Raw genomic sequence first — 115343 nt, 5'->3', positions numbered from 1 at the left:
AGGGCACCAGCCGGAAGCGACAAGCATCACAGTGCGGTCTCGTGGGCGATGCGAGGTTACGTGGCACCGCCTCCCGTCCGTAATCTGTCGTCCCGAGGAACGGGGCGGGGACAGACGTGGAACACGTACAGGGCACGGGCGCGGGGACCGTACTGGCCGGGCGCTACCGGCTGGGTGACGTCCTGGGCCGGGGCGGCATGGGCAAGGTCTGGCGCGCCCATGACGAGGTTCTCCACCGGACCGTGGCCGTCAAGGAGTTGACCGCCGGGCTGTACGCCGCCGAGGCGGACCGGGTCGTGCTGCACGCCCGGACGCAGAAGGAGGCGCGCGCGGCCGCCCGGATCACGCACCCCGGCGTCGTCACCGTCCATGACGTCATCGAGTACGACAACCGCCCCTGGATCGTCATGCAGTACGTCGACGGCCCCTCGTTGGCGGACGCGGCGAAGGAGTCCGGCGAGGTCGAGCCGCGCGAGGCCGCCAGGATCGGGCTCCATGTGCTGGGCGCCCTGCGGGCCGCCCACGCGGCGGGAGTCCTGCACCGTGACGTCAAGCCGGCCAACGTGCTGCTCGCCCGGGACGGTCAGGTCCTGCTGACCGACTTCGGGATCGCCGCGATCGAGGGCGACTCCACCATCACCCGGACGGGCGAACTGGTCGGCTCCATCGACTACCTGGCACCCGAGCGGGTGCGCGGCGGCGACCCGGGCCCCGCGTCCGACCTCTGGTCGCTGGGTGCCACGCTCTACACGGCCGTCGAGGGGAACTCCCCGTTCCGCCGTACGTCGCCCATCTCCACCATGCAGGCCGTCGTCGCTGAGGAGCCGCCTCCGCCGGTGCGCGGCGGTGCGCTGGCGCCCGTGATCACCGCGCTGCTGCGCAAGGACCCCTCGGACCGCCCGACGGCCGAGGAAGCCGAGCGCATGCTGCTGGACGCGATGGAGGGACGGAAGCCGCGTGCCGCGCAGGCGCACGTGCCGACCCAGCGGCTGTCCGAGGACGATCTGCGCACCTTCTCCACGCCGGACGGTTCCACCGCCCGGCTCCCACAGCCTCAGCCCCGGTCCCAGCCGCAGACACACCCGCAGACACCCCGGTACACCGCGGCACCCGCGTACACGCCGGATCCCCCGTACACCTCGGCGCCCGCCGCCCGCAGCGGCCGGGGCCGGTGGCGCACCGTCCTGGTGGTCGTCGCCGCGGCCGCGGTGATCGGCGGGGCGGCCGGCCTCGTCGCGATGAAGGCCCGAGACGGGGGCGGAGGCACGACCGGCGGGGTGGAGCAGAGTGCCACCGGACCGGCCCCCTCCGCGTCCGCCTCCGACGAGCAGGCCGGGACGGAGGACGGCTCCGCCGCGAAGGACATCCCCGACGGCTGGAACCGCGTCACCGACCCCGAGGGCTTCAGCCTCGCCGTGCCCGACGGCTGGGAGCGGAGGACGGACGAGGGCCAGATCGACTACACCCCGGACGACGGCGCGCACCGGGTGCGCATCAGCCTCGATCCGGACCCGGACTTCGGCAACTCCTACGCGCACATGCGGAGCATCGAGAACGACCTGTCCAAGCGCCTGCCGGAGTACGAACGCCTGGCGCTGGAGGAGAACGTCTTCCGCGACCGGCCCGGCTCCCGCTGGGAGTTCACCTGGACCGAGTCCAAGGACCACCCGGGGCCGCGCCACGGCATCGACCAGATGTACTTCGCGGAGACGGGCGGGCCGGAGTACGCGCTCTACATGACCGGTCCCGAGGAGGACCTGGCAGAGAGCCGGAAGATCTTCGAGACGATGCTGCGCAGCTGGGAACCGCCGGAGCAGACCGACTGAGGGCCGGGAGCGGACCGACGCGCGGCGGGATTCACGATTTCCGACTTCCGCCCCGCGAACGACGGTGGATCGCCCCTGATCAGCGGTTATGTCGCCAGTGATCACTGGCTGAATGTCCTGGTGCCGCAGGCGTCTCCGGCGGGGTCTGTGAAAACCTGTTACCCACGGGTACCCAAAGTGGGCGGGTAGACATACTCTCGCCCTCATGACGGACTCGCAGGCATCCTCGACCACCGCCGCCTCGGGCAGCCGCGTCGGCACCAACCCCGTGGCCGCCGCCCCGGCGCACGCGCGCACCGCCGCCGACGTGGTCACACCCGAGGTGGTCGCCCAGCTGACCCGTGACGTCGTGGGCTCGGGCCGCACGGCCAACCACAGCCCCTTCACCGGGGAGAAGCTGGCCGACCTGCCCGAGTCCACTCCGGAGGACGTCGAGGCGGCCTTCGGACGCGCCCGCGCGGCCCAGCCCGCCTGGGCCGCCACGCCGGTCCGGGCCAGGGCTGCCGTGCTGCTCCGTTTCCACGACCTGGTCCTGCAGCGCCAGTCCGAGGTCCTCGACCTCATCCAGCTGGAGACCGGCAAGGCCCGGCTGCACGCCCACGAGGAGGTGCAGGCCGTCGCCGTCGCGGCCCGGCACTACGGGCGCAGGGCCGCCTCGTACCTCAAGCCCAGGCGGCACACCGGGGTCGTCCCGACCCTCACCAAGGTCACCGAACTGCGGCAGCCGCGCGGGGTCGTCGGCCAGATCGCCCCCTGGAACTACCCGCTCGAACTGTCCGTCGGCGACGCGCTGCCCGCCTTCGTCTCCGGCAACGCCGTCGTGATGAAGCCGGACACGGAGACCGCGCTGACCGCCCTGTGGGCCCGCGACCTGCTGATCGAGGCCGGCCTGCCCGCCGAGGTGTTCCAGGTCGTCATCGGCGAGGGCCCCGTCGTGGGACCCGCGGTCGTCAGCCGCGCCGACTACGTCTCCTTCACCGGATCCACCCGTACCGGCCGTGAGGTCGCCCAGGGGGCCGCCGCCAGGCTCGTCGGCGTGTCCCTGGAACTCGGCGGCAAGAACGCGATGCTCGTCCTGGAGGACGCCGACGTGGAGAGGGCCGCCGAGGGCGCCGTCCGCGCGTGCTTCTCCTCCGCGGGGCAGCTCTGCATCTCCATCGAGCGGCTGTACGTCCACGAGTCGGTCGCCGACGCCTTCGTGGAGCGCTTCGCCGCCCGCACGAAGGCCATGCGGCTCGGCAGCTCCCTCGCGTACGGCGCCGACATGGGCTCACTCGTCGGCGAGCGGCAGCTGGAGACCGTCAGCCGTCATGTGGCCGAGGCCGTCGAGAAGGGCGCCACGCTCGTCGCGGGCGGCGTCGCCCGTCCCGACATCGGGCCGCTCTTCTACGAGCCGACGATCCTGGACGGGGTCGAGGCCCCCATGGCGGTGTGCGGTGAGGAGACCTTCGGACCCGTCGTCTCGATCTACCGCTTCGGTGACGACGACGAGGCCGTCACCCTCGCCAACGCCACCCCCTACGGCCTCAACTCCAGTGTCTGGACGAAGAACGCCGGGCGCGGGCACCGTGTCGCCGCGCGGCTGCGGACCGGCACCGTCAACATCAACGAGGGGTACGCACCCGCGTACGGCAGTGTCCAGTCGCCCATGGGCGGCATGAAGGACTCCGGCCTCGGCCGCAGGCACGGCTCCGAGGGCATCCTGAAGTACACCGAGGCCCAGACGGTGGCGCAGCAGCGGCTGATGCCCCTCGCGCCGGCCTTCGGGATAGACGACGAGAAGTACGCCGCCTTCATGACCCGCAGCCTCAAGGCGATGAAGGCCTTCCGGCTGCGCTGAGCCGCACCCCCCCAGCGCCCCCATCCGCCCTTTTCGTACCGAGGAGAGCCATGTCCCAGGACAGCCATGCCCAGAACCAGGCCGGCCGGGCCGTTCCGGCCGCGGACGACGACGCGTACGACTACGACGTCCTCGTCGTCGGCTCGGGCTTCGGCGGCGCGGTCTCGGCCCTGCGGCTGAGCGAGAAGGGGTACCGGGTCGGCGTCCTGGAGGCGGGCCGCCGCTTCACCCCCGCGACCCTGCCCAAGAACTCCTGGGACATCAAGAACTACCTGTGGGCCCCCGCGCTCGGACTGTTCGGCATCCAGCGGGTGCACCTGCTCGGCAAGGTGATGGTGCTGGCCGGCGCCGGAGTGGGCGGCGGCTCCCTCAACTACGCCAACACCCTGTACGTGCCACCGGCGCCCTTCTTCGAGGACCGTCAGTGGGCCGGCATCACCGACTGGAAGGCCGAACTGGCGCCCTACTACGACCAGGCGAAGCGGATGCTCGGGGTGCGGCTCAACCCGACCGTGACCCCGGCGGACGTCCACCTCAAGGCCGTCGCCGAGACGATGGGCGTCGGTGACACCTTCCATCTGGCCCCGGTGGGCGTCTTCTTCGGTGACGGCGAGGACGCCGACGGGACCGCGCGCGCGAAGCCCGGAGGAGAGGTGGCCGACCCCTACTTCGGCGGCGCCGGTCCCGCGCGCAAGGCCTGCTCCGAGTGCGGTGAGTGCATGACGGGCTGCCGCCACGGGGCGAAGAACACCCTCAACGAGAACTACCTCCACCTGGCGGAGAGGGCCGGTGCCGTCATCCACCCGATGACGTCCGTCGTCGCGGTCACGGACGGCCCGGACGGCGGCTACCGCGTGTCGACCGTGCCCACGAACCGGCGGCGCAAGGCCGCTCCGACCGTGCTGCGGGCCAGGAACGTGGTCGTCGCCGCGGGTACGTACGGAACCCAGACCCTGTTGCACACGATGAAGGACGAGGGGCTGCTGCCCCGGCTGTCGTCCCGGCTCGGCGAGTTGACCCGGACCAACTCCGAGGGCCTGGTGGGGGCGCAGACCAGCGACCGCCGTTACCGCAAGAAGCACGGCACCGGCAAGGCGGACTTCACCCGGGGTGTCGCGATCACCTCGTCGATCCATCCGGACGAGAACACCCACATCGAGCCGGTGCGTTACGGCAAGGGCTCCAACGCGATGGGCGCGCTGACCATCCTCCAGGTGCCCTACAGCACCCACCGGGTGCTGGGCTGGTTCGGCAGCGTCGCCAGGCATCCGGTGCTCACGATGCGCTCGCTGTCCAACCGGCGCTGGTCGGAACGGACGATCATCGGTCTCGTGATGCAGTCGCTGGACAACTCGCTGACCGCGTACCGCAAGCCCGGCGGCATCGGCAAGGGGCTGCTCACCGCCCGGCAGGGCCACGGCTCGCCCAACCCGACGCAGATAGCCGAGGCCACCCAGGGCGCCACACTGCTCGCCCAGGAGATCAACGGCTTCGCCGGATCGAACGTCGGGGAGCTGATGGGCACCCCGCTCACCGCGCACTTCCTCGGCGGCTGTCCGATCGGGGCGAGCCCGGAGGAGGGCGTCATCGACCCGTACCACCGGCTCTACGGGCACCCCGGCATCTCGGTGGTCGACGGGTCCGCGGTCTCCGCCAACCTCGGGGTGAACCCGTCGCTGACCATCACCGCGCAGGCGGAGCGGGCGATGTCCTTCTGGCCCAACAAGGGCGAGGCGGACCCGCGCCCCGCACAGGACGCGGCGTACGAACGGCTCGCCGCGGTCGTACCGCAGGCGCCCGCGGTGCCCGAGGACGCCTTCGGCGCGCTGAAGCTGCCGTTCCTGGGCATTCCGGTGGTGCCGCCGAAGAAGGCGGCGTCGGACGCCTGACCCCGGGAACGCCGAGGGGCTGCACCCCCCTCCGAGTGCAGCCCCTCCACGTACCTGCCGGTGACGCGCCTTACGCGGCGGCGTCACCGTTCCTGCGGCGCCGCACGACGAACATCGCGCCGGCACCCAGCACCACGGCCGCGCCGCCCGCGAGGGCGATCGCCGGAGTGCTGGAGGACGAACCGGTCTCGGCGAGGTTGCCGGTCACCTCGGCCGTGTCGCCCGCGGGCTTCGTGGTGGGGACGGGGATCTTGCCGCCCTCCTGGGGCTCCGCGCCGCCGCCGTTCCCGGCGTCGACGATCTGGAACTTGTAGGCGACGTCCTGGAAGCACGGCACGGCCTCGAGTTCGTCACCGAAGACGAGCCCGCCGCCGAGGCTGAAGCCGGCGCCCACCGGGGCACTCGCCTCCACCTTGAGGCGCAGGTCGATGTCGACCTCGTAGCCGGGCTTGATCCCGTCGGCCTCGCCGACGTAACCGGACGAACTGCCCAGGTCCTCGATGTCCTCCCAGGTGCCGTCCGCCTCGTTGAGCGCCTGCAGCCGGACCTGCTTGGTGGTGAAGAGCTTCTCGCCCGCCTCGTCGGCGGCGGCGCCCGCGAAGAAGGCCACGTTCTTCACGGTCTTCTTCGAGTCGTTGTAGATGGTGAAGGTGAACCGGTCCCAGCCGCTGCCCCGGGCGATCTTGCCGGAGAGGCCGTTGATGGAGAGCTCCAGCGGGCGCGGCTCGCACGCGTCGAGGGGCTCGTCGTCCCCCTCCTCCTCGTCCTCGGTCTCCGAGGCGGTGGGCGTCGGCTTCGCGGACGCCGTCTCCGACTCGGTGGCCGTCGGGGCCGGGGAGACGGTCTCGGGCGCGACACCCTCGGGCGACTCCGTCTCCGACGGGGTGGTCGTGGCGGTCTGCGACGCGGACTCCGCGCTCTCCGTGCTCTCCGGGGTCGCGGCGGACGGCTCCCCGCTCGGCGTCTCCGTGGGAGCGGGCGCGGTCGTCCCGGTCGTCGGGGTCTCGGTCTGCGCGAACGCGGCCGGTGCCGAGAGCAGGACGACCGGGCCTATGACGGCGGTGGCGGCAGCGAGTGCCAGGGTGCGGCGGAGCTTCATCTGGGGCCTCAGCAGGTCCGTGGTACCGCGCGGGCCGCGGTACGGCGTGAAAGGAATGAACGGGCCTGCCGTCGTGGGGCACGGAACGAGCCGGTGTGTTCGTCATGCATGACCTGTGACATGCGGAAACGGTTGTCCACGTTTTCACGGAATCTTTATGTGGTCCTGGCCACAACGGGGTGGGCGCAGGCGCGGTGGTCGCACCTTCACGACTGCTCCGGGGCCGGTTCCGAGGCCCGTCCACGGTGGACGGAGGGCGGCCGGTCCCGGGCGTCCCCGGGGCCGGCCGCGGGGGTGACCGGTCCGCTGTCCCCTGCCGACCGGTCACACACGCCGGACCGTGGTCCCACGACGCACCTGGGGTGCGTCACACGTCCCGGCGGAGCCACGCGTGGATTCCTGCCGCTGCCGCCCCTGGCTGGCACGGACACCCGGACAAACGAAGGGGCCCGGGGCCCGGTCACGCTCCGTACGGGTGAGACGGGGCCCGAACGCGGGTGCGGCCGTACAGCCTTCCCGGACGTCACGTCCGACAGCTCCGCGGACGTCGCACCCGGCCGCTCCGGACGTCACACCCGGCCGCGGCACAGCTCCAGCAGCGTCATGGCGAGGGCCGTGCCCGGCTTGCCCAGGGCGTCGCTGTAGTGGCTGAGCACGTCCATCTCCCGGGAGAGGTTCACCCGGCGGCCACCGGACGTGATCCTGGCCTCCTGGATCACCGCCGAGACGGCCATCCGTTCCTGGACGAGGCCGATGATCCGGTCGTCGAGCGCGTCGATGCGCGTCCGGGCACCCCCGATCAGGGATGCCGCCTCGTCGGTGTGCGCGCCGGTCCGCTCGGCGGCCGTCTTCGTGGATGCGGTGCTGGTCATCTGTGACTCCCGGTGGGCTGGGCCCCCGGAACGACCGGTCCGGAACGCCAGAACGCCCCGGGCCTGTCGGCCCGGGGCGCCTGGAACGTTGCTTGTCAGTTGCTCAAGCAGCACGACCATGGCAGCCGGCGGGCCGGGTGCCATAGGTAAAGACGAAGATCGTGTGCTGACGCATGCGGCAAGTATGGACCCCGCCCGGGGGCCGGGTCCACGCAGGGCCCGGATGGTGAGACGGGAGACCGGCGGGGCGATGTCCCACGGCCGGTAGAATTGGGAGGACCGACCCCCTCTCCACCGCCGGAAGGCCGCCCCGTGCCAGCAGCACCCCCCGCCGCCCCCGACACCACGACCGACGTCGTCCTGGTAGTCGACTTCGGCGCCCAGTACGCCCAGCTCATCGCCCGCCGTGTCCGTGAGGCCCGGGTCTACAGCGAGATCGTCCCGTCCACCATGCCGGTGGCCGAGATGCTGGCCAGGAACCCCCGGGCGATCATCCTCTCCGGCGGCCCGTCCTCGGTGTACGCGGAGGGCGCGCCCAGCATCGACCGTTCGCTGTTCGAAGCCGGGGTCCCGGTCTTCGGCATGTGCTACGGCTTCCAGCTCATGGCCACCACGCTCGGCGGCACGGTCGACGACAACGGTGCGCGCGAGTACGGTCGCACCCCCCTCGCCGTCTCCAAGGCGGGCTCCACCCTCTTCGAGGGCACGCCCACCGAGCAGCCGGTCTGGATGTCGCACGGCGACGCCTGCTCCGCCGCCCCCGAGGGCTTCACCGTGACCGCGTCCACGGACGTCGTCCCGGTCGCCGCCTTCGAGAACGACGAGAAGAAGCTCTACGGCGTCCAGTACCACCCGGAGGTCATGCACTCGACCTACGGCCAGCAGGTCCTGGAGCACTTCCTCTACCGCGGCGCGGGCATCGAGCCGACCTGGACGACCACCAACGTCGTCGACGAGCAGATCGCCCTGATCCGCGAGCAGGTCGGTGACAAGCGCGCGATCTGCGGCCTCTCCGGCGGCGTGGACTCCGCGGTCGCCGCGGCCCTCGTGCAGAAGGCCATCGGCTCCCAGCTCACCTGCGTGTACGTCGACCACGGCCTGATGCGCAAGGGCGAGACGGAGCAGGTCGAGAAGGACTTCGTCGCCGCGACCGGCGCGAAGCTCAAGGTCGTCGACGCGGAGAAGCGCTTCCTCGACGCCCTGGCCGGCGTGTCCGACCCGGAGCAGAAGCGGAAGATCATCGGCCGCGAGTTCATCCGTGTCTTCGAGCAGGCCCAGCTGGAGATCCTCCAGGAGGAGGGCCCCGAAGTCGCCTTCCTCGTCCAGGGCACCCTGTACCCGGACGTCGTCGAGTCCGGCGGCGGCACCGGCACCGCCAACATCAAGTCCCACCACAACGTGGGCGGGCTCCCCGACGACATCGAGTTCGAACTCGTCGAGCCGCTGCGCCAGCTGTTCAAGGACGAGGTCCGGATGGTCGGCCAGGAGCTCGGCCTGCCCGAGGAGATCGTCCAGCGGCAGCCGTTCCCCGGCCCCGGGCTCGGGATCCGCATCGTGGGCGACGTCACCAAGGAGCGGCTCGACCTGCTGCGCGAGGCCGACGCCATCGCCCGCGAGGAGCTGACCGCCGCCGGCCTCGACCGTGACATCTGGCAGTGCCCCGTGGTCCTGCTCGCGGACGTCCGCAGCGTCGGCGTCCAGGGCGACGGCCGCACCTACGGCCACCCGATCGTGCTGCGCCCGGTCTCCTCCGAGGACGCCATGACGGCCGACTGGTCGCGCCTGCCGTACGAGACGCTGGCGAAGATCTCCACCCGCATCACCAACGAGGTCGCCGACGTCAACCGCGTGGTGCTCGACGTGACGAGCAAGCCGCCGGGGACGATCGAGTGGGAGTGACCCCTCCCTGAGGTCAGGACCGATGCCGTCGCCCATTCCTTCGGGCGACGGCATCGTCGTATCCGCGGGCCGGCCCGTCGTGTGGGTGCGCGCTCGATCCGGCTCTCGGCGCGCACACCGCGACGGGCGGCCACCGCACTCGACATCGGTCTCGTCGCGATCCACCGGCGGCGCTCCCGCCCGTTCGGCGGCCGGGGTAATTCGGTGGCAGGGGTCGGTCGTCCGTGGAATGGTGCGCTTCCATGTCCGCCGAAGAAGTCCGCGCCCTGATGTCCGCCCCGGGCAACGACCGCCTCACCTGGAACACCCCGCTGTCCGAGGCGCACGCCGCCCAGCTGGTCGCCGCCTGCTCGCCCGCCCCCGGCGCCCGGATCGCCGACTTCGGCAGCGGCTGGGGCGAGTTGCTGATGCGTCTGGTCGAGGCGGCGCCCGGTTCCACCGGGGACGGCATCGAGACCGATCCGGAGGCCGTGGCACGGGGCCTGCGCCTGGCAGGGGAGCGTGGGCTCACCGGCCGGGTGCGCTTCCACGAGGTCCCGGCCGCGGAGTACCCGGGCGACGACTACGACCTCGCCGTCTCCATCGGTTCCTCGCACGCCTGGCCCGGCGGCACCCCGGAGGCGCTCGAGGCGCTGCGCGCGGCCGTACGCCCCGGCGGGAGGGTGCTGTTCGGGGACGGCTTCTGGGAGCGTGAGCCCTCGTCGGCCGCGCTGGAAGCGCTGGGCGCGGTGCCCGGCGACTTCGGCTCGCTCCTGGAGCTGATCCGGCAGGCGGAGGCCGTGGGGCTCAGGCCGCTCCAGGTGACCGTCGCCGACCAGCGCGAGTGGGACCTCTTCGAGTCCGCCGCCAACATCGGGCGCGGGGAGCGCTGGGCGATGGCCAACCCGGGCCACCGGCTGCACGCCGGAACGACCGAGGCCGTCGACGCGCGCCGCACCGGCTACTACGGCGGATACCGGGGGACGCTGGGCCTCGCCTACCTCGTGCTCGGCGCCTGAGAATCGCACATTTCGGCGACACGCGCCCCCGGTACGCCCCGATGCGGTACGTGCCCGCTCTGTACGGCACAATTCGCAGAAATAAGCGGCGAGTTGGTTCGATCAGGGCGGGAAAGGGCGGCGTTCTCCGTGGCGTTGGACGAAGCGAGGGCGAAAAGCACGCACGGCGGTGGCTGTACGTGCGGCGACTGCCCGCACGGAGCACGTGAAGGCCACCGGCGGGCCGTGGCCGCCTTCCTCGCCAAACGGGACGAACTCGCCGCCGGCCAGGGCCTGCCCGGTGCCGTCGCCCAGTCCGTCTCCGCGTCCCGGCAGTGGGTGTCGGACGAACTGACCGAGTCGGCCCGCGCCGTCGCCGAACGCAGCCGCGAGGCCGGTGACGCCTGGCTCCACACCCTCTGGCTGCGTACCCTGACCGTGGTCTGGGGCGGTGTCGCCCTGCTGCTCGTCGGCGAGTCCGTCACCGCCATCGGGGCCGGCTGGTCCACGGCCCGCACCGCGGGACTGATCGCCGCCTGTGTGACCGCGGGTCTGCTGACCGGCGCCGCCCGCGTCCACCGGGCCCGCGGCGGCCTCCTCGCCCCGCTGATCGGCGAGGACAACCGGCTCTCCACCTCGCGCACCGTCGCCGCCTCCTGGGTGCTGCTCGCCGTCTTCGCCGTGCTCGTCCTCGCGCTGCAACTGGCCGGGGCGTCCGACCACGCGGACCGTGACGCCCTGATCGAGGGCCTGGACCTGGTCCGCTCGGCCGGAGTCCTGACGGTGCTCGCGCTGGTGTGCGCCGTCGCCGTGGTCGTACGCCGGGTGGTGACCGTGCGCGTGCTGTCCCAGCGGCTGCAGAAGCTCCGCGCCGACCGGCCCCGCGCCGCCGACCTGCTGACCGACGACTCCGGGCGCGGCAGCTTCACCGATGTGCAGTACGTGCTGGTCAGCACCGTCGCCGTGCTGTTCGCCGCGGTCCGCCTGGCCCGCCGCCCCGAGCAACTGCCCGACCTGCCGTGGGGCCTGGCCGTCCTGGTGGCCGTCTCGGCCGCGACCTACTTCGCCGGCAAGTACGCGGAGGGCGGGCGCCCGGTCATCCTGTCCGTGGTCCGGGCGAGGGAGGCCGGGGACCTCGACGCCCCGATCCGTACCGGCGACGACATCGAGATCCGCGGTGCCGGCTTCGTGCCGCCCGGCGCGGGCAGCCCCGACCGGCTGGCGCGGGTTGTCGTCAGGATCGGCCGGGTACACGTGCACGTACCCCTCATCCCGGTCACCGGGGGCTTCGCCAACCCGGCGGACACCGTGCTTACCGTCCCCGTACCGGTCGAGGTGGAACCGGGCGCCGTCGAGGTGCAGGTGGTGACGGCCGCGGGGGTGGAGACCAACTCCTGCGTCGTCGACGTCATGGACTGAGCCGCACACCTGGTGAGCGGCCCCGAACCGGCGTACGTATGGTCTGTCCGAGGACCAACGGAAGGCGGAACGGTGATGCACGGGTACAGGGGCGGTTCCTACGGGCTGGACGAGCCACGAAGTCTCAGGGACCGGGCGGGGGAGTACGCGCTCCTGCCCCTGCGGATCTTTCTCGGCGTCACCTTCGTCTACGCCGGGCTCGACAAGCTGACCGACAGCGCGTTCCTGTCGGCGAGCGGGCCGGGTTCCATCGGCGAGATGATGCAGGCCGTACGCGACAGCGCGGCGATCCCGGGCCTCGTCGACCTGGCACTGAAGAGTCCCGAGGGCTTCGGTTACGCCATCGCGATCGGTGAACTCCTCGTCGGCCTAGGCACCCTGGCCGGCCTGTGGGCGCGGCTCGCGGCACTCGGCGGGGCGCTGATCTCGCTGAGCCTGTGGCTGACGGTGAGCTGGCAGAGCACGCCGTACTACTACGGCAACGATCTGGTCTACCTCATGGCCTGGCTGCCGCTGCTGCTCGCCGGCGCCTCCTACTGGTCGGTGGACGCGCTGAGGGGCCGGCGACGCCACGTAAGGATCTGACGGCGCCCTACCCGGCCGGGCCGGTGGTACCGCGTGGACCGTCGCACACCGGTCGTGCTCCCCGACGGCGCCCCGGCCACCGGCCGACCCGGCCCGCCGGCGGAGCTCAGCGCACCCGGGTGGAACCGGGTGCCGACGCCTCCGCCGACGCCTTCCTCGTCTGCCGCCTGCGCCGCGTCCGGTAGCTCACCCAGGTCACCGTGGCCGCCAGCCACAGGCCGCCGACGAACACGGGGACGAAGAACGTCCACGGGGCGTTCCAGGCACCCGCCGCGTCCGCCGCGTAGCCGCCCGCCAGGGTCAGCATGACGAGGCCCGCCACCGCGCGGCCGGGCCGGATCTCATGACGCGGCACGGGTGACCTCCAGCTGTCCGATGCCGATTCCCATGCCCAGCTCGAGCGTTCCGGTGGGCTCGCTGTCCTCCGCGGGCCCGAGGGTGCGCCGGGTGTGCCGGTCGGGGGCGATGTCGATGTCCTTGCGCAGGTCCGTGGGGAACCGGATGTCGCCGAAGCCCGCTTCGGCGTCCACCTTCACCGTCATCCCCGCGGGCACGACGACCAGCGCGCGGCCCGCCGCGACCTGGACGCGGGTGCGCAGCGTCCCGCCCTCCGGCACGGTGATCCGGGAGAGGTCGAGCTTCGCGATGCCGGTGTTGAGTTTGTACTCCGGCCGGACCGTCGCCACCGAGGCCGGGCGCCACTCCTTGCGGACCCAGTCGGTGCCGATGTCCCGCGGGACGGCGGAGGCGCCCGCCAGCAGCCCGGCCGTGATCATGGCCAGCACGATCGTGCCCAAGCCGGTCCTGCCGAGGACGGACGCGATCAGCAGGCCGAGGCCGAACACCCCCAGAGCGGCGGCCAGCCCGATCTGCAGACTCGTCCCCAGCGGATGGGCCTCCCAGCTCAGCCCCGTCCCCAGACCGCCCGCGATCAGGGCGAGCAGGAACACGAGCCCGCCGATCGACCGCGGGCCCCGGGTGCCCTGTGTGCCGTGGGGAGGGCGGAACGGGTTGTCCACGGCCGCCCTGCGCCTGCCCGGTCCGGCCGCCTCGGAGACCGCGTCCGCGGGGCCCCACAGATAGCCCGTCCCCGCCGGGCCGGTCGTGCCGTCCTTGACGATCGGATCCCGCCACCAGGACGGGCTGCCCGGAGAGGGCGGCGCTTTCACCTCGGGCGGCGCCCCGTGCCCGGCCGCGTGCGCCGCGCTCTTCGGCGCGTACGCCGCCGTGCCCGGTGCGTCCTCCTGCGGGAACGTTCTCCGGTGCTGCGTCCAGACGGAGAAGCCGACCACGGTCAGCGACAGCATCGCGGCGAAGGCGAGCATCCCGCCGTTGTGCAGCATCGACAGCAGGAGCCCGCAGCCCACCAGGGCCAGCAGCAGGGCGACCAGGGAGGCGCCTTCGACCCGGCCCGAGAGCAGCCGGCGCGCCTCGTTCTCGTCCTCGCCCTCCACCGGGAGGAGCAGCCACGCGAAGCCGTAGAAGATCAGGCCGATGCCGCCCGTCACGGCGAGGACGCCGAGCACGATGCGGAAGATCACCGGGTCCACGTCGCAGTACCGGCCGAGGCCGCCGCACACCCCGGCCACCACTTTCTGCCGCGGGCTGCGCCGCAGCCGCGGTCCCGGCGCGGAGGGCGGAGCGACGCCGGGGGAGGCGTCCTGGGGAACGGTCATGGGTCCATGGTGACGGCCCGTACGCCCTCGTGGGGCCCGCGGCGACCCTGGCCGATCCCTGATATTGCCTCCCGGCGGCCCCTGGGGGCCCGTCCGCACGGCAGCCGGGCCCTCAGGGTCGAGTCCGGGCAGACCCTGATGCCACGGCCCGCCGGAACGTGTGACGATCGGTGCATGCCAGCAGCCACGACCCGAGCCCCGAGCTCCCACGCCCCGGACCCGGAGGAGCAGGCGCCGCGCAAGCTGTACCGCAGCGCCGACGGGCGGATGCTCGGCGGCGTCGCGCGCGGGCTCGCCGGACATCTGGGACTGCCCGTCGTCTGGGTCCGGTTCGTCTTCCTCGGACTGTTCTTCGCGGACGGCCTGGGCGCCCTGCTCTACGCCGTGTTCTGGATCGTCGTGCCGCTCGGGGTCGGCGGTGTCGGAGGGACCGGCGGGGCGGCCGGGGTGGAGCGGTCCCTCTTCGAGACCGCCCCCGACGGCCGGCGCAGACTCCGCAAGCCCGACAAGGGCCAGGTCTTCGCCCTGGTCGCACTCCTCGTCGGCGCCATGGTCTTCGTCGGCAACGTCGACATGGGCAGCGAGGCGGACCGTTACGTCTGGCCGGCCCTGCTGATCGGCGCGGGGTCCGTCCTGGTGTGGCGGCAGGCCGACAACGCGCGACGGGCGCGCTGGATGGAGGTCGGCCGCCGCCGCCGGGTGCTGCACCTGGCGCGCGGACTCGCGGGCGTCGCGCTGGTCGGTCTCGGCCTCGCCGCCTTCCTCGTGGTGCGTGGCTCGGCGGCCCAGCTCGGCACCGCGCTGACCGCCGCCATCGCCGTGCTCACCGGTATCGCGCTGCTGGCCGGCCCCTATCTCGTACGCATGACACAGGACCTCTCCGAGGAACGCCTGATGCGCATCCGCGCCCAGGAACGTGCCGAGGTCGCCGCCCACGTCCACGACTCGGTCCTGCACACCCTCACCCTGATCCAGCGCAACGCGGACGACGGCGGCGAGGTCCGCAGGCTCGCCCGCGCCCAGGAACGCGAGCTGCGCAACTGGCTGTACGACCCCTCGGGCACCGGCAAGGACGAGGCCGAGGAACCGACGAACCTCGCCGAGGCGGTCAAACGCACCGCCGCCGAGGTCGAGGACAAGCACGGCGTCCCGCTGGAGGTCGTGGTCGTCGGCGACTGCCCGCTCGACGAGAAGCTGTCGGCGCAGATGCAGGCCGCACGCGAGGCGATGGTCAACGCGGCCAAGTACGGTGGCGAGGGCGGCGCAGTCCAGGTCTTCGCGGAGGTCGAGGGCCGCACGGTCTTCGTCTCCGTGCGGGACCGGGGGCCGGGGTTCGACCTGGACGCCGTACCCGGCGACAGGATGGGCGTACGAGAATCGATCATCGGCCGGATGCAGCGCAACGGCGGTACGGCGCGGCTGCGTTCGGTGCCCGGCGGGGGCACGGAGGTCGAGCTGGAGATGGAAAGGGCGAGCGAATGACCGAGAACACCGAAGCGACCGGGGGCCCGGAGCGCCGGGTACGGGTCGTGCTCGTCGACGACCACCGCATGTTCCGCACCGGGGTCCAGGCCGAGATCGGCCGGACCGAGGAGACCGGGGTGGAGGTCGTGGGGGAGGCCGCCGACGTCGACCAGGCGGTCACCGTGATCACCGCGACCCGCCCCGAGGTCGTCCTCCTCGACGTCCACCTCCCGGGAGGCGGCGGGGTCGAGGTACTGCGTCGCTGCGCCCCGATGATGGGCGCGGTCGAGAACCCGGTGCGCTTCCTCGCGCTGTCCGTCTCGGACGCCGCCGAGGACGTCATCGGCGTCATCCGCGGCGGCGCCCGCGGCTACGTCACCAAGACGATCACCGGTACCGACCTGATCGACTCCGTCTTCCGGGTCCAGGAGGGCGACGCCGTGTTCTCGCCGCGGCTGGCCGGCTTCGTCCTGGACGCGTTCGCCTCGACGGACGCCCCGCCGGTCGACGAGGACCTGGACCGGCTGACACAGCGCGAGCGCGAGGTGCTGCGGCTGATCGCCCGGGGCTACGCGTACAAGGAGATCGCCAAGCAGCTGTTCATCTCGGTGAAGACCGTCGAGTCCCACGTCTCTGCGGTGCTGCGCAAGCTCCAGCTCTCCAACCGGCACGAGCTGACCCGCTGGGCGACGGCCCGCCGGCTGGTCTGAGTCCCGGGCACGCTCAGGCGGGGTCGAGCGAGATGTTGAGCTTCTCGCCGGTCCTGCGGTAGCCGATGGACGCGTAGATGCGCTCGACGTCGGGACCTCCCGGCTCCAGCCAGACGGTGCCGAAGCCGCGGTCGAAGGCGGTGCGGGTCAGCCAGGCGGAGAGCGCCGCGCCGACGCCCCGGCGGCGGAAGGCGTCGGCGACGGCCAGGCCGGCCAGTTCGCCGATGCCGTCGACCGGGGCCGAGCAGCCGCCCGCGCCTGCCGGACGGCCGTCGAGGGTGGCGAGGGCGGAGACCCCGCCGCCCGCCGTCGCCCCGCGCAGCCATGCGATCTCACCGTCGTCCGGCCCGCCCTCGCCGCCGAATCCCGTGTGCTGCACGGCGGCGGCGGAGGCGAACTCCGCGTCCGTCACGGGCTCGGCCACCCGGAGGCCGTCCACCGGCTTCGGCGGGAGCAGTCCTTCGGGGGAGCAGGCCATCACCGGTGCGCGGTTCTCCTCGGTGAAACCGGCGGCCAGCAGGGCCGGTTCGACGGCGGGAGCCCAGGCGGGCAGGAACTCCAGCCGGGGCATCCGGTCGTGTTCACGGAAGGCCGCGACCAGATCGGCGATGTCCCGCGCGGTGGGTTCGGCGCCCTGGTCGGGGATGGCGTAGTTCGCGAACTTCAGCTCCCAGTCCGGGTTGTGGCGCACGGTGAACGGCCCCACCCGGTAGTGGTCCGGGGAGCGTAGGGCGAGGGTGCGCGCGTAGTTCTGAATGGCGGTGTCCATGGGCCCGAGAGCCTAGGCGACGCGGGTCGCTCCGGCGAAAGGCATTTCGGAGATCGGCGCGATACGTACGGGCGCCCCCGGGCGTGGGGCGTGGATCATCTGCCCGCCGCCGATGTACAGCCCGACATGGGTGACCCCGGGGTAGAAGAACACCAGGTCCCCCGGGGCCAGTTCGGAACGCGGGACGCGCTGACCCGCGTTGATCTGGGTGTACGTCGTCCGGGGCAGCGACACGCCCGCCGCCCGCCAGGCCGCCTGAGTGAGACCTGAGCAGTCGAAGGAGGCGGGCCCGGTGGCGCCCCAGACGTACGGCTTCCCGAGGGCCCCGTACGCGAAGTCGACCGCCTGGGCCGCGCGGGCGTTGGGGGCGGCGACCGGACCGCGGGGGGTGCTCCGGTCGGCCCGGACGGCACCGCCGCCGTGCGCGGCGTCGGCCGAGCGCTCGTAGGCGGCGCGCTGATCGGCGGTGAGGGTGGCCAGGAGCTTGCGCGCGTCGGCGAGCTTGGTGCGTACGGTGTCCTTCTGCTTCTTCAGCTCGGCCCGTCGCGAGGCGAGGACGGCCAGCTCGTCCTGGGCCCGCGCGCGGAGCTGGGCGATGTCGCCGATCTGGCGGCGCACGCCGTTGATCGCGCCGGCCTGACGGTCGCCCGCCCGGTCCTCGAAGGAGGCGCGCTCCAGGTACTCGTCCGGGTCCGAGGAGAGGGCCAGCCGCACGGCCGGGTCGATGCCGGCGCTGCGGTACTGGGCGGTCGCCCAGGAGCCGAGGGCGTCGCGCGCGGTGTTGAGGCGCGCGGTCCGGCGGGCGGCCTCGTCGCGCAGGGCGTCCAGGGACTTCTCCGAGGCCGCCGACTGCTCCTTCGCGCCGTTGTACTTCTCCGTGGCCACCTCGGCGTCGTGGTAGAGCCGGTCGACCTTGGCCCTGACCTGGGCCGTGGTGAGCTGGGGGTCCGCCTGCGCGGAGCCTTCGAGCGCGGTCGCCGTCGCCGCCCCGGCCCCGGCGGGGTGACCGGGTGCCGCCCGCCACGGGGGCGGAGACGGAGATCCGGTCACCTGGGAGGGACGCTAAACCCGGCACGGAGAGAAGAGGCGTAATGACAGCTATTGCCCTCATGTGCTGTTTCGTTTCCGTCGGATGACAGGAAAATTCAACCGGAGTCCGGCAATTCGTGCAGACTGCGAGGCGACTCATCGGTAAGTCGTACCTGGCCGAAGAGTGGTGATATGGCCGCGGTTAGGCTGCGGCCATGGACGTACTCATCAATGTCTTCGTGGCCTTGCACATCATCGGTATCGCCTCCCTGCTGGGCGGCTTCCTGACCCAGATGAAGGCCATGGGGGCGGGCGAGGCCCGCTTCGTCCCGGCCATGCTGCACGGTGCGCTCACCATGCTCGTCACGGGTGTCGCGCTGGTCGGGCTCAACCAGGCCGACGACCAGAGCGTCAACAACATCAAGATCGGCGTCAAGCTGCTGGTCCTGATCGTGATCCTCGCGCTCGTCTACGTGAAGCGGGACGACGAGAAGGTGGACAAGGGCGCGTTCGCGGCGGTCGGCGGGCTGACGGTCGCCAACATCTTCATCGCCACGCTCTGGACCTGAGCGGCCGGCGGACGCACGGCGAAGGGCCCGGGGATCACCCCGGGCCCTTCGCCGTGGGCGGGCGGCGTCCCTACGACGGGCGCACGCTGCCGTAGATCGGCATGTAGTAGATCGACTCCTCGCGGACGTTCGCACCCGGCTTGGGCGCGTGGATCATCATGCCGCCGCCCTTGTAGATGCCGACGTGACTGATGTCGTCGTAGAAGAAGACCAGGTCCCCCGGCCGCAGATTTGCCGTGGAAACCCGGGTGCCGACCTTCACCTGGTCCCAGGTGGTGCGCGGCAGACCGACACCGGCCGCCTTCCAGGCGGCCTGGGTGAGTCCGGAGCAGTCGTACGAGGACGGGCCCGTCGCCCCCCACACGTACGGCTTGCCGATCTGGGCGCGCGCGAAGGCCAGGACCTTCTCGGCCCTCGAGGAGTAACCGCTGCCGGAGCCCGTGCCGGAGCCCGTGCCCGTGCCCGACCCCGACTTCGTCTTCGGGGCCTCGTCCGCGGCTGCCGTCTCCTTCGCGGCCTGCTGTCGCGCCAGCTCGTCGGCCTTGCGCTCGGCCTCCGCCTCCTTCTTGCGCTCCAGCTCCGCCAGACGTGCCTTCTCCTCGGCGGTCAGCTGCGACAGCAGCGTGCGAGCCTCGGTGAGCTTCGTCTGCACCTGCTGCTTGCTGGTGCGCAGCGAGGCCTGCGACGCGGTGAGGGTCTCCAGGCTCTTCGTCGCCTCGGCGCGCTTGGCCGCGGCCTCCTTCTGCTGGGTGCGGAAGTCGGCGACCGCCTTCTGCTGCCGGCTGGTCATCCGGGCCATCAGCTGGTCCTGGTCGAAGTACGACTGCGGATCGTCCGCCAGGAAGAACGTCGCCGTCGGGGCGATCGAGCCGCCGCGGTACTGCGCGGCCGCGTAGCTGCCCAGCTCGCGGCGGGTCTCGTTGAGCTTGTCGGCCCGCTTCGCCGCGGCCTCCAGCAGCGCGTCGACCTTGGAGCGCTGCTCGGCCGAGGCGGCCTTCGCCTTGTTGTACTGCTGCGTCGCCGTGCCGGCCTGCCGGTAGAGGGCGTCGACCTTCTTCTGCACTTCCTCGATGCTGGGCTTGGGCTCGGCGGGGGCCGCCGTCGCGCTCTGCGTGGAGAGCAGGGTGACGGAGGCGAGCGCCACGGTCGTGAGACCGACGGCAGGGGTGGTGCGACCCCGGGTGCGGGGCTTGCGATGCGACGCCAAGGCCGGCATCTCCTTCCGTGGACCGCCTACCGGGTTAGCGATGGGGGTCCCCCCAGGCCGTTCGGGCACTGGGGGAGGGTTCGGGCGGAACGGAAGGCTGCCCTACGGTCCGGTGGAGACGGACCGATTCACCCCGGTGCTGCGTGTGGGTCCCCGGTTCCGGGCCCCCTTCACGGGAGTACGGATTCGGCGGGGGTGCCCGTGCGGCGCGGTTCGCCTCAAAGGGGTACGGGGCACCCGTCGGAGCACGCTAACCACATCGTGGTGCCCCTGTGAAGGTTGATGTTCGATATGCCCGATACGTTTTCGTGACCTTTTCCCGGCGGTGGTCCGCATGGCCGGAACCGACCCCGGAATCTCACGTTCCGTGGTTGGGTCGTTCCGCTGCGCGCACGGGTCCTGACCGTTGTCGCCGATGCGGCCCGGGCTGTCGGTGGGGCCGCCTAGACTCGTGAGGCGATGAGCAGCCTCTTTGACGACAGTTTCCTGACCGGCCTCCAGCAAGGGGAGGACGGCCCCCCGCCGCCCCCCGAGGAGCACGCACCCGAAACGGTGCCGGAGGGCCTCTTCGAGGACGTCTTCGACGCGCCTCCGCCGCCGCGCGACGCCTACTACCGCGACGGCGCCCCGCGTCCTGTGATCGACTCCGCCGCGCTGCTCGACGGGCTGAACACCGAGCAGCGCGCCGCCGTCGTGCACGCCGGCTCCCCGCTGCTCATCGTGGCCGGGGCCGGCTCGGGCAAGACCCGGGTGCTCACCCACCGGATCGCCCACCTCCTGGCCGAGCGCGGGGTGCACCCCGGGCAGATCCTCGCGATCACCTTCACCAACAAGGCCGCCGGCGAGATGAAGGAGCGCGTCGAGGACCTCGTCGGCCCGCGCGCCAACGCCATGTGGGTCATGACGTTCCACAGCGCCTGCGTGCGGATCCTGCGCCGGGAGTCGAAGCGCCTGGGCTTCACGTCGTCGTTCTCGATCTACGACGCCGCCGACTCCAAGCGGCTGATGGCACTGGTCTGCCGCGATCTCGACCTCGACCCGAAGCGCTACCCGCCGAAGTCGTTCACGGCGAAGGTCTCGAACCTGAAGAACGAGCTGATCGACGAGGAGACCTTCGCCGGTCAGGCGGCCGACGGTTTCGAGAAGACGCTGGCCCAGGCCTACGCGCTCTACCAGGCGCGGCTGCGCGAGGCCAACGCCCTCGACTTCGACGACATCATCATGACGACGGTCCACCTGCTCCAGGCGTTCCCCGACGTCACCGAGCACTACCGCCGCCGTTTCCGGCACGTCATGGTCGACGAGTACCAGGACACCAACCACGCGCAGTACACCCTCGTACGCGAACTGGTGGGCCCGGCGGGCGAGGCGGACGCCCCCGGCGAACTGTGCGTCGTCGGTGACGCGGACCAGTCGATCTACGCCTTCCGCGGCGCGACCATCCGCAACATCCTCCAGTTCGAGGAGGACTATCCGGACGCGACGACGATCATGCTGGAGCAGAACTACCGCTCCACCCAGACGATCCTGTCGGCGGCCAACGCCGTCATCGAGCGCAACGAGAGCCGCCGTCCCAAGAACCTCTGGACGAACGCGGGCACCGGCACCCGGATCACCGGCTACGTCGCGGACACCGAGCACGACGAGGCACAGTTCGTCGCCGACGAGATCGACCGGCTGACGGACGCGGGCGACGCGAAGGCCGGCGACGTCGCCGTCTTCTACCGCACCAACGCCCAGTCCCGTGTCTTCGAAGAGATCTTCATCCGCGTCGGACTGCCCTACAAGGTCGTCGGCGGAGTGCGCTTCTACGAGCGCAAGGAGGTCAGGGACGTCCTGGCCTACCTCCGGGTGCTGTCCAACCCCGAGGACACCGTCCCGCTGCGCCGCATCCTCAACGTGCCCAAGCGGGGCATCGGCGACCGCGCCGAGGCGATGATCGACGCCCTCTCGATGCGCGAGAAGATCTCCTTCCCACAGGCGCTGCGCCGCGTCGACGAGGCGTACGGCATGGCGGCCCGGTCGACGAACGCCGTGAAGCGGTTCAACACGCTCATGGAGGAGCTCCGCACGATCGTGGAGTCCGGGGCGGGACCTGCGGTCGTCGTGGAGGCCGTCATGGAGCGGACCGGCTATCTCGCCGAACTCCAGGCGTCCACCGACCCGCAGGACGAGACCCGTATCGAGAACCTCCAGGAACTCGCCTCCGTCGCCCTCGAATTCGAGCAGGAGCGGGCGGAGGAGGAGGGCGCGGGCACACTCGCCGAGTTCCTGGAGAAGGTCGCGCTCGTCGCCGACGCCGACCAGATCCCCGACGAGGACGAGGACGGCTCCGGTGTCGTCACGCTGATGACGCTGCACACCGCCAAGGGTCTCGAATTCCCGGTGGTGTTCCTGACGGGCATGGAGGACGGTGTCTTCCCGCACATGCGCGCGCTCGGGCAGGTGAAGGAACTGGAGGAGGAACGCCGGCTCGCCTACGTGGGCATCACGCGTGCCCGCGAGCGCCTGTATCTGACCCGGGCGGCGATGCGCAGTGCGTGGGGCCAGCCCTCGTACAACCCGCCGTCGCGGTTCCTGGAGGAGATCCCGGACCAGCACCTCGAGTGGAAGCGCAAGGGCCCGATGGCGGCGTCGGCGGGACCGACGTCCGGCATCACCTCGTCGCTGTCCGCGTCACGCGCGAAGTCGGGGCCGTCGGGGTTCGCTACCCGGCGCACCTCCGAGAAGCCGGTGGTCACCCTGGTGGTCGGGGACCGGGTCACGCACGACCAGTTCGGCCTGGGCACGGTCACGGCGGTCGACGGGTTCGGCGACCAGGCGAAGGCGACGGTCGACTTCGGCGACGAGAGGCCGAAGAAGCTGCTGCTGCGCTATGCCCCGGTCGAGAAGCTCTGAACCGGCGGGAGCGGGAGGGCGGGGAGGCCGCGTACCGCCCGGCCGGCAGGTGCTGACCTGCCGGCCCTCGGGCGCCGACGCGTCCGCCCGGTGCTGACCCGGTCGGGCGGCATGCACTGATCCCGCCCGGAGGCAGGTGCTCGTACGGGCGTTCAGGGGCGGGCCGGATACGGCGCCCGCGGCCGGCCGGCACTCCGGCGCGGCCGGTCCCTCAGTACGGGTTGACGCCGTGGCTGCGGAGCCAGGGCATCGGGTCGATCGCCGAGCCGCCACCGGGCCGGACCTCGAAGTGCAGGTGCGGACCGGTGGAGTTGCCCGAGTTGCCCGAGTAGGCGATGACGTCACCGGCCTTGACCGAGCCCGAGCGGATCTTGGTGGTGCTGAGGTGGCAGTACCAGGTCTCGGTGCCGTCGGCAGCGGTGACGATGGCCATGTTCCCGTAGGCGCTGTTCCACTGGGTGCGGACGGTGCCGTCGGTCGCCGCCATCACGGGAGTCCCGTAGGAGACGGGGAAGTCGATGCCCGTGTGCACGGACATCCAGTTCACACCGGCCTGACCGTAGGTGGCGCTGAGCCCGTGCTGCTTCACGGGGAGCACGAACTTGGGGCGCAACGCCTCGCGGCGAATGGCCTCCTCCTCGCGCTTCTTCTTCTCGGCGGCCTGGCGCTCCTTCAGGTCGATGCGCTCCTGGGTTCGGCTGGCGCGGTCGGCGAAGTTCTCGGCGTCGGCGCTGAGGGCGGCGAGCTGGGTGTCCAGCTTGTTGTTGGCTACGGCCGGCTTCACCAGATCCGCGGCCGCCATGGACGTGGTGTCGTCCTTCGTCTCCTCGGCCCCGCCGACACCGCTCACCGAGGCGGCGGCGATGCCCGCGACGCTCATCACGCAGGCGGAGGGCACGGCGACGGTGAGGAGCGCGGAACGCTTCGCCGGGGTGCGGCGCCTGCCCCGGCTGCCGCCGCGCGCGGCGGCACGGCCCACGGGGTGCGCGGAGACGCCCACGGCGACGGCTTCGGCGGCCACCTCGACGACCTCGGGCATCGTCGGCTCCGGCTCGGCTCCGGTCTGCGACACCTCGTCGTACACGTCCGTGTACGTGCCTGCCGTCTCGACCTCGTCCGGTCCGACGTGACCGTGGGAGCCGGGCGAGGCGTGGAGGTCGTGGGAACCGAGGTCGAGGGCGCCGGTGCCGTCGAGCGAGGTGAACTCGGCCGTCCCGTAGGACTCGTGGGACGGCGACTGGTGTTCGTGTGAGGAGTACGACGTCTGTTCGGGTGCGTACGCGGCGCTCTCGGGCGTGGCGCCGGTGTTCCACGCGGTGGCGTCGTAGGTGCCGGTCTCGGCCGCCGTGTAGCTGTCGTAGCCCGTGGTCTCGAAGGCGGGAACGCTGAAGGAGCCGGTCGCGTAGGCCGTGGTGTCGAACGTGGCGGTGGGGAAGGCGCCGGTGTCACCGGCGGTCCACTGGCCGTCCTGGCCCGCCTGGTCCCAGCCGGTGGTGTCCCACTGGCCCGTCGTGTCGGCCGGGGCGGGGATCACGGCCCCCGGCATCCAGGTGGCGGTGGTGTCGTAGCCCTGGGCCGCCTGCGGGTGGGCCTGGGCGGCATAGGCGTCGTAGGAGGCCTGTTGATGCGCCCCGGTGTCCCACTGGCCGCTGTCGTAACCGGCGTAGTCACCGCCGTAGGCCGGGGAGTAACCGTCGCCGTACGTGGTCCCGTGGCTGTCGTCGTGCCGGCCCGGGAGGGACCCGAAGAGCGGGTCGATGTCGAAACTGCCGGTGGACGGGCTGTCGTATCCGGCATGCCCGGCGTGGGGGTGCTGGTCGTTCACCAACTTCTCTCTCGCCTCGGCAGCAGGACCTGTTCCGGGGTCCGGTGGGGGGATCCCGGGGTGAGCAGTGGCCGCGACTGTACCCGGCGGTACGCGAGGACGACAATCTTCGGAGGCCCTCAGCCCTTCAGGAAACGGGCAATCGGCCGCCTTTCGGCGGACCTGATGGGCAGGCTTGGCCCTATGTTCGAAATGCGTTCTATTTGACGGGGGTTCAGTGGTTCAAAAATCAACTCACGCGACGTGAGCGGCTCCCCGAGTGCCGACGTCCGAACCGTCGGACTCGAGCGCCTGCCGGATCGCGGACGCGACCGCCGGATGCACCGGCAGGGCGAGGTGGCCGATGCCGGTGACGCGCACATTCACCGCGTCGAGGTCGGGATGATCCACGCAGGCCGTCTCGACGGGGAGGATCACCCTGTCCAGTTCGCTCCAGAAGCTGACGAAGCGCGTCCGGCAGCCCGGGGCGGGCCGGCGCAGCTCCTCGATGAGTTCGGAGCCGCTGCGCATCTGGCGGACGATGGGGTGCGCGCCGGCCAGCGGGACGGCCGACGTCCCGCCGTGCGGTGTACCGAGAGTGACGAGCGTGCGCACCCGGCGGTCCCCGCCGAGCCGCTGGACGTAGTACCGCGCGATGAGGCCGCCCAGACTGTGGCCGACGATGTCGACCTCGTGGTGCCCGGTGCGGGCGCAGATCTCCTCGACGTGCCGGTCGAGCAGCTCGGCCGCCGTGCGGATGTCGCAGGTCAGGGGCGAGTAGTTGAGCGACGCCAGATGGCGCCAGCCGTGCCGTGCCAGGGAGCGGCGCAGCAGGACGAAGACGGAGCGGTTGTCGATGAGACCGTGCAGGAGGACGACGGGCGGGCGCGCGTCGCCGGTGGTGGGCAGCGCGGTCGCCTCCGCCGCCCGGGTGATCTCGTCGTGACCGGCGCCGTGCTCCGGGTTTGATCCGGCACCGGTGTCCTTGCCGGTGCCGGTGCCGGGGACCGGCCGGGGTGTGGAGGGCCGACGCTCCGGGGCGATGCCGGAGGGGTAGATGAGCACGTGCCCGGCGAGGATCACCAACTCCAGTGCGGTGGCCCTGATCAGCGTCGACGACAACCGGGCGGGGCGCAGCAGCGGCCCGCGGAGCAGTAGGGGTAGGAAGGACAGGACCTTCATGGCCGACCTCCTGCACTGGCGTCCGGGGAGGCGGCTCCCCGCCCCGCACACCCTTCACGGGGGTCGCTGCGGAGGCGGCCGGCGGTCCTGGCGTGCCGGGGGCCGTACCACCGTGCCGTGCGGCTGACGGCGCGGTGGTACGACGACCTCGTTGCGGCTCCCTGGCGGCGACCCCCGCGCGGCCCTCGGGCCGCGCGGTGCTGGGAACGACGCCGGCGAACATGTCCCGTGTGTGATTTCCCCCTCCCGGTCCACCGCGAAACGAGGCCGTGCGGGATGCTGGGGATAACGTTCGTTCACATCACCGGCCCTCCGGGCACGGCAGACGCATGTGGAGGCATTGATGGGTGTGACCGGTCCTATCCGCGTGGTGGTGGCCAAGCCGGGCCTCGACGGCCATGACCGCGGCGCCAAGGTGATCGCGAGGGCGCTCCGGGACGCGGGCATGGAGGTCATCTACACGGGGCTCCACCAGACCCCCGAGCAGATCGTGGACACGGCGATCCAGGAGGACGCGGACGCCATCGGCCTCTCGATCCTCTCCGGGGCGCACAACACGCTCTTCGCCAAGGTCATCGAGCTGCTGAAGGAGCGCGACGCGGAGGACATCAAGGTCTTCGGCGGCGGCATCATCCCGGAGGCGGACATCGCGCCGCTGAAGGAGCAGGGTGTCGCGGCGATCTTCACCCCGGGTGCGACGACGGCCTCGATCGTCGACTGGGTGAACGCGCACGTCCGTCAGCCCGCGGAGGCCTGAGCCGGCGCTCCGGCACCGCCCGGCCCGTTCCCCGGCTCCTCGTGGTCATCCCGCGCCGCCCTGGGACAGCTCCGCGTCCATGGCGGCGCGCAGGCGCAAGGTCGACACCAGGCGCTGGAACGCCTCCGACCAGTAGCCGCCCGCACCCGGCGAAGCGCCCTCCGGCTCGTCCGGAGTGGTGGTGAGAACCGCGAGGCGGTCTGCCTCGGCGGGGTTCAGACAGCGCTCGGCGAGGCCCATCACCCCGCTGAAGCTCCACGGGTAGCTCCCCGCGTCCCGGGCGATGTCCAGGGCATCGACCACCGACCGGCCGAGCGGCGCGTCCCAGGGCACGGAGCAGACACCGAGCAGCTGGAAGGCCTCCGACAGGCCGTGCGCGGCTATGAAGCCGGCGACCCAGAGCGCCCGCTCGGACGGCGGCAGACTGGCGAGCAGCTTCGACCGCTCCGCCGGCGAGGCCGTACCGGGGCCGTTCGCCGGGGGTGTCGAGGGGGCCCCGAGCAGCGCCCGTGCCCAGTCGGGATCGCGCTGCCGCACGGCGGCCCTGCACCAGGCGGCGTGCAGCTCACCGGCCCAGCCGTCGGCGACCGGCAGTGCCACGAGCTCGTGCGCCGCCCGGCCGCCGAACCTCTCCCGCCAGACGCCGAGCGGGGTGGCCTCCACCAACTGACCGAGCCACCAGGACCGTTCTCCGCGCCCCGAGGGCGGCACCGGCACCACTCCGTCCCGCTGCATCGCGGGGTCGCACTCGTGCGGCGCCTCCACCGCCACGGACACCGTGCCCCCCGTGCGGTCGGGATTGACACAGGAGGTGGCGCGGTCCGCCATCCGGCGGGCGAGCGCGGAACCGGGGAGCGAGGACAGCAACTCGGCGGCTGTGGCACGTACGTTACGGCTGCGGTCCGCCAAGGCCTCCTCCAGGAAGGTCTCGTCGTCCGCCGAGAGGCCGGACCGCAGGGAGTCGAGGAACATGAGCCGGTCCTCGGCCCGTTCCGAGGACCACGTGGAGACGAGCAGGGAGCGGGCCCTGCCGGGGTCCTGGTCCCGCAGAGCGCCGAGCAGCGCGACCCGCTCCGCGAAGAGGCCCTCCTGCCAGAGCCGGCGCACCGCCGCCGGGTCCGACGTGTCCGGTCGCCGCGCGTCCCGTGACGAGGCGCGCAGGGCGAACCGCCACTCCGGATTGAGCGAGGCCAGCCAGAGCCCGCGCGGCCCGGCGAACGCCAGCACGTGCGGCCGCAGGTCCGTACGCGCCCTCGCCGCGTCCAGCAGTGCGGGGAGCAGCTCCGCCGGAGCGCGGTAGCCGTGCGCGCCGGCCGAGGCCAGCCACTGCGGGATCAGCTCGGTGAGGTCGGGGGCCGATCCCCGGCGCCCGCCACCGGGCTGCGCCGAACGGTCGGCGAGCAACTGGGCGAGCCGGCGGCGGGCGGCGTCGGGCAGCGGCGGCCGGAGGTCGGCGGGCGCGGGCGCGGGCAGGGTGGCCCCGACGGCCGGACGCAGCGCGGCTCTGCGGCGCACGGTGTGCGCCGCCGCGGCGTCGAGGAGCGCCGAGGGGGAGACCGCGGCGCCTTCCTCCGTCCGCAGAGGCCGACGGTCGGTGCCGAGCACCGCCGAGCTCACGAGGTCTTCCCACGAGGCGTTCACAGGCGCACCGGTCGACGTGACGGTGGTGGGCATCGGGTTCCTTCCGGTGGTCCGGGAGCGAGGGGCCGGGGTGTGCGTGTGCCGGGTCGGGGCAGAGGGGGCGCGTCCGGGCGGGCAGTTGCGGCGCACCCCCGCCCCCCTCAGGGCCTTCCTGGGCACCGCGCCCCCCGGGTACGTCAGATGAGGGCCACCGCCTCGCCCGGTCCCACACCGTCGGAGCCTTCCGGGCACCAGGCGGCGAACGGATCGAAACCCCGGTGCCCGCACTCGCCGAAGACCGTCAGGGGGCCACCCCCGGAGAGCGCGACGAGCTTCCACAGACCCGGCCGGGACAGCGCCCGGGCCGCGACCGGCAGGGCGGAGCCGTCCGCGACGCCCACCAGCTGCCAGCCGTCCCCCGACGGCGCCGGTACGACGTCGCGCAGGGTGGCCGGCCAGGCGTCGAGCCACGGATCGTCCCGCAACGCGTTCCCGTACGCGGCGACGGCGTCCGCCGCCGTGCCGCCCGGCGGCGGTGTCCCGGTGACAACAGGCTCACCGAACTCCGTCCCCAGCTCAACCCTCAGCCCCCCACCGCCCGGATACGGCGTCACCTCGGCATCGATCACGGCACCCACCGGCAGTGCGTGGGCCGGGGCGCGCCCCGGTGCTCCGTAGGAGAGCAGCAGGGCGATGCGCTCCGAATTCCGGCCGTACAGCCAGATGCGGCGGGTGACGATCCTGCCGTCCGGGGTGTCGTACCGCGCGAGGACCAGCCATTGGTCGCGGACGGCCGGCCCTCCGGCCGGGGCGGTCAGCCCCACCCTCGTACGGACGGTCGCCGCCAGTGGGCCGGGCAGCCGGCCGAGCCGGAGCCAGGCGGAGTCCAGCAGGTGCAGGAGCGCGCACTCCTCGAGGAGCCGAGCCGGCCAGCCTGCGCCCGAAGCCGGTATCGACGCCAACTCCCGCGCCCGGCCCGCGAGTCCCGGGGCCTGCGCGTCGACCATGCGGGCCGCCGTCTCCTCCCACAGCCCGTGCCCCGGCCGGCCGGCTGCGGCGAGTCCTCCGCGCAGCAGATCGGTGAGCCGCTGCTCCAGCTCCCGCGCACCGCCGCTGACGCGCTCGGCCCGGCGCTCGGCGCGCCGGGCCGCCGCACGGTCCGCGGACGCGGCCCGCGGGCCGGGCCCACCGCCGGCCTCGTGCGACGGCTCGTCAGGAACGTCGACCGTCGTCCTCTTCGTCGTCCCGCGTCCGGCCGGCCGGTCGGAGCGGCTGGATTCTCCCCCGTGAGACAGCACCATGGAGACGACGGTAGGGGGCGCCACTGACAACGGGCTCCGGCCGCCTGTTCCGGGCGGTCCGGCAGGACCTGACCGCCCGTACGGCGGCGCCGTCCCGACCTCGCTGACCGTCCCACCGCCCGCCCGCGACCCGTCCCGGACGCCTGCCTGGACCGGTTGTCAGTGGCATGGTGCACGGTGGAAACCGCATCGGGAGACCGATCCGGAGGGGGATCCATGACCGTGTCCGTACAGACCGACGCAGTCGGCCGCGACGCCCTGAGGCCGCACGCCGAGCACACCTTCGCCGCCGAGCTCGCGGCGCTCGCCGCCGCCGACGACCGCCCCAGACCCGCTCGTTGGAAGCTCTCGCCGTGGGCCGTCTCCACCTATCTGCTCGGCGGGACGCTCCCGGACGGCACGCTCGTCACACCCAAGTACGTGGGCCCGCGCCGCCTCGTGGAGGTCGCCGTGGCCACGCTGGCCACCGACCGCGCGCTGCTGCTCCTCGGCGTCCCCGGTACCGCCAAGACCTGGGTGTCCGAGCACCTCGCCGCAGCCGTGAGCGGGGACTCGACCCTGCTCGTCCAGGGGACCGCGGGCACCCCGGAGGAAGCGGTCCGCTACGGGTGGAACTACGCCCAGCTGCTGGCACACGGGCCCAGCCGTGAGGCGCTGGTGCCGAGCCCCGTCATGCGGGCCATGGCGGAGGGCATGACCGTCCGGGTGGAGGAGCTCACCCGTATCCCCGCCGATGTGCAGGACGCGCTCATCACGATCCTGTCGGAGAAGACGCTCCCCGTCCCCGAGCTGGCGGAAGAGGTCCAGGCGGTCCGGGGGTTCAACCTCGTCGCCACGGCGAACGACCGCGACCGCGGTGTCAACGAGCTCTCCAGCGCCCTGCGCCGCCGGTTCAACACCGTGGTGCTGCCGCTGCCCGCGACACCGGAGGCCGAGGTGGACATCGTGTCCCGCCGGGTGGCCCAGATCGGCCACTCGCTCGACCTGCCCCCGGCGCCCGACGGCATGGCCGAGATCCGGCGCGTCGTCACGGTCTTCCGTGAACTGCGGGACGGCGTCACCACGGACGGCCGCACCCGGCTCAAGTCGCCGTCCGGCACGCTGTCCACGGCCGAGGCCATCTCCGTCGTGACCGGAGGACTCGCGCTCGCCGCACACTTCGGCGACGGAGTCCTGCGCCCCGGCGACGTGGCGGCCGGCATCCTCGGCGCCGTCGTCCGCGACCCCACGGCCGACCGCCTGGTCTGGCAGGAGTACGTGGAGACGGTCGTCCGGGAACGCGAGGGCTGGAAGGACTTCTACCGCGCCTGCCGTGAGGCCGCCGAATGATCCCGGGCACCGGCGGGAACGCCGAGTCCGGAGGACCGCTGCTGCTGGGGGTGCGGCACCACGGGCCGGGCTCCGCCCGCGCGGTCCTGGCCGCCCTGGACCACGCGCGGCCGAGTGCCGTCCTCGTCGAAGGCCCCCCGGAGGGCGACGCGTTGCTGGCGCTCGCCGCACACGGCCGGATGCGTCCGCCCGTCGCGCTCCTCGCGCACGCCGTCGACGATCCCGGCCGGGCCGCCTTCTGGCCGATGGCCGAGTTCTCGCCCGAGTGGGTGGCGATCCGCTGGGCTTCGTCGCACGGGGTTCCCGTGCGCTTCGTGGACCTGCCCGCCGCGCACTCGCTGGCGTTGACGGAACCGAAGGAGGACGGTGCGGAGGACGGCCGGGGCATCGACCCGATCGGTGTACTCGCCGAGGCCGCGGGCTACGACGACCCCGAGCGCTGGTGGGAGGACGTCGTCGAGCACCGCGGGCCGGACGGCAGGCCCTCCGACCCGCGTGCCCCGTTCACCGTCCTCGCCGAGGCGATGACGGCCCTGCGCGAGGCGTACGGGGACGGAGGACATCCGCAGGACGCCGTCAGGGAGGCCTGCATGCGCCTCCGGCTGCGGGCCGCCCGCAGGGAGTTCGGCGACGACGTCGCCGTGGTCTGCGGTGCGTGGCACGTGCCCGCGCTCCGCACGAGGGCGACGGTCGCCGCCGACCGGGCGCTCCTCAAGGGGATGCCCAAGGTGAGGGCGGAACTGACCTGGGTGCCCTGGACCCATCGCAGGCTCGCCCGGCGCAGCGGGTACGGCGCGGGGATCGAGTCCCCCGGCTGGTACGGACACCTCTTCGGCGCGCCGGACCGGCCCGTGGAGCGCTGGATGACGAAGGTCGCGGGGCTGCTGCGCGACACGGACAGGACGGTGTCCTCCGCGGATGTCATCGAGGCCGTGGGACTCGCCGGGACGCTGGCGGCCATGAGGGGCCGCCCGGCCGTGGGCCTTACCGAGGCCACCGACGCCGTCAGGGCCGTCATGTGCGAAGGGTCCGACGTGCCGCTCGCCCTCGTGCGGGACCGGCTCGTCGTCGGCGAGACCCTCGGCGAGGTACCGGAGACCGCCCCGGCCGTCCCGCTCCAGCGCGACCTGGACCGGCAGCAGCGAACACTCAGGCTCAGGCCCGAGGCCGGGAGGCGCGAGCTGGAGCTCGACCTGCGCAAGGACACCGACGCGGCCCGCAGCCGGCTCCTGCACCGGCTCCGGCTCCTCGGGGTGCACTGGGGCGAGCCCGCCGCGGGCCGGGGGAGCACGGGCACGTTCCGGGAGAGCTGGCGGCTGCACTGGGAGCCCGAGCTGTTCGTCCGGATCGCCGAGGCCGGTGTGTGGGGGACCACCGTGCTGGGTGCCGCGACCGCCAGGGCGGAGACGGACGCGGTCTCGGCGCCGTCCCTCGCCGGGGTCACCGCACTCGCCGAACAGTGCCTCCTGGCCGGTCTGTCCGAGGCCCTGCCCGTGGTGATGAGAGCCCTCGCCGACCGGGCCGCCCTCGACGCGGACGTCGGCCATCTCGCCGACGCGCTGCCCGCCCTGGCCCGCTCCCTGCGGTACGGAGACGTGCGGTCCACCGACACCGCGGCTCTGGGAGAGGTCGCCGTCGGTCTCGCCGAGCGCGTCTGCGTGGGTCTGCCGTCGGCCTGCACCGGTCTCGACGCGGACGCCGCCGTGGAGGCGCAGCGGCGGGTGGACGGCGTGCACACGGCGGTCGGGCTGCTGGCCGACACCGTCGGAACGGACGGGCCGGCCGAGCGGTGGGCCGGCGTCCTTCGCGAGCTCGCCGACAGGGACGCGGTCGCCGGGGTGGTCCGGGGCCGTGCGGCGCGCCTGCTCCTGGACGGCGGGCGGCTGGGCGAGAGCGACGCCGCGCGACTGATGGGTCTGGCCCTCTCGCCCGGCAGCGCACCGGCCGACGCGGCCGCCTGGATCGAGGGCTTCGTCGGCGGAGCCACGGGAGGCGGCCTGGTGCTCGTCCACGACGAGCGCCTCCTCGCGCTCGTCGACGCCTGGCTGACCGGCATACCGGCCGACACCTTCCCCGGCGTACTGCCGCTGTTGCGCCGCACCTTCTCGGCCTACGAGCCCGGGGTGCGGCGTGCGCTGGGCGAGCTCGTCGGGCGGGGGCCGGACCCCGGCAGGGGCCACGACGCGAACGTGCCCGCCGCCCCGGGCTTCGGCGAAGGACGCGACGAGGAGCGGGCGGACGCGATGGCCCCGGTGCTGGCGCTGCTGCTGGGAACAGGGTCCCCGGCCGAGCCGGGGGCCGGCCGATGACAGGGGCCGCGGAGGACACGGAGAAGGGGGAGAGGGAGATGGAAGCGGCTCCTGCCGACGACGAGCGGCTGCGGCGCTGGCGGATGGTGCTCGGCGCGGAGGGTGCCGAGGGCACCGGACGGACGCTCACCGGACGCGACGAGGCGATGGACGGCGCGCTGACCGCGCTGTACGACGAAGGGAGGAAGCCGGCCGGCCGGAGCGGGGCGGAGCGTGCGGGAGGGCTCGGCGCCTCCGCCCCGTCCGTGGTCCGCTGGCTCGGGGACATCCGTGCGTACTTCCCGGCCTCCGTGGTCCAGGTCATGCAGCGCGACGCGATGGACCGGCTCGGACTCTCCGAACTGCTGCTGGAACCGGAGATGCTGGAGGCACTCGAACCCGACGTCCACCTGGTCGGCACCCTGCTCTCGCTCGCGAAGGCGATGCCGGAGACCACGAAGGAGACGGCACGTGCCGTCGTGCGCAAGGTCGTCGAGGACCTGGAGCGACGGCTCGCCACCCGTACCAGGGCGACGCTCACCGGCGCCCTGGACCGTTCGTCGAGGGCCGGCCGGCCACGTCCCCGCGACATCGACTGGGACCGCACGATCCGGGCCAACCTCAGGAACTACGTGCCCCTCCCCGGACGGGAGGGGGCCGGCACGGTGGTGCCCGAGCGCCTCGTCGGGTACGGGCGGGCGGACCGGTCGGTGAAGAAGGACGTGATCCTCTGCGTCGACCAGTCGGGATCCATGGCCGCCTCGATCGTCCACGCCGCGGTCTTCGGTGCCGTGCTCGCCTCCATGAGGACCCTGGAGACCCGGCTGGTGGTGTTCGACACGGCCGTCGTCGACCTCACCGGCCAGTTGCACGATCCGGTCGACGTGCTGTTCGGCACGCAGCTCGGCGGTGGGACCGACATCAACCGCGCGCTGGCCTACTGCCAGTCGAAGATCACCCGTCCGGCGGACACCGTCGTCGTCCTCGTCAGTGATCTCCGCGAGGGAGGGATCCGTGAAGAGATGGTCGAGCGGGCCGCCGCGATGAAGGCGTCCGGTGTGCAGTTCGTGACGCTGCTCGCCCTCTCCGACGAGGGCGCGCCCTCGTACGACCGGGAGCACGCGGCCGCGCTGGCGGCCCTCGGCGCCCCGGCCTTCGCCTGCACCCCGGACCACTTCCCCGAGGTCATGGCGGCGGCGATCGAGAACCGGCCCCTGCCGGTGCCCGACACGGGCCGGTGACGGGCCCGGCCCGTTCGCCGGCGGTGCCGGGCCCGGTCCAGGTCCGGTCCAGGACGGTCACCGGCCGCCCCGCCGACGTGACGTTTTGTCCTTCACACCTCGGTCACCAGCACGGTCTGTGACCGGTATCACCGCTCAGGTGTGATCTGCAATTTAGGGTCCGGCGCGGCGCGGGGATAACCTGCCGGATGGACATGCCGCGTACCGGGTCACCGTGTGCGCCTCCCCTGTGACCGCGCAGTCACGTTGCCCTCGCGGCACGCCCACGCAGAAAACGAACCGCGAGACCACTAAAAGGGACGGACGCGCGTGGACCTGTTCGAGTACCAGGCGAGGGACCTCTTCGCCAAGCACGGTGTACCGGTGCTGGCCGGTGAAGTCATCGACACGCCTGAGGCAGCCCGCGAGGCGACCGAGCGGCTGGGCGGCAAGTCCGTCGTCAAGGCGCAGGTGAAGGTCGGCGGCCGCGGCAAGGCCGGCGGCGTCAAGCTGGCCGCCACCCCCGACGAGGCGGTCGCGCGTGCGACCGACATCCTCGGCATGGACATCAAGGGCCACACGGTCCACAAGGTGATGATCGCCGAGCTGTCCCCGGAGATCGAGGCGGAGTACTACGTCTCGTACCTCCTCGACCGCACCAACCGCACCTTCCTCGCGATGGCGTCGGTGCAGGGCGGCATGGACATCGAGGAGGTCGCGGAGAAGACCCCCGAGGCCCTCGCGAAGGTCCCGGTCAACGCCGTGGACGGCGTCGACATCGAGAAGGCCCGCGAGATCGTGGCCCAGGCGAAGTTCCCGGCCGAGGTGGCCGAGGGCGTCGCCGAGGCCATGGTGACCCTGTGGGACACCTTCGTCGCCGAGGACGCGCTCCTCGTCGAGGTCAACCCGCTGGTGAAGACCAAGGACGGCCGCATCCTGGCGCTGGACGGAAAGGTGTCTCTCGACGAGAACGCCGACTTCCGTCAGCCCGGCCACGAGGCGCTCGAGGACAAGGCCGCGGCCAACCCCCTCGAGGCCGCCGCCAAGGCCAAGAACCTCAACTACGTCAAGCTCGAGGGCGAGGTCGGCATCATCGGTAACGGTGCCGGTCTGGTCATGTCGACCCTGGACGTCGTCGCGTACGCCGGTGAGAACCACGGCAACGTGAAGCCCGCCAACTTCCTCGACATCGGTGGCGGCGCCTCCGCCGAGGTCATGGCGAACGGCCTGGAGATCATCCTCGGCGACCCGGACGTCAAGTCCGTCTTCGTCAACGTCTTCGGTGGCATCACCGCCTGCGACGAGGTCGCCAACGGCATCGTCCAGGCCCTTGAGCTCCTCAAGACCAAGGGCGAGGACGTCACCAAGCCGCTGGTCGTGCGCCTCGACGGCAACAACGCGGAGCTGGGTCGCAAGATCCTCTCCGACGCCAACCACCCGCTGGTCCAGCGCGTGGACACCATGGACGGCGCGGCCGACAAGGCCGCCGAGCTCGCCGCGGCTGCGAAGTAAGGGACGAGGGACTCCAACACCATGGCTATCTTCCTCACCAAGGACAGCAAGGTCATCGTCCAGGGGATGACCGGCGCCACGGGCATGAAGCACACCAAGCTCATGCTGGCCGACGGCACCAACATCGTCGGTGGCGTGAACCCCCGCAAGGCGGGCACCTCCGTCGACTTCGACGGCACCGAGGTACCCGTGTTCGGATCCGTCGCCGAGGCGATGGAGAAGACCGGCGCCGACGTGTCCGTCCTCTTCGTGCCGCCGGCCTTCGCGAAGGCCGCCGTCGTCGAGGCGATCGACGCCGAGATCCCGCTGGCCGTTGTGATCACCGAGGGCATCGCCGTCCACGACTCGGCCGCCTTCTGGGCGTACGCCGGCTCGAAGGGCAACAAGACCCGGATCATCGGCCCGAACTGCCCCGGTCTGATCACCCCCGGTCAGTCCAACGCCGGCATCATCCCGGGCGACATCACGAAGCCCGGCCGCATCGGCCTCGTGTCCAAGTCCGGCACGCTGACCTACCAGATGATGTACGAGCTCCGTGACATCGGCTTCTCGTCCGCCGTCGGTATCGGTGGCGACCCGGTCATCGGTACGACGCACATCGACGCCCTCGCGGCGTTCGAGGCGGACCCCGACACCGACCTCATCGTGATGATCGGCGAGATCGGTGGCGACGCCGAGGAGCGTGCCGCCGACTACATCGCGAAGAACGTCACGAAGCCGGTCGTCGGCTACGTCGCGGGCTTCACCGCCCCGGAGGGCAAGACCATGGGCCACGCCGGCGCCATCGTCTCCGGCTCCTCCGGCACCGCCGCCGCCAAGAAGGAGGCCCTTGAGGCCGCCGGCGTGAAGGTCGGCAAGACGCCGACCGAGACCGCCAAGCTGGCGCGCGAGATCCTCGGCGGCTGACCGCCGTCGCGTCACCGCCTCACAGCGGGAACGGCGCGGGTCAGGGAATGCGCGGGACGAGTCGCTCCGGCCCGTGCGCGAGCTCGCCCCTCAGCGCCTTCTGCAACTTCAGGTCCTGGGGCGTGAGCTTCTCGGGACCGCCCAGCGGGGGGACACCGCCGACCCGTTCGGCCGGGGCGAGCGGCTCCTCGTAGTGGGTGGGAGCCGTGTGCAGCGTGAAGGCGGTCGCTCCGATGAGCACTACCCCGAAGTAGAGCGCGGCACGGGTCCAGAGCTCCGCGACACGTTCACCGCGCGCGCGGACGACCGGGGCCGCCGGTGGGGCGGGCACCTCCTCCGCCAGGGAGAGCGCCGCGAGCGGTTCGCGGAGCGGCGCGGGCCCGGTGCCGGGATCCGCGGCATCGGCAGGCGCGGGCAGCAGCTCGGCGACTGCGGCCCGCGCGTTCAGCAGCCTGCACGCCGCGGCGTGCGTGCTCGCCTCGGTCTCCGCGGCCGTCTCCGGCAGCCCCAGGCCCACACCGTCGTGGAGCAGGAGTGTGCGGCGGTACGAAGGAGGCAGGCCGAGGATCGCGTCCAGCAGCGCACGCCGCGCCGGATCCTCGGGCAGCGGATCGGTCCGGCGGTGCGATCGGCGCAGCCGGTGCCAGGGCGACATCGCGTACTCGTACGAGGCGGCACGCACCCAGCCCGCCGGATCGCGGTCCGTGGCCACCTCGGGCCAGCGCTGCCACGCGATCCTGAACGCGTGTTCCACAGCCTCCAGGGCGAGTCCGCGGTGGCCGGTCAGCAGGAAGACCTGACGGGTCAGGGCCGGCGCGGTTCGCCCGTACAGGTCGTCGTACGCCTCCTCGGCCGTGAGGCTCCCCGGTTGCGGGACGGGACCGGCCCCGCCCGGAGCGGGCGTCGCGAGCGTGGCCCCGCCCGGGGCGGGCCTGTCGGTGGTGGGGCCGTCCGGGGTGGGGGCGTCCGGTGCGGGAAGGGCGTCGGGCCCGACCGTGGACATCGTGCCGCTCCCGTTCTCCTCGGCGGGGCGGGAGGGTGCGGTGCGCGGCTCGGCGCAGCCGATCAGCCTGCTGTACGCCGCGCGCCGACGGCCCCGTGGACTGGCCCGCCCCGTCTCCCAGGCGCGGACGGTGGCGGCCGTGACGCCCACCGCGGCCGCGACCTGTCGCTCACTCAGTTCCCTTGCCTCACGCAGCCTGCGACGCTCCTTGGGGGAGGGCAACGGGTCGGTGGCGGCCGGACCGGTGGTGCTCCGCGTCATGCCCGGCCCCCGTCCCCGAGGACACTGCACCGGGTGAAAAAGTACATAAACGTATATTGAGCGACACAGCGGCTATTCGCCCGTTACACGGAATAAGCGCGTGTCGTTGGCAGCATGGCGGCGTGACCCAAGTGACCGAACGCAGCCCGATGTTGTCGGCCGAGCGGAGCAGGTCCGCCGCGCTGGCCTCCGCCTTCGTGCGCGGAGTGCTCGCGGCGGGGCTCGGGCTCGGCTCGCTGTCCGTCCTGGTCATGCTGTTGTGGATCAGCTCTCCCTATCCCGACAGCGGCCCCGGCGGCGCCCTTCATGTGGCGTCCGGGCTCTGGCTGCTGGCGCACGGCGCCGAACTCGTCAGAGCCGACACCGTGGGAGGGCACCCCGTGCCCGTGGGTACGGTCCCGCTCCTGCTCGGCGTGCTGCCGGTGTGGCTCGTCCACCGGGCCGCCCGGGACTCGGCGGAGACCGGCGGGAGGTCGTCGGCCGGGACCTCGGCGGTCGGGGCGTTCTGCGCGGTGAGCGCCGGATACCTGCTGGTCGTGCTCGCTTCCGCGGCGTACGCACAGGGTGGCGCGCTGCCCGCCGACCGGGTCTCGCTCGCCTTCCCCGTCACCGTGGTGGTGGCCGTCGCGGCCGCCGCGGGCGTATGGGCCGCGCGTGGCCGGCCGCTGACCCCTCTCCTCGTCTGGGCGCCGCTCAGGGTGCAGGAGGCCGCCGCGCGTTCCCGGTTCCGGGCCGGAGCCGGTGTGGCTCTGCGGTCGGCGGCCGCCGGCACGCTCGCGTTGCTGGGAGGCGGGGCGCTGCTGGTCGCCGTGGCCCTGGTGTGGCACGCGGGCGCGGCGAGGGAGTCCTTCCTGGGGCTGTCCGGCGACTGGGCGGGCCGGATCTCCGTACTCCTGCTGGCGGGCGCACTCGTTCCGAACGCGGCGATGTGGGGCGCGTCCTACGGCCTCGGGCCGGGGTTCGCCCTGGGCGCTTCCTCCATGGCCACCCCCCTCGCCTTCACCGGACCGCCCGCGCTGCCTGACTTCCCCCTGCTCGCCGCGGTGCCGTCGCACGGCCCGGGTACCGGTGCGAACTGGGTGGCGACGGCGGTGCCGGCCGTGGCGGGCCTGGTCGTCGCCCGGTTCGTGGCGCGGGGCGCGGTTCCGGTGCGTGAGAGGCGTGAGGAGACGTGGGGTCAGGGCCGGACCGCCCTGGTCGCGGGGGTGGCGGCCGTGGGCTGCGGGATCGGCGCGGCGGTGCTGGCGTCGGCCTCGGGCGGCCCGCTGGGCACCGGCGCCCTGGCGGAGTTCGGCCCCGTGTGGTGGCTCGTGGGTCCGGCCGCTCTCGCCTGGACGGCCGTGATCGGCGTGCCGGTCGCGTTGGCGCTCAGGGCCTGGCGGCTCAGGGAACACCGGTGGGGATGGCGCCTGGACGCGGCGGACAGCGAGGTGCCGGCGGAGGCCGCGGAGCCGACGCCGGAGACGGAGTCGGAGCGCGGTGCGGGGAAAGGCCCCGGGGGCGCGGGCGCACAGGAGGAACCGTACGACTTCCTGTCGGCCGACCCCTGGCACGAGGAGGGTGCCAGGGAGGCCCGCTGGGCGGCGCTCAAGAAGAAGTCGGGCGGTCTGATGGCGGACTTCTCCGCGCGGGCACGGCCGCAGAGCCCCCCTCGGCCGGCCGCGGTGTCCGCGCCCGGACCGGTGCCGGTTCCTGACGCGGAGTCCACCCCTGATCCGGCCACCGCGCCTGACCCGGCGTCCGCTCCGGCCCGCGCCAAGGCGCCTGACGCGGCGTCCGCTTCTGCGCCCGACCCGGTGTCCGCTCCTGTCCCCGCCACGGAGCCCGGATCCGAGTCCGGGGCCGAGTCCGGGGCCGAGTCCGTGTCCGAGGCCGGCCCCGGGGCCTCGGCAGGCCGGGACTCCGGGCCCGAGACGCCGACCGGCCGGGTTCCGGATGCCTCGGGGCACCCGGAACCCGGCCGGGAGAACGCTTCGTAGCAGGCGGCTCGTGCGGCGCTACTTCTTCACGCCGAAGAAGGGCTCCAGCGGGTCGGGCAGCTTGTCGTTGCAGGCCAGGGCGCCGGACTTGGTGAGCGCGTCGTTCACGCAGGTGTAGTAGTCGCGGTAGACCAGCTGGACCGTGTAGCCGGTGGCCACGATGGCCAGGGCCAGCACCGCCGTCACCAGGCCGCTGACGGCCGCCGTGGTCTGCTGGCGGCCGCTGTTCTGCGCCGCTCCGGGGGCGGCGCCGGGCGCCGCCCCCGGCAGCGGGGGAGTGTTCGTCGGACGGTCCGGGGCGCCCGTGCCGTCGGCCGGGGTCTTCCGCGGTCCACCACGTAGCGCGCTGATCGACCAGTACACGGCGAGGGCGCCGAGGAGCATCGCGATCTCGGGGAAGTCGAAGAGGGCGAAGAAGAACGCCCACATGCCGCCCAGCACCGCGTAGCGCGCGCGCCGCTGGGTGGGGTCGGTCGGGTCCCAGCGCAGACCCCCGGGACTGCCCTCGGGGCCACCGCCCTGGCCGCCGGTGCCGCCGGGGCGGCCGCCGAACCCGCCGCCCTGCCGTCCGGGCTGCTGGTCGCTCCACTGGCTGCCCCAGGCCGGGCGGCCGTCGGACTGCCCCCCGGTGCCGTCGCCGTTCCCGCCGTTGCCGTGCTGTCCCGGCGCGTGGGAGGGGTGGCGGGGCTGCCAGGGCTGGTCGGGCCGGTCCTCGGGCGGTGCCGCGAACGGATTGTCGTCGGACGACCCGGAGGAGGAGCCGGACGACCCGGAGGTGGAGCCCGACGACCCGGAGGTGGAGCCCGAGGATCCGGACGAGGCCGGCCCGGAGGATCCCGGCCCCTCGGAGGGCCCCGATCCCGACGGGGAACCCGATCCCGGCGAGGAGTCCGGTGATGAGGACTGGCGTTCCCGCATCAGCATGGAGGCCCGCTCGGGCAGCGGGTGGCCAAGGGCGGTGCGGAGGCGGTCCGGCATGTGGTGAACGTCTTCCCCATCTCGTCATTTCCGCCCGGGGGCGGTTCCCTGTCCCCTGACGCTACCTCCCGGCCACGCCCCCGTCCCGTGGGGGCCGCCGGGTGTGCCGGTATCGTTGCTGACGGTCGGACCGTTCGTAGAGTTCCCCGTATCAGGGGGCGACCTTCTTTCGTACGACCATACAAACGCACCTCCTGTACATCGCGTACCTGCTGCATCACGCGAGAAAGGGCCCCGCCGTGGCCTCCCCGCCCCCCTCCGCCGCTCCGGCCCGTGTGGTCGTGCTCGTCTCCGGCTCAGGCACGAACCTCCAGGCACTCCTCGACGCGATCGGTGACGACCCCGAGGGCTACGGCGCCCGGATCGTCGCCGTCGGCGCGGACCGCTACGGCACCGTCGGCATCGAGCGTGCCGAGCGCGCCGGGCTCCCCACCTTCGTGTGCAAGCTCGGCGAGTACGCGAACCGGGACGCGTGGGACGCCGCCCTCACCACGGCCGTGGCGGAGTACCGCCCGGACCTCGTGGTGTCCGCGGGGTTCATGAAGATCGTGGGCAAGGGCTTCCTGGCCGAGTTCGGCGGCCGCGTCGTCAACACCCACCCCGCCCTGCTCCCCAGCTTTCCCGGCGCCCACGGCGTGCGCGACGCGCTCGCGTACGGCGTGAAGGTCACCGGGTGCACCGTCCACTTCGTCGACGACGGCGTCGACACCGGTCCGATCATCGCGCAGGGCGTGGTCGAGGTGACCGAAGAGGAAACGACGGAGGGCGAAGCCGCCCTCCACGAACGCATCAAGGAAGTCGAGCGCAAGCTGCTCGTCGAGGCCGTGGGGCGGCTCGCCCGTGACGGCTATCGCATTGAGGGACGAAAGGTTCATCTCGGTCATGTCGGTGAATAAGCCCATCCGCCGCGCCCTGGTCAGTGTCTATGACAAGACGGGGCTCGAAGACCTCGCCCGCGGTCTGCACGAGGCGGGTGTCGAGCTGGTGTCCACCGGCTCCACCGCCGGGAAGATCGCAGCCGCCGGCGTACCGGTCACCAAGGTCGAGGAGCTCACCGGCTTCCCCGAGTGCCTCGACGGCCGCGTCAAGACCCTGCACCCCCGGGTGCACGCGGGCATCCTCGCCGACCTGCGCCTGGACGCCCACCGCGAGCAGCTCGCCGAGCTCGGTGTGGAGCCGTTCGACCTCGTGGTCGTCAACCTGTACCCGTTCAAGGCGACCGTCGCTTCCGGTGCCTCCGACGACGAGTGCGTGGAGCAGATCGACATCGGCGGTCCGTCGATGGTCCGCGCCGCCGCCAAGAACCACCCGTCCGTGGCGGTCGTCACCAGCCCCGAGCGTTACGCCGACGTCCTTGCCGCGGTCGCGGCGGGAGGCTTCGACCTGACCGCCCGCAAGCGGCTCGCCGCCGAGGCCTTCCAGCACACCGCCGCGTACGACGTGGCCGTGGCCGCCTGGTTCGCCGACGGCTACGCGGCCGCGGACGACTCGGGATTCCCCGACTTCTCCGGTGCGACCTTCGCGCGCAAGAACGTCCTGCGCTACGGCGAGAACCCGCACCAGCCCGCGGCGCTCTACACCTCGGGCGAGGGCGGCCTCGCCGAGGCCGAGCAGCTGCACGGCAAGGAGATGTCCTACAACAACTACACGGACACCGACGCCGCACGCCGCGCCGCCTACGACCACGCCGAGCCGTGCGTCGCGATCATCAAGCACGCCAACCCGTGCGGCATCGCCGTCGCCGCAGACGTCGCCACGGCGCACCGCAACGCGCACGCCTGCGACCCGCTGTCCGCGTTCGGCGGAGTCATCGCCGTCAACCGGCCGGTCACCGTCGAGATGGCCGAGCAGGTCGCGGAGATCTTCACCGAGGTCATCGTCGCCCCGGCCTACGAGGACGGCGCCGTCGAGGTGCTGGCCCGCAAGAAGAACATCCGGGTGCTGCGGTGCCCCGACGCCCCGGCCTCCGCGGTCGAGGTCAAGCCGATCGACGGCGGGGCCCTGCTCCAGGTCACCGACCGGCTGCAGGCCGAGGGCGACGACCCGGCGAACTGGACCCTGGCGACCGGTGAGGCCCTGTCCGCTGAGGAGCTGCAGGAGCTCGCCTTCGCCTGGAAGGCGTGCCGCGCGGTCAAGTCCAACGCGATCCTGCTCGCCAAGGACGGCGCCTCGGTCGGCGTCGGCATGGGCCAGGTCAACCGCGTCGACTCCGCGAAGCTCGCCGTCGAGCGGGCCGGCGAGGAGCGGGCCCGGGGCGCGTACGCCGCGTCCGACGCGTTCTTCCCCTTCCCCGACGGTCTGGAGATCCTCACCGCCGCCGGCATCAAGGCCGTCGCCCAGCCGGGCGGCTCGGTCCGCGACGAGCTGGTCGTCGAGGCCGCGAAGAAGGCGGGCGTGACCATGTACTTCACGGGCACGCGCCACTTCTTCCACTGACACCCGGTCGCAGCACCACCGCAGGCCGCGCCCCTCGTCGGGCGCGGCCTGCGGGGCGTCCCGCCGTTACGGAGTTCAGTCGCCCCTCTGTTCTAATGAATGGCCTTGTCGGGCCCGGAGGGCCGTGGCGGGCGGGGCCGGTGCGACCGACCGGCAGGTGACCAGTGAGGGACTCCGTTGCGGGGGCATCGTGCTTGACCTGAACCAGAGCGACACCGGTGTGCCCGGCGGGCAGGCCCCGGAGCGGGCCGCGAGGACGTGGCACCCGGCGCCGCTGCGCCCGTACCTGATCGCCGCCGTCGTGCTGTGCGCGCTCTACTTCCTCTACGGGTACCTGCGGTACAGCCACTTCCAGTCGCCCTCCTGGGACTTGGGCATCTTCGAGCAGGAGGTGCGCGCCTACGCGGGGTTCGACGCCCCGGTCGTCGACATCAAAGGGCCGGGCTATCTGATCCTCGGCGACCACTTCAGCCCCGTGGTGGCGCTGCTGGTCCCGCTCTACTGGATCTGGCCGTCCGCCGTGGCCCTGCTGTTCGCCCAGGCCGCGCTGTTCGCCGGGTCCGCCGTCATCGTCGGGCGCACCGTCCAGCAGATGCTCGGCGGCCGGTCCGGCCTGTGCGTCACCGTCGCGTACGGCCTCTCGTGGGGGCTGCAGGAAGCGGTGAAGGCCGACTTCCACGAGATAGCGCTCGCCGTCCCGCTGATCGCGCTGGTCTGCCGGGCCCTGCTCATGGAACGGTGGCGGGCCGTCGTCCTGTGGTCGCTTCCGCTGGTCCTGGTCAAGGAGGACCTCGGGATCACCGTCGCCGTCGTGGGCGGGCTCCTCGCCCTGTACGGAAAGCGGCTCCAGGGCTTCCTCCTGGCGGCCTTCGGCGTCCTCGCCTTCGCGCTGACCGTGCTGGTGCTCATACCCGCGGCCAGCAGCGCGGGGACGTACGACTACTGGAAGAAGATCGAGGAGAACGGCGGGCAGGAGGTCTCCCCGCTCGACTCCGTCCTCGGCGTCCTCGACTCGTCCGTCAAGCTGGAGATGCTGGTCTTCCTGGTCGGCATCACCGCCTTCATGGCGCTCCGCTCACCCCTGATCCTGCTGGTCCTGCCCACACTCGGCTGGCGGCTGCTCTCCCAGGACTCCAACCACTGGGGGATGGTGTGGCACTACAGCGCCATCCTGATGCCGGTGGTCTTCCTGGCCATGGCCGACGGCATCCGCCGCAGTCAGGGGTCGAAGCGGCCCTGGCTCGTCTCGTACGCGAACGTCGCCGTCCCGGTGGCCGCGGCGGTAGCCGTCGCCCTCACCCAGCACCTTCCGCTCCGTGACCTGCTGCGGCCGGAGACGTACCGGACGGACGCGCGCACCCACGCGGCCGAAGCGGCGCTCGACGCCATTCCGGTGGGCGCCCGTGTCGAGACGGACATCACGCTGATGGCGCACCTGACCGCGGACCGCACCGTCTACTGGATCGGCGGCGCCCCGGGCACCGCTCCCGACGTCGTCGCGATCAACCTGGACTTCGGCTGGTCGCGGCCGATCGACGACCCGGTGAAGTACGCCGAGCAGCTCCACCCCGAGGCGCGCTACCGGATCACGCGGGAGGCGGGCTCCTTCGTCGTCATGGAGCGGACCACGCCGGTGCCCGGAAACGACTGAAGGCCGCGCACCCGCCGACGAGCGGGTGCCACGGCCTTCACGCGCGGGCGTGCGGGTCAGTGCTGCGGCTGCTGCTGGCGGTTGAACCAGGCGCCGCCGTCGGACTTCGCCACGAAGACCACGACCAGGATGGCGAGGACCGTGTGGACGAGGCCCATGACCACGAACGGGTAGATGCCGAGGATCGCGGTGATCACGCCGAAGACGATGGTGGTGATACGGATCCCGTTGCCCCCCTTGCCGAACTTGGCACCGAGGAAGACCGCGAGGACACCCCAGAGCACGGCGAAGACGACGATGCCCCACAGAGCGGAGCCCGAGTAGTCGGCGAGCTGCTGGAACTGGACGTCGTCCTTCAGCGTCGCGTCGTTCTTGGCCGCGTTCACGGCCGCGGCGGCGAGGGCGACGAAGATCGCACCGATGACCTGGAGCCCGGCTATCACGAAGAGCATGACGCGGGCGGCCTTCACACCGCCGGGCATCTCGGTGGGACCGCCGGGGAAGCCGTAACCGCCCTGGACCGGCGGTGCCTGTGGGTAACCGTAGCCCTGCTGGGGAACGCCCTGAGGGGTCTGCTGGGGGTAGCCGTAGCCCGGCTGCCCGCCCGGCTGTCCACCCTGCTGCTGACCGTAGGGGTTGTTGGGGTCGCCGAAGCTCATGGCGCGATTCCTCCGTTGCGAAGTGCTGGGGACGACGCGGCCCGGGCGGAGGAATCGTGTGCATTCTGAACGGTGGTCCCCCCGACACTGTCCGCGGTGATGCGGGACTTATCGTCGTCGTGACATCCACATTTTGTCCAGTCGATGACCGAATGCGTTGTGCAAGTGCAATCTCGCGTCCACCTGGCAAGCCAGGATTGGTACGCGGGCGGGGTCATCCGCGAGGATGGGTGCCATGACTGCCCAGATTCTCGATGGCAAGGCCACCGCAGCTGCGATCAAGTCCGATCTGACCGTCCGCGTGGCGGCCCTCAAGGCACAGGGCATCACCCCCGGCCTGGGAACCCTGCTCGTCGGTGACGATCCGGGCAGCCGCTGGTACGTGAACGGCAAACACCGTGACTGCGCCCAGGTCGGCATGGGATCCATCCAGCGCGAACTCCCCGACACCGCCACCCAGGAGGAGATCGAGGAGGTCGTACGGGAGCTCAACGCCGACCCCGACTGCACGGGTTACATCGTGCAGCTCCCCCTTCCCAAGGGCATCGACACCAACCGCATCCTGGAACTGATGGACCCGGCCAAGGACGCGGACGGGCTGCACCCGATGAGCCTGGGCAAGCTCGTGCTGAACGAGACCGGCCCGCTGCCCTGCACGCCGCAGGGCGTCGTCACCCTGCTCCGCCGTCACGGCGTCGAGATCAACGGCGCCCACGTGGTCGTCGTGGGACGGGGTGTCACCATCGGCCGGCCGCTGCCGCTGCTGCTGACGCGCAAGTCCGAGAACGCGACCGTCACCCAGTGCCACACCGGCACCCGTGACCTGTCGGCGCACCTCAGGCAGGCGGACATCATCGTCGCCGCCGCCGGTGTGCCCCACCTGATCAAGCCCGAGGACGTGAAGCCGGGCGCCGCCGTGCTGGACGTCGGCGTCAGCCGGGACGAGAACGGCAAGATCGTCGGCGACGTGCACCCCGGTGTGGCCGAGGTCGCCGCGTGGGTCGCCCCGAACCCGGGCGGCGTGGGGCCCATGACCCGGGCCCAGTTGCTCGTCAACGTGGTCGAGGCGGCGGAACGCGCCGCCGCCGAGGCCTCCGCCCCCTCCGCCGGCTGACCCGGACCGGAGGAGCGCCATGGGTGCTGGTAAGAGTCCGGCGGACGGCAGGCACGCGGACGACACGCAGACGGACGGCCCGGCAGCGGAGGCGGGGGAGCCCGGCGCGGTGAAGGCGGTTGAAGGGTCCCGTGGGGCCGAGCGGCCCGAAGGGCATGAAGGGCCCCCCGCCGCGGATGCGGACGGGGGCGCCGACCCGCACGGGGGCGCCGACGCGGACAAGCACGCGGCCGCCCACGCGGACGGGGGCGCGGACCCGCGTGCGGAGGGGGACGCGGACGCGGAGGACGGCGCCGCGGCAGAGGGGGCCGGCGGCTCGACCCCGGCGCCCTCGCGCCGTTTCTCGCTGACCCGTGACACCGCGCGCCCGGAGGGCGGCGGCAGGGCGGCGCCCGGGGACGCTCCGGCCCCGGCGCGGCAGTGGCCGCTGCTCACGGTGCTCTGCACCGCCGGGCTCGGACTGCTGATCGTCGGTGCGGACCCCTTCGCCCAGGCGTTCAGGGTCGGCACGATGCTGATGGGCGTCGCGCTGCTCGCGGGCGCGGTGCTGCGCTGGGTGGTGCCGTCGGTCGGCATGCTGGCGGTCCGGTCCCGGTTCACCGATCTGGCCACGTACGGCTCGATGGGCACCCTGATCGTGCTGCTCGCGCTGATGGCACAGCCCAGGCCATGGCTGCAGGTCCCGTTCCTGCAGGACGTCGTCCACTTCACGATTCGCTGAAGGACGTCCGCCGCCCGAGCGCGCCTGTCACCCGAGGAGGTGTCCGTCCCCTCCCCCGAGGAGGGACGGACACCTGACAGGACGCCGCTCAAGAAGCTCCGGAATGGGGCGACTTGAAGGGCCTTGCCCTGTCCTGGACCAAGAGTCATGGACATGAGGTACCGGATTCAAGGGATGCCTTGCCCCTGTGGCACGGAAGTGACCATTCCGCCACGGTGTGATCGCCTGGCAACGGTGTGTACGGACCGCGCGGTGGACGCTACGCCGTTCGACGGAGAGCGCGCTCCTGCCGAATGCCCCTGTGCGCCCCTTTGTCCTGAACCTGTGTGGTGGATGCGCGCATCCTTCTGGGTAGTCCGGGGCGCGGGGCCGATCGTTCCGGTCGCAGAGGGGAGGCGCCCGACGTCGGGGCGCCGGGGTGCGACGGGAACGCCCCGGTGGAATCGACGGGGGGAAGCGATGCCTCGCTGGAAGGCGTTACCGGAAGAACTCGACCCTTCGTTACGGGAGTTCGCGGCCCGGCTGCGCGGACTGGTGGACCGCAGTGGACTGAGTCCGGCCGCGGTCGCCGACCGCACCGGCTACAGCAGGACGTCCTGGGAGCGCTATCTCAACGGCGGGCTGCTCGCGCCCAGGGGAGCGGTCGTCGCGCTCGCCGAGGTGACGGGCGCGGAGCCGCACCAGCTGACGATGGCGTGGGAGGCGGCCGAACGGGCCTGGAGCCGCTCCGAGACGCGCCACCACATGACGATGGAGGCCATCAGGGCCTCCCGGGCGCGCGCGACACCCGGCGAGGCGGGGGTGGCCGCGGCCCCCGTGGCGAGCCGGCGCCCGAGCCGCACGGCCGGTGGCGCCGGTCCCGACCGGTCCCGGCGCGGCGGCCGTCGCAGGGCCGCGCTGTTCCTCGCGGGTGTCGTGGGCGCGCTCCTGCTGGTGGCCGGGGCGGTGCTGCTCATCGATCTGGGCGGGGACGACGACGCCGGCGCGGTGCCCGCGGCACCGTCGGCCGGAGCCGGTACCGGGGCTCCCCGGTCGCCCTCCGTCGTCGGGTGCGGCGGCGCCGGCTGCGCCGGGCAGGATCCGGAAACCACGGGCTGCGGCGGCCGGTTCGCCGACACGGTGGCCAGGGCGACCGTCGGCGGTGCCCTCGTCGAGGTGCGCTGGAGCGCGACCTGCGGGGCGGCGTGGGCCCGTATCACCCGGGCGTCCGCGGGAGACACGGTGAGGATCACCGCCGGCTCGTCGGAGCAGGAAGGCGCGGTGGGCGCCGAGGCCGAGGCGTACACCCCGATGGTCGCTGCGGACCAGGCCTCGGACGCCAGGGCGTGCGCGATCCTCGTCTCCGGGACGACCGGCTGCACCGCGCCGGGCTGATCGACGCGCGGCGGCTGCGTTGCGTAACCGACTGTGTGCGGTCCCACAGGGGGGCGGGCGGTCCGGGCGGCGACGGTCGGATAGCCTGACGGCTGGATATCTCTTCACATCAAGATTCAGAGATGTCCAGCACCAGGGGCAGGGACCCCCACCGCCAGCTGTCTAACGGAGATCGCCATGACCCGCACTCCCGTGAATGTCACCGTGACCGGCGCAGCCGGCCAGATCGGCTACGCGCTGCTCTTCCGCATCGCCTCCGGCCACCTGCTCGGCCCGGACGTGCCGGTCAACCTGCGACTCCTCGAGATCCCGCAGGGCCTGAAGGCCGCAGAGGGCACCGCCATGGAGCTCGACGACTGCGCGTTCCCGCTGCTGCGCAACATCGAGATCACCGACAACCCCGACGTCGGTTTCGCCGGCGCCAACGTCGCTCTCCTCGTCGGCGCCCGCCCGCGCACCAAGGGCATGGAGCGCGGCGACCTGCTGTCCGCCAACGGCGGCATCTTCAAGCCGCAGGGCAAGGCCATCAACGACAACGCCGCGGACGACATCAAGGTCCTCGTCGTCGGCAACCCCGCCAACACCAACGCCCTCATCGCGCAGGCCGCCGCGCCGGACGTACCGGCCGAGCGCTTCACCGCGATGACCCGTCTGGACCACAACCGCGCGATCTCGCAGCTGGCCGCCAAGACCGGTGCCGCCGTCTCCGACATCAAGCGTCTGACGATCTGGGGCAACCACTCGGCGACCCAGTACCCGGACATCTTCCACGCGGAGATCGCCGGCAAGAACGCCGCCGAGGTCGTCAACGACGAGGTGTGGCTGGCCGACACCTTCATCCCGACCGTCGCCAAGCGCGGCGCCGCGATCATCGAGGCCCGTGGCGCGTCCTCCGCCGCGTCCGCCGCCAACGCCGCCATCGACCACGTGCACACGTGGGTCAACGGCACCGCCGAGGGCGACTGGACCTCGATGGGCATCCCGTCGGACGGCTCCTACGGCGTCCCCGAGGGCATCATCTCCTCCTTCCCGGTCACCACGAAGGACGGAAAGTACGAGATCGTCCAGGGCCTGGACATCAACGAGTTCTCCCGCGCGCGCATCGACGCGTCCGTGCAGGAGCTCATCGAGGAGCGCGACGCGGTCCGCGAGCTCGGCCTGATCTGACCGGAGTCCGGCCGGCGGCCGGACCCGGAGCCGTAGGAGGGCGCCCCCGACAGCGACTGCTGCCGGGGGCGCCCTCCTGCGTACGTCCTGAGCCGCCGCCCGCCGTTCAGTGCTTGACGTCGCCGGGCGTGTAGTGGCCCGGGGTCAGCCGTGCGGTCACCCCGAACCGGTTCCAGGCGTTGATCACCGTGATCGCGGCGATCAGCTGGGCGAGCTCGGCCTCCTCGAAGTGCTCGGCGGCCTTCGCGTAGACCTCGTCCGGCACGAAACCGTCGGTCAGGACGGTCACCGCCTCCGTCAGCCGGATCGCCGCCAGCTCCTTCTCCGTGTAGAAGTGCCGCGACTCCTCCCATGCGTCGAGCTGGATGATCCGCTCGACGGACTCACCCGCCGCGAGGGCGTCCTTCGCGTGCATGTCGAGGCAGAACGCGCAGTGGTTGATCTGCGACGCCCGGATCTTCACCAGTTCCAGGAGCGTCGGGTCGAGGCCCTTACGGGAGGCCGCGTCCAGCCGGACCATGGCCTTGTAGACATCGGGGGCGAGCTGGGCCCACGGGAGACGGGCGGGGTGCTCCGGGGCGTTCTCGGCAGGTGCGAGGGAGTGCGGGTGCGTGGTCATGGAATGGACGCTAACGGTCGGATGGCGCACCGGTATGGTCCATTTCCATGACAGATTCCTGGGCCGCTTTCGGTGCCGACCTGCACATCGAACCCGTCGGCGCCGGCCTGCGCAGCGGGCTGATGAACGCGCTGCGCGAAGCCGTCCGGACCGGACGGCTGACGCCCGGCACCCGGTTGCCCTCCTCCCGGACGCTCGCCTCCGATCTGGGGATCGCCCGTAACACCGTCGCCGACGCCTACGCGGAGCTGGTGGCCGAGGGCTGGCTCACCGCACGGCAGGGTTCCGGGACCAGGGTCGCGCAGCGGGCCGCGCCGCCCGGGCCGGCCGCCCGGGGGGCCAGGCCCCGGCCGGTGCGCCGCCGCCCCGCCCACAACCTGATGCCGGGGTCGCCCGACCTCTCGTCCTTCCCCCGTGCCGAATGGCTCAAGGCCTCCAGGCGTGCCCTCGCCGCCGCTCCCGACGCGGCCTTCGGCTACGACGACCCGCGGGGCCGCGTCGAGCTGCGGACCGCCCTGGCGGACTACCTGGCCCGGGCACGCGGGGTGTACGCGGACCCGGAACGCATCGTGATCTGCTCCGGGTTCGTCCACGGGCTCACGCTGATGGGGAAGGTGCTGCGCCGCCACGGGGTGCGGGGGACCGCCGTCGAGTCCTACGGACTGGACATCCACTGGAACCTGCTGACCGAGGCCGGTCTGCGCACCCCGGGCATTCCGGTCGACGCGCTCGGGGCCAGGACCGGGGCGTTGCGGGAGACACCGGGGGTGGGCGCCGTCCTGCTGACGCCCGCCCACCAGTTCCCCACGGGCGTCCCGCTCCACCCCGACCGGAGGGCCGAGGCGGTCGACTGGGCGCGGTCCTCGGGCGGACTGATCCTGGAGGACGACTACGACGGCGAGTTCCGCTACGACCGCCAGCCGGTGGGCGCACTCCAGGGGCTCGATCCGGAACGGGTCGTCTACCTCGGGACGGCCAGCAAGTCGCTGGCGCCCGGCCTGCGGCTGGCCTGGATGGTGCTGCCGGAAGGGCTGGTGGAGGAGGTGTGCGACGCGAAGGGCGGATTCGACTGGATGTCCGGGGCGCTGGACCAGCTGACGCTCGCGGAGTTCATCGCGTCAGGGGCGTACGACCGGCATGTGCGGGCCGTGCGGCTGCGCTACCGGCGCCGCCGTGACCAGCTCGTCGAGGCTCTGGCGGAGCGGGCTCCGGACTTCCGGGTGAGCGGCATCGCGGCGGGGCTGCACGCCGTCCTCGAACTTCCCGGCGGGACGGAGCAGACGGTCGTCCAGGCGGCCACCTGGCAAGGGCTCGCGCTGGAGCGGCTGTCACGCTTCCGGCACCGGGACGCGGAGCCGGGCCGTGACGGACTGGTCATCGGCTACGGCACACCGTCGGAGAGCGGCTGGGCCGGTGCGCTCGACGCTCTCTGCCGGGTGCTCCCGTAGACGGGATGTGAGGGGATGCGGGGGAGTGGGCGGCACCGGGTTTCAGCCGAGGGGGCCGTGCATCTAATCTGACTGGCAGTTCGCGGGTGGGCTGCCACCGGCTCTTGGGTACGACGGGGGAACAGGACATGGACAGGCGCAAGCTGAGGTCGGGCACCGTCGTGCTCGGCGGCATGGGTGTACTCGCGGCGACGCTCACCGCGTGCGGTTCGGAGCCGGACAGGCGGTGCGTCGACCGGGTGACGCAGGAGATCCTGCCCCGTTACGAGTGCGAAGACAGCAACGGCAGCGGCTCCTACTACTACGGCGGCAGCAGCCACAAGAACCGGGTGTCCGGCGGGAGTTTCGACAAGTCGGCGGTCGACCGCGGCGGATTCGGCTCCTCCGGTTCCAGCGGCGGCTGACGACTCCCATGGAACGCCGCACCACGGAGCCGCGCCCCGGATGGCAGGAAACCGTCGAGGAGCAGGGGCTGATCTACCCCCTGACCCGTTACCCGGACGGATCCCTGCGCCCCTACTGGGACGAGAGCGCCTACTACGTCTTCTCGCTGCCCGAGGTCGAGGCACTGGAAGAGGTCGTGGAGGAGCTCCACACCATGTGCCTGGCCGCAGCCGCGCACATCGTCGAGCACGACCGCTTCGCCGACCTCGGGATCACCGACCCGCGGCTCGCGGGCCTGGTCGCCGAGTCCTGGCGACGCCGTGCCGAACTCCCCTCCCTGTACGGCAGGTTCGACCTCCGGTACGACGGGACCGGTCCGGCCAGGATGCTGGAGTACAACGCGGACACCCCCACCTCCCTGGTGGAGGCCGCGAGCCCCCAGTGGTTCTGGATGGAGGACCGCTTCCCCGGCGCCGACCAGTGGAACTCCCTGCACGAACGTCTCGTCGACGCGTGGAAGCGGCAGGCCCCGCTGCTGCCCCCGGGCCCCCTGCACTTCGCCCACTCCGACGGCGACGAGCTCGGCGAGGACCTGATGACGGTGGCGTACCTGCGGGAGACCGCCGCGCAGGCCGGGATCGACACCGAGGCGCTGTCCGTCGAGCGGATCGGCTGGGACAAGCTCTCCGGCCGCTTCGTCGACGAGCGGCTCCGCTTCATCCGCAGCTGCTTCAAGCTGTACCCGTGGGAATGGCTGACCACGGACCGCTTCGGACCGCGTGTGCTGGACACCCTGGACAACGGCGGAGGCACCGGAAGCACCTGCTGGATCGAGCCCGCCTGGAAGATGCTCCTCTCCAACAAGGCGCTGCTGGCCGTCCTCTGGGAGCTGTATCCGGGACACCCCAACCTCCTCCCCGCCTACCTCGACGGCCCCCGTGACATGGCCGGACCCGACGGGGCGGGGTACGTCGCCAAGCCGCTGCTCGGCCGTGAGGGCGCCGGCGTCACCGTCCACGAGCCCGGCAGCGCCGAGGTGCTCCGCGACGAACCCTGCTGCTACCAGGAGCTGGCGCCCCTGCCCGACTTCGCGGGCAACCGGGTGGTGCTGGGCGCGTGGGTGGTCGGGAGTGAGTCCGCCGGGCTCGGCATCAGGGAGTCGGCGGGGCTGGTCACGGACGAGTACGCGCGCTTCCTGCCCCACGTCATCCTCTGAGCCGCCGGCCGGCGGCCCGGCGGGAACGGGTTCAGCCGGCCAGGACGCCGCGGAGCTGGTCCAGGCCCCAGTCCAAGTCCTCCTTGCTGATCACCAGGGGCGGGGCGATCCGGATCGTGGAGCCGTGGGTGTCCTTGACCAGTACCCCGCGCTCCATGAGCTTCTCCGAGATCTCCCGGCCCGTGCCGAGAGCCGGCGAGATGTCGACACCCGCCCACAGACCCCGGCCCCGCACGGCCCGGACCGCGTCGCCGCCGGCCAGCAGACCGAGCTCGGCGTGCAGGTGTCCGCCCAGCTCCGTGGCACGCTGCTGGAACTCACCGGTGCGCAGCATCGCGATCACCTCCAGGGCGACCGCGCAGGCCAGCGGGTTCCCGCCGAACGTGGATCCGTGCTCGCCCGGCCGGTACACACCGAGCACCGCGGCGGAGGACACGACGGCCGAGACGGGCACCACACCCCCGCCCAGGGCCTTCCCCAGCACGTACATGTCGGGCACGACCCCCTCGTGCTCGCAGGCGAACGTGCGGCCGGTGCGGCCCAGGCCCGACTGGATCTCGTCGGCGATGAACAGGACGTCCCGCTCCCGCGTCATCTCCCGCACCCCCGCCAGATAGCCCGGCGGCGGCACCAGCACCCCGGCCTCGCCCTGGATCGGCTCCATCAGCACCGCGACCGTGTTCTCCGTCATCGCCTCGGAGAGCGCGGTGAGATCCCCGTACGGAACGATCTCGAACCCCGGCGTGTACGGGCCGAAGTCGGCCCGCGCCTCCTGGTCCGTGGAGAAGCTGACGATCGTGGTGGTCCTGCCGTGGAAGTTGTCCGCGGCCACGATGATCTTCGCCATCCCGTCGGGGACGCCCTTGACGCGATAGCCCCACTTGCGGGCCGTCTTCACCGCCGTCTCCACGGCCTCCGCCCCGGTGTTCATGGGGAGGACCATCTCCATCCCGCACAGCTCCGCGAGCCGTGTGCAGAAATCCGCGAACCGGTCGTGGTGGAAGGCGCGTGAGGTCAGTGTCACGCGTTCGAGCTGCGCCCTGGCCGCGTCGATCAGCCGCCGGTTGCCGTGCCCGAAGTTGAGCGCCGAATAGCCGGCCAGCATGTCGAGGTAACGGCGCCCCTCGACATCGGTCATCCAGGCGCCGTCCGCCGAGGCGACGACGACCGGCAACGGGTGGTAGTTGTGCGCGCTGTGCGCCTCGGCGGAGGCGATGGCGGTGTCCGTGGTCGACACGGGATCTCCGTTCGTCGTGCGGAGGGGGCGGGGGTGGTGCCCACTTTGTATCGTCGGTCGGATCCAGGTCAGGGAAACCTTCGCCGCCCGGCGCGCCCCGCGACCTCCGGGTCCGGGCCCGCCGCCGCCCCGGGTCCCGTCCCCGCCGGCGCACCGTGTTTCTCGTCTCATCCCGCCCCTCACGAGGCGCGGCGGCCCACCCCCGCCACCGACGGTGCGGTCCTCCCCCCGACCCGGTCGCGGAGCCCCTTCCGGCGGCCTCAGATTTCCCGCACCGGTTGCCGGAGATGGGTTCCACACCTGAGACAATGAACGCATGGCCTCTGATCGACCCCGCGTGCTTTCCGGAATCCAGCCCACCGCAGGCTCGTTCCACCTCGGCAACTATCTCGGTGCGGTCCGCCAGTGGGTGGCGCTGCAGGAGTCCCACGACGCCTTCTACATGGTGGTGGACCTGCACGCGATCACCGTTCCGCAGGATCCGAAGGAACTCCGCGCCAACACCCGGCTCGCCGCCGCCCAGTTGCTGGCGGCCGGGCTCGACCCGGAGCGGTGCACGCTCTTCGTCCAGAGCCATGTCCCCGAACACGCCCAGCTCGGCTGGATCATGAACTGCCTCACCGGCTTCGGCGAGGCGTCGCGCATGACGCAGTTCAAGGACAAGTCCGCCAAGCAGGGTGCGGACCGGGCGACGGTGGGCCTCTTCACCTACCCGGTGCTCCAGGTCGCCGACATCCTGCTGTACCAGGCGAACCAGGTCCCGGTCGGCGAGGACCAGCGCCAGCACATCGAGCTCACCCGGGACCTCGCCGAGCGGTTCAACGGCCGCTTCGGCCCGACGTTCACGGTCCCGGCGCCGTACATCCTCAAGGAGACGGCGAAGATCTTCGACCTCCAGGACCCGGCGATCAAGATGAGCAAGTCGGCGTCCACGCCGAAGGGCCTCATCAACCTCCTCGACGACCCGAAGGTCACCGCCAAGAAGGTCAGGAGCGCGGTCACCGACACGGACACCGTGATCCGCTACGACGCGGAGAAGAAGCCCGGTGTCAGCAACCTGCTGAGCATCTACTCCACCCTCACCGGCACCGCCGTCCCGGACCTGGAGCAGAAGTACGAGGGCAAGGGCTACGGCGCGCTCAAGACCGACCTCGCCGAGGTCATGGTGGAGTTCGTCACCCCGTTCCGGACCCGGACCCAGGAGTACCTGGACGACCCGGAGACCCTGGACGCCCTCCTGGCCAAGGGAGCGGAGAAGGCCAGGACCGTCGCCGCCGAGACGCTCGCGCAGACCTACGACCGTATGGGTCTTCTGCCTGCGAAGCACTGAGTCCAAGGACCCTGGCGGTACGGCGTCCGGAGGGGCCACACTGGCGTCGGGACGACGAACGACAACTTTCGAGGATTGAGGAGAACGACGTGGGGACCGTAACGCTCGGCGTTTCGATCGCGGTCCCGGAGCCGTACGGCAGCCTGCTCCAGCAGCGGCGCGCGAGCTTCGGGGACCCTGCCGCGTACGGCATCCCCACCCACGTCACCCTCCTTCCGCCGACCGAGGCCGAGGCGGCCGACCTGCCCGCGATCGAGACCCACCTGTCCCAGATCGCCACGGCCGGCCGCCCGTTCCCGATGCGGCTCTCCGGCACGGGCACCTTCCGCCCGCTGTCGCCGGTCGTCTTCGTCCAGGTCGTCGAAGGGGCCTCGGCCTGTTCCTGGCTCCAGAAGCGGGTCCGGGAGGCCTCCGGGCCCCTGGTGCGCGAGCTGCAGTTCCCGTACCACCCGCACGTGACCGTGGCGCACGGCATCGCCGAGGAGGCCATGGACCGCGCGTACGAGGAGCTCTCCTCGTACGAGGCCGCCTGGACCTGCGGTTCCTTCGCGCTGTACGAACAGGGCCCCGACGCGGTCTGGCGCAAGATCAACGAGTTCCCGTTCGGCGGCGGCGGGACCACGCCCGCCGTGCCGGCCCAGGGCGGCAGCTCCATGGACCAGCCCTCCCTCCACCCCTGAACCGGGTCCTAGCGCACCGGCAGCCGCCGGAACAGCGGACGCGGCACGTGCCGCAGGGCCGACATCACGACGCGCAGGGCCCCGGGCACCCACACCGTCTCCGAGCGCCGCCGCAGCCCCGTCACGATCGCGTCCGCGACCGCCCCCGGGGTCGTGGCGAGCGGCGCCTCCTCACGCCCCGCCGTCATCCGTGACCGTACGAAGCCGGGACGTACGACCATCACGTGCACCCCCGTCCCGTGCAGCGCGTCGCCGAGCCCCTGCGCGAAGACGTCCAGGCCCGCCTTGCTGGAGCCGTAGATGAAGTCGGCGCGCCGGGCCCGTTCGCCGGCTGCCGCGGAGAGCACCACCAGCGAGCCGTGCCCCTGCGCCTGGAGCGCGCCGGCGCACACCAGCCCGGCGGAGACCGCCCCTGTGTAGTTCGTCTGCGCCACCCGCACCGCGGACAGCGGCTCCTCCTCGTCGCGCGCCTGGTCGCCCAGCACACCGAAGGCCAGCAGCACCATGTCGATGTCCCCCTCGGTGAAGATCTTGCCGAGCACCTCCTCGTGCGAGGCGGAGTCGAGCGCGTCGAAGGGGACGGTACGGACGTCGGCCCCCAGCTCGCGCAGCTCCGCCGCGGCCCGTTCAAGAGCGGGGGAGGGCCGTCCGGCCAGGCGTACGGTCCGGGTGCGGCGGGCGATCAGCCGCCGTGCCGTGGCCAGCCCGATCTCCGAGGTGCCGCCGAGGACGAGCAGGGACTGCGGGGCACCGAAGGCGTCCTTCACGGGATAACTCCAAGCGGGGTGACGGGAGAGAGTGCGGGCGGGGCGGGACGTGGGGGACGGGACGGGCCGACGGGTCAGAGCACGAGACGCCGGGACAGGTCGGACCGGAAGGCACCCTCGGGATCCAGCTCCCCGCGCAGGGCCCGGAACTCCGGAAGCCTCGGGTACATCGCGGCCAGCAGGCCGGGCCTCAGCCGCGCGTCCTTCGCGAGGCAGACCCGGCCTCCCGCCGCGGCCACCTCCTCGTCCAGCACGTCGAGCAGACGCGCGAGACCGGGCAGTCCGGCGGGCAGTCCGAAGGAGAGCGTCCAGCCCGGCGCCGGGAACGAGAGCCAGCCCGGGCCGCTCTCCCCGAACCGCTTGAGCACGGCGTGGAAGGCGGGGCACCGGCGCACGGTGAGCTGCCGGACGATGCGGTGCAGGGTCTCCTCCTGACCGTGTCCGACGGTGAACTGGTACTGCACGGAGCCGGCCCGCCCCCGTCCACGGCTCCAGCCGGGGGCGGAGTCCAGAGGATGGAAGAAGGCGGGGATCCGCTGCGGCTGCCGGGTCCGCACGGCAGGGGTACCGCGGTGGCGGAGCTCGTTCAGGAGCGCTGTCGGCGCCCGGCCGAGCAGCCCCTCGGGGACGAGAGCCCGTGCGGAGGGCACCGGGCCCGGACGGAAGGTGAGGGCCGTACGCCGGGCGTGAGCCGGGAGCGCGTCCAGGGGCACGTGCTCCCCGCGGGTGACGACGCCGCGGCCCGTCGATCTCCCGCGGGCCAGGAGGTCGATCCAGGCGGCCGCGTAGGGAGTGCCGTCGCCGCAGGCGGCGAGGCGGGCCAGCACCCCGTCCAGGTCCGCCGCCCGCGCGGTGTCGACCGACATCAGCGAGGTGGTGACGGGGCGCAGCCCGAGGGTTGCGGAGAGGACGACACCGGTCAGTCCCAGACCGCCGAGGGTCGCACCGAAGAGATCGGTGCCCGGCAGTACCGTCCGCACCTCCCCGTCGGCGGTCAGCAGCTCCAGGGAGCGCACATGACGGGCGAAGGAGCCCGCGGTCCGGTGGTTCCTGCCGTGGACGTCGGAGCCGATGGCCCCGCCGACGGTGACATGGCCGGTCGCCGGGGTGACCGGGAGGAACCAGCCGAGCGGGAGCAGCGTCGCCAGCAGCCGGCGCAGGCTCACCCCCGCGTCGCAGACCACCGTCCCGGCGACGGCGTCGACCGAGCGGATCCGGTCCAGCGCGGTCATGTCGAGCACGGAGCCGCCCGCGTTCTGCGCGGCGTCACCGTGGGCGCGCCCCAGCCCGCGGGCGACCACCCCACGCGGTCCACGCCCGCGCACGACCGCCGCGGCCTCCTCGTACGTACGCGGACGGAACCGCAGCGCGGCCGTCGGGGAGGTACGGCCCCAGCCGGTCAAGGACACCGTGTCGACAGACATGATCGTGACCGTATCGCCCGGCAAAACCCATTTGAGGGATTTGTTACAGCACTCACCGAAATGGGTGATTGCTGGTCCGGGTCGCCCCGCACCCCGGTTTTCTGCGCTCCGACGGGTACGCGTAGGGAATGGACTGGCTGAAAAACCTTCCCGTCATCGGGCCGCTCGTCGCACGGCTGATGGAGACGCACGCCTGGCGCTCCTACGAGACGCTGGAACGGGTCCACTGGGCCAGGCTCGCCGCGGCGATCACCTTCCTCAGCTTCCTCGCGCTCTTCCCGCTGATCGCGGTCGGTGCCGCGATCGGTGCCGCGCTGCTCTCCCCCCAGCAGCTCGACACGATCGAGGACAAACTCGCCGACCAGGTGCCCGGCATCTCGGACCAGCTCGGCATCGACAGCCTGGTCGCCCACGCGGGCACGGTGGGGGTCGTCGCCGGTGCCCTGCTGCTCTTCACCGGCATCGGCTGGATCGGCTCCATGCGGGACTGCCTGCGGGCCGTGTGGGAGAAGGACGACGTGGACGAGGGGAACCCGGTCGTCCGCAAGATCAAGGACGCCGGCCTCCTGATCGGCCTCGGCGGTGCCGCGCTCGCGACCCTCGCCGTGTCCACCGTCGCCTCCACCGCCATCGGCTGGACGGTCGACCGCCTGGGCATCCCCGAGGACGGCGTGGGCGGGGTGCTGCTCCAGCTGGCCGCCGTCCTCGTGGCGATGTTCGCCGACTTCCTGATCCTGCTCTACCTGCTGACACTGCTGCCCGGCGTGGAGCCGCCGCGCCGCCGGCTGATCGTGGCCGGCCTGGTCGGCGCGGTCGGCTTCGAGCTGCTCAAGCTGCTGCTCGGCAGCTACATGAGGGACGTCGCGTCGAAGAGCATGTACGGCGCCTTCGGTGTGCCGATCGCGCTCCTCCTGTGGATCAACTTCAGCGCGAAACTGCTGCTGGTCTGCGCGGCCTGGACGGCGACGCCGAGCAAGGACGAGGTGGCGGACGCGAAGGACGCCGAGGACACGGACGTCAGCGGCGGGGGAGGCGACGCACCAGGTCGGGCAGCGGCCAGCGCCGGTTGACCAGGAACGCCCCGGCGGCCAGGGCCACCAGCAGTCCGCCGACGACCGACAGCGCGGTCCAGACCCCGCTGGAGCCGGCGGCGGCCGCGTGGGTCGTCCCGGCGGCCCGCTCCTTCCCCTCCAGGCCCTCCGTGCCCTCCTTGCCCTTGCCCGTCGCGGGTTCGGAGCCCTTCGAGACCACGGCCGACTTCGGCGGCACCAGCTCACCGACCGGGGTCACCTTGCCGCTCGCCGCGAAACCCCAGTCCAGGAGGGCGGCCGCCTCCTTGTAGACGGCGTGGCTCTCCTCCGACGAGGGGTTCATGACCGTCACCAGAAGCACCCGCCCGTCGCGTTCGGCGATCCCCGTGAAGGTGTTGCCCGCGTGGGTGGTGTAACCGTTCTTGACGCCCGCGATGCCCTTGTACGGCTCCACCCCGATGTCCCCGGTGATCAGCCGGTTGGTGTTCTGGATCTCGAAGCTCTTCCGCTTCTTGCCCTTCTTCACCTCGCCGGGGAACTCGGCCGTGGCCGTCGCGGCGTACTCCCTGAAGTCCGCCTTCTGCATCCCGCTCCGGGCGAACAGGGTCAGGTCGTAGGCGCTGGAGACCTGCCGCGGGGCGTCGTAACCGTCGGGTGAGACCACCGTGGTGTCCAGGGCCTGGAGCTCCTCGGCGTGGCGCTGCATCGCGGCGACCGTCGCGGGCACGCCGCCGTACATCTCGGACAGCACGTGCACCGCGTCGTTGCCGGAGCGCAGGAACACCCCGAGCCACAGGTCGTGGACCGTGTACGAGTGGTCCTCCTTGACGCCCACCAGGCTGCTCCCCTCGCCCACGCCGGAGAGCTCGTCCTCGGTCACCAGGTGCGTCAGCGTCTTCGGCTGCAGCGCGGGCAGGACCGTGTCGGCGAAGAGCATCTTCAGGGTGGAGGCGGGCGGCAGCCGCCAGTGCGCGTTGTGCGACGCGAGCACCTGCCCGTCCTCCGCGTCGGCGACGATCCACGACCGCGCGCTGAGGTCCTTGGGAAGCACCGGGGCGCCCGGCCCCAGATCGACCTGGGTGCCCACCTGACCGAGCCGGGCACCGCCGACGGTCGACATCGGACCGGTCGGCTTCGGCTGTTTCTCCTCGGTCTTGTCCTTGTCGGCCGCCCCCGCGGGACTGACGACACATAGGGACAGCAATGCGGCAGAGATGACCGTCACGACGGTCTTTTTCAGAGCAAGCACGGTCGGAAACGTACAGGGAGTTGCGGAGCGCGGGGACCCGGATGGCCTGACCCGCCGTGCGTACCGCTGGGACAGCCCACCCCGGGCGATCCGGCCGCGGCGCTGCGGCGATACTGATTCCATGAAGCTCAGCCGCCCCGTTTCCTGGTTCCTGCTCGTCTTCGGAGCGTGGAGCTGGGTCATCTGGGTCACCTTTGTCAAGAATCTCTGGAAGGACGGCAGCGGTCTCGCGTTCGACGACGCGGGAGCCCCGACCGCCTACTTCTGGGTCCATCTCCTGCTCGCCGTCACCTCGTTTCTTCTGGGGACGGCTGTAGGGGTCATCGGGTTCCGTGGTGTCAGGGCTTCGCGTCGCGAAGGAAGATGACGGGCGGGGCGTGGGGCGCCGTCCGGACAAGATCGTTTCAGCGGGGGAGTGTACGTGGTTGTGGTCTTCGTGCTCGTGGCGGTCGCGGTTCTCGCGCTGCTCGCGGCCGTGCACCGGTATGTGTGGCGCCGGCTGATCGGTGACACGACACGGAAGGGCGGCGTCGCCCGCCGCGCGGGGACCGTCGCGGCCTTCGTGCTGCCCCTGCTGTCCGTCGGGGCTCTCGTCTCCGGCCGGGCGGGGTTCCCCTTCCGGCTGCAGCAGGTACTGGCCTGGCCGGGCTTCCTCTGGCTGGCCGCCCTGCTCTACCTGACACTGGCTCTGCTCCTCGGGGAGGCCGTCCGCCCGCTGCTGCGCCGGATGCTCGCGCGCCGGGCCGGACCGGCCGCCGCGACGGCCTCAGAACACGCGGACCGGCCGGCCGAGGAGCCCGCCGGAGTGCACGCGGACCCGGCCGGCGCGGTCGTCGGGCCGGGCGCGGCACCGGCCGTCGCGGCGCCCCCGGAGACCGCCCCGGGCCCTGACGTGGATGGAGCCCCGGGCGGTACCCGTACCGGCCTCGCGGAAGCCCCCGAGGTCACGGCCCCGGCCGTCGCCGACCCGTCGCGGAGGCTGTTCGTCGCCCGCGCCGTCGGCGGAGCGGCGGCCCTCGCCGGGCTCGGAACGGTCGGATACGGCACCTACGGGGTGCTGCGCGGCCCGCGGGTCAAGCGGGTCACCGTGCCGCTCGCCGGACTGCCGCGCTCGGCCCACCGCTTCCGTATCGCCGTGGTCAGCGACATCCACCTCGGCCCGATCCTGGGCCGCGCCCACACCCGGCGCATCGTCGACACGATCAACGCCACGGGCTCCGACCTGGTGGCCGTCGTCGGGGACCTCGTCGACGGTTCCGTCGCCGATCTCGGCAGCGCCGCCGAGCCGCTCGCCGGTCTCGAGGCCCGGCACGGCAGCTTCTTCGTCACCGGCAACCACGAGTACTTCTCCGGCGCGGCCCAGTGGGTCGACCACGTACGCGAGCTGGGCCTGCACCCCCTGGAGAACGCCCGCGTCGAGATCGCCGGCTTCGACCTCGCCGGGGTCAACGACGTCGCGGGTGAGAGCGAGGGGCAGGGCCCCGACTTCGCCCGCGCGCTCGGCGACCGCGACCGCGGCCGCGCCTCCGTCCTGCTCGCACACCAGCCCGTCGTCATCGACGACGCCGTGGAGTACGGCGTCGGTCTCCAGCTCTCCGGCCACACCCACGGAGGCCAGCTCTGGCCCGGGAACATGCTGGCCGAGCTCGCCAACCCCACGGTCGCCGGGCTCGAACGCTACGGCGACACCCAGCTCTACGTCTCGCGCGGCGCGGGAGCCTGGGGTCCGCCGGTGCGTGTCGGCGCCCCCTCGGACATCACGGTGGTGGAACTCGCTTCCCCGCAAGCCTGACCTCGAAACCTGTGAGCCTCAGGGCCGGTCTTTCATATGTGAATATCGTGTGATTGGGTGGGTCTGAACATGCGGCGATGATGTGCCTCTCTGTGCACGCGGGCCGGGGTGGGTTGGCAAGGGAGCACGGCACATGCGGTTCATCCGTCTACGGATTCTCGCGATTCTGGCGGTATTGGTCATCGCAGGCGTCGGCGCCTGGCAGTTGCTTCCCTCGGACGACGCCGACACGTCACCGATCACGGTCGGAACGTCCGACGAGGTCACCTCGCTCGACCCGGCCGGCGCCTACGACGCGGGCTCCTGGGCGATCTACAGCAACCTGTACCAGTCCCTGATGACGTTCAAGTCCGGCGCGGTCGTGCCGGAGCCGGACGCGGCCGAGAGCTGCGGGTTCATCGGCCAGAAGCTCCAGACGTACCAGTGCAGGCTGCGGGACGACCTGACGTTCTCCGACGGCCGCAAGATCACGGCCGCGGACGTGAAGTACTCCTTCGAGCGGATGCTGAAGATCAAGGCGGACGTCGGCCCGTCGGTGCTCTTCCCCGGCCTCGACACCATCGTGTCCGAGGGCCGCACGATCACGTTCAACCTCTCGGCCCGGGACGCCACGTTCCCCCAGAAGCTGGCCACGGGCGCCGGGTCCATCGTCGACCCCACCAAGTACCCGAAGGACAAGCTCCGCACGGACAACCAGGTCGACGGATCGGGACCGTACACGCTGAAGTCCTACGAGCCCGGCGTGCTCGCCGAGCTGGTGCCCAACCCGGCGTACAAGGGCGCGCTGAAGAAGACGGGCGGCGCGGTCGACATCCGCTACTTCGAGGGGTCCGAGGCGCTCCAGGCCGCCTGGACGGCCGGCGACGTGGACGTGACGCACCGCCAGCTCCCCGCCGACAAGCTCGCCGAGCTCGACCCGGGCGCGACCGAGCAGCGCGTCACCGAGGCGGACAGCGCCGAGATCCGCAACCTCGTCTTCAACGTCCGGGACGGATCGCCCATGGCGGACAAGAAGGTCCGCCAGGCCGTCGCCTGGCTCATCGACCGCGGGCCGCTGGTCACCAAGGTCTACCGCAACACCGTGGAGCCGCTCTACTCGCTGATCCCGCAGGGATACATCGGGCACGGCACCCCCTTCTTCGACTCCTACCCGCAGTCGGACCCGGACCGGGCCAGGAAGCTGATGCAGGAGGCGGGTGTGACCCTCCCGCTGCACATCACCTTCGCCCACCGCGACGACGACGCCAACAAGGAGGAGTCCACCGAGCTGGTCCGCCAGCTGGAGAAGGACGGGCTCTTCAAGGTCACGGAGAAGGCCGTGGAGTGGCAGGCGTTCCAGAAGGGGTACGCGGCCGGCGAGTACGACGCGTACACCCTGGGCTGGCTTCCGGACTTCCCCGACCCCGACACCTTCAGCCAGCCGCTGGTCGGCCGCGACAGCTCCCTCCACAACGGCTACACCAGCACGAAGATGGACGCGCTGATCGCCGCCACCCAGCAGTACAGCGACCGCGGCCGGACCGCCGCCGACTTCAAGGAACTGCAGGAACTGGTCGGCAAGGACGTCCCGCTGGTCCCGCTGTGGCAGAAGAAGGACTACGTCGTCAGCAAGCAGTCGGTGTCCGGATCCCAGTACCTCTCCGACGGCACGGGGCTCTGGCGGCTGTGGGAACTCAGCTGGATCTGACGTCCCCGGCGTCCTGCGGGGGCGCCCCGGGCATGAACTCCACCAGCACGTCGTGGATCTGCCGCACGAGCGGTCGCAGCACCCGGAACCGGGAGAGCGCGATCGCCCGCGCGGCGATCGGCGCGGTGCGTTCGACGAGCCGGCGGCTGCGTTCGGTGCCCTCGGACCGGTCGTAGACCCAGAACAGCACCAGGCCCATCTGCATCAGCCACATCAACTGCGGCAGCAACCGGGCCAGTTCCGGGTCCGCCTTGGCCGAGGAGCCCGACAGACAGCGTTCGTGCACCGAGATCACCGCCTCGCGGGCAGCGGCGGATTCCTCCGAGAACGGGGAGAGCGGGCTGTCCGGGTCCGCCGCGTTCTTGAAGAACTGCGCGGCGAAGCGGTGGTACTGCCCGGCGACGTCCAGCCAGCTGAGCAGCACACCCCGGATGCGCACGGCGAGGTCCCTGTCCCCTGCCAGCACGGGCTGCACCGCGGTCTCGTGCTCGGCGGCGAGCCGGTCGTAGAAACCCTGGACCAGGTGTTCCTTCGACGAGAAGTAGTAGTACGCGTTCCCGACGGAGACACCCGCCTCCGTGGCGATGGCCCGCATCGTCGTCCGGTCGTAGCCGCGTTCCTCGAAGAGCCGCAGCGCCGTCTCCAGGATCAGGGTGCGGGTCTGCTCGCTCTTCGGCGCCTTGGACTTCGCGGCCGCCCCGTCGACGGAGGCCCGCTTCGCACCGTCCGCGTCCGCCGCGTTCTTCTCTTGCTCCACCACGATGCCAAGGCTAACCGGGCGAGGGCCCGGCCGGGCCCGGCGCCCCGTCCGGTGCAGCGCTCCGGCGGAGGCCGGAGCGCCGTGGACGCGCGTGACGAGCCCGCGCGTGCGACTCAGGCGCTCATCGAACGCGCGGTGTTCACCTGGGACATGACCCACTGGAAGGTCTCGGGCCCCGTCGCGGGGATCATCGTCTGGTGGTGCCGGCCACCGCTGGTCACCGTGATCTGTACGAAGCCCGTCGTGCGCTTCTCCTTCATCAGGAGGAACAGCAGACCGATCAGGCAGAACAGGGCGAAGACGATCGCGAGGACGATGCCCACGGTCGGGATCTTCTCCTCCGTGCGCGACATGTCGGTCGCCGTCCACACCGCGCCCTTGAGCGGCAGGGTGCCGGACGGGGTCACGATGCCGTCGTTCATCACCGTGATGTCACCCAGGGACAGCATCGGGACGCCGCCACCGCCCTGCTGCGCGGGCAGGTTGAAGCCCGGCTCCGTGGGCTGGCCCCCGGGGTAGCCGTACCCGGGTCCGGGCTGTGCCGCGGATTCGGGGAGCGGCTGCGGGTAGCCGTACGCCGGAGCGGCGCCCGGCTCCGGGTAACCGTATCCCTGGCCGTCCGGCATCGTGGGCGGGTTGCCCGGCGGCTGGGGCGGGCCCCACTTGTATGAGTCGTCCGCGTACGGATTCGGATCGCTCACAGCGTTCCCCGTTCTCCCTCAAGCCGTCTGCTCCCGCGCTGTGCTGCTCCGGGAGAGGCGAGCCGGTCACCGGCTCCGCACGACCGTACCGTCCCGGACCGCCCGATGCACCAAGAGGCCCCGCTTCCCGCACCGTCGGTGCGCGGAAACGGGGCCTCCCGGGGCGACCCGTGGGTCAGAAGCGGCGGGTGATCAGCGCGCGCTTCACTTCCTGGATCGCCTTGGTGACCTCGATGCCACGAGGGCAGGCGTCCGTGCAGTTGAACGTCGTGCGGCAACGCCACACACCGTCACGGTCGTTGAGGATCTCCAGACGCTGCTCACCGGCCTCGTCGCGCGAGTCGAAGATGAAGCGGTGCGCGTTGACGATGGCCGCCGGGCCGAAGTACTGGCCGTCGTTCCAGAACACCGGGCACGAGGACGTGCACGCGGCGCACAGGATGCACTTGGTGGTGTCGTCGAAGCGCTCGCGGTCCTCGGGGGACTGCAGGCGCTCACGCGTCGGCTCGTTGCCCTTGGTGACGAGGAACGGCATGACGTCGCGGTAGGCCTGGAAGAACGGGTCCATGTCGACCACGAGGTCCTTCAGGACCGTGAGGCCCTTGATGGCCTCGACCGTGATCGGCTTCTCCGGGTTGATGTCCTTGATCAGCGTCTTGCAGGCGAGCCTGTTCTTGCCGTTGATCCGCATCGCGTCGGAGCCGCAGATGCCGTGTGCGCAGGAGCGACGGAACGTCAGGGTTCCGTCCATCTCCCACTTGATCTTGTGAAGGGCGTCGAGCACACGCTCCTTCGGGTCGATCGAGATCTCGAAGTCCTGCCACTCGACCTCGTCGGAGACCTCGGGGTTGAAGCGGCGGATCCGGAACGTGGCCGTGATGTACGGGGTGTCGGCGAAGCCGGCCTCGGGGGCCTTGTCCGACTTCTCCAGGGTGGGGGTTGCCATCAGTACTTACGCTCCATCGGCTGGTAGCGGGTCGTGACGACCGGCTTGTAGTCGAGCCGGATCGACTCGGTGCCGTCGTCCGCGACCTCGCGGTACGCCATGGTGTGGCGCATGAAGTTGACGTCGTCGCGGTTCGGGTAGTCCTCGCGGTAGTGACCGCCGCGGGACTCCTTGCGGGCCAGCGCGGACGTCGCCATGACCTCGGCCAGGTCGAGCAGGTTGCCCAGCTCGATGGCCTCCAGCAGGTCGGTGTTGAACCGCTTGCCCTTGTCCTGGATGGACACGTCGAGGTAGCGCGCCCGCAGCTCGGCGATCTTGTCGACCGCCGTCTTGATGGTCTGCTCGGTGCGGAACACCATCACGTTGGCGTCCATGCACTCCTGCAGCTCCAGGCGCAGCGCGGCGACCCGCTCGGTGCCCGTCGAGTTGCGCAGCCGCTCGACCTGCTCCTCGACCAGCTGCGCCGGGTTCTCGGGAAGCTCGACGAAGTCGTTCTTCGCGGAGTACTCGGCGGCGGCGATGCCCGAACGGCGCCCGAAGACGTTGATGTCGAGCAGCGAGTTGGTGCCGAGGCGGTTGGCGCCGTGCACGGAGACACAGGCGACCTCGCCGGCGGCGTACAGGCCCGGGACGACGGTGGTGTTGTCGGCCAGCACCTCACCCTCGACGTTGGTCGGGATGCCGCCCATGGCGTAGTGCGCGGTCGGCTGGATCGGGATCGGGTCCGTGTAGGGCTCGATGCCGAGGTACGTGCGCGCGAACTCGGTAATGTCCGGGAGCTTGGCGTCCAGCTGCTCCGGCGGGAGGTGCGTGAGGTCGAGGTAGACGTGGTCGCCCTCGGGACCGCAGCCGCGGCCCTCACGGATCTCCGTGTAGATGGAGCGGGACACGACGTCACGGGACGCGAGGTCCTTCATGACCGGCGCGTACTTCTCCATGAAGCGCTCGCCATCCTTGTTGCGGAGGATGCCGCCCTCACCGCGGGCGCCCTCCGTCAGCAGGATGCCCATGCGCCAGATGCCCGTCGGGTGGAACTGGAAGAACTCCATGTCCTCCAGCGGCAGACCCCGGCGGTAGCAGGCGGCCTGTCCGTCACCGGTCAGCGTGTGCGCGTTCGACGTCACCTTGAAGAACTTGCCGGTGCCGCCCGAGGCGTAGATGACCGACTTCGCCTGGAAGACGTGGATCTCGCCGGTGGCCAGCTCGTAGGCGACGACGCCGGCGGACTTCTTGACGCCGTTCTCCTCGACGACCAGCTGGTCCAGGACGTAGAACTCGTTGAAGAACTCCACGCCCTCCTTGACGCAGTTCTGGTACAGCGTCTGGAGGATCATGTGGCCGGTGCGGTCGCCCGAGTAGCAGGCGCGGCGGACCGGGGCCTCACCGTGGTTGCGGGAGTGACCGCCGAAGCGGCGCTGGTCGATCTTGCCCTCGGGCGTACGGCCGAACGGCAGGCCCATCTTCTCCAGGTCGAGGACGGCGTCGATGGCCTCCTTCGCGAGGATCTCGGCGGCGTCCTGGTCGACCAGGTAGTCGCCGCCCTTGATCGTGTCGAAGGTGTGCCACTCCCAGTTGTCCTCCTCCACGTTGGCGAGCGCGGCGGCCATGCCGCCCTGCGCCGCGCCCGTGTGGGAGCGGGTGGGGTAGAGCTTCGTGAGCACGGCGGTGCGGCTGCGCTTGGTCGACTCGATGGCCGCGCGCATACCGGCGCCGCCGGCGCCGACGATGACGGTGTCGTACTTGTGGATCTGCATGGTTTTCCTCTGGTCCCTCTGTCCCGGCGCCTAGCGGATGTTCGGGTCGAAGGTGAAGATCACCAGCGTGCCCAGCAGGACGGTGAACACCGTGGCGGTGTACAGGAGCATCTTCAGCCAGAAGCGGGTGTTGTCCCGTTCGGCGTAGTCGTTGATGACCGTACGGAGGCCGTTGGCGCCGTGGAGCATGGCGAGCCACAGCATCGCCAGGTCCCAGACCTGCCAGAACGGCGAGGCCCAGCGGCCCGCGACGAAGGCGAAGCCGATCTTCGACACGCCGCCGTCGAGCACCAGCTGGATCAGCAGGTGACCGATGACCAGGACGACCAGCACGATGCCCGACAGGCGCATGAAGAGCCAGGCGTACATCTCGAAGTTGGTGCGCGAGCCCTTGGGGGTCTTGCCCGTGCGCTTGCGCGGGGGCTCGATGACCGGGGCCGGGTTGTCGACGTCGTAGAGGCTTACGCCCTCGACGTCGCCGATCGCGGAAGAAGGTGTCTCGGTGGACATCGGCCTCAGCTCCCGAAGACTTCACGTACGGCGTGACCGAGGACGGGGTACAGGGCCCCGACCATCAGCACGATCCAGATACCCAGGACGGTCCAGAGCATCTGCTTCTGGTAGCGCGGGCCCTTGGCCCAGAAGTCCACGGCGACGATGCGGAGACCGTTCAGCGCGTGGAAGAGGATCGCGGCCACCAGGCCGTACTCGAGCAGCGCGACGAGCGGGGTCTTGTAGGTGGCCACGACGTCGTCGTACGCCTCGGGGGAGACACGCACGAGTGCGGTGTCAAGGACGTGTACGAACAGGAAGAAGAAAATGAGGACACCGGTGACTCGATGAGCCACCCAGGACCACATGCCTTCCCGGCCGCGGTACAGCGTTCCAGCCGGCACGGAAGAACCCTCCGGGAGCGGGGATTGGGGTCGGCCGGCTTGACTGTCGGTCTGACCCGGCCGGGTACGGTCCACCGGCCCCGGCCATCGTAGCGACGCTTTGTCGGTTCCATGGCGGCGGGGCCTCGGGTGTGATCAAAGCGGCAGTCAAACAGGCACGGACGGGCTACCGGGGGCCATATGCCACCGGGGGGAACGGGCCGGGCGTCCGCCCGGCCTCCGTCACCAGCTCGATGATGCGGCCCCGGGCGAGTCGCCGCATCTCCTCCGCGGTCAGGGAACGCTCCTCGTCCGGTTCGTGCGTCAGCCGGGTGCGGATGGCTGCCAGCACCTGGTCGACGTGCTGGGAGGGGCGCAGGCCGTCGAGGCAGATCACGAAGACGTGGCCGAAGCGGCTCTCGTACGCGGCGTGCGCGGCGCGCAGGGCCAGATGGGCGGCGCGGGGCGCGTCGTGGTGCAGGCACGGGGCGCTCTCCGTGGCGAGCGCCTCGGCGATGTCGGCGGGCGCGAGGTCGTACCCCGCCTCGTCGGAGGCGGCGAGCAGCGTGTCCACGTCCGGGTAGGGCCGGTGGGCGGCCAGCCGGTGCGCCCACCGGCGGCTCCCGCAGCACTCCAGCAGGGAGGCCTCGGCGAGGTCCCGGGGCCAGGCGTTGAAGCGCGCGAGGCCACTCGAGTGGGCACTCGTGCGGGTACTCACCGACACTGGTTCCGGAACGACGGCCTCCATGGGGGCCTCCCGGAGAGCCGGGGCGGGTCCCCGGTGCTGGACGGGGACCGCCGTGCGGCCGGCCTGCCGCGGTGGCTTCGGCAGGTCGGGGTGCGGCTCGCTGGACCTGGACAGCGGGACTCCTCGGACGAATGACATCTGTGACCCTGGACAAGAGGGCCCGGAGAGCGGCGAGGTTGCGCGGAGTGGGAGTGAGGACTGGTACGTATGTCCCTTCACGCTAGCGAGGCGTGGCGGCGCGCAGCCGAATGATGCGAGAACTTCACCCGGACGGGAGAGTTTCGGAACGCTCGATGGACGAATCAACGGGGGAAATGCCCGACTTTCTCATCTTCTTTGAACTGTTTATCCCCCGATCCGGAGGTTTCTGACCGATGTCTCGCTCACGCGCACCTCTGGTGGCCGGTGCCGCCGTCGCGGTGGCCGCCGCCGTCACCCTCACCGTCGTCGTGTGGCCGGACGACTCCGGCCCCGGGACCCAGAACAGCGGATCCGCCTCGGCCCGCACCTCCGCCTCGCCGTCACCCACCCGGAGCTATCCGCTGTCCACGGCGCCGCGGACCATACCCGCGGTCCGGGAGCACACCGCCGCGCGCGGGCCCGGCTGGAAACCGTCGAAGGACAGCGCGGTCGTCGCGGCCGACCCCGCCCTCACCGACGAGGCGAAGCTGCTCGCGAAGGAGCTGAAGATCGGCTACCGGGGCGAGAAGTCCCCGCGGTCCGGCGACGTCGAGCTGGCCCTCGCCTCCTCGGGCAAGGGCGACCCCGAGTCGTACACGCTGAGGACCGAGGGCAACCAGGTCACGATCAGCGGGCCCGGCCAGGCGGGCGTCTTCTACGGGACCCGCACCCTCAAGCAGTCGCTGAACGCCGACGACACCGTGCCCGAGGGCGTCGTCCAGGACACGCCGGACCGGCCGCAGCGGGGTCTGAACCTCGACATCGCGCGCAAGCACTACAGCGCGGAGTGGATAGAGGACCGGCTGCACGAGATGGCCGACCTCAAGCTCAACCAGCTCGGCCTCCACTTCTCCGACGACCAGGCCTTCCGGATCGAGTCCGACTCGCACCCCGAGGTGGTCTCCGAGGAACACCTCACCAAGGCCGAGGTCCGCCGGATCCTGAAGCTCGCCCAGAGCCTCCACATCACGGTCGTCGGCGAGATCGACTCCCCGGGACACCTGGGCGCGGTCCTGCGCGCCCACCCCGACCTCCAGCTGCGCAACACGCAGGGCGTCGCGCGGCAGGGAGCCATCGACATCTCGAAGGAGGAGTCGGCGAAGATCGTCGACGACCTGCTGAAGGAGTACGCCGAGCTCTTCCCCGGCGACTGGTTCCACGTCGGCGCGGACGAGTACCAGGCCCTCACCGTCAGCAGCCCGCGGGCCTCCTACCCGCAGCTCGCCGCGGCCGCGGTCGAGAAGTACGGCGACGGCGCCACCGTCCAGGACCTGGCGGAGGGCTGGCTGAACGACCGCGCCGCCGTCATCCGCAAGGCCGAGAAGATTCCCAAGGCATGGAACGACGGTTTCTTCAGCGGCGGGACGGTCACCGCGGACAAGGGCATCGAGGTCGAGTACTGGACGGGCAAGGAGATCGGCGCCCGGCCGCCCCAGGACTACCTCGCCGAGGGCCGCGACGTGATCAACCTCAACGACGAGTACCTCTACTACGTGCTCGGCGAGCCCAACGACTTCACGTACCCGACGGGCAAGCGGATCTACGAGCAGTGGACCCCGTTCGTCCTGCGCGGCACCGAGCCGGTCCCCGAGCGTTACTCGAAGCAGATCCTGGGCGGCCGGTTCGCGGTCTGGGGAGACTTCCCGAACGCGCAGACGCAGGCGCAGGTGGCCGAAGGGATCCGGATGCCGCTCAACGCGGTCTCCCAGAAGCTGTGGGACCCGCGCGAGCCGAAGCTGACCTGGGCGCAGTTCCAGCAACTGGCGGACGAGACCGGCTGAGCCGGGTCCGCCCTACGTCCCGCACCGCGCGTGCCGCGCATCCCGGAGGAGGGGTGCGCGGCACGCGCGCTTTCCCGTCCCGGCGCCGGCCGGCCCCGGGACCGGCCCGTTCTCGCGCTTCGCCGCGGTGCGGGGCGGGAAGAATGCACCCCGGACCGCGGGGGGAGCGCGACGTGGGTTTCTGGGGCTGCTATCTGGTGGGCCGCAGCGGGGAGCCGCTCATCGGCCATCCCGCGCTGAGGGACGCGCGCGAGCGTCTGACACTGCGGGAGTACCGCGCGGACGGGTGGCAGGTCTGGTCCCACCCCACGGACTCCTCGCTCGGCAGCATGACCGCACTCGCCGACGCCGCGCGGGCGCCGGTACTCCTCGGCTTCGTCATGGACGGGGTCTGTGTGGCCGTCGAGGCGGCGGCGCCGCACAGCGGCTCCTGGTACGCCTGCCTCGGCAGGACACCCATGGCCGAGCACCTGGGCCCGGACGGCCCGACACGGGAGGAGCTGTTCCTCCCGCCCGAGGACGCGGCGGCCCGAGCCGTCCTGTGGGCGGCCGAAACCGGCCGCGGCGTTCGCGAGGGGCCACTGCTCGAACTGCTGCGGATCGAGCGGCCCGAGCGGTCCGGAGAGGAACTTTTCTTCGCTTTCCTGGACCGTCTGGGCATCGAGAGCCTGTCCGGCTGAGACCCGCTGTGCGCTCGCGTGTCGGAAGAGTGACGTTTTTCAGCCATCTGGCGCAGTACGCGGTAACGGGAAGCGGTGTGCTCCCGGAGACCGACGGACCGATGGGGGAGGCGTCGATGAGCCTGCTGGAGCTGATCGCCCGTGCCGACGAGCGAGGACTGGCCGTGAGCGGGGTCGCCTGCCTGGACCGGTGCCTTCCGGCGGAGGACGGGGGTGACCCGGAACCGCTGCGCCCGCTCTGGGCGGCCTGTGGGAAGGGCGCGGAATGGGCCGCCCGGCTGGACGCCGTGCACACGGCGCTGGAGGCCACCGCCGGAGGTGACGCCGTCGTGGCCCGCGTCCGCGCGCTGCTGGGCGCCGCCCCCCGGGACTTCGCGGCGGAACCGCTGCGCGCCTGGGCGGACGCCTGCTCGCTGCTCGCGCTGGACGTCCACCGCGCGTACGACTTCCCGGCCGGTGACGACGCGGGGGGCGAGGACCTCCGGGCCGGCGACGGCGCGGGCGCCGGGCCGCTCGTCACCGGGGAACTGCGCCGCCAGAGCGAGATCCTGGAGAGCCTCGCCGAAGCCGCGGGCGCCGAGGGCGGCGGGACCGGCCTGCGCCGGGTCCTGGACCTGTCGACCGAGGGCCGGCGGGTGCTGCGTGCGGTGGTGTCCCGCCGTGCCCGGAGCGGTGTCCTACCGGGCGGCGTGTCCCTGACGTGACGTCATGAGGGGGAGGGGACGACGACCGGGGCCGCCACCCCCCACAGGAGAGGCCCCGGCCGTCTTCCACAGGGCCGCTGTGCGGCCCCGTACTCATCTCTGCGCCACAGGTGCGTTTTCTGTCACACCGCACTGGGTCAGGAGACAGTTGCAGGTTGTACAAGTCATGGACGGGGCACCGTCCGACCACGTAGCGTGCTGACTCGCGCAGGGTGGCGCAGTAGCGGTGACCAGCTACGATTCCGATCGGCAGGGCGGGTTGAGGGAGTGCTGGGGGACGACGCGGAGCTGACCGCCGCGGTGCTCGCGGCACAGGACGGGGACGAGGACGCCTTCCGTACTGTGTACCGCGCCGTGCACCCACGGCTGCTGGGCTACATACGGACGCTGGTCGGTGAACCGGACGCCGAGGACGTGGCGTCCGAGTCCTGGCTGCAGATAGCGCGTGACATCGACCGGTTCAGCGGTGACGCCGACCGGTTCCGCGGCTGGGCCGCCCGGATAGCGCGCAACCGCTCGCTCGACCACCTGCGGATGCGGGGCAGGCGCCCTGCGATCGGCGGTGACGAGAGCGAACTCGAGGGCGAGCCCGCCGAGTCCGACACGGCGGGGGAGGCGCTGGAGTCCCTGGCGACCGGACACGCCATGTCGCTCATCGCGCAGTTGCCGCAGGACCAGGCCGAGGCGGTCGTGCTCCGCGTGGTGGTCGGTCTCGACGCGAAGAGCGCCGCGCGGACACTGGGCAAACGCCCTGGCGCGGTGCGCACCGCCGCCCACCGGGGACTTAAGCGGCTGGCGGAGCTGGTGGGCGCCGACCCGGGCCCGGAGGACGGCCTTCCGGTGGCGGGACCGGAGCTCGGGGCGGTGCCCCCGCAGCGCCCCGGCCGCAAGGGCGCGGCCGCACCCGCCGGTGTGACGCATTCGCGTCCGTGGACGCAGAAGGACATGTGATGGCCGACGAGCAGCACCAGTGGCTTGATGCGGACGCGGCGGAGCTGTTGCTCCGCGGCGAGTCCGTCGAGCTCGTCGACGACCACGCCGGGACACAGGCCCGGAAGCTGGAGGCCGCCCTGCTCGCGCTGCGTCCCTCCGCCGTTTCCGATGGCGAACTGCCGGGCGAGAAAGCCGCGTTGGCCGCCTTCCGTGAGGCGCCCCGGAGCGGGAAGCGGGCCGGTGCGGCCGCCGGCCCCGCGGAACGGCGGGACGGACTGCCCGCCGTACGCATCGGGGCCTCGTCCGCCTCTCCGCTCCGGCGGCGTCCGCGCTGGACCCGCCCGGTGCGCTACGGCCTCGCCGTCTCGCTCGCCGGGTGCGCGCTCGGCGGTGTGGCGGTCGCCGGGGGTACGGGCATGCTGGCCGTACCGTTCATCGGCCACGGCTCACCGGTCCCGGCCGCGTCCGTCTCGGCGGGCGCGTCCCCCGAGGAACCGGGCGCCGAGGTACCCGACGCGGGTGAACCCTCACCCCTGCCCTCGGTCCCGCTCCGTCCGCCCGTCTCCCCGTCGCCCTCCGACGTACCGGACACGGGCACGGACGACGGCGACGGGCCGACCGGACACGGCGGCGACGCCACGGACCGGGCCGAGGGCGGCGCCCGGGACGACGGCACCGACGACGGCCAGGACGGTGCGGACGGCCGCCGGACGCCCGAGCGCTCCCCGGCCGAGGTGTACAGGAAGTTGCTCCAGGCCTGCCGCGCCTACCGCGAGGACACGCTGAGCCGCGAGGAGGAGGCCCGGCTCCTCGAGCTGGCCGACGGAGAGTCCCGCCTGGACCGCTTCTGCGACCGCCTCCTGGGCACGGACGGGCGTGACGACGGCGACGGCAAGGGCGAAGGCGCCGACCGGGGCGAGGGCGGCGGCAAGGACGAGGACGGCGAGGGCTCCCTCCCTCCGGTCAGCTTCCGTCCGCCGTCGGCGGAGAGCGGGCGCGAGAAGCTGCCGCAGGGCGGCAGGACCCCGGGGCCGACGGCGGGAGCCACCGCGGGCGCCTCGGCCGTATCCTCGCTCACACCACGCTGACCTGCACAAACACGCCGACTGTAACGTTCTCCGGTGCTACGGCGCAGTAAGAAGTGCCGACTGGTCATCGGCCGCGCAACGAGCCGGGGTTCCCCCCGTACCTTCGGCTCGGCGCACCTGGCGCGGGCGGGACACGTTCCCCCGGTCCCGCCCGCGCCCCCAGTCCGGTCACGTGCCCTGCCGGTGGATGACGACCCTGCCGCTGTTGCGCACCCGGCCGAAGAGCGCCGCGATCCTCCCCTCGTCCCGTACGTGCGTGCAGCCGGCGGCGATGCGCCCCGCGTGCCCGTGGCGTTCGCCCCTCCGCGTGTCGTCCCGCCCTGCCCGGTCGCCGGATCCTGCGCATGATGGGAGGCGCGAGGCCGGGCCGCCGGGCACGAGCTGTGAGCAAGGTCCCAGCGGAGGGAGCCCGCAGGCCGTCGCGCCGCCGCTAGAGTCCGTCGCGCAGCTTGTTACCGATAAGTAGCTTTGAGTGGGAGGCACAGCAGATGACGCGTGAGTCCGAGTCGGGACTGCCCATCGAGCCGGTGTACGGGCCGGAGGCGCTCGACGGCTGGCGGGCCGAGGAGAAGCTGGGCGAGCCGGGCGCCTTCCCCTTCACGCGCGGTGTCTACCCCACGATGTACACGGGCAGGCCGTGGACGATGCGGCAGTACGCGGGGTTCGGCACCGCCACCGAGTCCAACGCCCGCTACAAGCAGCTGATCGCCAACGGCACGGCGGGTCTCTCCGTCGCGTTCGACCTGCCCACGCAGATGGGCCACGACTCGGACGCGCCCATCGCCTCCGGCGAGGTCGGCAAGGTCGGCGTGGCGATCGACTCGATCGACGACATGCGCGTCCTCTTCGGAGGTATCCCCCTGGGCGAGGTCTCCACGTCGATGACCATCAACGCCCCCGCGGCGCTCCTGCTCCTGCTCTACCAACTGGTCGCCGAGGAGCAGGGCGTGCCGGCGGAGAAGCTGACGGGCACGATCCAGAACGACGTGCTCAAGGAGTACATCGCCCGGGGCACGTACATCTTCCCGCCCAAGCCCTCGCTGCGGCTGATCGCCGACATCTTCAAGTACTGCAAGGCCGAGATCCCGAAGTGGAACACGATCTCGATCTCCGGCTACCACATGGCCGAGGCGGGTGCCTCCCCCGCGCAGGAGATCGCCTTCACCCTCGCGGACGGCATCGAGTACGTCCGGACCGCCGTGGCGGCGGGGATGGACGTGGACGACTTCGCGCCCCGGCTCTCCTTCTTCTTCGTCGCGCGGACGACGATCCTGGAGGAGGTCGCCAAATTCCGTGCCGCGCGCCGGATCTGGGCGAGGGTGATGCGGGAGGAGTTCGGCGCGAGGAACCCCAAGTCGCTGATGCTGCGCTTCCACACCCAGACCGCGGGCGTCCAGCTCACCGCCCAGCAGCCCGAGGTCAATCTGGTCCGGGTCGCCGTGCAGGGGCTGGGAGCGGTCCTCGGCGGCACGCAGTCGCTGCACACCAACTCCTTCGACGAGGCCATCGCCCTGCCCACGGACAAGTCGGCCCGCCTCGCGCTGCGCACCCAGCAGGTCCTGGCGTACGAGACGGACGTGACGGCGACGGTGGACCCCTTCGCGGGTTCGTACGTCGTCGAGAGGATGACCGACGACGTCGAGGCCGCCGCCCTGGAGCTGATGCGCAAGGTCGAGGACATGGGGGGCGCGGTCGACGCCATCGAACGCGGCTTCCAGAAGGGGGAGATCGAGCGCAGCGCGTACCGCGTCGCCCAGGAGACGGACAGCGGCGAGCGGGTGGTCGTCGGCGTCAACCGCTTCCGCCTCGACGAGGAGGAGCCCTACGAGCCGCTGCGCGTCGACCCGGCGATCGAGGCCCAGCAGGCCGCCCGCCTGGCGAAGCTCCGGGCCGAACGCGACCAGGGCGCGGTGGACTCGTCGCTGGCGGACCTCAGGAGGGCGGCCGAGGGGACGGACAACGTGCTCTACCCGATGAAGGACGCGCTCAGGGCACGGGCCACCGTCGGCGAGGTCTGCGACGCGCTGCGGGAGGTCTGGGGCGCGTACGTCCCGACCGACGCGTTCTGAGCGGTGATCCGGCACGGCCGGCTGCCGGACGGCGACGCGGACCGGTCCTCCGCGATGTGAACCACCTGGACGGAGTGCCGCACCCGCGTGCGACACTCCGTCCATGCTGGGTGTCACCGATCTTCCGACCTATCTCGCCGGCCTGGTGCTGATCATTCTGCTGCCGGGTCCGAATTCGCTGTACGTGCTCTCCGTCGCCGCCAGGCGGGGGGTGCGCACCGGCTATGTGGCCGCCGCCGGTGTGTGGACCGGGGACACGGTCCTGATGACCCTGTCCGCGCTGGGCGCCGCCTCCCTGCTGCAGACGACGCCGCTGCTGTTCGCCGTCGTCAAGTACGCGGGCGCCGGATATCTGACCTGGCTGGCGATCGGGATGATGCGGACCGCCGTGTCGATGTGGCGTGAGCGGCACCAGCGGGCCGTCGAGCTGACGGAGGAGAGCGCCGCACCGGCGGCGGGCGTGGAACACCCGTACCGGCGGGCGCTCGTGGTCAGCCTGTTCAACCCGAAGGCGATCCTGTTCCTGATCTCCTTCTTCGTGCAGTTCGTCGATCCCGGCTACGCCTATCCGGCGCTCTCCTTCCTGCTGCTGGGCACGCTGCTGCAGATCGGCAGCTTCCTCTACCTCTCGGCGCTCATCTTCGGCGGCACCCGTCTGGCCACCGTGTTCCGCCGCCGCAAGCGGCTGTCGGCGGGGGCCACCTCGGCGGCGGGCGTGCTGTTCCTCGGCTTCGCGGCGAAGCTGTCGCTCGGCGGGGTCTGACCGGGCCGGACCCGGCGGCGGGGCTCAGGACTCAGTGGTGCCAGGCCTTGCCGCCCACGTTGTGGATCATCCGCTGGAGGACCTTGAGGGCGGCGACGAAATCCTCGTCCGGGATCCCGGCGTGGATCTCCGCGCTCGCCCTGCCGACCCGTTCGAACGCCTCGGCGCGGAGTGCGTGCCCTTCGGGCGTGAGCCGCAGGCGGGCGGTGGGGTCCTGGGTGACCAGGCCCTTGGCCACGAGGGCGTCGATCTCGGGCTCCAGCGAGTCACCGACGTTCAGGTAGCCGCGGAGCGTCGCGACCACCTCGCCGCGCGGACGGCCGTGTTCGTCCGCCTCCGTCAGCTGGTTGAGGACCCACCAGGGAGGCTGGGTCAGACCGTGTTCGGCCAGCGCGGCCCGGATGTGGGTCACGGTCGCTTCGTGGGCGGCCCAGCTCCAGTAGCCGATGGGCTGCCGTGCCAGTCCCGCGTCGTCATGTGAGTAGTCCATGCCCCGGACCGTAGGACCTCGAGCGAAGTCGAGGTCAAGGCCGGGTGCCGGGCTCCGTGGATCCGGCACCCGTATGCGGCCCGCCCTCAGCCCGCCCGCTCGCGCAGCGGAATCCTCGCCGCCTGTGCCGCCATCGCGCGCTTCAGCCGCGGGCCGAACGGTTTCTCCACCAGGCGGTGCAGCAGATGGGCCAGGACGAGCATGGTCGCCACCGCCGCGACCAGCGTCACCTGCGGCGGCAGGTGCAGCGCGCGGTTCATGATCCGGATCGCGAACCAGCCCAGATGCTCGTGCAGCAGGTAGAACGGGTAGGTGAGCGCGCCGGCGACCGTCAGCCAGCGCCAGTTCGCCCAGCTGAGCCAGCCCAGGGCCACGGCGGCCACCGCGACGAACGCCAACGTCACGATCGCCTGGATGACGTACGGGGAACGCGCGAAGTCGCCCTCCATGCCGGGGTGCCAGAGGGCCGTGACCGAGTACCGCTGGCCGAGGAGCCAGCTGGTGAGCACGATGCCCCACAGCAACAGGTCGCTGCCGTAGCGGTGGATCAGGTAGAGGGCCAGGCCGCCGATGAAGTACGGGGCGTGGTCCCGCATCACCAGGACGTCGGTGAGCGGGCTCTGGGCGACCCGTGCGAACACGGACGCGAAGATCCAGCCGATGCAGAAGACCACCACCTGCCGGTACGTCACACCCCGCCAGACCACGAACACGGCGAACAGCAGGTAGAACCGCATCTCCACCCAGAGCGTCCAGCACACCCCGAGGACCCGGTCCACCCCCATGGGCTGCTGCAGCATCGTGAAGTTGACGAGGAGTTCGTTCAGCGGCAGCGGCCGGACCACCACCGGCAGCAGCACCGCGGCAGCGGTGACGACGACGATCGCGGCCCAGTAGGCGGGGTACAGGCGGGCGACGCGGGAGCGGAAGAAGTCCCCGGGGCTCCTGCCCCAGCTGCTCATGCAGATCACGAAGCCGCTGATGACGAAGAACAGCTGCACCCCGAGACTGCCGTACGTCGCGAACGACGACAGCGTGGGGAACTTCAGCCCCGGCGACTGCCCCCAGGCCTCGGCCACCGGGCCGTTCTTGCCCGCGTAGTGGTACAGGCAGACCATCAGGGCGGCCAGGATGCGCAGCCCGTCCAGGGCGCGCAGGCGGCCTCCGCCCCCGCTCCCGCTCCCGCGCTCCGGGCGGGGTTCCGGACGGTCGATCGCTGCCTGGGCGGGCAAGGCCGGCGCGCTTGTCACTTCGGTGGTCCTTCCACGTCTTCCACGGTCTTCCCCCCGGGAAGACGGACGGTCGTGCGCGACTTCAGCTGCCGTTGACCCGGCCCGCCCCCGGCATCCGGCGGCTCGCCGCCCGCTGCCAGGTCCTCGCCTGCCGCGCGAACCTGCGCACGGTGGGATTGCGGGGGAGGAAGTCGAACTGCGAGGGCAGCGCTCCGGGCAGCGCGAGTGCCGTCAGACGGCGACGCCGGAAGTAGCGGTTCCGGCCGGCTGCGGACTGCCGGGCCAGGAACGCCTCGGCCGCCGGGCGCAGCTGCGGGTAGATCTTCGGCTGCATCGCGAAGCCGACGGCGGTGACCAGCCCGGTGAACTCCTGCTGGACCGTGTCCTCGTCCGGCAGGGACCACGCGGTGACCTCCGCCGGATCCTCCAGGTCGGGCAGCAGGGCGTCCACGATCGTCAGCGGCACCCGGTTGCTGTTCTGGTACGGGGTCAGACCGCTGAGCAGCGTGTCCGTGCCGATACGGGCGACGGGAATGCCGTAGAAGGCGGAGGCGGTGAGCAGGGCCGTGGAGAACGCGCCGACGACGAGAGCCGGGTTCAGCCGCTGATAGACGACCTCGGCGATGACCGGCGCGTCCAGCACGGTCAGTTCGGCTCCCAGCCGCTCCGCCTCCTCCTCCAGCGCGCGGGACCAGCCGGCGGGGGCGGAGGGATGCGGCTTGAAGACGATCCGGCGGTGCCCGAGCCCGACGGCACCGCGCACCATCCGCACATGGAGGTCCTCCTCCTCCGCGGGCGTCAGGACGTCGATCGCCGACAGGTACTGGCCGAGCAGCAGTGCGGGAGAGTCCGGCACCTGCGGTGCGGTGAACGCCTGCGCCGAGTCCGACAGTTCGGACAGCACCTTGAGGAACTCGGCCGTGGGGACGATCTCGGACGCCACGTCGAACTCGGACAGCAGCAGCGGCCGGAGGCCGGGTACCAGGTCCAGGTGGAGAAGGCGCTGGACACGGGTGCCGATCAACGGGTCGATCTTGCTCCGGGTCGGGCCGTAACTCATCAGCCCGTCGGCGTAGACGTGGACGGGGCTCTCGCCGAAGATCTTCGCGACGGCGTTGGACGGGTTCGCCTGGATGGACTCGCAGGCGATCTCCACCGGACCGTCACCGAGGTCCCAGGCCAGACGCAGATACCGCTCCCAGAGCAGGGTGTCCTGCTCACGCGGGAACCAGCCCGCCGGGTGGAAGGGGCTGATGAAGTCGTTCCAGGAGATCACGGTGTCGAACTCGGGCCGCAGGCACTCGAATCCGTCCATCCGGTCGAGCGGGGTGCCCACTTCCGGGGCGTACGAGGTGTCGCTGACGACCAGCAGCCGGCGGTGTTCGTCGCGCGGGCCGAACAGGCCCGCCCGGATCGCGGCGGTGACCGTGGCGGCCGCGTACTGCGAGCAGGCGAAGAAGAGCTGGGTGGAACGGCGGCCGGACATCAGGTGGAGGCTCCTGTGGTGACGGAGGGGACGGTCCCCGCGGGGACCGGACGGCGTCGGACTCGGCGGAGCCGCGCCGCCCGCTGGTCACCGAGCGAGTCCAGGGTGTCGCTGAGGAGGTCCTGCGGGAGTCGCTGCAGTGCCGCCGCGCTCATGGAGCGCAGCTTGCGGGCGACGGCCGGTTCGAACCTCTCGACGGAGTCCAGGTGGTGCGCCATGACGGCCGCGTAGGTGCGGACGGCCTTCGGAAGCAGCTTGTCCGCCTCGGGATCCCGCGCGGTCTCCTCGATGACCTGGTCGAAGGCCCGGATGAAGTCGAGCTGCCGTACGTCGCCGATCTGGGTGAGCGAGGACGCGACGCCACGCCGGTAGAACACGCCGAGCAGGCCGACCGCGGCGAAGCTCTCCGCCTCCCGGTGCAGCCGCCAGATCCACGGCCGGTCCTCGGCGGTCCGCAGTCCGTGCGTGAAGTGCAGCAGCCCGCGGTCGACGAGACGGCGGTGGTAGATGCCGGCCCAGGCGTACGGGTAGTCCACCGACGTGGTGCGGTCGGCCGGAAGGATGGCGTCCCGCGGGCTGAAGGGGACGCCCCGCAGCCCGTGCGGCACCCGGTGCACGGTCCGCGCCCTGCCGGTGACCTGTACGTGGTCGGCGCGGACGAAGTCGCACCCCAGGTCCTCCGCGGCGGCGAGCAGCCGCGCGTAGTAGCCGGGAGCGAGCCAGTCGTCGCCGTCCAGGAAGGTGAGGTACTCGCCCGTCGCGGCGTCCAGACCGGTGTTGCGCGCGGTGGCGAGCCCGCCGTTCTGCTCGTGTCTGATCACGACCGCCCCGGGGATGTCGTCCCGCGCGCGGCGCAGGATGTCGTACGTCCCGTCCGTGGAACAGTCGTCGACGAGGATGAACTCGAAGTCCTCACGCGCGTTCGCGCGCAGGCTTCTGAGGGTGTCGGGCGCGTATGTCTGCACGTTGTAGAACGGCACGATGACGGAGAGCTTAACCACGAGCTTCACGCTAGGCGGCGGCCTGTCATGCGGCTTGTCCCACGGAAGGACAGGGGATGAACGAGCCGTGTCGGCTCCGTTAACCTGCCCGTCCCACCTGCGCGAAGAGGCTTTCCGGAGGCCCGATCCCCAAGCGTCGGCGGGGAGTTAACCATCTGTTGCCCCCGCGTTGGGCCGCTCCTCGTTATGCCTTCCTAGCTTCTTGGACGTGCCCCCCCCGTACCGATGAAACGGCCGCTCCGGCCGACACCCCGACAGCCGACCGTGCGGCCCTCCGCATCGCCGTGCTCGCGGACTCCGACACCCGATGGAAGTGGGGCGCGCTCACCGCGCGCCGTCTCTCCGGGGCCTCGGAGTCCGGCACGGCGGAGCGCCCCGTCGAGATCAGCGGGCTGCTGCTGCGCGGCCGGGCCACCCCGACCCCCCGCCAGCTCGCCGAGGTCGGCGAGGTGGGGGTCGACGCCGGCCGGGTGCGCGAGGTGACCGCGGTCGAGTTCCTGCACACCGTGCGGGACGAGGAGTACGACGTCGTCGTCCTCGCCCTCGTCGGCGGTGCGGTCCAGGCGATGCTGCACGGTCTGGCCGCACTGGAACTGCCCCGCAGGCCCGTCGTCGTCACGGGCTACGTCGGAGTCGTCTACGAGAAGCTCGCCGACGGACTCCTGCTGCGCCACGGCGCGGACGTCGTCCTCGCCAACTCCCGCCACGACGCCGCGCGGTTCCGCGCCGTGTACGAGGGCGTGGGCGCCGACGCGTCCTCCGTCACCGAGGCGGCCCTGCCGTTCCTCGGCGGGGAACCGCACCGGGCGCAGGAGGGGCGCGACACCGTCGTGTTCGCCGCCCAGCCCTCCGTACCGGCGTCCCGCGCCGACCGCACGTATCTGCTGCGCCGGCTCGTCGAGCACGCCAGGCTGTACCCCGGCCGCGAGGTGCTGCTGAAACTGCGCTCCAAGCCGGGGGAGCACACCACACACATCGAGGAACTCCCCTACCAGCGGCTCGCGGAGCGGCTCCCCGGCGGCCTGCCGCCCAACTTCCGCCTCGTGTACGGACACATGGGCGAGGTCCTGGACCGCACCGACCTGCTGGTCACCGTCTCCTCGACGGCCGCACTGGAGTCCCTGCACCGGCGGATCCCGACGGCCGTCCTCTCCGACCTCGGCGTCCGCGAGACGCTCGGGAACCACCACTTCGTCGGATCGGGCCTGATCACGTCCTGGGACCACCTCGACGGCGGCGTACGCCCGGAACCCGACGAGGAATGGCTCGCCGGCCAGGGCGTCGCCGCCGACGGCTCGTACGCCTCCGCCTACGACACCGCCCGCGCCCGCGTCGGGGAACTGCTGGCCGCCGGGCCGCTTCCCCGCCTCGCCCCCTACTACACACCGGCCACCGCGCCCGGATACCTCCCCGGCATCCTCGCCCGCCACCACCTGGGCCCCGACGGCCACCCGCTGCCGGGGGCCGTCACGCCCAGGGAGACCGGCCGGGTCCGGGGAGCCGTCCGCGAGACCGTACGCAACGCGGCGCGCGGCGCCTACCGCCACGGCGTCCAGCGGGTCGCCCCCGTGATCCGGCGGATGGGCGAGCTGTGACCACCGATCCAGGAGCAACCATGACCCCGACCCCCACCGTGCTCGCCGTGATCCCCGCCCGTGGCGGATCCAAGGGCGTGCCCGCGAAGAACCTGGCCCGGGTCGGCGGCGTACCGCTCGTCGCCCGCGCCGTCCGCGCCTGTCTCGCCTCGCCCGAGGTCACCGACGTCGTCGTCACCACCGACGACCCGGCCATCGCCGCGGCGGCCGGAGCGGCGGGGGAGGCGCTCGGGGAGGACGCCCGGCTGCACTGCGTCCAGCGGCCCGCCGCCATCGCCGGTGACACGGCGACCAGCGAGGACGCGGTCCTGCACGCCCTGCACACCTACGAGTCGGCGGCCCACGGCCGCAAGGCGGACGTGGTGCTCCTGGTCCAGTGCACGAGCCCTTTCATCACCCGTGAGGACATCGACGGCGTCGCCGCCGCGGTCGCCCGTGACGGCGCCGACACCGCCGTCACCGTGGCCCCCTTCCACGGCTTCGTGTGGCGCGACGGCGGCGCGGTCGAGGACGACACCTACGGCGTCAACCACGACAAGGCCGTACGCCCGCGCCGCCAGGACCGGCCCCAGGACTACCTGGAGACCGGCGCCGCCTACGCCATGGACGTCGAGGGCTTCCGTACCCACCGCCACCGCTTCTTCGGCCACACGGCGCTCGTACGGACCGACCCCGCCCGGGTCCTGGAGGTCGACGACCCGCACGACCTGGCCCGGGCCCGCGCCCTCGCCCCGCTCCTGGACCCCTCGCCGTACCCCACCCGGACGGACGTCGACGCCGTCGTCCTCGACTTCGACGGCACCCAGACCGACGACCGCGTCCTCATCGACTCCGACGGCCGCGAGATCGTCGCCGTGCACCGGGGCGACGGTCTCGGGATCGCCGCCCTGCGCCGGGCCGGCCTGCCGGTCCTGATCCTCTCCACGGAACAGAATCCGGTCGTCGCCGCCCGCGCCCGCAAACTCCAGGTCCCCGTCCTGCACGGCATCGACCGCAAGGACCTGGCGCTCAAGCAGTGGTGCGAGGAGCAGTCCGTCGCTCCCGACCGCGTGCTCTACGTCGGCAACGACGTCAACGACCTGGCGTGCTTCGGCCTGGCGGGCTGGCCCGTCGCCGTGGCGAACGCCCACGACTCGGTACGCGCCGCCGCGCGCGCCGTGACCACCAACCCCGGCGGCTCCGGAGCCATCCGCGAGATCGCGGCCTGGCTCCTGGGCCCCACGCTCACCGTCGCCACCGACGTCCCCGCGACCCCCACCAAGTAAGGAAGCACCACCATGAGCAACACCTCCCGCCTGCGCACCTTCGGCACCCGCACCGCCGGCCCCGGCCACCCCGTTTACGTCACCGGTGAGATCGGCATCAACCACAACGGTGACCTCGACAACGCCCTCGCGCTGATCGACGTGGCCGCCGAAGCCGGCTGCGACGCCGTCAAGTTCCAGAAGCGCACCCCGGAGATCTGCACCCCGCGCGACCAGTGGGACATCGAGCGCGACACCCCCTGGGGCCGGATGACGTACATCGACTACCGCCACCGCGTCGAGTTCGGCGAGGCCGAGTACACCGCCATCGCCGAGCACTGCGCGAAGCGCGGCATCGACTGGTTCGCCTCCCCGTGGGACACCGAGGCCGTCGCCTTCCTCGAGAAGTTCGACGTCCCCGCGCACAAGGTCGCCTCGGCCTCCCTCACGGACGACGAGCTGCTCCGCGCCCTGCGCTCCACCGGCCGCACCGTCATCCTCTCCACCGGCATGTCGACGCCGAAGCAGATCCGTCACGCGGTCGAGGTCCTCGGCAGCGACAACATCCTGCTCTGCCACGCCACCTCGACCTACCCGGCGAAGGCCGAGGAGCTCAACCTGCGGGTCATCAACACCCTGCAGCAGGAGTACCCGAACGTCCCGATCGGCTACAGCGGCCACGAGACGGGCCTGCAGACGACCCTCGCCGCCGTCGCGCTGGGCGCCACGTTCGTCGAGCGCCACATCACCCTGGACCGCGCCATGTGGGGCTCCGACCAGGCGGCCTCCGTCGAGCCGCAGGGCCTCACCCGCCTCGTCCGTGACATCCGCACCATCGAGGCGTCCCTCGGTGACGGCGTCAAGAAGGTCTACGAGTCCGAGCTCGGCCCGATGAAGAAGCTCCGCCGGGTCGCGGGCGTCGTCGCCGAGGGCGAGAACGCGCCGGCCGCCGAGCCGGTCGCGGTCTGACGGGCCGACCGGTGAACCTCGCCTTCGTCGAGAGCCCGGTCCAGCTCCTGAACGTCCTGGAGTGGACCCACACCCGGGGAGGAACCGACACCACGATCGTCGTCCTCCCCCCGGTCGACCCGATGTCGCGCGGACAGCTGCGCAGGATGGCGGAGCTGGCCCGCGACGAGGGCATCACCGTCCGCTGGCAGGAGGCGCGCGGGGAGACCGGCGCGCCTCTGAAGGCCCTGCGGGCGCTGACCGGCCTGATCCGCAAGGCCGCACGCATCGTCATCGGGGACCCCTTCTCCCGGTACGTGCAACTGCTCCTCAGCCTGGTCCGCACCCGCCGGATCACGGTCGTCGACGACGGCACCGCCACCATGGAGTTCGTCGCCCAACTCGCGCGCGGTGAACGCCTGGTGCGATGGCACCGCAGGGGCAGCGGGGGCCCGCGCGAGCTGCTCCTGGCCCCGGTCACCTCCGCGGCCCGCCGCAGCTTCACCCCGTCGGCGTCCCGCACGGTCGAGGTGTTCACCGCCATGCCGGTGGAGGCCCCGGAGGGCATCGAGGTCACGGCGAACGCCTTCGCCTGGACCCGGGAGCGCTTCGGCCCGCCGCTCATCACCAAGGGCGCCGACCTGGTCGGCACCTCCCTCGTGGAGACGGGGGTGATCGACCCCGCCCCCTACGAGCAGGCGGTCACCACGCTGGCCCGCGCGCACGGCGCGACGCGCTACTTCGCCCACCGCCGTGAGTCCGCGGACAAGCTCCACGCCCTGGAATCCGCCACCGGCCTGGAGATCGTCCGCCCCGACCTTCCCCTGGAGCTCATCGCCCGCAGAGGCCCCATCGGCCACACGGTCCTGAGCTTCCCGTCCACCGTCGTCCACACCCTTCCCCTGGCCCTGGTGGGCACGGGAGTGAAGGTCGCGGTGTGCGACATAGCACCGGAATGGCTCCGCGACACGGCGTCGCCCCGTGCCCAGGGCTTCCTGAGCGGTGTCACCGAGACGGCCAAGGACGTGCAGCGGCTGGCGCCGTGGCGGGCCACGGCGGTCACCGCGGTCACGGAGGGATGAGGGGCGGCGCCGGCCGCCCTCACCCCGGTGCGGTGCCGCGCGGACCCGGCGCGGTGCGAGCTCCGCGCGGGACCACGCCGTGAGCGGGCGCTCCCTAGCGGTCCGCGTTCCGCCAGACGGTGAGGTCTCCCTGGAGGAAGGCGATTTCCGGGAGGGCGGTCGACTTCGTCCGGATCACGTACAGACCGATGTTGCCCTCGGAGTCCTTCATACAGATCTCGCTGCCGGCCGCCGCACCGGCCAGCGGCCAGCTGTGCTTCGTGGCGTTGCGGAGCATGAGCCGGCACATGTCGAGAGAGGTCCCGTGGCCTCCGAATATCTGGACGAACACCGCGTCATCACTCTTCAGTTCACAGCCGACCGTCTCGCAGCCGAACCGGATCTCACCCTTGCGGCTCTCCAGCTGCGGGTCCGATCTCCTGAGGCTCAGCGAGTTCTCCGCGCCCAGATGCAGCGGGGCGAACACCTCCGGCCGAGGGTCCTCGGACGTTTCCTGCGAGGCCGCCGCCTCCCCGGCGGAGCCGGCCGCGGAAGCCGAGTCGTCCCGGTCGACCGAACCGTCCGAGGAGCGGCCCGACGAGGACCCCGGTGCGGATGACGAGGAGAGTGCGTCCGGGCCCGGCGCGGAGGCTCCGGAACCGTCCGCCCTCCGGTCACCGATCCGGTTCATCGCGTCCGAGAGCGACCACGCCAGGGCCACCACCAGCAGCGCACTCCCCGTCACCCCGGCCGCCGCGATCAGCGCCGTACGCCGCCTGCGGGCCTTGCGCCGTTCCGGCGTCGGCTCCGGCTCGGGAGACGACCGAGGCCACCCGAACGCCGGCTGCGGGGAGGTCGGCGCGGACGTCGGTACCGCGGACGCCGGTACGGGCGACGGCGGGTAGGTACGGGTCGGTTCGTGTGCCGGAGCCGGAACCGCCACCTCCGGCCCGGTGATCTCCCGCCACACGGTGGGCCCACCGCCCGCGTCCGCCCCCAGCCGGTTCCTGCACCACTCGACGACCTCCGCCGGCGTGGCCCGCTCCGCCGGGTCGGCGGCCAGACACCGGGCGAACAGCGGACGCAGCGGCTCGGGCAGCAGGGACAGATCAGGTGCGGAGTGCACGATCCGGTACAGCACGTTGACGGCCTGGCCGTCGCCGTAGATCGGCTTGCCGAGGGCCGCGTAGGCAGCGGTCTGGCCGAGCGCGAAGACATCGGTGGCAGCCGTGATCTCGTCCCCGGACGCCTGCTCGGGGGCCATGAACGGGGGTGTACCGATCGTGCCGTTCGTCGCCGTGTACGAGGTTCCGTCGGCGGCCAGCGCGATACCGAAGTCGATCACCCGGGGGCCGTCGGCGGCCAGCAGCACGTTCGACGGTTTCAGGTCGCGGTGCACGATGCCCTCGGCGTGGATGGCCTGCAGCGCCTCGGCCACCCCTGCCATCAGCCACAGCACCGCGGGAACCGGCAGCGGCCCGCGCCGGTCCACCGCTTCCGAAAGGGACGGCCCCGGTACGTACAACGTGGCCAGTCACGGCGGTACGCCGTCCGGGTCGGCGTCGACCAGCTCGGCGGTGTACGCACCCCGGACCTGCCGGGCCGCCTTGACCTCCCGGCCGAACCGCCGCCGGAAACCCGGATCGTCGGCCAGCTCGGGCCTCACGACCTTGATCGCCACGGGGCGACCGCCCTGTGTGTGCGACAGATAAACCCGGCCCATCCCCCCGGCACCCAGCCGTGCGACGAGCCGATAGCCCGCGACCACCGGCGGGTCGTCGGCCTGGAGCGGTTCGAAGACATCCATCGCCTGGCTCATCAGCCCCGTACCCCCGTGTCATGCGTTGGCCAACGGCAGCAGCCTATGCGGAGCGGTACGGGCTTCGCTCAACTACGGTCCGTGCCGCGCCTGGACGGGTCGACGCGGACCCGCTGGGTGACCGGCGCGGCATCCGGACGCAGGGCGTCGGGCTCGCGCCGGGCGCGGAGCCCGGAGGGGCTCAGGCTCCAGACCACGTCCGGGACCGCGGGCACTCCCTCGTCGTCCGGGTGCCGGTCGACCGTGACGCGCGCGCACTGCACGTACCCGGTGCCGGTGCGGGACTGCAACCGGACCACGAGCCGGGAGTCACGCCATCGCGGCGGGACGCCGGACGCCTCGAAGACGCGCGCGAACGTGTCGTCGTCGACCGAGTGGAGTTCCAGGCATTCGTACCGCCTCACCAACTGCATGGAGTCGACCGCCACGAAGCGCAGGTCCAGCCGGTATTCCTCCGCGTGGTTCTTGCGGGCGCGGAGCAGCAGCTGTGAGTGGCCCACGCCGTAGGTCCAGACGTGAAAGGTCCGGTCGAACCGCTGAAGCAGGGTGGACGGCGGGCCGGGAGTGTCACTGGTCAACGGGAACGCCGTCCTTGTGGCCGATGTACGTCTTCACGGGGTGGGCCGACAGGTCGCCCGCGGAGGGAAGGGACTGTACTCCAGGGCCCCGATGCGCAGGTCCGGGACCGGCGAAAACGGGTAAGTTTACCCATCGGGTGATGCGGTCACACGTCTTCGGCCGTCTTTTGTTCCCCTGTGCGGCTGAACTTTTGTTGATCTGTGGCCAGTTGCGGGTGTCAGGGGCCTACCCTTGGATGGGTGAACCAGTTGAAGTCCCGTGCGCCCCACGCCGAGGCCGTCCTGCCCGGCGCCCTGCCCGACGACCTCCGTGCCGAGCTCATCGCGTTCCGCCGTGATCTGCACATGCACCCCGAGCTCGGCAACCAGGAGTTCCGCACCACCGCGGCCATCAAGGCGAGGCTCGAGAAGGCCGGTCTGGAACCACAGGTGCTTCCGGGTGGCACGGGACTCGTGTGCGACGTGGGGGAGTGGGACGGCGTGACCCCGATGCTCGCCCTCCGCGGCGACATCGACGCGCTGCCGATCCCGGACACCAAGGCGGGCGTCTCCTACCGGTCCACCGTGCCCGACCGGGCGCACGCCTGCGGGCACGACGTCCACACGAGCTGTGTCCTGGGGGCGGGCCTCGTCCTGAGCGATCTGGACCGGCAGGGGCTGCTGCCCCACCCGGTGCGGCTTATCTTCCAGCCCGCCGAGGAGGTGCTGCCCGGCGGCGCCGCCGACGCGGTCGCGGCCGGGGTGCTGGAAGGGGTGGGACGGATCATCGGGGTGCACTGCGACCCCAAGGTGGACGTCGGGAAGATCGGGCTCCGGATCGGGCCGATCACCTCGGCCTGCGACCGCCTGGAGATCTCCCTCGACGGCCCCGGGGGACACACCGCCCGCCCGCACCTCACCACCGACCTGGTCACCGCGGCGGCCCGGGTGGCCACCGACGTGCCCGCGCTGCTCGCCCGGCGCGTCGACGCACGGGCCGGCCTCGCCGTCACCTGGGGGCGGCTGCAGACCGGTCACGCGCCCAACGTCATCCCGCAGCACGCCGAGCTGTCCGGGACGGTCCGCTGCCTCGATCTGGAGAGCTGGCGGCAGGCCCCCGACCTGGTGCACGCGGCGATCGACGAGGTGGCCGGAATGTACCGGGCCAAGACGGTGATCGACTACGTCCGAGGGGTGCCGCCCGTGGTGAACGAGGCCGAGACCATCGGCCTCCTCGACGCCGCCATGACGGTCCGCCGCGGATCGTATGCGATCGAGGACACCGAGCAGAGTCTCGGCGGCGAGGACTTCTCCTGGTACCTGGAGAAGATCCCGGGCGCCATGGCGAGGCTCGGTGTCCGCGCGCCGGGTGACACCCGCGGACTGGATCTGCACCGGGGCAACTTCGACGTGGACGAAGAGGCCATCACGGTCGGTGTGGAGCTGTTCACCGCGGCCGCGCTGCTGGACGTCTGACGCGGTCGAACCGCGAGGCGACCCCCGCTCGGATGACCTCGCGTTTCCGCCCCGTAACCGCTTGTGACCGGCCCGGACACCTTCCGTTCGCGACGATCCGGTAACGGCTTCCGTAGGGGGGTTTATCTGACATCTACGCGCGTTACGATCGCCGCGAAACCAGCGCCGGAAGAGGCGCTTCGGTCAGGTTTGAAGGAGCCTTCCCTTGCGCCGGATCACCAGGATTGCCACCGTGGGCGTCATGTCCGCGGCGCTTGCGCTCAGCGTAACCGCGTGTGGCGAATCGTCGACCTCCTCGTCGGGCACCTCGTCCGACTCGAAGGGCGCCAAGACAGCCATCGCGTACGACATCGGCGGTCGTGGCGACCAGTCGTTCAACGACGCCGCCTACGCGGGTCTGGCCCGCGCCGAGAAGGAACTCGACGTCAAGGGCACCGAGGCCGAGCCCTCGGACGGCGAGGCCGACGCCGACAAGGTGCAGCGCCTCACCGCGCTGGCCCGCGCCGGCAACAACCCGGTGATCGGCGTCGGCTTCGCCTACGCCCCGGCCATCAAGAAGGTCGCGCCGAAGTTCCCGAAGATCACCTTCGGCATCATCGACGACGCCTCGGTCACCGGCGACAACATCGCGAACATAGTGTTCAACGAGGAGCAGGGCTCCTACCTCGCGGGTGTGGCCGCCGCCAAGGTCACCAAGACCAAGAAGGTCGGCTTCATCGGCGGCGTCGAGACCCCGCTGATCAAGAAGTTCGAGGCCGGCTTCGTGCAGGGCGTGACCGACACCGACTCCTCGGTGAAGGTCGTCCCGCAGTACCTGACGCAGCCGCCGAACTTCGACGGCTTCTCGAAGCCCGACCTCGGCAAGGCCGCCGCCCAGGGCCAGCTCGACAAGGGCGCCGACGTGGTCTACTCGGCGGCCGGCCTGGCCGGTTCCGGTGCCATCGAGGCCGTCTCCAAGGCGGGCAAGTGGAACATCGGCGTCGACTCCGACCAGTACGCGCAGGAGGGTCTGGCCGCCTACAAGGAGTCGATCCTGACCTCCGTCACCAAGGACGTCGAGGACTCCGTCTTCAACCTGATCAAGTCCGTCAAGGACGGCAAGCCCGAGTCCGGTGAGGTCCGTTACGGCCTCGACAAGGACGGCGTCGGCCTGGCCACGTCCAACGCCGCCTTCACCAAGATGACCGACGTCATCGCCGCCGTGGACAAGGCGAAGAAGGAAATCATCGACGGCAAGATCACCGTCAGGACCGCCCCGTAAGGTTCCGGTCGAACGGCTGGTTTCCCGTGGGCCCGGAGCGCGTACCGTCGCACTCCGGGCCCGTGGGGTGTCCGCCAGAAGTACCGAAGCATCGACGTACCGAAGAAGTTGTGCCTCGCAGTGCCCTGCTCGTACCGGCCCGGGAGCCCGAGTCCGGACCAGGTCGTGGACCTACGCCTTACGATTCGGCAGCACTACGCGTGTAGACAGCCCTTGGGCGCGATAACTTCGCCCCCGCCCCTGCCCCCTGTGTCCCGCTCCTGTCCGGCCAAGGAGAGTGCGTCATCAACGCGTCCAGCAGTCCCCCCGCCGTAGAACTGCACGGCATCACCAAGCGTTTCCCCGGAGTCGTCGCCAACCACGACATCGGGATCACCGTCCGTCAGGGCACGGTCCATGCCCTCGTCGGCGAGAACGGTGCCGGCAAGTCCACCCTGATGAAGATCCTCTACGGCATGCAGAAGCCGGACGAGGGCACCATCGCGGTGAACGGCGAGCAGGTCTCGTTCAGCAACCCGGGTGACGCCATCGCACGCGGGATCGGCATGGTGCACCAGCACTTCATGCTCGCGGACAACTTCACCGTCCTGGAGAACGTCGTCCTGGGCGGGGAGAAGCTGCACGGCATCGGATCGGCCGCGCGCAGGAAGATCGAGGAGATCTCCGACGCGTACGGCCTGGGCGTGCGTCCCGACGCACTCGTCGAGGACCTCGGGGTCGCCGACCGTCAGCGTGTGGAGATCCTCAAGGTCCTCTACCGCGGTGCCCGCATCCTCATCCTGGACGAGCCGACCGCCGTGCTGGTCCCGCAGGAGGTCGACGCGCTCTTCGCCAACCTCAGGGAACTGAAGGCCGAGGGACTCACCGTCATCTTCATCTCGCACAAGCTCGGGGAGGTCCTCTCCGTCGCCGACGAGATCACGGTGATCCGGCGGGGTACGACCGTCGGCACCGCCGACCCGGCGAACACCACCACCAAGCAGCTTGCCGAGCTCATGGTCGGCAGCGAGCTCCCGTCGCCGGAGACGCGCGAGTCGACGGTGACCGATGTGCCGATGCTGAAGGTCGAAGGGCTCTCCCTCGGCGCGACGGACCCGGACGGAGTCGTCCGCGAGGTGCTGTCCGGCATCGGGTTCACCATCCACAAAGGAGAGGTCCTCGGCATCGCGGGTGTCGAGGGCAACGGGCAGACCGAGCTGATCGAGGCCCTCGTCGGCATGCGTACCCCGGACGGCGGAGTGATCTCGCTGGACGGCGACGACATCTCCCGCACCCCCACCCGCAAGCGGCGGGAGAGCGGCATCGGGTACATCCCGGAGGACCGCCACCGCCACGGTGTCCTGCTGGACGCCCCCCTGTGGGAGAACCGCATCCTGGGGCACGTCACGGAGAAGCCCAACAGCCGCGGCTTCCTCCTGGACCCCAAGGCGGCCCGCGCCGACACCGAACGGATCGTGCGCGAGTACGACGTCCGGACCCCCGGCATCGAGGTCACCGCCGCCTCCCTGTCCGGCGGCAACCAGCAGAAGCTGATCGTCGGCCGGGAGATGAGCCACAACCCGAAACTCCTGATCGCCGCCCACCCCACCCGGGGTGTGGACGTCGGCGCCCAGGCCCAGATCTGGGACCAGATCCGCGAGGCACGCCGTGAGGGACTCGCGGTGCTGCTCATCTCGGCCGACCTGGACGAGCTGATCGGGCTCTCCGACACCCTGCGCGTCATGTACCGCGGACAGCTGGTCGCGGACGCCGACCCCGCCACCATCACACCCGAGGAACTGGGCTCGGCCATGACCGGCGCCGCCGCCGGTCACCTCGAAGCAGCACCGGAGGACGAGGCCTGATGAAGAAGTTCGACAAGGACCGGCTGATCCTGGGCTTCGCCGGCCCGGCGCTCGCCCTGGTCGTCGCGTTCGCCCTCAGCACCCTGGTGCTGCTCATCTCGAACCGCGACCCGTTCGAGCTGTACCGCCTCCTCTTCGAGCAGGTGTCGTACAGCGACGTACAGGTCCTGATCATCAACCAGGCCGGTACGTACTACCTCGCCGCTCTCGCGGTCGCGGTCGGCTTCAGGATGAACCTCTTCAACATCGGCGTCGACGGGCAGTACCGGCTCGCGGCGATGGTGGCCGCCCTCGTCGGGGCCAGCGTCACCCTCCCCGGTCCGCTCCAGATCGCCCTGATCGTGATCGTGGCCATGCTGGTCGGCGCGTTCTGGGCCGGCATCGCGGGCATCCTCAAGACGACCCGCGGGGTGAGCGAGGTCGTCGCGACGATCATGCTCAACTCCATCTCGACCTCGCTGATCGCCTGGCTGATCCTGCCGACGAACTTCGGCGACCAGGCGGCCGGCTCCAACAACCTCACGACCGGCGAGATCCCGGAGGCCGGCTGGTTCCCGGGCCTCCCGCTGAGCCCGGACGCCGGTGAGATCTACGGATTCACCTTCGTCGCCGCGGGCTGCGGACTCGTCTACTGGCTCGTCCTGAACCGCACCCGGTTCGGCTTCGACCTGCGCGCCACGGGCGCCAGCGAGAGCGCCGCCCAGGCCTCCGGCGTCGACGCCAAGAAGATGATCCTGACCTCGATGCTGATCTCGGGTGCCATCGCCGGTCTTGTCGGCATGCCGACGCTGCTGGGCGACACCCACACGTACAGCCTCGACTTCCCGGTCGGCCTCGGCTTCACCGGCATCACCATCGCGCTGCTCGGCCGCAACCACCCGGTGGGCATCGCCCTCAGCGCCCTGCTGATCGCGTTCCTGGACAAGGCGTCGTCCCCGCTCGACCAGTTCGGTTTCGAGAAGGAGATCGCCACGATCATGCAGGGCCTGATCGTGATCTCGGTCGTCGTCAGCTACGAACTCGTCCGGCGTTACGGGACCCGCCGTCAGCAGCAGAAGGTCGGCGAGGAACTCGCCGCCGGCCACGCCCTCACCACCGAGAAGGAGGCGGCCCTGTGAGCACCGAAGTCTCCGCCGCACGCGTCGCCCCCAAGAAGGGCGGCGGCCGACGCAGGCTCTCCCTGCCCGTCGTGCTGCTGATCATCGCCGGCGCGCTGGCCCTCGTCTCGCTGGTCCGCCTGATCAGCGGCGCGAACGACGTCACCTCCGTGGGCCAGGTGAGCGGTGCCCTGGAGCTGGCCGTGCCGATCGGCCTGGCCGGCCTCGGCGGACTGTGGGCCGAGCGGGCGGGCGTCGTCAACATCGGCCTCGAAGGCATGATGATCCTCGGCACCTGGTTCGGTGCCTGGGCCGGATTCCAGTGGGGCCCCTGGGTGGGCGTCCTGTTCGGCATCATCGGCGGTGCGCTGGGCGGTCTGCTGCACGCGGTCATCACGGTCACCTTCGGCGTGAACCACATCGTCTCCGGTGTGGCCATCAACATCCTCGCCGTGGGCGTCACCCGCTACCTGTCGAACTTCACGTTCGCCGACGCGCCGGGTGGCTCCTCCAAGCAGTCACCGCGACTCGAGGAGATCGACAAGATCACTGTTCCGGGGCTCTCGGACTGGATGCAGGACCTGCAACAACACCACTGGTTCTTCGTCTCCGACCTGGCCGGCATCATCGGCGGCCTGGTCACCGGCCTCTCGCTGCTGACCGTCGTCGCCCTGCTGCTCATCCCGGTCACCTGGTTCGTGCTGTGGCGCACCGCCTTCGGTCTGCGGCTCCGCTCCTGCGGTGAGAGCCCCGTCGCGGCGGAGACCCTCGGCGTCAACGTCTACAAGTACAAGTACATCGCCGTGACGATCTCGGGCGGCCTGGCCGGACTCGGCGGTGCCTTCCTGGCCATCGTCGCCACCAGCATCTACCAGGAGGGCCAGACCGGCGGCCGTGGTTACATCGGTCTCGCCGCGATGATCTTCGGCAACTGGATGCCGGGCGGCATGGCCCTGGGTGCCGGTCTCTTCGGCTTCACCGACAGCCTCAAGCTGCGCGGGGGTGCCGAGAACGTCCACGCGATGCTGCTGCTCCTGGCGATCCTGCTCGTGATCGTCGTGTTCTGGCAGCTGTACCGGAAGAAGTACCTGACGGCGCTGATCTCGGCGGCCATCTCCGCCCTGCTGTTCACCTGGTACTTCCTGACGGACCAGGTGCCGAGCCAGTTCGTCGACGCCGCGCCCTACGTCACCACTCTGCTCGTCCTCGCGCTGTCCGCGCAGAGGTTGCGCATGCCCAAGGCGGACGGTGTGCCGTACCGCAAGGGCGAGGGCAAGTGACGCCCGCCGCCCCCGTCGACTGGGACGCGCTGCGCGAGGCCGCCCGGGACGCGATGTCCCGGGCGTACGCCCCGTACTCGGGCTACCCGGTCGGCGTGGCCGCTCTCGTCGACGACGGTCGCATGATCACCGGATGCAACGTCGAGAACGCCTCGTACGGCATCGGCCTGTGCGCCGAGTGCGGGCTGGTCTCGCAGCTGGCGGCCACGGGCGGCGGCCGGCTGACCCACTTCACCTGCGTGGACGGCGCCGGCGCGGTGCTCGTGCCGTGCGGACGGTGCCGTCAGCTGCTGTACGAGTTCGGCGGTCCCGAGCTCGTGCTGGAGACCCCGGACGGGCTCCGTACGCTCGACGAGATGCTGCCGCAGGCCTTCGGGCCGCAGAACCTGGGGTAGTAACCCCCACCGCCACCCCGTCCCCGGGCCGGCCCGTCGGGCCCTGGGCGCGGGGTGGCGGAACGTTTTCTCTCTATGCGCGTAGAGTCAGCGGGACTCTCGCCTACCCCTCCGGCCGGAAGGACTCCCCTCCCATGGACGCCATCTCCGTCATCCGCACCAAGCGGGACCGGGGCGAGCTCAGCCCCGAGCAGATCGACTGGGTCATCGACGCGTACACGCGCGGCGAGGTCGCCGACGAGCAGATGTCCGCGCTGGCCATGGCGATCCTGCTCAACGGCATGAACCGCACCGAGATCGCCCGCTGGACCGCCGCGATGATCGCCTCCGGCGAGCGGATGGACTTCGGCGCGCTCTCCCGCCCCACCACCGACAAGCACTCCACCGGCGGCGTCGGCGACAAGATCACCCTGCCGCTCGCCCCGCTGGTCGCCGCCTGCGGTGCCGCGGTGCCGCAGCTGAGCGGTCGGGGCCTCGGCCACACCGGTGGCACCCTCGACAAGCTGGAGTCCATCCCCGGCTGGCGCGCCCACATCTCCAACGCCGAGATGCTCGACGTCCTCGACACCACCGGCGCCGTGATCTGCGCGGCGGGCGACGGCCTCGCCCCGGCCGACAAGAAGCTGTACGCGCTGCGCGACGTCACCGGCACCGTCGAGGCGATCCCGCTCATCGCCAGCTCGATCATGTCCAAGAAGATCGCCGAGGGCACCGGCGCGCTCGTCCTCGACGTGAAGGTCGGCTCCGGCGCCTTCATGAAGACCATCGAGGACGCCCGCGAACTGGCCTCCACCATGGTCGCGCTGGGCACCGACAGCGGTGTCCGCACGGTCGCCCTGCTCACCGACATGTCCACCCCGCTGGGCCTGACCGCGGGCAACGCCCTGGAGGTCCGCGAGTCCGTCGAGGTCCTCGCCGGCGGCGGCCCCAAGGACGTCGTCGACCTGACCCTGGCGCTCGCCCGCGAGATGCTCGACGCGGCCGGGCTCAAGGACGCCGACCCGGAGAAGGCCCTGGCCGACGGCTCCGCGATGGACGTCTGGCGCCGGATGATCTCGGCCCAGGGCGGCGACCCGGACGCGCGACTCCCCGTCGCCCGCGAGCAGCACGTGATCAGCGCCCCGTCCTCGGGCGTGCTGACGCGCCTGGACGCCTACGACGTCGGCGTCGCCGCCTGGCGCCTCGGCGCCGGCCGCGCACGCAAGGAGGACCCGGTGCAGGCGGGCGCGGGCGTCGAACTCCACGCCAAGCCGGGCGACACGGTGGCCGAGGGCCAGCCGCTGATGACCCTGCACACGGACACCCCCGAGAAGTTCGAGTACGCGCTCAAGGCGCTTCCGGGCTCGTACGACATCGCACCGTCGGGCACCCCCTTCACCGCCACGCCGGTGGTGCGGGAACGTATCGCCTGACCTGCGGCTTTCCCTTTCGGGTGAACGGGACCGGTGGACCACCACCGGTCCCGTTCGGCATGCTGGACTCGGTGACGCACCGATAAGAGGAGACCGCCATGAGCGCACTCACCGTCGATCCCGGGCCGGGCCACGGCCAGGACTGGGACGACCTCGTCCGGATCTGGGAGGAGACGGACGCACCCGAGGGCTGCAAGGTGGAGATCATCGAGGGGATCGTCACCGTGTCGCCACCGCCGTCCAAGGACCACAACACCACAGCAGCGCTGCTCCAGCGCAGGCTGTACACCGTCATCCCGGAGGACTGGGAGATCTACCAGACGCTCGGGGTCTCCGTGCCCGGACGAGCGGGGCTGTACATCCCCGATCTCGTCGTCCTGCCGCGGGCGGTCGCGTCCGGACCGGGCAATCGCGTCCCGGCGGAAGAGGTCCGCCTCGTCGTGGAGATCACCTCACCGGCCAACGCCAACCACGACCGCATCGGTAAGGCGCACGGGTACGCGAAGGCCGGCATCGAGCTGTTCCTCCTGCTCGACCCGTGGCACTCCGGCCGCCCGACCGCGACCCTGTACGGGGAACCGAGCGACGGCACCTACCGGCTGCTGGAGGCGGTCGAGTACGGCGGGACGCTGACGCTGCCGAAGCCCTTCGGTCTCGATCTGGACACCGGCGTCCTCCCCGTCGGCTGAGACACGGCCCGCCCGGCCGATGAGTTCCGGGCCTCTCACCGGTCTCCCTGGTGTGGACGCCATCACTCCGAACGCTCTCGTCGTCGCCGGCCGGGTCACCCGTGCCCAGGTGCCGGGGCTCTGCGCCGAACTGGAGGCGCTGCTGGCCGGAGCCCCCGGTCTCGCGGCGATCGACTGCGACGTGGGCGGGGTGACGCACTCCGACCTCGCCCTGGTCGAGGCGATAGCGCGGCTGGGGCTCGTCGCGCGCAGAGCCGGGGGCGTCCGACTGCGCCTGCGCCGTGCCCCCGCCGAACTCACGGCTCTGCTCGACCTCGTGGGCCTGACGGACGTGGTTGGCAACGTCCGGCAGGCCCGGGACTGACGGACGGTCAGCGGATCTCGGCGTGGTCGCGGATCACGGTGCGGAGGCAGTAGACCCCCTGCACATGGCCTTCCCCGTACTCACCCGGCACCTTCGCGAGCAGCGACGGATCGGTGCTCGCCGGAGGCGATGTCGCCTCCGGCGTCGGGCACGACCCCTCCGGCTGCGGCCCCGGTTCGGGGTCGTCCTCCCCGACCCCGGCGGCAGGGGCCGGGTCCGGGCCCGCCGTGGCGGACGGCTCGCCCAGCAACAGCGTCGCCGCCCAGCCACCCGCCACGAGCAGGGTCCAGCCGATCACCACGGGGCGTCGCACTCTCACGCGTCGGCATCCAGGTGGTCCGGGAGCCCGAACAGCGGGAACCAGCGCGGGGTGTCCAGGAAGCAGTGCATCCCGGTGATGGCTCCGTCCGAGATGTCGATGACCTGCACCGCCCACGGCACGAAGCCCGGTCCGTCCGGATTCGGCTTGTAGTGGGCGAAGGCCGGAGTCCCGTTGGCCTCCGTCGCCACCAGCCGGGAACCCGCGCAGCCCGCTCCGATGCTGAGCATGAAGCCGGTGATGTCGTCGTGCCCCCGCAGCCAGAGGTCGAACGGCGGCATCGTCATCACGGCGTCCTCGTGGAGCAGTGCCGTCAGCGCGGCCATGTCGTACCCCTCGAACGCCGCCACATAGCGGTCCAGCAGCTTGCGCTGCTCGTCGTCCAGCGGATTCGAGGTGTCCGGGGCCGTGCCCTCCGTGTCCGACAGCGTCGCCCGGGCCCGCTGCAGGGCGCTGTTGACCGAGGCGACCGAGGTGTCGAGCAACTCGGCGACCTCGCTGGCCTTCCACGCCAGGACCTCGCGCAGGATGAGCACCGCGCGCTGCTTGGGCGGGAGGTGCTGGAGGGCCGCGACGAACGCGAGGCGCACCGACTCCCGGGCCACGGCCGCCTCCGCCGGGTCGGCGACCGAGGGCAGGACGCGGCCGTCCGGCATCGGCTCCAGCCAGGTGTTCTCCGGGAGGGGGTTCAGCGCGGCCTGGGCCAGCGGCGTCGGTCCGGTCAGATCCACCGGCCTGGCCCGCTTGTTGCCGGCCTTCAGCATGTCCAGGCAGACGTTCGTCGCGATGCGGTACAGCCAGGAGCGCAGCGAGGAACGGCCCTCGAACTTGTCGAAGTTGCGCCAGGCACGGACCAGCGTGTCCTGGACCGCGTCCTCCGCCTCGAAGGCCGAGCCGAGCATCCGGTAGCAGTAGCCGGTCAGCTCGACCCGGTGTCCCTCGAGACGGCTGTCGATGTCCGTCGTCGCTGTCAGATCACTCATCGCTCCACCCCAGTCGCGCTGTGACACCGCTCACCGTGGAAGCTACCGCAGGGCACTGACAACCGGGGTGGGAAGCGGGAAACCGCGGCTCAGGTGCCGGGCTTGCGCCCGTAGACGTAGACGTCGTCGCCGTTCTTCAGCAGGTTCCAGTACGCCTTCGCGTCCCCCGGGCGCATGTTGACGCAGCCCGCCGATCCCGGGTTGTTGTACATGGACTTGGTGACCGAGTGGAACGCCTGCCCGCCGTCGAAGAACTGGGCGTACGGCATGCTGACGTCGTAGAGCGTCGACCAGTGGTTGATGTTGCGCCAGTAGATCTTCTTGGAGCCGGTCCGGGTCTCGTCACCGTTGCGGCCCGTACGCACCGGCACCGGCCCGAACTTCAGCTTGGACCCGTCCTGGATCCAGCTCAGCTGCCTGGTCAGGTCCACACACGCGATGCGCCCCTTGTTCGTGGGGCACTTCTTCGCGGCGTTGGGATTCTTCCCCGCGGCCTTCTGCGCGGTGATGGTCTTCATCGTGCGCCAGGTGACCGGCCCCGCGTACCCGGCGGCCGGGGTGATCCCCTTGTCGGCCTGGAAGGAGCGGATCGCCTTGCAGTCGGCGACCGACTGCTTCCCGTCGGCCGTGCGCTTCAGCCACTTCTCCGCCTGCTTCTGGTACGGCCCCTTCGCGGCCGTGCAGGAGGCTGCCTGGGCGGCCGTCCCGGTGCTCAGGACGAGGGCCGGTGCGGCCACCAGGCCGGCGACGGACAGAACGGCACCGCGCCGCACCCGTACGCCCGATATGTTCCCCATGAGTCTCATGTGCGCCTGCTCCCCTTCACGTTCGCCCAGCGGTGGTCTCCGCTTGTTGGACGCGCGTCGGGGAGCGGCGGTTGTGCCGGGGAGGTCTCAGTTGTGCACCGGTGCCGGGGACGCGGCGCGGAGACGCTCCGTCCGGGCCGCCCTGCTGCCGAAGAGGGTGATCGACAGGACGCCGAGGACCGCGAGGACGCCCAGTGCGACCGTGCCGGCCCAGCCGCCGGTGTGGAAGGCGACGGCGCCGAGCGTTCCGCCCGCGCTGGAGCCCAGGTAGTAGGCGGACTGGTACAGGGCCGAGGCCTGGGCGCGGCCCGTCGTCGCCGTGCGGCTCACCGAGGACGAGGCGACCGCGTGCCCGGCGAAGAAGCCCGCCGTGATGAGGACGAGGCCCGTCAGGATCGCGGCCAGCTGGTCGGCCAGGGAGAGCAGCAGACCCGCGGCCGTCGTGGAGACGGCGAGGTAGAGCGCGCCCCGGCGGCCGAGCCGGGCGACCAGCCGGCCCGCGGCGGCGGAGGAGACCGTGCCGACGAGGTAGACCAGGAAGATCGAGCCGACGACGCCCTGCGGGAGGCCGAACGGCTCGTCGACCAGGCGGTAGCCGATCACGGTGTACACCGCGCCGAACACCGTCATGAACAGGGCGCCGATGGCGTACAGCCGGCGCAGCAGCGGGTCGGACAGGTGACCGGTGACGGTCCTCGCCAGCGCCTTCGGGTTGAGCGAGGCGGGGCTGAAGTGCCTGGCCCTGGGGATCAGGAGGTGGAAGACCACCGCGCAGGCCACGGCGAGCAGCCCGATCGCGCCGAGCGCCACCCGCCATCCCCACAGCTGGGCGACCCATCCGGCGAGGATGCGGCCGCTCATGCCGCCGATGCTGTTGCCCGCCACGAACAGGCCGATCGCGGCCACCAGTGCCTTCGGCCGGACCTCCTCGGCCAGGTAGGCCATCGCGGAGGCCGGCAGCCCCGCCAGTGCCGCACCCTGCACCGCGCGCAGCGCGATCAGCCAGCCGATCGACGGGGCGAAGGGGACGAGCATCCCGATCACCACGGCGACCGCCAGGGAGGCCGTCATCATCTGGCGCCGCCCGAAGCGCTCCGAGAGAGCGCTCAGCGGCAGGACGCAGAGGGCCAGCGCACCGGTCGCCGCCGAGACCGTCCAGCTCGCCTGGCCGGCCGTCGCGCCGAAGGACGCGGACACGGCGGGCAGCAGGGCCTGGGTGGAGTACAGGAGGGCGAAGGTCGCGATCCCCGCGGCGAAGAGCGCGAAGCTCATCCGGCGGTAGCCGGGGCCGCCGGGCGTCAGGCGGTCCGGGACGGTGGGAGAGGCGGCGGAGGACGGAACGGTGGCGTCCAGCATGACGGTGGACGCCCCGGTACTGGCAGGAGGCATACGGCGAACGTAGACCGGGCCGTTTCATGCGTCCAATGCATGAAACCCTCATAATCGTTCCCATGGTGCATCAACCCAGCTCAGGGGCTCGGCTGTCACCGAGCAGTTACGAAGAAGACATCCGGGCCGTGCTCGCGCCACGTCTCGCGTACTTCGAGGCGGTGGCCCGTCACGAGCACGTCACCCGCGCCGCGCACGAGCTCGGAGTGCCCCAGTCGACGCTCTCGCGGGCCATGGTGAGGCTCGAACAGGACCTCGGCGTCGCACTGTTCGCGCGCCGGGGCCGCACCGTCTCGCTCACTCCGGCCGGCCGCACCTTCCTCGGCTCCGCCGAACGCGCCCTGGCGGAGGTGGAGAAGGCGGCCGACTCGGTCCGCGCCGACGCCGACCCCACGGCGGGCAAGGTCGCCTTCGGCTTCCTGCACACCATGGGTTCGGAGACCGTGCCCGCCCTGATCCGCGCCTTCCGCGCGGACCACCCCAAGGTCCGCTTCCAACTCGTCCAGAACTACGGCGAGGCCATGATCGAACGCCTGCGGGCGGGCGGCCTCGACCTCTGCCTCACCTCACCCGTCCCCGACGCCCCGGACCTCGTGGCCAGGCGCCTGGACGAACAGCGGCTGCGGCTGGTCGTCCCCGACGACCACCGGCTGGCCGGCCGCCGCCGTGTCCGCCTCGCCGAGGCCGCCGACGAAACGTTCGTCACCCTCGAACCCGGTTACGGACTGCGCCGGATCACCGACGACCTCTGCGCCGAGGCCGGTTTCACCCCCCGGGTCGCGTTCGAGGGCGAGGAGGCGGAGACCCTGCGCGGCCTGGTCGCGGCCGGGCTCGGAGTGGCCCTGCTGCCGCCGCCCGCCGTCGCCCGGCCAGGGGTGGTCGAGCTGACGGTGACAGCGCCGCGCGCGGCACGCGAGATCGGGGTCGCGTGGCTCGACGGCCACCCCGACACCCCGCCGGTGGCGGCCTTCAAGCGCTTCCTGCTGTCGCGCCGGGGCAGTCTGCTGCCCGACTGACCCGGCCCGGCGAGTCTCCGGTGTCCCGGTGGCTCGGCGCGTCGGCGTCCCGGCGTCCCGGCGGGTGAGCGCCTCGGCGGGTCAGTGCCTCAGCGACCGGCCGAAGCCCGCCGCGAGCGGCATCCGCAGCCCGAGCGGCGGCGGTGCCGCGAACGCGTCCGCCACCGGCCGGGCGTACGGCCGGCCGAACAGCGAACCCCGTACGAAGTCCGAGGCCAGGGCCGCCACTTCGGCCCGGTGCTGCCGGAGTGCGTGCCCGTCCGAGTGGACCTCGAAGCGGCAGGTGTCCCGGTTCGCCTTCTTGGCGCGCTCGGCCAGCCGGTAGGAGAGCTCGGGATCGGTCCGCGCGTCGTTCGTGCCGTGCACGATCAGCACCCGCCGCCCCGCCAGGTGCTTGACGGGCTCGGGCTCGGGTTCCGTGCCGTCCGGGAGCCAGGGGGCCATCGACAGCACGGAGCTGACGGCGGTGTGCCCGGCGCCGCGCAGGGCCGCCCGGCCTCCCATGCCGTGCCCCACGAGGCACACCGGGACGTCGCCGTAGCGCCGTACGACCTCGTCGGCAGCCCAGCGGGCGTCCGCCGCCGGGTCGGCGTCGGCGTTCCAGCCCCTCGTGCGGTAGCGCACGACGTGCACCGCGAGCCCGTCCTCCTGCCCGGCGCGTGCCAGCGACCGGGCGAACGGCAACCGGACCGCGTACGAAAGGGCGGAGGGGCGACGTCTGGAATCGCTCTCGCCGTCCGGGAGCAGCAGGACCACGCCGCTGACCTCGGGTGCTGCTCCGGCCGTGAGGACGGCCCGTCCCAGCCGGGCGGCAGGCAGGGGAAGTGCGCGCTGTGCCATGACAGAACAGTGTCAGAAGGGCAGGTGTATTCCACCTGGCTTCGCGGTCACTGTTACGCATCGGCACCCACCGCTCTACGCGCGTAGGCGCTAGAGTGCCCGAATGACGAGCCAGACCCTGAATGTCCCCGGTCCCGACCAGATCCGCCGCGCGCCCAAGGTGCTGCTCCACGACCATCTCGACGGCGGCCTGCGCCCCGGCACGATCGTCGAGCTGGCTCTCGCGCAGGGCTACGACGCCTTGCCGGAGACCGAGCCCGACAAACTCGGCGTCTGGTTCCGCGAGGCGGCCGACTCCGGCTCGCTGGAGCGCTACCTGGAGACGTTCGCCCACACCTGCGCGGTCATGCAGACCCGGGACGCGCTGTTCCGGGTGGCGGCGGAGTGCGCCGAGGACCTCGCCGAGGACGGTGTCGTCTACGCCGAGGTGCGCTACGCGCCGGAGCAGCACCTCACCGCCGGGCTGTCCCTCGAAGAGGTGGTCGAGGCGGTCAACGAGGGGTTCCGCGAGGGGGAGCGCCGTGCCCGCGCGAACGGCCACCGCATCCGCGTCGGCGCCCTCCTCACCGCGATGCGGCACGCCGCCCGCGCGCTGGAGATCGCCGAACTCGCCAACCGGTACCGAGACCTGGGCGTCGTGGGCTTCGACATCGCGGGCGCCGAGGCGGGATACCCTCCCACCCGCCACCTGGACGCCTTCGAGTACCTGAAGCGCGAGAACAACCACTTCACCATCCACGCGGGTGAGGCCTTCGGCCTGCCGTCGATCTGGCAGGCCCTGCAGTGGTGCGGCGCGGACCGGCTCGGCCACGGTGTCCGCATCATCGACGACATCGAGATCGCCGAGGACGGCAGTGTGACGCTGGGCCGTCTCGCCTCCTACGTGCGCGACAAGCGGATCCCGCTGGAGCTCTGCCCGACCTCCAACCTCCAGACCGGTGCCGCGGCCTCGTACGCCGAGCACCCCATCGGGCTGCTGCGGAAGCTGCATTTCCGTGCCACCGTCAATACGGACAACCGGCTGATGAGCGGGACGAGCATGAGCGGGGAATTCGAGCGACTGACCGAGACATTCGGATACACGCTCGACGACATGCAGTGGTTCACAGTCAATGCGATGAAATCAGCGTTCATTCCTTTCGATGAACGTCTGGCGATGATCAATGACGTCGTGAAGCCCGGATACGCGGAGCTGAAATCCGAGTGGCTGTTCCGGCAGACCGCTGTGACCAGCGGATCGTCTTCCTTCGCGGGCTGATCACGACATCGGGGGAACGGCCGGGAGCACGGAATCCCGGCCGTTTTCCGTGTCCCGGCATGTTTGCGGGAGGGATGCGCGGATGGCTACGTTGCAGAGCCGCTCACATCCCCTTCCCCAAGGATGAATTTCACATGAAGCAGTCTGCTGTCAGGACCCTCGGCGTCGCAGCTCTCGGTGCCGCTTTCGCCGCCGCCGGCGCGGGCAGCGCCTCCGCCGTCGCCGTGCCGGTCGACTCCCTGGCCGGCGCCCTGCCCGCCAACGTCGCGCTCGACTCCGTCACCGACGCGCTGCCCGCCGTGCAGAAGGCGGCCGGCGGCCTGCTCGACCAGCAGCACCGCGGCAGCGGCGACCTCTCGGCGCCCGGCACCAACCTGCTCGGCGGCCTGCCCGCCGGCGGCCTGACCGGTGCCCTGCCCATCGGCGGCTGACCACCGCACCACACACGTGGGGCGCGCACCCTGGCCGGGTGCGCGCCCCACGTGCTGTCTCCGTGGCCCGACGGTCACCAGGCCGTCGTGGCCGAGGTCCTCTCGGACGGCAGCAGTATCCACAGCGCCAGGTAGAGCAGGAACTGGGGGCCGGGAAGCAGGCACGACACCAGGAAGACGACACGCATCGTCCCGGCGGAGGTGCCGAAGCGCCGTGCCAGCGCCGCGCACACTCCACCGATCATGCGTCCGTCGCGGGGGCGGGCAAGTGCGGACATGGTGAGCTCCTTCGCGAACCGTTTCGGGGAGCAGCTCCGTCGTGCTCCCGTATCTCCACAGTGCCCCCGCGAAGGGGTGCAAAGCATCGCTCTACGGGGCGATACCGACCCTGGTAATCGTCGGGGTGGACCCCTGAGGGCTCTCGGCCCGGACCGGCCGGGTCCCGTTCGGGATCCGGTACAGGTCGCCGGCCCCCGCCCGGTTGCCCCGCCGCAGCCGGGACCGCGACAGCGGGACGACCAGCAGATGGGCCACCGCCACACCGACGGTGTTCAGCAGGAGCGAGTCGACGTCCACGACCTGGCCCGGCACCCCCGTCTGCGCCAGCTCGATGGCCATGGAGATCAGCGCGCCGGCCGCGACCGTACGGGCCAGCGAGGCCCACGGGGAGACCAGCAGCCTGCCGCCGGCCATGGGGAGCAGGACGCCCAGCGGTGCCAGGAGCAGCAGGGCCTCACCGATACGCCGCGACGCCTCGGCCGGGCCCAGGGCCAGGTCCGCCCTGATCCCGGCGAACGGCTGGAAGTTCGCGGCCGTCATCCAGGGCACGTCCAGCGGGCGCAGCGTCAGCCAGCAGACGAACAGAAGATGCACGAGGAGGAGGACTACCCCCGCCGCGCGGAAGCGGATGACGGCCGGGCCGTCCGAACTGTGACGCACGTCCACCAAGACGCCACGACCGGCAGGATCGGTTCCGCCCGCTTCGGCGAAGGGTCTGTGACGAGCGGCACGGACACCCCGGCACCCCGGGCGGGGGTGGCGCGAAGGACCCTCAGGACAGCTCGACCGCGCCCAGGGTGGGCACCTCGCCGGGCCGGGTCTTCGTCTCCGACGTGCACAGATAGCCCCGCGGGGCGTACTTGCCCGGCCCGCCGAGCAGGACCGACCCACCGGATCCGAGGGGCTCGTTGTCCGCGTAGGAGCACACGAGCTGCGCGAGCGCCTCGGCCGGGAGGTCGTCCGGCTGCTCGCTGAGCCGCAGTGTCCCCTCCGGGTCGCCCTCGCGCGCGTCGGAGACCCGCAGTCCCGTCGGCACGTCGGTGGAGAAGCCGGCCCGCCGTTCGTCGGGGTCCGGAACCCGCTGCAGTTCGCTCAGGAGGGCCTGCGCCACCAGGACGGGGGCGGACCGCGACTCGTCGATCTCGACCGTGCGCTCCACCGTCACCAGCTGGGAGGCGCAGACCAGGTAGACCCGCACGGCGACACTCTCCGCCGGCGGCGCGGTCGTGTCCGCCGACCCCGTCCGGCACGGCATCCGGGAGGGCGCCGCCCCGGCGTCCACCGGGACCGAGGTGCTGCGGATGCCGCAGCCCGTGGCCAGCGCCGCGGCGGCCACCACGGCGGCCAGCCCGGCAAGAGCCCTGCGGGGCCCCCGCACCGGCCGGCTCCCGCGCGGGGCGCCGTACGCCCCCTCGCTGCGCGTCACTTCGAGCCGCCCTTCTCGTCGCGGTCCGGGTCGTCCGACCCGGGGGCGCCGGTCAGCCCCTCCGCGTCCCGCGGGAGCCGCAGCACGAACACGGCACCCTGGCCGTCCGGAAGGTTCGACGCCGTGATGTCACCACCGTGGATGTGGGCGTTCTCCACCGCGATGGACAGCCCGAGACCGCTGCCCTCCGACCGCGGCCGCGAGGCGCTCGCCTTGTAGAAACGGTCGAACACATGGGGCAGGACGTCCTCGGGGATGCCCGGACCGTGGTCGCGGACCTCGATGACCAGCTCGTCCTCGTCGGTCCGTACGGACACCCGCACCGGCGAACCGCCGTGCTTGAGGGCGTTGCCGATCAGGTTCGCCAGGATCACGTCGAGCCGGCGCGGGTCCAGCCGCACCATGATTCCCCGTTCCGCGTCCAGATCGACCGCGTCCAGCCAGGCGCGGGCGTCGATGCAGGCGGTGACCTGGTCCGCGACGTCGACCGTGTCCAGGACGAGCCGTGCCGTACCCGCGTCGAAGCGGGTGACCTCCATGAGGTTCTCCACCAGGTCGTTCAGCCGGCGGGTCTCGCTCACCACCAGGTGCACGGCCGGAGCGATCATCGGGTCCAGACTGTCCGCCTCGTCCTCCAGCACCTCCGCGACCGCCGTGATCGCCGTCAGCGGGGTGCGCAGTTCGTGGGACATGTCGGCCACGAATCGGCGGCTCGACTCCTCCCGCGCGCTCATGTCCGCGACCTTCTTCTCCAGGGAGCTCGCGGCCTTGTTGAACGTGTGCGAGAGATCGGCGAGTTCATCGGTGCCGGAGACCACGAGACGGGTGTCGAGCTTGCCCTCACCGAGCTTGCGCGCCGCGTCGCCGAGCCGCTGCACCGGCCGCAGCACGGTCGTCGCCGCGGCCTGGGCCAGGAGCGCCGAGCCCACCAGCGCCAGCGCCGTCGCGATCCCCAGGGACCACGCCAGTGAACTGAGGTCCTCACGCTCCTGGTCGAGCGACTTCAGCATGTACCCGGCGGGCCCACCGCCGATGATCTTCGTGCCCGCCACCAGATAAGGCGTGTTGCCCAGCGTCGTACGCTGCCAGAACAGGTGGTACTCAAAGGTGTTGGCCGAGGTCAGCGGCTGCTTCTTGTTCACCTGCTTCTGCAGCGAGGCGGGCACGTCGGCCTTGGTGAACGCGTCCAGGTCGGACGAAGCGGTGACGGGCTTGCCGTCACGGCTGCCGATCAGCAGCACGTGGTACCCCGGCCCGCTGTGCGCCATCTGCTCGGCGGTGTCCCGCAGATCCTCCGAGCCCGGCTCCAGCGGCAACGCCGCCGCCCGGTTCTGCATCTGACGGCGGAAGTCGCCGAGCGCCGTGTCCTGCGTACGCGTCAGGACCGCCTCGCGGTTGAGCCAGTACGCGATGCCCGACGCGGACACCGCCGCCGTCAGGGCCACCAGCGCGAACACGATCAGGAGCCGCAGCCGCAGACTGGTCCAGCGAAGACCCGCGAGTACGGAACGTTTCGCGGAACCACTCACTGAGGCGAGTCCAGCCGGTAACCGACACCGCGCACGGTGCGGATCAGGGTCGGCGACGAGGGCACGTCCTCCACCTTCGCCCGCAGCCGCTGCACACAGGCGTCCACCAGCCGGGAGTCACCGAGATAGTCGTGCTCCCACACGAGGCGCAGCAACTGCTGCCGGGACAGGGCCTGTCCGGGACGGCGGCTCAGTTCGAGCAGGAGCCGCAACTCGGTCGGCGTGAGCTGCAGGTCCTCCCCGTTCTTGGTGACGGTCATCGCCGAACGGTCGATGACGACACTTCCGAACGTCGCCGAGTCCGTGGACTCCCTCTCCCCGCGGCGCAGCACCGCGCGGATACGGGCGTCGAGCACCCGACCCTGCACGGGTTTCACGACGTAGTCGTCCGCGCCGGACTCCAGTCCCACCACGACGTCGATGTCGTCGCTGCGCGCGGTCAGCAGAATGATCGGCAGCTGGTCGGTGCGCCGGATCCGCCGGCAGACCTCGAAACCGTCGATCCCGGGCAGCATCACGTCCAGCACGACCAGGTCCGGCCGCTGCTCCCGGAGCAGCTCCAGGCCGTCCTCTCCCGTCGCCGCGGTGGCCACACGGTGGCCCTGGCGTGACAGCGAGAGTTCGAGGGCTGTACGGATGGCGTCGTCGTCCTCGATCAGCAACAGGAAAGGCACGTCGGCCATTCTGACCCATGGTGGTGCCACGTTTCGACAATCCCCCCGACTTGATCGGCCGACATGCCCTGTGACAGCTCTGTGACAGTCGGGGGACAGCGCCATGAAATCGCCCCGGCAAGCTCAATGGCACACGGAACGAACGGACTCCACCGATGGGGGGCGCCAGATGATGAACGCACTGCACAGCAGCACCTCAAGCGCAGTTGTCACACGCCTTCACGACGTCGGGAGGAGCCCGGAGAAGTCCGGTGCCGCGGGACGGGGGCGTGTGCGTGGCGCCGGGCGTCCGCACTCGTCGTGTCTGACGAGGGTCGACGCGCCCACGGGGGAGGACGGGGGAAGCGCGTACGGGGAGGGCTCGGGGGACCGGCCGCTCCAGGACCGGGCACAGGACGCGGAATCCGCGTTCACCGCCTACGTCCAGGAGCGCCGTGCCTCCCTGTACGCGACCGCCTACCACCTGACCGGTGACCGGTACGAGGCCGAGGACCTGCTGCAGAGCGCCCTCTTCTCGACGTACCGGGCCTGGGACAGGATCAGCGACAAGGCCGCGGTCGGCGGGTACCTCCGCCGCACCATGACCAACCTGCACATCAGCGCGTGGCGCAGGCGCAAGCTCAACGAGTACCCGACCGAGGAGCTGCCGGAGACGGTCGGCGACACGGACGCGATGCGGGGCACGGAACTGCGGGCGGTGCTCTGGCAGGCGCTCGCGCGGCTCCCCGAACTCCAGCGCACCATGCTGGTCCTGCGCTACTACGAGGGCCGTACGGACCCGGAGATCGCGGCCATACTCGACATCAGTGTCGGCACGGTGAAGTCGAGCATCTGGCGGTCGCTCCGCCGGCTGCGCGAGGACGAGGTCCTCAGCTTCGGCCGTGACGAGGAGGAGTCCTTCGGCGAGCTGGTGGCCTGAGGTCTACGGGGGAACGGGGTACGGGGGAAAACGGGGGAAAGGCCGCGGCCTCGGGGGAGGCGGCGGTACGGGGGCAGCACGCAGCGGGGGCGGACAGGCCGGGGGGTCTTGTCCGCCCCCGCTCGCGCGTTCCCGGGGCCGCGCGAGCGGGGACGGACCCTCAGTTGGGCACCCGGCTCCGCGGGGCCCGGCAGCGCCCGGCGGCTGCGGCGGCTAGCCGGCCCAGCGCCTCCGCCTTGTCGCACGGGTACGCGCCCAGCGCCGTCTGCCGGGCCACGATGCCCCGTTCGGCACGCATCAGCCGCCACCCGCGGCGCAGCAGGAACGGCACCGACTTCCGGCCCTCGCGCAGATCCCGCAGCAGTCGCCGGCGGAACGTCGTCATCGGCCGGCCGCGCAGGCACAGCGCGTCGGCGAGCAGACCGAGCTCCTGGCAGCGCTCCACTATGTCCGCGGCGAAGATGCCCTCGGCGACGAACAGCGGCGTGCGCTCGATGTCGAGCGTCTCCCGGCCCGTCCGCGAGCTCGTGGCGATGTCGTACAAGGGGACGGTCGTGCGCCCGGTCGCGCACAGCTCCGCCACGGCCGCGACGGCGGCGTCGGCGTCCCAGGACAGGGCCGAGTCCCAGTCGATGTCCGCGCTGCCGGTGACCCGGGGCAGTGTCGGATCGTTCGCCTCTTTGTAGAAGTCGTCCAGGCGAAGCATCGGCAGGCCGCTGCGGGCCGCGAGGGACGACTTGCCGGAGCCGGACGGACCGGCGAGCAGTACGACGCGCGTGGGGATCGGTTGGGAACTCACAGAACAGAAGTGTGAGGCATTGACCCGCGTAGGGGATCCCCGGGAGGTCCTGTTGGTATCGAGCATCACACCTCAACTACTCTGCGCGCACGGATGATTACCCGACACGTCCCGATCAGGTGGGAAAACATGGCACGTCATGCACTGTCCAAGCCCCGGCACCGCACCCTGCTGCGCGCCGGTCTGACCCTCACCGCGCTGGGCGCGGCACTCGGCGCGGGCGGGACGGCGGCCCAGGCCGCACCGTTGCCCGCCCCGCCCGCGACCGGTTCGGACACCGCGGACAGCACGCTCGGCGCGGTCAAGGAGGCGGCGGCGCCCGCGCTGACCAGCGCGCTCGGCTACGGGCTCGTGGGGGCCGTGAAGCCTGTCACCGACCTGCAGCTGGACCCGCTGGCCGGGACGGGCGTGGACCCGCTGGACAACGCGGTGGGTACCCAGGTCGCCGACTTCAAGCCCGTGACCACCGCGCTGGTCACCGACCCGCTGACCAGCGGAGCCGCGCTCGGCGACCTGCCCGTGATCGGAGAGGTGACCGGTCTGATCACCGGCTGACCGCCGTACGCGCACGGGTGGGGGCCGCCCGCGCGGGCGGCCCCCACCCGCGGGCCCGGGATCAGTACGAAGAGCCGGAGGCTCCCAGCGCACCCGTCGGGTGCCAGACCGTCTTGGTCTCCAGGAAGGCGGTCAGGCGGTGCGTCCCGGGATCGGCCGACCAGTCCACAGCCTGTGGACGAAGCGTGCGCTTCAGGTTGTCCGCCGCCGCGATCTCCAGCTCCTTCGCGAGACCGGCGTCGGCTCCCGTGAGGTCGATGGCGTTGACGTCCTGGTGGGAGGCGAGGGGAGCCGCGAGCTCCGCCGTCCTCCCCGACAGGATGTTCACCACACCGCCGGGCAGGTCCGAGGTCGCCAGGACCTCGCCCAGGGAGAGCGCGGGCAGCGGCGCGTCCGCCGACGCGACGACGACCGCGGTGTTCCCCGTGGCGATCACCGGGGCGATCACCGAGACGAGACCCAGGAACGACGACTCCTGCGGAGCCAGGACCGCGACCACGCCCGTCGGCTCCGGGGTGGACAGGTTGAAGAAGGGGCCCGCGACCGGGTTGGCCCCGCCCACGATCTGGCCGATCTTGTCCGTCCAGCCCGCGTACCAGACCCAGCGGTCGACCGCCGCGTCGACGACCGCCGCCGCCTTGGACTTCGACAGCCCCTCGGCCTCGGCGACCTCGCGGACGAACTGCTCCCGGCGGCCCTCCAGCATCTCCGCGACGCGGTACAGGATCTGCCCGCGGTTGTACGCGGTCGCGCCCGACCAGCCCCCGAACGCCTTGCGCGCGGCCACGACCGCGTCACGCGCGTCCTTGCGGGACGACTGCGGGGCGTTCGCCAGCCACCTGCCCTTCGAGTCGTTCACCTCGTACACCCGGCCGCTCTCGGAGCGGGGGAACTTGCCCCCGACGTACAGCTTGTAGGTCTTGAAGACGCTCAGTCGCCCGTCAGACATCGAGGTAGGCCTCCAGACCGTGACGGCCGCCCTCGCGGCCGAAGCCCGACTCCTTGTATCCGCCGAACGGCGAGGTCGGGTCGAACTTGTTGAACGTGTTGGCCCACACGACGCCGGCGCGGAGCTTGTTCGCCACCGCGAGGATGCGGGAGCCCTTCTCCGTCCAGATGCCCGCCGAGAGGCCGTACTGGGTGTTGTTGGCCTTGGCGACGGCTTCGTCCGGCGTGCGGAACGTCAGCACCGACAGCACCGGGCCGAAGATCTCGTCGCGGGCGACGGTGTGCGCCTGGCTGACCCCGGTGAAGAGGGTCGGAGCGAACCAGTAACCGGCGGAGGGCAGTTCGCACGGCGCGGACCACCGCTCCGCGCCCTCGGCCTCACCGGTCTCCACGAGCGCGCCGATCCGGGCGAGCTGCTCCGCGGAGTTGATCGCGCCGATGTCGGTGTTCTTGTCCAGCGGATCGCCGAGCCGGAGCGTGGACAGCCTTCGCTTGAGGGCGTGCAGCACCTCGTCGTGCACGGACTCCTGCACGAGGAGCCGCGAGCCCGCACAGCAGACCTGGCCCTGGTTGAAGAAGATCCCCGTGACGATGCCCTCGACGGCCTGGTCGACAGGCGCGTCGTCGAAGACGATGTTCGCGCCCTTGCCGCCCAGTTCGAGCGTGGCCTTCTTGCCGGTGCCGGCGATCTGCCGGGCGATGGCCTTGCCCACGGCGGTCGAGCCGGTGAAGGCGACCTTGTTCACGTCGGGGTGCGCGACGAGAGCCTCGCCCGCGTCGCCGTACCCCGTGAGGATGTTGACGACGCCCTTGGGCAGGCCTGCCTGCCGGCAGATGTCGGCGAAGAACAGCGCGGACAGCGGTGTCGTCTCCGCGGGCTTCAGCACCACGGTGTTGCCCGTGGCGAGCGCCGGGGCGATCTTCCAGGCCAGCATCAGCAGCGGGAAGTTCCACGGAATGATCTGACCGGCCACCCCGAGCGGGCGGGGGTTCGCACCGGCGATTCCCTCTGTCGCCCTCCGGCCGAACCCCGCGTGGTCGAGCTTGTCGGCCCAGCCCGCGTAGTAGAAGAAGTGCGCGGCGAC

103 protein-coding genes and 1 pseudogene (1 of these 104 only partly in view) are annotated in these 115343 nt (G+C 71.7%); 59 read left to right on the top strand and 45 right to left on the bottom strand.

Annotated elements, in window-relative coordinates:
- Positions 1–116 precede the first annotated feature (116 nt).
- The 3 genes from IA22_RS0114835 (at position 117) to IA22_RS0114825 (ending at position 5555) form a co-directional block, all read left to right on the top strand.
- A complete protein-coding gene (locus IA22_RS0114835; RefSeq protein ID WP_030123884.1) occupies positions 117–1826 on the top strand; it encodes a serine/threonine-protein kinase in 1710 nt (569 codons plus the stop codon).
- A gap of 205 nt (positions 1827–2031) precedes the next feature.
- A complete protein-coding gene (locus IA22_RS0114830) occupies positions 2032–3666 on the top strand; it encodes a succinic semialdehyde dehydrogenase (protein WP_030123883.1) in 1635 nt (544 codons plus the stop codon).
- Positions 3667–3716: 50 nt separating this feature from the next.
- A complete protein-coding gene (locus IA22_RS0114825; protein ID WP_030123882.1) occupies positions 3717–5555 on the top strand; it encodes a GMC oxidoreductase in 1839 nt (612 codons plus the stop codon).
- 70 nt (positions 5556–5625) lie between these two features.
- On the opposite strand, the gene IA22_RS0114820 is transcribed toward IA22_RS0114825, so the two are convergent.
- Both IA22_RS0114820 and IA22_RS0114815 read right to left on the bottom strand, forming a co-directional pair.
- Positions 5626–6654 (bottom strand): LAETG motif-containing sortase-dependent surface protein, encoded by a 1029-nt coding sequence (locus tag IA22_RS0114820; RefSeq protein ID WP_030123881.1) that lies wholly within the window; start codon positions 6652–6654, stop codon positions 5626–5628.
- Positions 6655–7223: 569 nt separating this feature from the next.
- Positions 7224–7526: a chorismate mutase gene (locus IA22_RS0114815; RefSeq protein ID WP_014154529.1), complete on the bottom strand. Its 303-nt coding sequence runs from the start codon at positions 7524–7526 to the stop codon at positions 7224–7226.
- 312 nt (positions 7527–7838) lie between these two features.
- On the opposite strand from IA22_RS0114815, the gene guaA reads away from it, so the two are divergent.
- The 4 genes from guaA (at position 7839) to IA22_RS0114795 (ending at position 12406) form a co-directional block, all read left to right on the top strand.
- Entirely contained in the window at positions 7839–9425 is a 1587-nt protein-coding gene (gene guaA / locus IA22_RS0114810; protein ID WP_014154528.1) for a glutamine-hydrolyzing GMP synthase, read from the top strand.
- A 242-nt stretch (positions 9426–9667) separates the two neighbouring features.
- A complete protein-coding gene (locus IA22_RS0114805) occupies positions 9668–10423 on the top strand; it encodes an SAM-dependent methyltransferase (RefSeq protein WP_015578414.1) in 756 nt (251 codons plus the stop codon).
- A 129-nt stretch (positions 10424–10552) separates the two neighbouring features.
- Complete coding sequence (locus IA22_RS0114800) at positions 10553–11821, top strand: hypothetical protein (protein ID WP_030123880.1); 1269 nt, start codon at positions 10553–10555, stop codon at positions 11819–11821.
- A gap of 75 nt (positions 11822–11896) precedes the next feature.
- Positions 11897–12406 (top strand): DoxX family protein, encoded by a 510-nt coding sequence (locus IA22_RS0114795; protein ID WP_014154525.1) that lies wholly within the window; start codon positions 11897–11899, stop codon positions 12404–12406.
- 106 nt (positions 12407–12512) lie between these two features.
- Here the strand turns inward: IA22_RS0114795 and IA22_RS0114790 are convergent, their stop codons facing one another.
- Complete coding sequence (locus tag IA22_RS0114790; protein WP_015578417.1) at positions 12513–12761, bottom strand: hypothetical protein; 249 nt, start codon at positions 12759–12761, stop codon at positions 12513–12515.
- The gene (locus IA22_RS0114785; protein WP_030123879.1) at positions 12748–14082 is read right to left on the bottom strand and encodes a PspC domain-containing protein; all 1335 of its coding nucleotides are present in this window, start codon (positions 14080–14082) and stop codon (positions 12748–12750) included. Before IA22_RS0114785 ends, IA22_RS0114790 begins: the two co-directional genes overlap by 14 nt.
- A 174-nt stretch (positions 14083–14256) precedes the next feature.
- Here IA22_RS0114785 and IA22_RS0114780 point away from each other — a divergent pair, with 174 nt between their 5' ends.
- Both IA22_RS0114780 and IA22_RS0114775 read left to right on the top strand, forming a co-directional pair.
- A complete protein-coding gene (locus IA22_RS0114780; protein ID WP_014154522.1) occupies positions 14257–15564 on the top strand; it encodes an ATP-binding protein in 1308 nt (435 codons plus the stop codon).
- Positions 15561–16256 (top strand): LuxR C-terminal-related transcriptional regulator, encoded by a 696-nt coding sequence (locus IA22_RS0114775; RefSeq protein WP_015578420.1) that lies wholly within the window; start codon positions 15561–15563, stop codon positions 16254–16256. Before IA22_RS0114780 ends, IA22_RS0114775 begins: the two co-directional genes overlap by 4 nt.
- 13 nt (positions 16257–16269) lie before the next feature.
- On the opposite strand, the gene IA22_RS0114770 is transcribed toward IA22_RS0114775, so the two are convergent.
- Positions 16270–17025 (bottom strand): GNAT family N-acetyltransferase, encoded by a 756-nt coding sequence (locus IA22_RS0114770; RefSeq protein WP_030123878.1) that lies wholly within the window; start codon positions 17023–17025, stop codon positions 16270–16272.
- Positions 17026–17037: 12 nt separating this feature from the next.
- Positions 17038–18075, bottom strand: coding sequence for a C40 family peptidase (locus IA22_RS0114765; protein ID WP_051694798.1), 1038 nt, complete (start codon positions 18073–18075; stop codon positions 17038–17040).
- A gap of 194 nt (positions 18076–18269) precedes the next feature.
- Between IA22_RS0114765 and IA22_RS0114760 the strand changes: the two genes are divergently transcribed.
- Positions 18270–18623 (top strand): hypothetical protein, encoded by a 354-nt coding sequence (locus IA22_RS0114760; protein ID WP_014154518.1) that lies wholly within the window; start codon positions 18270–18272, stop codon positions 18621–18623.
- A gap of 70 nt (positions 18624–18693) precedes the next feature.
- Here the strand turns inward: IA22_RS0114760 and IA22_RS0114755 are convergent, their stop codons facing one another.
- Positions 18694–19839: a C40 family peptidase gene (locus tag IA22_RS0114755; RefSeq protein WP_030123876.1), complete on the bottom strand. Its 1146-nt coding sequence runs from the start codon at positions 19837–19839 to the stop codon at positions 18694–18696.
- A 450-nt stretch (positions 19840–20289) separates the two neighbouring features.
- Between IA22_RS0114755 and pcrA the strand changes: the two genes are divergently transcribed.
- Positions 20290–22728 (top strand): DNA helicase PcrA, encoded by a 2439-nt coding sequence (gene pcrA, locus IA22_RS0114750; protein WP_030123875.1) that lies wholly within the window; start codon positions 20290–20292, stop codon positions 22726–22728.
- A 211-nt stretch (positions 22729–22939) separates the two neighbouring features.
- Here the strand turns inward: pcrA and IA22_RS0114745 are convergent, their stop codons facing one another.
- Both IA22_RS0114745 and IA22_RS0114740 read right to left on the bottom strand, forming a co-directional pair.
- Positions 22940–24553 (bottom strand): M23 family metallopeptidase, encoded by a 1614-nt coding sequence (locus IA22_RS0114745; RefSeq protein ID WP_030123874.1) that lies wholly within the window; start codon positions 24551–24553, stop codon positions 22940–22942.
- A gap of 234 nt (positions 24554–24787) precedes the next feature.
- A complete protein-coding gene (locus IA22_RS0114740; RefSeq protein ID WP_030123873.1) occupies positions 24788–25714 on the bottom strand; it encodes an esterase/lipase family protein in 927 nt (308 codons plus the stop codon).
- 343 nt (positions 25715–26057) lie between these two features.
- Between IA22_RS0114740 and IA22_RS0114735 the strand changes: the two genes are divergently transcribed.
- Positions 26058–26471, top strand: a complete 414-nt coding sequence (locus IA22_RS0114735) for a coenzyme B12-dependent isobutyryl CoA mutase small subunit (RefSeq protein ID WP_014154513.1) — start codon at positions 26058–26060, stop codon at positions 26469–26471.
- 45 nt (positions 26472–26516) lie between these two features.
- Here IA22_RS0114735 and IA22_RS0114730 read toward each other — a convergent pair whose 3' ends face one another.
- Positions 26517–28145, bottom strand: a complete 1629-nt coding sequence (locus IA22_RS0114730; RefSeq protein WP_030123872.1) for a DUF5691 domain-containing protein — start codon at positions 28143–28145, stop codon at positions 26517–26519.
- A gap of 143 nt (positions 28146–28288) precedes the next feature.
- The gene (locus tag IA22_RS0114725; protein WP_209443738.1) at positions 28289–29416 is read right to left on the bottom strand and encodes a hypothetical protein; all 1128 of its coding nucleotides are present in this window, start codon (positions 29414–29416) and stop codon (positions 28289–28291) included.
- A gap of 192 nt (positions 29417–29608) precedes the next feature.
- On the opposite strand from IA22_RS0114725, the gene IA22_RS0114720 reads away from it, so the two are divergent.
- The 5 genes from IA22_RS0114720 (at position 29609) to sucD (ending at position 36647) form a co-directional block, all read left to right on the top strand.
- On the top strand, positions 29609–30721 hold the full coding sequence (locus tag IA22_RS0114720; RefSeq protein ID WP_015578430.1) for an ATP-binding protein: 1113 nt from the start codon (positions 29609–29611) through the stop codon (positions 30719–30721).
- Complete coding sequence (locus IA22_RS0114715) at positions 30718–33030, top strand: DUF5682 family protein (RefSeq protein ID WP_015578431.1); 2313 nt, start codon at positions 30718–30720, stop codon at positions 33028–33030. Before IA22_RS0114720 ends, IA22_RS0114715 begins: the two co-directional genes overlap by 4 nt.
- 38 nt (positions 33031–33068) lie before the next feature.
- A complete protein-coding gene (locus IA22_RS0114710) occupies positions 33069–34250 on the top strand; it encodes a VWA domain-containing protein (protein ID WP_030123870.1) in 1182 nt (393 codons plus the stop codon).
- 309 nt (positions 34251–34559) lie between these two features.
- Positions 34560–35741, top strand: a complete 1182-nt coding sequence (gene sucC, locus IA22_RS0114705; protein WP_014154507.1) for an ADP-forming succinate--CoA ligase subunit beta — start codon at positions 34560–34562, stop codon at positions 35739–35741.
- A gap of 21 nt (positions 35742–35762) precedes the next feature.
- Entirely contained in the window at positions 35763–36647 is an 885-nt protein-coding gene (sucD, locus tag IA22_RS0114700) for a succinate--CoA ligase subunit alpha (protein WP_014154506.1), read from the top strand.
- A 40-nt stretch (positions 36648–36687) separates the two neighbouring features.
- Here the strand turns inward: sucD and IA22_RS0114695 are convergent, their stop codons facing one another.
- Entirely contained in the window at positions 36688–37911 is a 1224-nt protein-coding gene (locus IA22_RS0114695) for a helix-turn-helix domain-containing protein (RefSeq protein ID WP_030123869.1), read from the bottom strand.
- A 131-nt stretch (positions 37912–38042) separates the two neighbouring features.
- Here IA22_RS0114695 and IA22_RS0114690 point away from each other — a divergent pair, with 131 nt between their 5' ends.
- A complete protein-coding gene (locus tag IA22_RS0114690) occupies positions 38043–39890 on the top strand; it encodes a cell division protein PerM (protein WP_030123868.1) in 1848 nt (615 codons plus the stop codon).
- An 18-nt stretch (positions 39891–39908) separates the two neighbouring features.
- Here IA22_RS0114690 and IA22_RS0114685 read toward each other — a convergent pair whose 3' ends face one another.
- Positions 39909–40868 carry a hypothetical protein gene (locus IA22_RS0114685; RefSeq protein ID WP_030123867.1) on the bottom strand — a complete coding sequence of 320 codons (960 nt, stop codon included), beginning with the start codon at positions 40866–40868 and terminating at the stop codon, positions 39909–39911.
- Positions 40869–41107: 239 nt separating this feature from the next.
- On the opposite strand from IA22_RS0114685, the gene purN reads away from it, so the two are divergent.
- The 3 genes from purN (at position 41108) to IA22_RS0114670 (ending at position 44955) form a co-directional block, all read left to right on the top strand.
- The gene (gene purN / locus IA22_RS0114680) at positions 41108–41764 is read left to right on the top strand and encodes a phosphoribosylglycinamide formyltransferase (protein ID WP_014154502.1); all 657 of its coding nucleotides are present in this window, start codon (positions 41108–41110) and stop codon (positions 41762–41764) included.
- A complete protein-coding gene (purH, locus tag IA22_RS0114675) occupies positions 41751–43304 on the top strand; it encodes a bifunctional phosphoribosylaminoimidazolecarboxamide formyltransferase/IMP cyclohydrolase (protein ID WP_030123866.1) in 1554 nt (517 codons plus the stop codon). The genes purN and purH overlap by 14 nt, the downstream gene beginning before the upstream one ends.
- Before the next feature lie 124 nt (positions 43305–43428).
- The gene (locus IA22_RS0114670; RefSeq protein ID WP_015578439.1) at positions 43429–44955 is read left to right on the top strand and encodes a DUF2079 domain-containing protein; all 1527 of its coding nucleotides are present in this window, start codon (positions 43429–43431) and stop codon (positions 44953–44955) included.
- 56 nt (positions 44956–45011) lie between these two features.
- Here IA22_RS0114670 and IA22_RS0114665 read toward each other — a convergent pair whose 3' ends face one another.
- Complete coding sequence (locus IA22_RS0114665; protein ID WP_014154499.1) at positions 45012–45614, bottom strand: hypothetical protein; 603 nt, start codon at positions 45612–45614, stop codon at positions 45012–45014.
- A 235-nt stretch (positions 45615–45849) separates the two neighbouring features.
- On the opposite strand from IA22_RS0114665, the gene IA22_RS0114660 reads away from it, so the two are divergent.
- The 4 genes from IA22_RS0114660 to IA22_RS0114645 all read left to right on the top strand — a co-directional run bounded on the left by IA22_RS0114660 (position 45850) and on the right by IA22_RS0114645 (position 49990).
- Positions 45850–46728: a bifunctional methylenetetrahydrofolate dehydrogenase/methenyltetrahydrofolate cyclohydrolase gene (locus IA22_RS0114660; protein WP_014154498.1), complete on the top strand. Its 879-nt coding sequence runs from the start codon at positions 45850–45852 to the stop codon at positions 46726–46728.
- A 19-nt stretch (positions 46729–46747) separates the two neighbouring features.
- The gene (locus IA22_RS0114655; RefSeq protein ID WP_030123865.1) at positions 46748–47449 is read left to right on the top strand and encodes a DUF3017 domain-containing protein; all 702 of its coding nucleotides are present in this window, start codon (positions 46748–46750) and stop codon (positions 47447–47449) included.
- 459 nt (positions 47450–47908) lie between these two features.
- A complete protein-coding gene (locus IA22_RS0114650; protein WP_030123864.1) occupies positions 47909–48823 on the top strand; it encodes a helix-turn-helix domain-containing protein in 915 nt (304 codons plus the stop codon).
- Between the two features lie 177 nt (positions 48824–49000).
- Positions 49001–49990, top strand: a complete 990-nt coding sequence (locus tag IA22_RS0114645) for a malate dehydrogenase (RefSeq protein WP_014154495.1) — start codon at positions 49001–49003, stop codon at positions 49988–49990.
- A 106-nt stretch (positions 49991–50096) separates the two neighbouring features.
- Here IA22_RS0114645 and IA22_RS0114640 read toward each other — a convergent pair whose 3' ends face one another.
- Entirely contained in the window at positions 50097–50609 is a 513-nt protein-coding gene (locus IA22_RS0114640; protein WP_014154494.1) for a carboxymuconolactone decarboxylase family protein, read from the bottom strand.
- Between the two features lie 47 nt (positions 50610–50656).
- Here IA22_RS0114640 and pdxR point away from each other — a divergent pair, with 47 nt between their 5' ends.
- The 3 genes from pdxR (at position 50657) to IA22_RS0114625 (ending at position 53657) form a co-directional block, all read left to right on the top strand.
- Entirely contained in the window at positions 50657–52057 is a 1401-nt protein-coding gene (gene pdxR / locus IA22_RS0114635) for a MocR-like pyridoxine biosynthesis transcription factor PdxR (protein WP_030123863.1), read from the top strand.
- Between the two features lie 128 nt (positions 52058–52185).
- On the top strand, positions 52186–52461 hold the full coding sequence (locus tag IA22_RS0114630; RefSeq protein WP_014154492.1) for a hypothetical protein: 276 nt from the start codon (positions 52186–52188) through the stop codon (positions 52459–52461).
- Positions 52462–52469: 8 nt separating this feature from the next.
- On the top strand, positions 52470–53657 hold the full coding sequence (locus IA22_RS0114625; protein WP_014154491.1) for a glutathionylspermidine synthase family protein: 1188 nt from the start codon (positions 52470–52472) through the stop codon (positions 53655–53657).
- A gap of 31 nt (positions 53658–53688) precedes the next feature.
- On the opposite strand, the gene rocD is transcribed toward IA22_RS0114625, so the two are convergent.
- The gene (gene rocD / locus IA22_RS0114620) at positions 53689–54894 is read right to left on the bottom strand and encodes an ornithine--oxo-acid transaminase (protein ID WP_015578445.1); all 1206 of its coding nucleotides are present in this window, start codon (positions 54892–54894) and stop codon (positions 53689–53691) included.
- A gap of 316 nt (positions 54895–55210) precedes the next feature.
- Between rocD and trpS the strand changes: the two genes are divergently transcribed.
- Positions 55211–56224 (top strand): tryptophan--tRNA ligase, encoded by a 1014-nt coding sequence (gene trpS, locus IA22_RS0114615; RefSeq protein WP_030123862.1) that lies wholly within the window; start codon positions 55211–55213, stop codon positions 56222–56224.
- Between the two features lie 89 nt (positions 56225–56313).
- Positions 56314–56904, top strand: a complete 591-nt coding sequence (locus IA22_RS0114610; RefSeq protein ID WP_014154488.1) for a 2'-5' RNA ligase family protein — start codon at positions 56314–56316, stop codon at positions 56902–56904.
- A gap of 8 nt (positions 56905–56912) precedes the next feature.
- On the opposite strand, the gene IA22_RS0114605 is transcribed toward IA22_RS0114610, so the two are convergent.
- Together IA22_RS0114605 and IA22_RS0114600 are read right to left on the bottom strand one after the other, a co-directional pair.
- A complete protein-coding gene (locus tag IA22_RS0114605; protein ID WP_030123861.1) occupies positions 56913–57671 on the bottom strand; it encodes a decaprenylphospho-beta-D-erythro-pentofuranosid-2-ulose 2-reductase in 759 nt (252 codons plus the stop codon).
- A gap of 74 nt (positions 57672–57745) precedes the next feature.
- Positions 57746–59095 carry an FAD-binding oxidoreductase gene (locus IA22_RS0114600; protein ID WP_030123860.1) on the bottom strand — a complete coding sequence of 450 codons (1350 nt, stop codon included), beginning with the start codon at positions 59093–59095 and terminating at the stop codon, positions 57746–57748.
- A gap of 128 nt (positions 59096–59223) precedes the next feature.
- On the opposite strand from IA22_RS0114600, the gene IA22_RS0114595 reads away from it, so the two are divergent.
- On the top strand, positions 59224–60165 hold the full coding sequence (locus IA22_RS0114595) for a YihY/virulence factor BrkB family protein (protein WP_014154485.1): 942 nt from the start codon (positions 59224–59226) through the stop codon (positions 60163–60165).
- Here the strand turns inward: IA22_RS0114595 and IA22_RS0114590 are convergent.
- Complete coding sequence (locus IA22_RS0114590; RefSeq protein ID WP_014154484.1) at positions 60113–61375, bottom strand: D-alanyl-D-alanine carboxypeptidase family protein; 1263 nt, start codon at positions 61373–61375, stop codon at positions 60113–60115. The two genes, IA22_RS0114595 and IA22_RS0114590, sit on opposite strands and share 53 nt — an antisense overlap.
- Before the next feature lie 121 nt (positions 61376–61496).
- On the opposite strand from IA22_RS0114590, the gene IA22_RS0114585 reads away from it, so the two are divergent.
- From IA22_RS0114585 to IA22_RS0114575, 3 genes are all read left to right on the top strand, one after another.
- The gene (locus IA22_RS0114585) at positions 61497–61742 is read left to right on the top strand and encodes an SCO4848 family membrane protein (RefSeq protein ID WP_014154483.1); all 246 of its coding nucleotides are present in this window, start codon (positions 61497–61499) and stop codon (positions 61740–61742) included.
- Positions 61743–61802: 60 nt separating this feature from the next.
- A complete protein-coding gene (locus tag IA22_RS0114580) occupies positions 61803–63167 on the top strand; it encodes a metallophosphoesterase (RefSeq protein WP_030123859.1) in 1365 nt (454 codons plus the stop codon).
- A gap of 133 nt (positions 63168–63300) precedes the next feature.
- Entirely contained in the window at positions 63301–64854 is a 1554-nt protein-coding gene (locus tag IA22_RS0114575) for an ABC transporter substrate-binding protein (RefSeq protein ID WP_014154481.1), read from the top strand.
- Here IA22_RS0114575 and IA22_RS0114570 read toward each other — a convergent pair.
- The 7 genes from IA22_RS0114570 to IA22_RS0114540 form a co-directional block, all read right to left on the bottom strand.
- On the bottom strand, positions 64841–65614 hold the full coding sequence (locus IA22_RS0114570) for a TetR/AcrR family transcriptional regulator (protein WP_014154480.1): 774 nt from the start codon (positions 65612–65614) through the stop codon (positions 64841–64843). The two genes, IA22_RS0114575 and IA22_RS0114570, sit on opposite strands and share 14 nt — an antisense overlap.
- 113 nt (positions 65615–65727) lie before the next feature.
- On the bottom strand, positions 65728–66315 hold the full coding sequence (locus tag IA22_RS0114565; protein ID WP_014154479.1) for a hypothetical protein: 588 nt from the start codon (positions 66313–66315) through the stop codon (positions 65728–65730).
- Positions 66316–66490: 175 nt separating this feature from the next.
- Entirely contained in the window at positions 66491–67261 is a 771-nt protein-coding gene (locus IA22_RS0114560; RefSeq protein ID WP_014154478.1) for a succinate dehydrogenase iron-sulfur subunit, read from the bottom strand.
- Positions 67261–69015, bottom strand: coding sequence for a succinate dehydrogenase flavoprotein subunit (gene sdhA, locus IA22_RS0114555; RefSeq protein WP_014154477.1), 1755 nt, complete (start codon positions 69013–69015; stop codon positions 67261–67263). Before sdhA ends, IA22_RS0114560 begins: the two co-directional genes overlap by 1 nt.
- Before the next feature lie 30 nt (positions 69016–69045).
- Complete coding sequence (locus IA22_RS0114550) at positions 69046–69525, bottom strand: succinate dehydrogenase hydrophobic membrane anchor subunit (protein WP_014154476.1); 480 nt, start codon at positions 69523–69525, stop codon at positions 69046–69048.
- Positions 69526–69530: 5 nt separating this feature from the next.
- Positions 69531–69911 (bottom strand): succinate dehydrogenase, cytochrome b556 subunit, encoded by a 381-nt coding sequence (gene sdhC / locus IA22_RS0114545; RefSeq protein ID WP_014154475.1) that lies wholly within the window; start codon positions 69909–69911, stop codon positions 69531–69533.
- 166 nt (positions 69912–70077) lie between these two features.
- Positions 70078–70638, bottom strand: coding sequence for a 2-oxo-4-hydroxy-4-carboxy-5-ureidoimidazoline decarboxylase (locus IA22_RS0114540; protein ID WP_014154474.1), 561 nt, complete (start codon positions 70636–70638; stop codon positions 70078–70080).
- Positions 70639–71012: 374 nt separating this feature from the next.
- Between IA22_RS0114540 and IA22_RS0114535 the strand changes: the two genes are divergently transcribed.
- From IA22_RS0114535 to leuE, 7 genes are all read left to right on the top strand, one after another.
- Complete coding sequence (locus tag IA22_RS0114535) at positions 71013–72599, top strand: family 20 glycosylhydrolase (protein ID WP_030123857.1); 1587 nt, start codon at positions 71013–71015, stop codon at positions 72597–72599.
- A 173-nt stretch (positions 72600–72772) separates the two neighbouring features.
- The gene (locus IA22_RS0114530) at positions 72773–73279 is read left to right on the top strand and encodes a hypothetical protein (protein ID WP_030123856.1); all 507 of its coding nucleotides are present in this window, start codon (positions 72773–72775) and stop codon (positions 73277–73279) included.
- A gap of 116 nt (positions 73280–73395) precedes the next feature.
- Positions 73396–73983, top strand: coding sequence for a hypothetical protein (locus tag IA22_RS0114525; RefSeq protein WP_030123855.1), 588 nt, complete (start codon positions 73396–73398; stop codon positions 73981–73983).
- 267 nt (positions 73984–74250) lie between these two features.
- Positions 74251–74934: an RNA polymerase sigma factor gene (locus IA22_RS0114520; RefSeq protein ID WP_030123854.1), complete on the top strand. Its 684-nt coding sequence runs from the start codon at positions 74251–74253 to the stop codon at positions 74932–74934.
- Positions 74934–76004: a hypothetical protein gene (locus tag IA22_RS0114515; RefSeq protein WP_014154469.1), complete on the top strand. Its 1071-nt coding sequence runs from the start codon at positions 74934–74936 to the stop codon at positions 76002–76004. Before IA22_RS0114520 ends, IA22_RS0114515 begins: the two co-directional genes overlap by 1 nt.
- A gap of 488 nt (positions 76005–76492) precedes the next feature.
- The gene (locus IA22_RS0114510) at positions 76493–78073 is read left to right on the top strand and encodes an acyl-CoA mutase large subunit family protein (protein ID WP_014154468.1); all 1581 of its coding nucleotides are present in this window, start codon (positions 76493–76495) and stop codon (positions 78071–78073) included.
- A gap of 103 nt (positions 78074–78176) precedes the next feature.
- Positions 78177–78836 carry a leucine efflux protein LeuE gene (gene leuE / locus IA22_RS0114505; protein WP_014154467.1) on the top strand — a complete coding sequence of 220 codons (660 nt, stop codon included), beginning with the start codon at positions 78177–78179 and terminating at the stop codon, positions 78834–78836.
- A gap of 31 nt (positions 78837–78867) precedes the next feature.
- Here leuE and IA22_RS0114500 read toward each other — a convergent pair whose 3' ends face one another.
- The 4 genes from IA22_RS0114500 to IA22_RS0114485 all read right to left on the bottom strand — a co-directional run bounded on the left by IA22_RS0114500 (position 78868) and on the right by IA22_RS0114485 (position 83045).
- Positions 78868–79326, bottom strand: coding sequence for a MarR family winged helix-turn-helix transcriptional regulator (locus IA22_RS0114500; protein WP_014154466.1), 459 nt, complete (start codon positions 79324–79326; stop codon positions 78868–78870).
- An 86-nt stretch (positions 79327–79412) separates the two neighbouring features.
- A complete protein-coding gene (locus IA22_RS0114495) occupies positions 79413–80576 on the bottom strand; it encodes an acyltransferase family protein (protein ID WP_030123853.1) in 1164 nt (387 codons plus the stop codon).
- Between the two features lie 64 nt (positions 80577–80640).
- Positions 80641–82044, bottom strand: a complete 1404-nt coding sequence (locus IA22_RS0114490) for a polysialyltransferase family glycosyltransferase (protein ID WP_030123852.1) — start codon at positions 82042–82044, stop codon at positions 80641–80643.
- The gene (locus tag IA22_RS0114485) at positions 82044–83045 is read right to left on the bottom strand and encodes a glycosyltransferase family 2 protein (RefSeq protein ID WP_030123851.1); all 1002 of its coding nucleotides are present in this window, start codon (positions 83043–83045) and stop codon (positions 82044–82046) included. The genes IA22_RS0114490 and IA22_RS0114485 overlap by 1 nt, the downstream gene beginning before the upstream one ends.
- A gap of 158 nt (positions 83046–83203) precedes the next feature.
- On the opposite strand from IA22_RS0114485, the gene IA22_RS0114480 reads away from it, so the two are divergent.
- The 4 genes from IA22_RS0114480 to IA22_RS0114465 are packed head-to-tail and all read left to right on the top strand — an operon-like array spanning position 83204 to position 87914.
- Positions 83204–84640 (top strand): DUF6716 putative glycosyltransferase, encoded by a 1437-nt coding sequence (locus IA22_RS0114480; RefSeq protein WP_051694797.1) that lies wholly within the window; start codon positions 83204–83206, stop codon positions 84638–84640.
- A gap of 20 nt (positions 84641–84660) precedes the next feature.
- The gene (locus IA22_RS0114475; protein WP_030123849.1) at positions 84661–85905 is read left to right on the top strand and encodes an acylneuraminate cytidylyltransferase; all 1245 of its coding nucleotides are present in this window, start codon (positions 84661–84663) and stop codon (positions 85903–85905) included.
- Positions 85906–85917: 12 nt separating this feature from the next.
- Positions 85918–86853, top strand: a complete 936-nt coding sequence (locus IA22_RS0114470; RefSeq protein ID WP_030123848.1) for an N-acetylneuraminate synthase family protein — start codon at positions 85918–85920, stop codon at positions 86851–86853.
- Between the two features lie 11 nt (positions 86854–86864).
- Entirely contained in the window at positions 86865–87914 is a 1050-nt protein-coding gene (locus IA22_RS0114465; protein WP_030123847.1) for a hypothetical protein, read from the top strand.
- A gap of 94 nt (positions 87915–88008) precedes the next feature.
- Here IA22_RS0114465 and IA22_RS34110 read toward each other — a convergent pair.
- Positions 88009–89712: pseudogene (locus tag IA22_RS34110) on the bottom strand (serine/threonine-protein kinase).
- Between the two features lie 68 nt (positions 89713–89780).
- Positions 89781–90290, bottom strand: a complete 510-nt coding sequence (locus tag IA22_RS0114455; RefSeq protein WP_030123846.1) for a hypothetical protein — start codon at positions 90288–90290, stop codon at positions 89781–89783.
- 240 nt (positions 90291–90530) lie between these two features.
- Between IA22_RS0114455 and IA22_RS0114450 the strand changes: the two genes are divergently transcribed.
- The 9 genes from IA22_RS0114450 to IA22_RS0114410 all read left to right on the top strand — a co-directional run bounded on the left by IA22_RS0114450 (position 90531) and on the right by IA22_RS0114410 (position 100087).
- Positions 90531–91745 (top strand): amidohydrolase, encoded by a 1215-nt coding sequence (locus IA22_RS0114450; protein WP_015578468.1) that lies wholly within the window; start codon positions 90531–90533, stop codon positions 91743–91745.
- Positions 91746–91950: 205 nt separating this feature from the next.
- Positions 91951–93006, top strand: coding sequence for a BMP family lipoprotein (locus IA22_RS0114445; RefSeq protein WP_014154455.1), 1056 nt, complete (start codon positions 91951–91953; stop codon positions 93004–93006).
- Positions 93007–93266: 260 nt separating this feature from the next.
- Positions 93267–94850, top strand: a complete 1584-nt coding sequence (locus tag IA22_RS0114440) for an ABC transporter ATP-binding protein (protein ID WP_078468380.1) — start codon at positions 93267–93269, stop codon at positions 94848–94850.
- Entirely contained in the window at positions 94850–95968 is a 1119-nt protein-coding gene (locus IA22_RS0114435) for an ABC transporter permease (protein WP_014154453.1), read from the top strand. Before IA22_RS0114440 ends, IA22_RS0114435 begins: the two co-directional genes overlap by 1 nt.
- Positions 95965–97227 carry an ABC transporter permease gene (locus tag IA22_RS0114430; protein ID WP_014154452.1) on the top strand — a complete coding sequence of 421 codons (1263 nt, stop codon included), beginning with the start codon at positions 95965–95967 and terminating at the stop codon, positions 97225–97227. Before IA22_RS0114435 ends, IA22_RS0114430 begins: the two co-directional genes overlap by 4 nt.
- Positions 97224–97622 carry a cytidine deaminase gene (locus IA22_RS0114425; protein ID WP_014154451.1) on the top strand — a complete coding sequence of 133 codons (399 nt, stop codon included), beginning with the start codon at positions 97224–97226 and terminating at the stop codon, positions 97620–97622. Before IA22_RS0114430 ends, IA22_RS0114425 begins: the two co-directional genes overlap by 4 nt.
- A gap of 134 nt (positions 97623–97756) precedes the next feature.
- A complete protein-coding gene (locus IA22_RS0114420) occupies positions 97757–99034 on the top strand; it encodes a thymidine phosphorylase (protein ID WP_030123843.1) in 1278 nt (425 codons plus the stop codon).
- Between the two features lie 98 nt (positions 99035–99132).
- Positions 99133–99723: a Uma2 family endonuclease gene (locus IA22_RS0114415; RefSeq protein WP_030123842.1), complete on the top strand. Its 591-nt coding sequence runs from the start codon at positions 99133–99135 to the stop codon at positions 99721–99723.
- Between the two features lie 19 nt (positions 99724–99742).
- Positions 99743–100087 (top strand): STAS domain-containing protein, encoded by a 345-nt coding sequence (locus IA22_RS0114410; RefSeq protein WP_014154448.1) that lies wholly within the window; start codon positions 99743–99745, stop codon positions 100085–100087.
- A gap of 7 nt (positions 100088–100094) precedes the next feature.
- On the opposite strand, the gene IA22_RS0114405 is transcribed toward IA22_RS0114410, so the two are convergent.
- From IA22_RS0114405 to IA22_RS0114390, 4 genes are all read right to left on the bottom strand, one after another.
- A complete protein-coding gene (locus IA22_RS0114405; RefSeq protein ID WP_030123841.1) occupies positions 100095–100406 on the bottom strand; it encodes a hypothetical protein in 312 nt (103 codons plus the stop codon).
- Positions 100403–101389, bottom strand: coding sequence for a sigma-70 family RNA polymerase sigma factor (locus tag IA22_RS0114400; RefSeq protein ID WP_030123840.1), 987 nt, complete (start codon positions 101387–101389; stop codon positions 100403–100405). The genes IA22_RS0114405 and IA22_RS0114400 overlap by 4 nt, the downstream gene beginning before the upstream one ends.
- Before the next feature lie 89 nt (positions 101390–101478).
- Complete coding sequence (locus tag IA22_RS0114395; protein WP_015578476.1) at positions 101479–102186, bottom strand: L,D-transpeptidase family protein; 708 nt, start codon at positions 102184–102186, stop codon at positions 101479–101481.
- Between the two features lie 96 nt (positions 102187–102282).
- Positions 102283–103584, bottom strand: a complete 1302-nt coding sequence (locus IA22_RS0114390) for an MFS transporter (RefSeq protein WP_030123839.1) — start codon at positions 103582–103584, stop codon at positions 102283–102285.
- 62 nt (positions 103585–103646) lie between these two features.
- Between IA22_RS0114390 and IA22_RS0114385 the strand changes: the two genes are divergently transcribed.
- Complete coding sequence (locus IA22_RS0114385; protein WP_014154443.1) at positions 103647–104600, top strand: LysR family transcriptional regulator; 954 nt, start codon at positions 103647–103649, stop codon at positions 104598–104600.
- Between the two features lie 81 nt (positions 104601–104681).
- Here the strand turns inward: IA22_RS0114385 and IA22_RS0114380 are convergent, their stop codons facing one another.
- On the bottom strand, positions 104682–105440 hold the full coding sequence (locus IA22_RS0114380; RefSeq protein WP_014154442.1) for an alpha/beta hydrolase: 759 nt from the start codon (positions 105438–105440) through the stop codon (positions 104682–104684).
- A 103-nt stretch (positions 105441–105543) separates the two neighbouring features.
- Here IA22_RS0114380 and IA22_RS0114375 point away from each other — a divergent pair, with 103 nt between their 5' ends.
- Both IA22_RS0114375 and IA22_RS0114370 read left to right on the top strand, forming a co-directional pair.
- Entirely contained in the window at positions 105544–106698 is a 1155-nt protein-coding gene (locus tag IA22_RS0114375; protein ID WP_014154441.1) for an adenosine deaminase, read from the top strand.
- 134 nt (positions 106699–106832) lie between these two features.
- The gene (locus IA22_RS0114370) at positions 106833–107129 is read left to right on the top strand and encodes a hypothetical protein (protein ID WP_014154440.1); all 297 of its coding nucleotides are present in this window, start codon (positions 106833–106835) and stop codon (positions 107127–107129) included.
- A 74-nt stretch (positions 107130–107203) separates the two neighbouring features.
- On the opposite strand, the gene IA22_RS0114365 is transcribed toward IA22_RS0114370, so the two are convergent.
- The 5 genes from IA22_RS0114365 to afsQ1 form a co-directional block, all read right to left on the bottom strand.
- Positions 107204–107407: a PspC domain-containing protein gene (locus IA22_RS0114365; RefSeq protein WP_014154439.1), complete on the bottom strand. Its 204-nt coding sequence runs from the start codon at positions 107405–107407 to the stop codon at positions 107204–107206.
- A 91-nt stretch (positions 107408–107498) separates the two neighbouring features.
- Complete coding sequence (locus IA22_RS0114360; protein ID WP_030123837.1) at positions 107499–108074, bottom strand: VanZ family protein; 576 nt, start codon at positions 108072–108074, stop codon at positions 107499–107501.
- Between the two features lie 106 nt (positions 108075–108180).
- On the bottom strand, positions 108181–108834 hold the full coding sequence (locus IA22_RS0114355; RefSeq protein ID WP_014154437.1) for a hypothetical protein: 654 nt from the start codon (positions 108832–108834) through the stop codon (positions 108181–108183).
- Positions 108831–110363 (bottom strand): sensor histidine kinase, encoded by a 1533-nt coding sequence (locus IA22_RS0114350; RefSeq protein ID WP_014154436.1) that lies wholly within the window; start codon positions 110361–110363, stop codon positions 108831–108833. The genes IA22_RS0114355 and IA22_RS0114350 overlap by 4 nt, the downstream gene beginning before the upstream one ends.
- Entirely contained in the window at positions 110360–111037 is a 678-nt protein-coding gene (gene afsQ1 / locus IA22_RS0114345; protein WP_015578482.1) for a two-component system response regulator AfsQ1, read from the bottom strand. Before afsQ1 ends, IA22_RS0114350 begins: the two co-directional genes overlap by 4 nt.
- A gap of 172 nt (positions 111038–111209) precedes the next feature.
- Here afsQ1 and IA22_RS0114340 point away from each other — a divergent pair, with 172 nt between their 5' ends.
- Positions 111210–111956, top strand: coding sequence for a SigE family RNA polymerase sigma factor (locus IA22_RS0114340; protein WP_078468385.1), 747 nt, complete (start codon positions 111210–111212; stop codon positions 111954–111956).
- Between the two features lie 160 nt (positions 111957–112116).
- Here IA22_RS0114340 and IA22_RS0114335 read toward each other — a convergent pair whose 3' ends face one another.
- On the bottom strand, positions 112117–112821 hold the full coding sequence (locus IA22_RS0114335) for a uridine kinase (protein WP_014154433.1): 705 nt from the start codon (positions 112819–112821) through the stop codon (positions 112117–112119).
- A gap of 63 nt (positions 112822–112884) precedes the next feature.
- On the opposite strand from IA22_RS0114335, the gene IA22_RS0114330 reads away from it, so the two are divergent.
- Positions 112885–113310 carry a hypothetical protein gene (locus tag IA22_RS0114330; protein WP_014154432.1) on the top strand — a complete coding sequence of 142 codons (426 nt, stop codon included), beginning with the start codon at positions 112885–112887 and terminating at the stop codon, positions 113308–113310.
- A gap of 61 nt (positions 113311–113371) precedes the next feature.
- On the opposite strand, the gene IA22_RS0114325 is transcribed toward IA22_RS0114330, so the two are convergent.
- Both IA22_RS0114325 and IA22_RS0114320 read right to left on the bottom strand, forming a co-directional pair.
- Positions 113372–114259: an aldehyde dehydrogenase family protein gene (locus IA22_RS0114325; RefSeq protein WP_015578485.1), complete on the bottom strand. Its 888-nt coding sequence runs from the start codon at positions 114257–114259 to the stop codon at positions 113372–113374.
- Positions 114252–115343: the 3' portion of an aldehyde dehydrogenase family protein gene (locus IA22_RS0114320; protein ID WP_030123835.1), read on the bottom strand. It continues 372 nt past the right edge of the window; 1092 of the gene's 1464 nt are visible here — the last part of the coding sequence; the start codon falls outside the window, past its right edge — the gene reads right to left on this strand; its stop codon occupies positions 114252–114254. Before IA22_RS0114320 ends, IA22_RS0114325 begins: the two co-directional genes overlap by 8 nt.

The sequence above is a fragment of the Kitasatospora papulosa genome, assembly GCF_000717245.1.
GTDB classification, from domain to species: domain Bacteria; phylum Actinomycetota; class Actinomycetes; order Streptomycetales; family Streptomycetaceae; genus Streptomyces; species Streptomyces papulosus.
Note: the sequence above shows the minus strand (reverse complement) of the source record. Positions and strands in the feature narration are given on the sequence as shown.

Bases quoted from the DNA above. Each gene is read 5' to 3' on its own strand.
- IA22_RS0114780 (WP_014154522.1), top strand. From the start codon at position 14,257: ATGCCAGCAGCCACGACCCGAGCCCCGAGCTCCCACGCCCCGGACCCG.
- IA22_RS0114340 (WP_078468385.1), top strand. From the start codon at position 111,210: ATGAACGCACTGCACAGCAGCACCTCAAGCGCAGTTGTCACACGCCTT.
- IA22_RS0114335 (WP_014154433.1), bottom strand. From the start codon at position 112,821: ATGCTCGATACCAACAGGACCTCCCGGGGATCCCCTACGCGGGTCAAT.
- IA22_RS0114575 (WP_014154481.1), top strand. From the start codon at position 63,301: ATGCGGTTCATCCGTCTACGGATTCTCGCGATTCTGGCGGTATTGGTC.
- IA22_RS0114755 (WP_030123876.1), bottom strand. From the start codon at position 19,839: ATGCCGGCCTTGGCGTCGCATCGCAAGCCCCGCACCCGGGGTCGCACC.
- IA22_RS0114535 (WP_030123857.1), top strand. From the start codon at position 71,013: ATGTCTCGCTCACGCGCACCTCTGGTGGCCGGTGCCGCCGTCGCGGTG.
- IA22_RS0114655 (WP_030123865.1), top strand. From the start codon at position 46,748: ATGGGTGCTGGTAAGAGTCCGGCGGACGGCAGGCACGCGGACGACACG.
- IA22_RS0114775 (WP_015578420.1), top strand. From the start codon at position 15,561: ATGACCGAGAACACCGAAGCGACCGGGGGCCCGGAGCGCCGGGTACGG.
- IA22_RS0114760 (WP_014154518.1), top strand. From the start codon at position 18,270: ATGGACGTACTCATCAATGTCTTCGTGGCCTTGCACATCATCGGTATC.
- IA22_RS0114770 (WP_030123878.1), bottom strand. From the start codon at position 17,025: ATGGACACCGCCATTCAGAACTACGCGCGCACCCTCGCCCTACGCTCC.
- IA22_RS0114630 (WP_014154492.1), top strand. From the start codon at position 52,186: ATGGACAGGCGCAAGCTGAGGTCGGGCACCGTCGTGCTCGGCGGCATG.
- IA22_RS0114805 (WP_015578414.1), top strand. From the start codon at position 9,668: ATGTCCGCCGAAGAAGTCCGCGCCCTGATGTCCGCCCCGGGCAACGAC.
- IA22_RS0114660 (WP_014154498.1), top strand. From the start codon at position 45,850: ATGACTGCCCAGATTCTCGATGGCAAGGCCACCGCAGCTGCGATCAAG.
- IA22_RS0114585 (WP_014154483.1), top strand. From the start codon at position 61,497: ATGAAGCTCAGCCGCCCCGTTTCCTGGTTCCTGCTCGTCTTCGGAGCG.
- IA22_RS0114435 (WP_014154453.1), top strand. From the start codon at position 94,850: ATGAAGAAGTTCGACAAGGACCGGCTGATCCTGGGCTTCGCCGGCCCG.
- IA22_RS0114400 (WP_030123840.1), bottom strand. From the start codon at position 101,389: ATGAGTGATCTGACAGCGACGACGGACATCGACAGCCGTCTCGAGGGA.
- IA22_RS0114475 (WP_030123849.1), top strand. From the start codon at position 84,661: ATGACCCCGACCCCCACCGTGCTCGCCGTGATCCCCGCCCGTGGCGGA.
- IA22_RS0114650 (WP_030123864.1), top strand. From the start codon at position 47,909: ATGCCTCGCTGGAAGGCGTTACCGGAAGAACTCGACCCTTCGTTACGG.
- IA22_RS0114490 (WP_030123852.1), bottom strand. From the start codon at position 82,044: ATGTCCGGCCGCCGTTCCACCCAGCTCTTCTTCGCCTGCTCGCAGTAC.
- IA22_RS0114510 (WP_014154468.1), top strand. From the start codon at position 76,493: ATGACGCGTGAGTCCGAGTCGGGACTGCCCATCGAGCCGGTGTACGGG.
- IA22_RS0114720 (WP_015578430.1), top strand. From the start codon at position 29,609: ATGACCGTGTCCGTACAGACCGACGCAGTCGGCCGCGACGCCCTGAGG.
- sdhA (WP_014154477.1), bottom strand. From the start codon at position 69,015: ATGCAGATCCACAAGTACGACACCGTCATCGTCGGCGCCGGCGGCGCC.
- purH (WP_030123866.1), top strand. From the start codon at position 41,751: ATGTCGGTGAATAAGCCCATCCGCCGCGCCCTGGTCAGTGTCTATGAC.
- IA22_RS0114600 (WP_030123860.1), bottom strand. From the start codon at position 59,095: ATGTCTGTCGACACGGTGTCCTTGACCGGCTGGGGCCGTACCTCCCCG.
- IA22_RS0114735 (WP_014154513.1), top strand. From the start codon at position 26,058: ATGGGTGTGACCGGTCCTATCCGCGTGGTGGTGGCCAAGCCGGGCCTC.
- IA22_RS0114525 (WP_030123855.1), top strand. From the start codon at position 73,396: ATGAGCCTGCTGGAGCTGATCGCCCGTGCCGACGAGCGAGGACTGGCC.
- IA22_RS0114365 (WP_014154439.1), bottom strand. From the start codon at position 107,407: ATGTCCGCACTTGCCCGCCCCCGCGACGGACGCATGATCGGTGGAGTG.
- IA22_RS0114695 (WP_030123869.1), bottom strand. From the start codon at position 37,911: ATGACGCGGAGCACCACCGGTCCGGCCGCCACCGACCCGTTGCCCTCC.
- IA22_RS0114820 (WP_030123881.1), bottom strand. From the start codon at position 6,654: ATGAAGCTCCGCCGCACCCTGGCACTCGCTGCCGCCACCGCCGTCATA.
- IA22_RS0114325 (WP_015578485.1), bottom strand. From the start codon at position 114,259: ATGTCTGACGGGCGACTGAGCGTCTTCAAGACCTACAAGCTGTACGTC.
- IA22_RS0114330 (WP_014154432.1), top strand. From the start codon at position 112,885: ATGGCACGTCATGCACTGTCCAAGCCCCGGCACCGCACCCTGCTGCGC.
- IA22_RS0114740 (WP_030123873.1), bottom strand. From the start codon at position 25,714: ATGAAGGTCCTGTCCTTCCTACCCCTACTGCTCCGCGGGCCGCTGCTG.
- IA22_RS0114550 (WP_014154476.1), bottom strand. From the start codon at position 69,525: ATGTCCACCGAGACACCTTCTTCCGCGATCGGCGACGTCGAGGGCGTA.
- IA22_RS0114410 (WP_014154448.1), top strand. From the start codon at position 99,743: ATGAGTTCCGGGCCTCTCACCGGTCTCCCTGGTGTGGACGCCATCACT.
- IA22_RS0114825 (WP_030123882.1), top strand. From the start codon at position 3,717: ATGTCCCAGGACAGCCATGCCCAGAACCAGGCCGGCCGGGCCGTTCCG.
- IA22_RS0114665 (WP_014154499.1), bottom strand. From the start codon at position 45,614: ATGAGCTTCGGCGACCCCAACAACCCCTACGGTCAGCAGCAGGGTGGA.
- IA22_RS0114380 (WP_014154442.1), bottom strand. From the start codon at position 105,440: ATGGCACAGCGCGCACTTCCCCTGCCTGCCGCCCGGCTGGGACGGGCC.
- IA22_RS0114830 (WP_030123883.1), top strand. From the start codon at position 2,032: ATGACGGACTCGCAGGCATCCTCGACCACCGCCGCCTCGGGCAGCCGC.
- IA22_RS0114395 (WP_015578476.1), bottom strand. From the start codon at position 102,186: ATGGGGAACATATCGGGCGTACGGGTGCGGCGCGGTGCCGTTCTGTCC.
- IA22_RS0114370 (WP_014154440.1), top strand. From the start codon at position 106,833: ATGAAGCAGTCTGCTGTCAGGACCCTCGGCGTCGCAGCTCTCGGTGCC.
- IA22_RS0114595 (WP_014154485.1), top strand. From the start codon at position 59,224: ATGGACTGGCTGAAAAACCTTCCCGTCATCGGGCCGCTCGTCGCACGG.
- pdxR (WP_030123863.1), top strand. From the start codon at position 50,657: ATGACAGATTCCTGGGCCGCTTTCGGTGCCGACCTGCACATCGAACCC.
- IA22_RS0114730 (WP_030123872.1), bottom strand. From the start codon at position 28,145: ATGCCCACCACCGTCACGTCGACCGGTGCGCCTGTGAACGCCTCGTGG.
- IA22_RS0114715 (WP_015578431.1), top strand. From the start codon at position 30,718: ATGATCCCGGGCACCGGCGGGAACGCCGAGTCCGGAGGACCGCTGCTG.
- IA22_RS0114815 (WP_014154529.1), bottom strand. From the start codon at position 7,526: ATGACCAGCACCGCATCCACGAAGACGGCCGCCGAGCGGACCGGCGCG.
- IA22_RS0114420 (WP_030123843.1), top strand. From the start codon at position 97,757: ATGGACGCCATCTCCGTCATCCGCACCAAGCGGGACCGGGGCGAGCTC.
- IA22_RS0114500 (WP_014154466.1), bottom strand. From the start codon at position 79,326: ATGGACTACTCACATGACGACGCGGGACTGGCACGGCAGCCCATCGGC.
- IA22_RS0114385 (WP_014154443.1), top strand. From the start codon at position 103,647: ATGGTGCATCAACCCAGCTCAGGGGCTCGGCTGTCACCGAGCAGTTAC.
- IA22_RS0114560 (WP_014154478.1), bottom strand. From the start codon at position 67,261: ATGGCAACCCCCACCCTGGAGAAGTCGGACAAGGCCCCCGAGGCCGGC.
- IA22_RS0114640 (WP_014154494.1), bottom strand. From the start codon at position 50,609: ATGACCACGCACCCGCACTCCCTCGCACCTGCCGAGAACGCCCCGGAG.
- IA22_RS0114515 (WP_014154469.1), top strand. From the start codon at position 74,934: ATGGCCGACGAGCAGCACCAGTGGCTTGATGCGGACGCGGCGGAGCTG.
- IA22_RS0114470 (WP_030123848.1), top strand. From the start codon at position 85,918: ATGAGCAACACCTCCCGCCTGCGCACCTTCGGCACCCGCACCGCCGGC.
- trpS (WP_030123862.1), top strand. From the start codon at position 55,211: ATGGCCTCTGATCGACCCCGCGTGCTTTCCGGAATCCAGCCCACCGCA.
- pcrA (WP_030123875.1), top strand. From the start codon at position 20,290: ATGAGCAGCCTCTTTGACGACAGTTTCCTGACCGGCCTCCAGCAAGGG.
- IA22_RS0114540 (WP_014154474.1), bottom strand. From the start codon at position 70,638: ATGGAGGCCGTCGTTCCGGAACCAGTGTCGGTGAGTACCCGCACGAGT.
- IA22_RS0114710 (WP_030123870.1), top strand. From the start codon at position 33,069: ATGGAAGCGGCTCCTGCCGACGACGAGCGGCTGCGGCGCTGGCGGATG.
- IA22_RS0114390 (WP_030123839.1), bottom strand. From the start codon at position 103,584: ATGCCTCCTGCCAGTACCGGGGCGTCCACCGTCATGCTGGACGCCACC.
- IA22_RS0114415 (WP_030123842.1), top strand. From the start codon at position 99,133: ATGAGCGCACTCACCGTCGATCCCGGGCCGGGCCACGGCCAGGACTGG.
- IA22_RS0114795 (WP_014154525.1), top strand. From the start codon at position 11,897: ATGCACGGGTACAGGGGCGGTTCCTACGGGCTGGACGAGCCACGAAGT.
- leuE (WP_014154467.1), top strand. From the start codon at position 78,177: ATGCTGGGTGTCACCGATCTTCCGACCTATCTCGCCGGCCTGGTGCTG.
- IA22_RS0114625 (WP_014154491.1), top strand. From the start codon at position 52,470: ATGGAACGCCGCACCACGGAGCCGCGCCCCGGATGGCAGGAAACCGTC.
- IA22_RS0114375 (WP_014154441.1), top strand. From the start codon at position 105,544: ATGACGAGCCAGACCCTGAATGTCCCCGGTCCCGACCAGATCCGCCGC.
- IA22_RS0114685 (WP_030123867.1), bottom strand. From the start codon at position 40,868: ATGCCGGACCGCCTCCGCACCGCCCTTGGCCACCCGCTGCCCGAGCGG.
- sucD (WP_014154506.1), top strand. From the start codon at position 35,763: ATGGCTATCTTCCTCACCAAGGACAGCAAGGTCATCGTCCAGGGGATG.
- IA22_RS0114785 (WP_030123879.1), bottom strand. From the start codon at position 14,082: ATGACCGTTCCCCAGGACGCCTCCCCCGGCGTCGCTCCGCCCTCCGCG.
- IA22_RS0114645 (WP_014154495.1), top strand. From the start codon at position 49,001: ATGACCCGCACTCCCGTGAATGTCACCGTGACCGGCGCAGCCGGCCAG.